Origin of the sequence: Actinophytocola xanthii (assembly GCF_001921205.1) — a bacterium.
GTDB classification, from domain to species: Bacteria; Actinomycetota; Actinomycetes; order Mycobacteriales; family Pseudonocardiaceae; genus Actinophytocola; species Actinophytocola xanthii.
Window position 1 is genome coordinate 1 of the sequence record NZ_MSIE01000031.1, and the last position, 115,343, is coordinate 115,343.

Annotated in this window: 83 protein-coding genes and 5 pseudogenes (1 of these 88 running past the window's edge); 49 read left to right on the plus strand and 39 right to left on the minus strand. The window is 72.9% G+C overall.

Annotated elements, in window-relative coordinates; translation table 11 throughout:
• Positions 1-777 (minus strand): serine hydrolase domain-containing protein (locus BU204_RS17530; RefSeq protein ID WP_143229563.1); only part of this gene is annotated, 777 nt, incomplete at its 3' end.
• Between the two features lie 134 nt (positions 778-911).
• The gene (locus BU204_RS17535; protein ID WP_075126771.1) at positions 912-1,550 is read right to left on the minus strand and encodes an NADPH-dependent F420 reductase; all 639 of its coding nucleotides are present in this window, start codon (positions 1,548-1,550) and stop codon (positions 912-914) included.
• 110 nt (positions 1,551-1,660) lie between these two features.
• Between BU204_RS17535 and BU204_RS17540 the strand changes: the two genes are divergently transcribed.
• Entirely contained in the window at positions 1,661-2,068 is a 408-nt protein-coding gene (locus BU204_RS17540; protein ID WP_075126772.1) for a winged helix-turn-helix transcriptional regulator, read from the plus strand.
• On the opposite strand, the gene BU204_RS17545 is transcribed toward BU204_RS17540, so the two are convergent.
• From BU204_RS17545 to BU204_RS41350, 3 genes and pseudogenes are all read right to left on the minus strand, one after another.
• Positions 2,040-2,447, minus strand: a complete 408-nt coding sequence (locus tag BU204_RS17545; RefSeq protein WP_233160386.1) for a hypothetical protein — start codon at positions 2,445-2,447, stop codon at positions 2,040-2,042. The genes BU204_RS17540 and BU204_RS17545 overlap by 29 nt on opposite strands.
• 93 nt (positions 2,448-2,540) lie before the next feature.
• Positions 2,541-3,011: pseudogene (locus BU204_RS41345) on the minus strand (alpha/beta hydrolase); the annotation flags it as partial.
• Between the two features lie 2,028 nt (positions 3,012-5,039).
• Positions 5,040-5,498, minus strand: a pseudogene (locus tag BU204_RS41350) (ATP-binding protein); the annotation flags it as partial.
• Positions 5,499-5,691: 193 nt separating this feature from the next.
• Here BU204_RS41350 and BU204_RS17560 point away from each other — a divergent pair.
• The 4 genes from BU204_RS17560 (at position 5,692) to BU204_RS17575 (ending at position 10,201) form a co-directional block, all read left to right on the plus strand.
• Positions 5,692-6,159 (plus strand): (2Fe-2S)-binding protein, encoded by a 468-nt coding sequence (locus BU204_RS17560; protein ID WP_075126774.1) that lies wholly within the window; start codon positions 5,692-5,694, stop codon positions 6,157-6,159.
• The gene (locus BU204_RS17565) at positions 6,156-8,231 is read left to right on the plus strand and encodes a xanthine dehydrogenase family protein molybdopterin-binding subunit (protein WP_083661394.1); all 2,076 of its coding nucleotides are present in this window, start codon (positions 6,156-6,158) and stop codon (positions 8,229-8,231) included. Before BU204_RS17560 ends, BU204_RS17565 begins: the two co-directional genes overlap by 4 nt.
• Before the next feature lie 118 nt (positions 8,232-8,349).
• Complete coding sequence (gene pabB / locus BU204_RS17570; protein WP_083661395.1) at positions 8,350-9,609, plus strand: aminodeoxychorismate synthase component I; 1,260 nt, start codon at positions 8,350-8,352, stop codon at positions 9,607-9,609.
• 349 nt (positions 9,610-9,958) lie between these two features.
• Positions 9,959-10,201 carry a DUF6411 family protein gene (locus tag BU204_RS17575; RefSeq protein ID WP_075126775.1) on the plus strand — a complete coding sequence of 81 codons (243 nt, stop codon included), beginning with the start codon at positions 9,959-9,961 and terminating at the stop codon, positions 10,199-10,201.
• Positions 10,202-10,303: 102 nt separating this feature from the next.
• On the opposite strand, the gene BU204_RS17580 is transcribed toward BU204_RS17575, so the two are convergent.
• Entirely contained in the window at positions 10,304-10,585 is a 282-nt protein-coding gene (locus tag BU204_RS17580; protein WP_143229564.1) for a hypothetical protein, read from the minus strand.
• 62 nt (positions 10,586-10,647) lie between these two features.
• Here BU204_RS17580 and BU204_RS17585 point away from each other — a divergent pair, with 62 nt between their 5' ends.
• The 14 genes from BU204_RS17585 to BU204_RS17645 all read left to right on the plus strand — a co-directional run bounded on the left by BU204_RS17585 (position 10,648) and on the right by BU204_RS17645 (position 22,689).
• A complete protein-coding gene (locus tag BU204_RS17585) occupies positions 10,648-10,893 on the plus strand; it encodes a hypothetical protein (protein WP_075126777.1) in 246 nt (81 codons plus the stop codon).
• Between the two features lie 31 nt (positions 10,894-10,924).
• On the plus strand, positions 10,925-11,224 hold the full coding sequence (locus BU204_RS17590) for an ArsR/SmtB family transcription factor (RefSeq protein ID WP_233160387.1): 300 nt from the start codon (positions 10,925-10,927) through the stop codon (positions 11,222-11,224).
• Positions 11,225-11,237: 13 nt separating this feature from the next.
• Positions 11,238-11,732, plus strand: coding sequence for a YbaK/EbsC family protein (locus BU204_RS17595; protein ID WP_075126778.1), 495 nt, complete (start codon positions 11,238-11,240; stop codon positions 11,730-11,732).
• Positions 11,729-12,091 carry a cupin domain-containing protein gene (locus BU204_RS17600; protein WP_075126779.1) on the plus strand — a complete coding sequence of 121 codons (363 nt, stop codon included), beginning with the start codon at positions 11,729-11,731 and terminating at the stop codon, positions 12,089-12,091. Before BU204_RS17595 ends, BU204_RS17600 begins: the two co-directional genes overlap by 4 nt.
• 205 nt (positions 12,092-12,296) lie before the next feature.
• On the plus strand, positions 12,297-14,222 hold the full coding sequence (locus tag BU204_RS17605) for an alpha/beta hydrolase family protein (RefSeq protein WP_143229565.1): 1,926 nt from the start codon (positions 12,297-12,299) through the stop codon (positions 14,220-14,222).
• Positions 14,179-14,328, plus strand: a complete 150-nt coding sequence (locus BU204_RS40780) for a hypothetical protein (protein WP_198942903.1) — start codon at positions 14,179-14,181, stop codon at positions 14,326-14,328. Before BU204_RS17605 ends, BU204_RS40780 begins: the two co-directional genes overlap by 44 nt.
• An 88-nt stretch (positions 14,329-14,416) precedes the next feature.
• Positions 14,417-16,315 (plus strand): RiPP maturation radical SAM C-methyltransferase, encoded by a 1,899-nt coding sequence (locus tag BU204_RS17610; protein ID WP_075126781.1) that lies wholly within the window; start codon positions 14,417-14,419, stop codon positions 16,313-16,315.
• Positions 16,296-16,952 (plus strand): DUF5825 family protein, encoded by a 657-nt coding sequence (locus BU204_RS17615; RefSeq protein ID WP_075126782.1) that lies wholly within the window; start codon positions 16,296-16,298, stop codon positions 16,950-16,952. Before BU204_RS17610 ends, BU204_RS17615 begins: the two co-directional genes overlap by 20 nt.
• A gap of 12 nt (positions 16,953-16,964) precedes the next feature.
• The gene (locus BU204_RS17620) at positions 16,965-18,164 is read left to right on the plus strand and encodes a cytochrome P450 family protein (protein ID WP_075126783.1); all 1,200 of its coding nucleotides are present in this window, start codon (positions 16,965-16,967) and stop codon (positions 18,162-18,164) included.
• Positions 18,157-19,389 carry an MFS transporter gene (locus BU204_RS17625; protein WP_075126784.1) on the plus strand — a complete coding sequence of 411 codons (1,233 nt, stop codon included), beginning with the start codon at positions 18,157-18,159 and terminating at the stop codon, positions 19,387-19,389. Before BU204_RS17620 ends, BU204_RS17625 begins: the two co-directional genes overlap by 8 nt.
• A 116-nt stretch (positions 19,390-19,505) precedes the next feature.
• Positions 19,506-20,627, plus strand: coding sequence for an acyltransferase family protein (locus BU204_RS17630; protein ID WP_198942904.1), 1,122 nt, complete (start codon positions 19,506-19,508; stop codon positions 20,625-20,627).
• Between the two features lie 42 nt (positions 20,628-20,669).
• Positions 20,670-21,485 (plus strand): SGNH/GDSL hydrolase family protein, encoded by an 816-nt coding sequence (locus tag BU204_RS17635; protein WP_233160388.1) that lies wholly within the window; start codon positions 20,670-20,672, stop codon positions 21,483-21,485.
• Between the two features lie 10 nt (positions 21,486-21,495).
• Entirely contained in the window at positions 21,496-21,885 is a 390-nt protein-coding gene (locus BU204_RS17640) for a RidA family protein (protein WP_075126787.1), read from the plus strand.
• A 3-nt stretch (positions 21,886-21,888) separates the two neighbouring features.
• A complete protein-coding gene (locus tag BU204_RS17645) occupies positions 21,889-22,689 on the plus strand; it encodes a class I SAM-dependent methyltransferase (protein WP_075126788.1) in 801 nt (266 codons plus the stop codon).
• On the opposite strand, the gene BU204_RS17650 is transcribed toward BU204_RS17645, so the two are convergent.
• On the minus strand, positions 22,666-24,555 hold the full coding sequence (locus tag BU204_RS17650) for a hypothetical protein (protein ID WP_143229566.1): 1,890 nt from the start codon (positions 24,553-24,555) through the stop codon (positions 22,666-22,668). The two genes, BU204_RS17645 and BU204_RS17650, sit on opposite strands and share 24 nt — an antisense overlap.
• A 118-nt stretch (positions 24,556-24,673) precedes the next feature.
• On the opposite strand from BU204_RS17650, the gene BU204_RS17655 reads away from it, so the two are divergent.
• Positions 24,674-25,081, plus strand: a complete 408-nt coding sequence (locus BU204_RS17655) for a helix-turn-helix domain-containing protein (RefSeq protein WP_198942905.1) — start codon at positions 24,674-24,676, stop codon at positions 25,079-25,081.
• A gap of 31 nt (positions 25,082-25,112) precedes the next feature.
• Here BU204_RS17655 and BU204_RS17660 read toward each other — a convergent pair whose 3' ends face one another.
• From BU204_RS17660 to BU204_RS17690, 7 genes are all read right to left on the minus strand, one after another.
• Complete coding sequence (locus tag BU204_RS17660; protein WP_075126791.1) at positions 25,113-25,706, minus strand: hypothetical protein; 594 nt, start codon at positions 25,704-25,706, stop codon at positions 25,113-25,115.
• Positions 25,707-25,711: 5 nt separating this feature from the next.
• Positions 25,712-26,491, minus strand: coding sequence for an EndoU domain-containing protein (locus BU204_RS17665; protein WP_075126792.1), 780 nt, complete (start codon positions 26,489-26,491; stop codon positions 25,712-25,714).
• Between the two features lie 7 nt (positions 26,492-26,498).
• Positions 26,499-27,200 (minus strand): WXG100 family type VII secretion target, encoded by a 702-nt coding sequence (locus BU204_RS17670; protein WP_075126793.1) that lies wholly within the window; start codon positions 27,198-27,200, stop codon positions 26,499-26,501.
• Positions 27,197-27,529, minus strand: coding sequence for a type VII secretion target (locus tag BU204_RS17675; RefSeq protein ID WP_075126794.1), 333 nt, complete (start codon positions 27,527-27,529; stop codon positions 27,197-27,199). Before BU204_RS17675 ends, BU204_RS17670 begins: the two co-directional genes overlap by 4 nt.
• A gap of 1 nt (position 27,530) precedes the next feature.
• Positions 27,531-27,974 carry a YbaB/EbfC family nucleoid-associated protein gene (locus tag BU204_RS17680; RefSeq protein ID WP_075126795.1) on the minus strand — a complete coding sequence of 148 codons (444 nt, stop codon included), beginning with the start codon at positions 27,972-27,974 and terminating at the stop codon, positions 27,531-27,533.
• 143 nt (positions 27,975-28,117) lie between these two features.
• On the minus strand, positions 28,118-28,819 hold the full coding sequence (locus tag BU204_RS17685; RefSeq protein ID WP_083661396.1) for a lytic polysaccharide monooxygenase auxiliary activity family 9 protein: 702 nt from the start codon (positions 28,817-28,819) through the stop codon (positions 28,118-28,120).
• 115 nt (positions 28,820-28,934) lie between these two features.
• Positions 28,935-29,522 (minus strand): hypothetical protein, encoded by a 588-nt coding sequence (locus BU204_RS17690; protein ID WP_143229567.1) that lies wholly within the window; start codon positions 29,520-29,522, stop codon positions 28,935-28,937.
• 219 nt (positions 29,523-29,741) lie between these two features.
• On the opposite strand from BU204_RS17690, the gene BU204_RS17695 reads away from it, so the two are divergent.
• Positions 29,742-30,287, plus strand: a complete 546-nt coding sequence (locus BU204_RS17695; RefSeq protein ID WP_075126798.1) for a VanZ family protein — start codon at positions 29,742-29,744, stop codon at positions 30,285-30,287.
• Positions 30,288-30,332: 45 nt separating this feature from the next.
• On the opposite strand, the gene BU204_RS17700 is transcribed toward BU204_RS17695, so the two are convergent.
• A complete protein-coding gene (locus BU204_RS17700; RefSeq protein WP_075126799.1) occupies positions 30,333-31,094 on the minus strand; it encodes a DeoR/GlpR family DNA-binding transcription regulator in 762 nt (253 codons plus the stop codon).
• A gap of 224 nt (positions 31,095-31,318) precedes the next feature.
• Positions 31,319-31,855: a DeoR/GlpR family DNA-binding transcription regulator gene (locus BU204_RS17705; RefSeq protein WP_075126800.1), complete on the minus strand. Its 537-nt coding sequence runs from the start codon at positions 31,853-31,855 to the stop codon at positions 31,319-31,321.
• 271 nt (positions 31,856-32,126) lie between these two features.
• Between BU204_RS17705 and BU204_RS41945 the strand changes: the two genes are divergently transcribed.
• Both BU204_RS41945 and BU204_RS17715 read left to right on the plus strand, forming a co-directional pair.
• Positions 32,127-34,919, plus strand: coding sequence for an ATP-binding protein (locus tag BU204_RS41945; protein ID WP_075126801.1), 2,793 nt, complete (start codon positions 32,127-32,129; stop codon positions 34,917-34,919).
• Between the two features lie 331 nt (positions 34,920-35,250).
• On the plus strand, positions 35,251-35,925 hold the full coding sequence (locus tag BU204_RS17715) for a LuxR family transcriptional regulator (protein WP_083661398.1): 675 nt from the start codon (positions 35,251-35,253) through the stop codon (positions 35,923-35,925).
• Here the strand turns inward: BU204_RS17715 and BU204_RS17720 are convergent.
• Entirely contained in the window at positions 35,922-37,352 is a 1,431-nt protein-coding gene (locus tag BU204_RS17720; RefSeq protein ID WP_075126802.1) for an acyl-CoA carboxylase subunit beta, read from the minus strand. The genes BU204_RS17715 and BU204_RS17720 overlap by 4 nt on opposite strands.
• Before the next feature lie 254 nt (positions 37,353-37,606).
• Here BU204_RS17720 and BU204_RS17725 point away from each other — a divergent pair, with 254 nt between their 5' ends.
• On the plus strand, positions 37,607-39,979 hold the full coding sequence (locus tag BU204_RS17725) for a helix-turn-helix transcriptional regulator (protein ID WP_083661399.1): 2,373 nt from the start codon (positions 37,607-37,609) through the stop codon (positions 39,977-39,979).
• The gene (locus BU204_RS17730; protein ID WP_083661400.1) at positions 39,972-40,667 is read left to right on the plus strand and encodes a PAS domain-containing protein; all 696 of its coding nucleotides are present in this window, start codon (positions 39,972-39,974) and stop codon (positions 40,665-40,667) included. Before BU204_RS17725 ends, BU204_RS17730 begins: the two co-directional genes overlap by 8 nt.
• Here the strand turns inward: BU204_RS17730 and BU204_RS17735 are convergent.
• Positions 40,660-41,286, minus strand: coding sequence for a hypothetical protein (locus tag BU204_RS17735; protein WP_075126804.1), 627 nt, complete (start codon positions 41,284-41,286; stop codon positions 40,660-40,662). The two genes, BU204_RS17730 and BU204_RS17735, sit on opposite strands and share 8 nt — an antisense overlap.
• Before the next feature lie 17 nt (positions 41,287-41,303).
• Between BU204_RS17735 and BU204_RS40785 the strand changes: the two genes are divergently transcribed.
• The 3 genes from BU204_RS40785 to BU204_RS17745 all read left to right on the plus strand — a co-directional run bounded on the left by BU204_RS40785 (position 41,304) and on the right by BU204_RS17745 (position 43,095).
• A complete protein-coding gene (locus tag BU204_RS40785; protein WP_198942906.1) occupies positions 41,304-41,468 on the plus strand; it encodes a hypothetical protein in 165 nt (54 codons plus the stop codon).
• A 184-nt stretch (positions 41,469-41,652) separates the two neighbouring features.
• Positions 41,653-42,123: a DUF4383 domain-containing protein gene (locus BU204_RS17740; protein ID WP_075126805.1), complete on the plus strand. Its 471-nt coding sequence runs from the start codon at positions 41,653-41,655 to the stop codon at positions 42,121-42,123.
• Positions 42,124-42,279: 156 nt separating this feature from the next.
• Positions 42,280-43,095 carry an arginase family protein gene (locus BU204_RS17745; protein ID WP_075126806.1) on the plus strand — a complete coding sequence of 272 codons (816 nt, stop codon included), beginning with the start codon at positions 42,280-42,282 and terminating at the stop codon, positions 43,093-43,095.
• Here the strand turns inward: BU204_RS17745 and BU204_RS17750 are convergent.
• Both BU204_RS17750 and BU204_RS17755 read right to left on the minus strand, forming a co-directional pair.
• Entirely contained in the window at positions 43,072-43,689 is a 618-nt protein-coding gene (locus tag BU204_RS17750; protein ID WP_075126807.1) for an urea carboxylase-associated family protein, read from the minus strand. The genes BU204_RS17745 and BU204_RS17750 overlap by 24 nt on opposite strands.
• The gene (locus tag BU204_RS17755) at positions 43,686-46,460 is read right to left on the minus strand and encodes an AfsR/SARP family transcriptional regulator (RefSeq protein WP_233160389.1); all 2,775 of its coding nucleotides are present in this window, start codon (positions 46,458-46,460) and stop codon (positions 43,686-43,688) included. The genes BU204_RS17750 and BU204_RS17755 overlap by 4 nt, the downstream gene beginning before the upstream one ends.
• A 377-nt stretch (positions 46,461-46,837) precedes the next feature.
• On the opposite strand from BU204_RS17755, the gene BU204_RS17760 reads away from it, so the two are divergent.
• Together BU204_RS17760 and BU204_RS17765 are read left to right on the plus strand one after the other, a co-directional pair.
• Entirely contained in the window at positions 46,838-47,722 is an 885-nt protein-coding gene (locus tag BU204_RS17760; RefSeq protein ID WP_075126809.1) for a hypothetical protein, read from the plus strand.
• Positions 47,723-47,735: 13 nt separating this feature from the next.
• Positions 47,736-48,395, plus strand: coding sequence for an extensin family protein (locus BU204_RS17765; RefSeq protein WP_075126810.1), 660 nt, complete (start codon positions 47,736-47,738; stop codon positions 48,393-48,395).
• Between the two features lie 468 nt (positions 48,396-48,863).
• Here the strand turns inward: BU204_RS17765 and BU204_RS17770 are convergent, their stop codons facing one another.
• Positions 48,864-49,574 carry a winged helix-turn-helix transcriptional regulator gene (locus tag BU204_RS17770; protein WP_233160390.1) on the minus strand — a complete coding sequence of 237 codons (711 nt, stop codon included), beginning with the start codon at positions 49,572-49,574 and terminating at the stop codon, positions 48,864-48,866.
• A gap of 77 nt (positions 49,575-49,651) precedes the next feature.
• Here BU204_RS17770 and BU204_RS17775 point away from each other — a divergent pair, with 77 nt between their 5' ends.
• The gene (locus BU204_RS17775; protein WP_083661402.1) at positions 49,652-51,028 is read left to right on the plus strand and encodes an MFS transporter; all 1,377 of its coding nucleotides are present in this window, start codon (positions 49,652-49,654) and stop codon (positions 51,026-51,028) included.
• Positions 51,029-51,087: 59 nt separating this feature from the next.
• On the plus strand, positions 51,088-51,855 hold the full coding sequence (locus BU204_RS17780) for a VOC family protein (protein WP_075126812.1): 768 nt from the start codon (positions 51,088-51,090) through the stop codon (positions 51,853-51,855).
• A 228-nt stretch (positions 51,856-52,083) separates the two neighbouring features.
• Here the strand turns inward: BU204_RS17780 and BU204_RS42160 are convergent.
• From BU204_RS42160 to BU204_RS17800, 3 genes and pseudogenes are all read right to left on the minus strand, one after another.
• A pseudogene (locus BU204_RS42160) lies at positions 52,084-52,236 on the minus strand (transposase); the annotation flags it as partial.
• Between the two features lie 67 nt (positions 52,237-52,303).
• Positions 52,304-55,120 (minus strand): carbohydrate-binding protein, encoded by a 2,817-nt coding sequence (locus BU204_RS17790; protein ID WP_075126813.1) that lies wholly within the window; start codon positions 55,118-55,120, stop codon positions 52,304-52,306.
• 11 nt (positions 55,121-55,131) lie between these two features.
• The gene (locus tag BU204_RS17800) at positions 55,132-56,586 is read right to left on the minus strand and encodes a discoidin domain-containing protein (RefSeq protein WP_198942907.1); all 1,455 of its coding nucleotides are present in this window, start codon (positions 56,584-56,586) and stop codon (positions 55,132-55,134) included.
• 184 nt (positions 56,587-56,770) lie between these two features.
• Between BU204_RS17800 and BU204_RS17805 the strand changes: the two genes are divergently transcribed.
• On the plus strand, positions 56,771-57,466 hold the full coding sequence (locus BU204_RS17805) for a hypothetical protein (protein WP_075126814.1): 696 nt from the start codon (positions 56,771-56,773) through the stop codon (positions 57,464-57,466).
• Positions 57,467-57,472: 6 nt separating this feature from the next.
• Here BU204_RS17805 and BU204_RS17810 read toward each other — a convergent pair whose 3' ends face one another.
• The 3 genes from BU204_RS17810 to BU204_RS17825 all read right to left on the minus strand — a co-directional run bounded on the left by BU204_RS17810 (position 57,473) and on the right by BU204_RS17825 (position 64,056).
• Positions 57,473-58,285 carry a helix-turn-helix transcriptional regulator gene (locus tag BU204_RS17810; protein WP_075126815.1) on the minus strand — a complete coding sequence of 271 codons (813 nt, stop codon included), beginning with the start codon at positions 58,283-58,285 and terminating at the stop codon, positions 57,473-57,475.
• 159 nt (positions 58,286-58,444) lie between these two features.
• Positions 58,445-61,723: a serine-rich family protein gene (locus BU204_RS40120; protein ID WP_158073476.1), complete on the minus strand. Its 3,279-nt coding sequence runs from the start codon at positions 61,721-61,723 to the stop codon at positions 58,445-58,447.
• Positions 61,720-64,056, minus strand: a complete 2,337-nt coding sequence (locus BU204_RS17825; protein ID WP_143229569.1) for a hypothetical protein — start codon at positions 64,054-64,056, stop codon at positions 61,720-61,722. The genes BU204_RS40120 and BU204_RS17825 overlap by 4 nt, the downstream gene beginning before the upstream one ends.
• 204 nt (positions 64,057-64,260) lie before the next feature.
• Here BU204_RS17825 and BU204_RS17830 point away from each other — a divergent pair, with 204 nt between their 5' ends.
• A complete protein-coding gene (locus BU204_RS17830) occupies positions 64,261-66,228 on the plus strand; it encodes a WD40 repeat domain-containing protein (RefSeq protein WP_075126819.1) in 1,968 nt (655 codons plus the stop codon).
• On the opposite strand, the gene BU204_RS17835 is transcribed toward BU204_RS17830, so the two are convergent.
• Positions 66,176-66,958 (minus strand): thioesterase II family protein, encoded by a 783-nt coding sequence (locus BU204_RS17835; protein WP_269844650.1) that lies wholly within the window; start codon positions 66,956-66,958, stop codon positions 66,176-66,178. The genes BU204_RS17830 and BU204_RS17835 overlap by 53 nt on opposite strands.
• Positions 66,955-67,932 (minus strand): LysR family transcriptional regulator, encoded by a 978-nt coding sequence (locus BU204_RS17840; protein ID WP_083661404.1) that lies wholly within the window; start codon positions 67,930-67,932, stop codon positions 66,955-66,957. The genes BU204_RS17835 and BU204_RS17840 overlap by 4 nt, the downstream gene beginning before the upstream one ends.
• Before the next feature lie 88 nt (positions 67,933-68,020).
• On the opposite strand from BU204_RS17840, the gene BU204_RS17845 reads away from it, so the two are divergent.
• The gene (locus tag BU204_RS17845; RefSeq protein WP_075126820.1) at positions 68,021-68,371 is read left to right on the plus strand and encodes a DoxX family protein; all 351 of its coding nucleotides are present in this window, start codon (positions 68,021-68,023) and stop codon (positions 68,369-68,371) included.
• Positions 68,372-68,378: 7 nt separating this feature from the next.
• On the opposite strand, the gene BU204_RS17850 is transcribed toward BU204_RS17845, so the two are convergent.
• The 3 genes from BU204_RS17850 to BU204_RS17860 form a co-directional block, all read right to left on the minus strand.
• Positions 68,379-69,137 (minus strand): SDR family NAD(P)-dependent oxidoreductase, encoded by a 759-nt coding sequence (locus BU204_RS17850; protein ID WP_075126821.1) that lies wholly within the window; start codon positions 69,135-69,137, stop codon positions 68,379-68,381.
• Positions 69,134-70,453, minus strand: coding sequence for an MFS transporter (locus BU204_RS17855; protein WP_075126822.1), 1,320 nt, complete (start codon positions 70,451-70,453; stop codon positions 69,134-69,136). The genes BU204_RS17850 and BU204_RS17855 overlap by 4 nt, the downstream gene beginning before the upstream one ends.
• 74 nt (positions 70,454-70,527) lie before the next feature.
• On the minus strand, positions 70,528-71,109 hold the full coding sequence (locus tag BU204_RS17860; RefSeq protein WP_075126823.1) for a TetR/AcrR family transcriptional regulator: 582 nt from the start codon (positions 71,107-71,109) through the stop codon (positions 70,528-70,530).
• 481 nt (positions 71,110-71,590) lie between these two features.
• Here BU204_RS17860 and BU204_RS17865 point away from each other — a divergent pair, with 481 nt between their 5' ends.
• The 9 genes and pseudogenes from BU204_RS17865 to BU204_RS17905 all read left to right on the plus strand — a co-directional run bounded on the left by BU204_RS17865 (position 71,591) and on the right by BU204_RS17905 (position 106,466).
• Positions 71,591-72,874, plus strand: coding sequence for a serine hydrolase domain-containing protein (locus BU204_RS17865; protein ID WP_075126824.1), 1,284 nt, complete (start codon positions 71,591-71,593; stop codon positions 72,872-72,874).
• 46 nt (positions 72,875-72,920) lie between these two features.
• Positions 72,921-80,522: pseudogene (locus tag BU204_RS17870) on the plus strand (amino acid adenylation domain-containing protein); the annotation flags it as partial.
• A gap of 29 nt (positions 80,523-80,551) precedes the next feature.
• Positions 80,552-99,901, plus strand: coding sequence for a non-ribosomal peptide synthetase (locus BU204_RS17875; protein ID WP_075126826.1), 19,350 nt, complete (start codon positions 80,552-80,554; stop codon positions 99,899-99,901).
• Positions 99,898-101,130, plus strand: coding sequence for an MFS transporter (locus BU204_RS17880; RefSeq protein ID WP_075126827.1), 1,233 nt, complete (start codon positions 99,898-99,900; stop codon positions 101,128-101,130). The genes BU204_RS17875 and BU204_RS17880 overlap by 4 nt, the downstream gene beginning before the upstream one ends.
• Positions 101,127-101,324 (plus strand): MbtH family protein, encoded by a 198-nt coding sequence (locus tag BU204_RS17885; RefSeq protein ID WP_075126828.1) that lies wholly within the window; start codon positions 101,127-101,129, stop codon positions 101,322-101,324. The genes BU204_RS17880 and BU204_RS17885 overlap by 4 nt, the downstream gene beginning before the upstream one ends.
• 72 nt (positions 101,325-101,396) lie before the next feature.
• The gene (locus tag BU204_RS17890) at positions 101,397-101,942 is read left to right on the plus strand and encodes a hypothetical protein (RefSeq protein WP_075126829.1); all 546 of its coding nucleotides are present in this window, start codon (positions 101,397-101,399) and stop codon (positions 101,940-101,942) included.
• Positions 101,943-102,046: 104 nt separating this feature from the next.
• Complete coding sequence (locus tag BU204_RS17895) at positions 102,047-102,481, plus strand: hypothetical protein (RefSeq protein ID WP_075126830.1); 435 nt, start codon at positions 102,047-102,049, stop codon at positions 102,479-102,481.
• A gap of 403 nt (positions 102,482-102,884) precedes the next feature.
• Positions 102,885-103,367: a M23 family metallopeptidase gene (locus tag BU204_RS17900; RefSeq protein WP_075126831.1), complete on the plus strand. Its 483-nt coding sequence runs from the start codon at positions 102,885-102,887 to the stop codon at positions 103,365-103,367.
• Positions 103,368-103,457: 90 nt separating this feature from the next.
• Entirely contained in the window at positions 103,458-106,466 is a 3,009-nt protein-coding gene (locus tag BU204_RS17905; RefSeq protein WP_075126832.1) for an NACHT domain-containing protein, read from the plus strand.
• Positions 106,467-106,546: 80 nt separating this feature from the next.
• Here BU204_RS17905 and BU204_RS17910 read toward each other — a convergent pair whose 3' ends face one another.
• The 3 genes from BU204_RS17910 to BU204_RS17920 all read right to left on the minus strand — a co-directional run bounded on the left by BU204_RS17910 (position 106,547) and on the right by BU204_RS17920 (position 107,892).
• Positions 106,547-106,852 carry a hypothetical protein gene (locus BU204_RS17910; RefSeq protein ID WP_075126833.1) on the minus strand — a complete coding sequence of 102 codons (306 nt, stop codon included), beginning with the start codon at positions 106,850-106,852 and terminating at the stop codon, positions 106,547-106,549.
• Positions 106,840-107,400, minus strand: coding sequence for a TetR/AcrR family transcriptional regulator (locus BU204_RS17915; RefSeq protein WP_075126834.1), 561 nt, complete (start codon positions 107,398-107,400; stop codon positions 106,840-106,842). The genes BU204_RS17910 and BU204_RS17915 overlap by 13 nt, the downstream gene beginning before the upstream one ends.
• Positions 107,401-107,490: 90 nt before the next feature.
• On the minus strand, positions 107,491-107,892 hold the full coding sequence (locus tag BU204_RS17920; protein WP_075126835.1) for a hypothetical protein: 402 nt from the start codon (positions 107,890-107,892) through the stop codon (positions 107,491-107,493).
• Between the two features lie 68 nt (positions 107,893-107,960).
• Between BU204_RS17920 and BU204_RS39175 the strand changes: the two genes are divergently transcribed.
• The 3 genes from BU204_RS39175 (at position 107,961) to BU204_RS17930 (ending at position 109,648) form a co-directional block, all read left to right on the plus strand.
• Positions 107,961-108,389 (plus strand): hypothetical protein, encoded by a 429-nt coding sequence (locus BU204_RS39175; protein ID WP_143229570.1) that lies wholly within the window; start codon positions 107,961-107,963, stop codon positions 108,387-108,389.
• 258 nt (positions 108,390-108,647) lie between these two features.
• Positions 108,648-109,469 (plus strand): helix-turn-helix domain-containing protein, encoded by an 822-nt coding sequence (locus BU204_RS17925; protein WP_083661405.1) that lies wholly within the window; start codon positions 108,648-108,650, stop codon positions 109,467-109,469.
• A 2-nt stretch (positions 109,470-109,471) separates the two neighbouring features.
• Positions 109,472-109,648: a DUF397 domain-containing protein gene (locus BU204_RS17930; protein ID WP_083661406.1), complete on the plus strand. Its 177-nt coding sequence runs from the start codon at positions 109,472-109,474 to the stop codon at positions 109,646-109,648.
• Positions 109,649-109,785: 137 nt separating this feature from the next.
• Here BU204_RS17930 and BU204_RS17935 read toward each other — a convergent pair whose 3' ends face one another.
• The 4 genes from BU204_RS17935 to BU204_RS17950 are packed head-to-tail and all read right to left on the minus strand — an operon-like array spanning position 109,786 to position 114,282.
• Positions 109,786-111,888 (minus strand): xanthine dehydrogenase family protein molybdopterin-binding subunit, encoded by a 2,103-nt coding sequence (locus tag BU204_RS17935; protein ID WP_075126837.1) that lies wholly within the window; start codon positions 111,886-111,888, stop codon positions 109,786-109,788.
• Positions 111,885-112,895 (minus strand): FAD binding domain-containing protein, encoded by a 1,011-nt coding sequence (locus BU204_RS17940; RefSeq protein WP_075126838.1) that lies wholly within the window; start codon positions 112,893-112,895, stop codon positions 111,885-111,887. The genes BU204_RS17935 and BU204_RS17940 overlap by 4 nt, the downstream gene beginning before the upstream one ends.
• A complete protein-coding gene (locus tag BU204_RS17945; RefSeq protein WP_075126839.1) occupies positions 112,892-113,455 on the minus strand; it encodes a (2Fe-2S)-binding protein in 564 nt (187 codons plus the stop codon). The genes BU204_RS17940 and BU204_RS17945 overlap by 4 nt, the downstream gene beginning before the upstream one ends.
• A 47-nt stretch (positions 113,456-113,502) precedes the next feature.
• Positions 113,503-114,282: a siderophore-interacting protein gene (locus BU204_RS17950; protein ID WP_075126840.1), complete on the minus strand. Its 780-nt coding sequence runs from the start codon at positions 114,280-114,282 to the stop codon at positions 113,503-113,505.
• Between the two features lie 137 nt (positions 114,283-114,419).
• On the opposite strand from BU204_RS17950, the gene BU204_RS17955 reads away from it, so the two are divergent.
• The gene (locus tag BU204_RS17955) at positions 114,420-114,917 is read left to right on the plus strand and encodes a pyridoxamine 5'-phosphate oxidase family protein (RefSeq protein WP_075126841.1); all 498 of its coding nucleotides are present in this window, start codon (positions 114,420-114,422) and stop codon (positions 114,915-114,917) included.
• Positions 114,918-114,980: 63 nt separating this feature from the next.
• Positions 114,981-115,343 (plus strand): annotated as a pseudogene (locus BU204_RS17960) (DUF2267 domain-containing protein) (its annotated part continues 12 nt past the right edge of the window); the annotation flags it as partial.

The window sequence follows — 115,343 nt, forward strand, 5'->3', positions numbered from 1 at the left end:
GTCGAGCACGCGCAGCCGGCCCTGGTGCTGGTAGGCGTAGTAGCCGTGGGCGTGCGGGCCGGGGATGCCGGTGCGGGTGCCGGGCAGGATGGTGTCGTGCAGCCGCAGCGGTGCGAGGATCCGGTGCCGTACCTGGGTGGCGTGGGGGGTGCCGGTGACGCGCTCGATGAGCAGGCCCGCGAGGATGTAGTTGGTGTTGGAGTAGCGCCAGGCCGTGCCGGGTTCGAACCTGGCCGGCTTGGCGAGGGCGAGCTCCACCAGCTCCTCTGGCGAGTAGGTGCGGAACCGCTCGCGCTCGAACTGCTTGCCCTGCCACGGAATTCCGGCCTCGACGGTGCCGTCCGGGTTGGGTTCACCGGTGTAGTTGAAGATGCCGGTCGTGTGCTGCAACATCATCCGCACCGTGATGCGGCGGTCGAGTCCGAACTCGGGTAGGTAGTCGTCGACGGGGTCGTCGAGGACGACCTTGCCTTCGTCGACGAGTTGTAGGACCACTGTGGACACGAACATCTTGGTGATGCTGGCCGCCCGGAACCGGCCGTTGGTGGGGACCTTCCCGCCGTGTAGCTCGCGGACGCCGGCGGAGCCGGTCCAGGTTCCCTGTTCGTCGTGGATCCGTACCTGTACGCCGGCCGCGCCGGACCGGGTCAGCTCGGCCATCGCGGCCCGCAGTTCCTCGCGCTCGGGCACTGCGGCGGCGACCTCCCCGCCGCCGAGTGCGCCGGCGAGCGCCGCGACCAGGACCACGGCGCCAACACGCCTCGTTATCGCCCCCATGACGACACCCCTTCGGGTTTGGGCCGAGGGCTCGTCCCCCCGGCCCACCCGATCCTCGCCCGTCCCGGCGCCCCGCACATCGGCTGCGCGGCGGACATCGTCCGTCGTCCGCGCGGAGGACCCGCGCGTGTGGCTCAGCTGCCGGCGGGGGTGGGCAGGCGGGGGATCGCCGCGTTGGGGTCGACACCGGAGAACGCGAGCCCGATGACGAAGCCGGCCACCTCCTCCAGCTGACGCGCACGGCGCAGCGGGCCGAGCACCGCCGGCCGGGCGCCCGCGTCGCGGACCAGCTCCGCGGTGACCCGCAGCGCGTTCTCGTCGTCGCCGGCCAGCGGGACCGTGACCGGCTCCCCGTCCTCGCCCCACCGCGTGGCGGGGAACAGGTGGAACGCCTTCACCACGTGGGCACCGGGCGCCCAACCGGCGAGGTGCTCCGCGGCGGAGAGGCCGTCGGCGGTGAGCAGCTCGCCGACGCCGTGCTCGACGGCGTTGGTCGGGTCGACCAGCGGAACACCGGCGAGCGATCCTGTGTCGGCCCCGGCCGTGTGCAGGATGTCCCGCGCCGCCGGCCAGGTCACGGCCACCAGCACCGCGTCCCGTCCGTCGACCGCCTCGGCCGGGGTGACGGCGCGGGCCGGCCCGCCCATTCGAGCGGCGGCGGCCGCGGCCCTCTCCGCCGACCGGCCGCCGACCAGGACCTCGTGTCCGGCCCGGGTCCACACCGTGCCCAGTCCAGCCGCCAGTGTTCCGGTGCCCAGGATTCCGATCCGCATGCGTACTCCTCCTCAGGGGTGGACGACGCCGGCAACAGTAGGTGGGCCGATGCCGACCGATCGGTAGGAAACGGGCCTGCGAAGATGGCCGTCCGACGAAGGAGTACAGAGTGGACCGTGCTGGTACCTGCGGTGGTTTGCTCGTGGACTGTCGCCTGCGGGCGGCGACCGAGCTGTTCGCGCACACCTGGGACCCGGTCGTCCTGGCCGGGCTGCGCACCGGCCCACGGCGCCGCTCGGAGCTGCTCGACGCCGTGGGCGGGCTCAGCGACAAGGTGTTGACCCAGACCCTGCGCCGGCTGCTCGCCAACGGGCTGGTCGAGCGCCGCGGCTACCGTGCGGCGCCACCGCGGGTGGAGTACCGGCTCACCCCGCTCGGTGCCAGCCTGGTCGAGGGGCCGATGCGCGCCCTGGGGGAGTGGGTCCTCGAGCACGGCGAGGAGCTGCTCGAGGCGCAGGAGCGCGCGGCCGACGCGGAGGCCGCCGGCGTCAGGCCGCCTCGGCCGCGGGCTCGCTGACCGCGCGCCGCGACCAGCGGTGGTGGTGGCGGTGGTGGCCGGTGTACTCGTCGCGGCGGCGGAGCATGGCCAGCAGCATCGTGCCGAGCATCGCGACGTGCCCGAGCGTCATCAGGCCGCCCACCGACAGCAGGCCGAGCCACAGCGGGACCAGCAGGACCGCGAACGGCAGGTACATCGCGAGTGCCATCTCGGTGATCGACGCCGCCCCGTGTCCGCGCAGCCACATCCACAGCGACATCGCGACGGCCATACTCGTGGCCATCGACATCGCCATCACGTCCGGTCTGTCCATTGTGGACGAAGCGTCGAACGCGGCGAAGCCCAGCCGCCAGAGCGGGCCGAGGGCGAGCATGCCGACCAGCATCGCTACGACCATCTCGAGGTAGTGAAGGACAAACCTGCGGGTGCTCGACGTTGAGGTCATGACAGAGATTTATACCCCCTGCCGGTATACCGTGTCTAGATGGCGTCACGTCAGGTGCCGGGCGAAGAACCGGTTCGCGTCGTCCGCCTCGAACGGCGGGACGCCGGTGTGCCCGCCCAGGTTGGCGTGCAGCGTCTTCTCCCGGGAGCCGAAGGCGTCGAACAGCTCCAGGGCCAGCTGCCGGTCGTTCCCCTCGTCGTCCCACTGAAGCAGGACCTGGAGCGGAACGGTGACCTGCCTGGCCTCCTCGACCATGGCGCGGGGCACGAAGCTCCCGGCGAACAGAAGGGCGGCCGCGATCCGCGGCTCGACCGCCGCCAGTCGCAGCCCGATCGCGATCACCCCTCCCGAGTACCCGACCGGGCCGGTCAGCTCGGGAAGCGCGAGGAGTGCGTCCAGCAAGGCTCGCCATTCCGGGACCGCCCTGTCGACCAGCGGGAGGACGAGCCGGGCGACGATGTCGTCGGAGACCGGCTCGCCTGCCGTCACAGCGCGGCGCAGCTCGGCGCGCTCGCCGCGGGCGCGTTCGAGGTCGCCCGGTCCTGCCCGGGCGACCAGCGCCTCGGCGAGCTCGGCGCGGCTGAGCATCGTGGCCGGTCGGTGGCGCAGGCGCAGGTTCGCGGCGACGGCGGCCTCGAAGTGCCGCACCGCGTCGGCGGGGTCGCCGTTGACCAGGGCGGACCGACCCAGTGCTCGGGCGGCCGACCCGAAGCAGCTCACCGCGAGCGAGGGCATCACCGGCAGGTCGGCGAACGGCCGCACCAGCTCGGCCGCCTCCTCCGCGAGCGCGGGATCGCCGAGCAGCCAGGCGGACTCGACGACACCGACCATCGCCGTGAGCCAGGTACTGGAGGTGGGCAGGGCCGCCAGCCCGGTGTCCCGCAAGGGGGCCAACGCGGCCCTGGCCTCGTCCAGTCGTCCCCCCCGCGCGAGCACCATCACCACCGAGACCCGGAAGCCGTACTCCACCACCGCCAGGCTCGCCGAGGTGAGCGTGTTCCCGACCAGCTCGGCGAGCTCGGCGTCGCGGCCCTGGAACCACCGGACGGCCAGCAGCTGGGCTCCGTAGTAGCCGGTCGCGTCGGCGTCGCCGACCTCGAGCCCCTGCTGGAGGCAGGGCCCGGCGGCCTCCTCAGCCTCCGCGAGCCGCCCGGCCCGGATCAGCCGCATGACGTCCGCGCACGCGACGATGAAGTCGACGGTCGCCACGCTCATCGCCGCCGAGCGCTGGCGGAGCTCGTTCAGCGACCGGTCCGCGTCCGGGTCGCCGAGCAGGTAGAGGTCGGTCGTCCGCCACAGCAGGCCGAACAGCGCCAGGATTCCGTCGCCGGCCGCCGAGGCCACCGCGATCTGCTCCTCGGCCAGCGGCAGCCGCATGGCGCCGTACTCCGGTCCGAGCATCGCGTGGTGGGTCAGCGACAGCGCCTCGGCGAGGGCGTGCGGATCGCCGATCGCCCTGGTGCCGGCGAGGGCGTCCAGGACCGGTTCGACCGGTCCGCCCTCGTACACCGCCTCGGCGGCGAGGCGGACGGCGAGCCGGCAGCGCAGCGAGCGCTCCCGTGCCGGCAACGCGTGCAGCGCCGCGCGTTGCCGGGCGAGCACCCGCTCGCGGACCGCCGCGTTCCGGTGCTCGTGCACCCAGACGCCACCCAGCCCGAGCACCGCCCGCGCGAGCAGCACGGGGTCGCCGACCCGCTCCGCGGCCTCGGTCGCGGCCTCGAACGCGACCCGCGCGTCGGTCAGCCGGCCGCTCGCGAGCACGGCCTCCGCCCGCTCGACGAGGACCGCGGCCAGCACCGGGAGGTCCGCGCGGTGCTCGGCGAGCGCGACCGCCCGGCCGAGCAGGTCGGCCGCCTCCTCGTAGGCGTAGCCGGTGCGCAGCGCCGCGGCGGCACCGCGGCAGGCGGCGATCGCCCGCTCGGCGTCGGCCGCGGAGCGGACGGCCGCGGCGAGGGCGTGGTGGGCGACCCGTTCGGGGCGGCCGGTGTCGGCGAGCAGCGCCGCCGCTCGCGCGTGCACCTCGAGCAGACGTGCGGTGTCGAGGCCGGACAGCGCGGCCTGCCGCACGAGGTCGTGCAGGCGCCAGCCGGCCGCGGCGGCCTCCACCAGCCCGACCTCGGTCGCGGCCGCGAGCGCGTCGAGGACCAGCGACGGTGCCTCCTCGGCCAGGTCCGCGATCTCGCTGACCACCCCGTCCGGGCCCAGCAGCGCGGCCACCGCCAGGACCGTGCGGTGGGACGGCTCCAGCCTGCCGAGGGCGTCGCTGATCGCCTGCTCGAGGGTGGCCGCGCCCGTTCCCGTCCAGCCGCGCTCGATGGCCCTGGCGAGGTAGAGCGGGCTGCCGCCGGTCACCCGCAGCAACGTTGCGGCGAGGTCGGGTTCGGCGGCGGCCTGGCCGTGCGCGGCGAGCAGCGCACTCGCCTCGTGCACGTCGAAGGGCCGCAACGGGATCGTCGTGGCCCCGCGCGCCAGCTCGCCCAGCAGCGCCTCGCCCTGCCCGCCGCCGTCGGCCGGCGAGCTCCGCCGGACCAGCACGATCACCAGCGGGAGGCGGTCGAGCGCCCCGGCCAGGAACCGGGTCAGCAGCAGCGAGCTCTCGTCGGCCTGGTGGACGTCGTCGATGACGATCATCGTCGGCGTCTCCCGGCGCACCTCGGTGAGAAGCACGGCCACGGCGGCGAAGCGGGCGAACCGCTCCGGGTCCACCTGGCCGCGGCCGGAGTCGGCCACCAGCAGCCGGGCGTCCTCGGGCCCGACCAGGGCGGGCAGCACCGCCGGCCACGGCCACAGGGCCGCGCCGCCGCCGTGCGGCCAGCACCGGCCCCACACCACCTCGAACCCGTCCCGCTCGGCCTCGAGCGAGGCCTGCTCGCAGAACCACGTCTTGCCGATGCCCGCGGCGCCGGTCACCACGACGAGCTGACGCCGTCCCCGTACGGCGCGACCCCGTACCCCGGCCAGCAGCGCCAGCTCACGACCACGCCCGACGAATGTGTCGACCACCCCAGGAGCCCCCTCGTGCCCGTTGCCCGGTTTGTCGTTGGCAGCGACCGAATCCGAACGTCCGCGCCGGGCATCCGAATCCTTGACCCCGCGGCCGGGGGCGGCCTAGTTTGAAGTGTTCTACCGGATATTTCTCCGAAAGTTTCGCCGAATCCGTTTGTCCCGTGCGCCGGCGCAGTGCGGAGGTCGCCAGATGAGGATCCGCGTCAACGGCTCGACCCGACACGTCGACCTTCCGGCGGACACGCCGACCCTGTGGGCGTTACGGGACGGGCTCGGCGTCCTCGGACCCAAGTACGGCTGCGGTGTCGGTGCCTGCGGTGCGTGCACGAGCCTGCTCGACGGCGCGCCGTTCCGACCCTGCACGACACCGGTCGGCGACGTCGGCCGGCGGGAGATCACGACGGTCGAGGGCCTGTCGCCGGACGGCTCGCACCCGGTGCAGCGGGCGTGGGCCGAGCTCGACGTACCCCAGTGCGGCTACTGCCAGGCCGGCCAGATGATGTCGGCCGCGGCCCTGCTGCGGCACACGCCCGACCCGACCGACGCCGACATCGACGCGGCACTGCGGGACAACGTCTGCCGGTGCGGCACCTACCCGAGGATCAGGGCCGCGGTCCACCGCGCGGCGCAGCTGCGGCGCGAGGGAGGCGACCGGTGACCGCCAGCATGAACCGGCGCGTGTTCCTGTCCGCGACCGGTGGTGCGGCGCTGGTCCTGGCGGTCGTCCCGGAGGCCGCGGCCGACGCGCGCACCGGGACCGCGGCGCCGGGAGCGTCCGGGACCGGCGGGGAGTTCGCCCCCAACGCCTTCGTGCGGGTCGAACGGGACGGCCGGGTCGAGGTCACCGTCCCGCGGACCGACATCGGCCAGGGCGTGCGCACCTCGCTCGCGATGCTGGTCGCCGAGGAGCTCGCGGTGCCGTTCGCCGCGGTGCGCGTGCGTACCGCGGAGGCGGACCCGCGCTACGGCGGCCAGATGACCGCCGGGTCCACCTCGGTCCGCTTCCTGTTCACCCCGCTGCGCCGGGCCGGCGCGACCGGTCGGGTGCTGCTGGTTCGGGCCGCGGCGCTGCGCTGGGGCGTGCCGGACGCGGAGTGCCGCGCGGTCGACGGCCGGGTGGTCCACCCCCGCAGCGGGATGCTGCCCTACGGCCGGTTGCTCGCCGACGCGGCCGCGCTCGACCCGGCCACGGTCCCGGTCACGCTGGTCCCCCGGGACGAGTGGAAGATCATCGGCAGGAGGCGGCGGCGCGTCGACAACGCCGACGTGGTCACCGGTCGGGCCCGGTACGGCATGGACGTCGCGCGGCCGGACGGGCTGGTGGCGGTCGTGGCCCGACCGCCGCTGATCGGCGCGAGCGCGGAACAGGTCGACGCCGCGGCGGCGCTGGCCGTGCCGGACGTGGTGGCCGTCGAGCGGCTCCCCTCGGGGGTCGCGGTGCTGGCCAGGCACACGGCGGCCGCCCTGCGCGGCCGGGAACGGCTCGCGGTGACCTGGGCCGGCGGCGACCCGACGGCCTCCAGCGCGGACTGGTTGGACGAGCTCGCCGAGGCCGTGCCGGCAGCGCCCGAGGCACCGCCGGGAACGCCGTTCTCGGCGAGCTTCCGGATGCCGATGCTCGCCCACGCCTGCATGGAGCCGATCAACGCGACCGCGCACGTCACGGACGACGCGGTCCACGTGTGGGTGCCGACCCAGTTCCCCGAGGGCGTCCAGCAGCAGGCCGCGGAGCTGACCGGGATCGACGTGTCCCGGGTGCGGGTGGAGATACCGCTGGGCGGCGGCGGGTTCGGCCGTCGCTCGGAGACCGACGTGACCGAGGAGGCGATCCGGCTCTCCGCGCTGGCGCGACGGCCGGTCAAGGTGATGTGGTCCCGCGACGACGACACCCGGCACGGGTCGATGCGCCCGGCCTCGGCGCACACCCTGCACGCCGTGCTCGACGAGCGCGGGATGCCGGTCTGGCGCCACCACGCCTTCGCCACCTGGCCGCTGACCGTGGCGCCGTTCTTCGGTCGCCCGGAGCTGATCGTGCAGAACGGCGACCGGTTCCGCTACGCCGTGCCCGGGACCGTGACCGCCCGGGTGCTTCCGGCCCCCCTGCGCACCGGGTTCTGGCGGTCGGTCTACGCCGGACAGGTCGTCGTCGCCGAGGAGATGTTCCTGACCGCGCTCGCGGTGCGCGGCGGGCTGGACCAGGTGGCGCTGCGCCGGGACCTGCTGGCCGGAGAGCCCCGGCTGCTCGCCTGCCTGGAGGCGGCGGCGAGCGCGTTCGGGTGGGGTGCGACCCTGCCGGCCGGCCACGGTGCGGGGGTGGCCTGTCTCGACGACTACGGGTCGGCGGTGGCGGTCGTCGCCGAGGTCGACTGCTCGGGCGAGCGACCCCGCGCGGTCCGGGTGGTCGTCGCGGTGGACGTCGGCGTGGTGGTGAACCCGAGCGGGCTGGAGGCACAGGTCCAGGGCGGCGTCGCCGATGCCGTGTCCACTGTGCTCGGTGCGCAGATCACCGTGCGCCAGGGAGCGGTCGTGCAGTCGAGCTTCCGGGACTACGCCTGGCTGCGCATCGACCGCGCGCCGCGGGTCGAGGTCGTCCTGGTGCCCTCGAGCGCCGAGCCGGGCGGTGCGGGGGAGCTGTCCTACCCGCCCTCCGCCGCCGCCCTCGCCGGGGCGGTGCACGCCGCGACCGGCCGGCTGCCGGCCGGCCTCCCCGTGGTCGGCGAGATCGGGTGAGGAGGCCGGACGGGACGTTCAGGCTGGGAAAAGCCGGTTTCCCCTAGGGGGTCGGCGGCCCGGTGGTCTGGCAGGATCGGGGCATGCCGCTGCCGACGCCGGGGGACTGAGGCGTCCCATGAGGTCACCGACGGCGTGGGCGCGGTTCGACGATCTCCGGGCCGGCGAGGCCCTGGAGTTCGGCGAGACCGCGTTCGAGCTCCTCGCCGAGCGGCCGGAGCAGGTCGTGCCGGTACTGGACGAGCTCGGCCGGGCCACCGCCGACGGCTGGTGGGCCTTCGGGTTCCTCGCCTACGAGGCGGCGGCGGGGCTGGACGCGAGCCTGCCCGTGCACGAGCCGGTGGACGGCCTGCCGGTGGCCTGGTTCGGGGTGTGCCCGCCGCCCCGGGCGGTTCCCTGCGTTCGGCCGGCCGACCCGCGGAGCTACCGGTTCGGCGAGTGGTCGCTCGCCTGGGGGCCCGAACGGCATCGCCAGCAGGTCGAGGCGGTCCGGCGGCACATCGCCGCGGGGGAGACCTACCAGTGCAACCTGACCACCCGGCTGACCGCGCCGGCGGCCGGTGACCTGGCCGCGTTCTACGCGGACCTGGCGCTGGCCCAGGGTGGTGCGTACAACGCGTACCTGGACCTGGGCCGGTTCGCGATCGCCAGCGCGAGCCCCGAGCTGTTCGTCGAGGTCGCCGACCGGGACGTGCGGATGCGACCGATGAAGGGCACCGCCCGGCGCGTCGGCGACCCCGAGCAGGACGCCGCGGCCGTCGAACGCCTGCGGACCAGCCCCAAGGAACGCGCCGAGAACGTGATGATCGTCGACCTGGTCCGCAACGACCTGGCCAGGGTGGCGGAGACCGGCAGCGTCGCGGTGACCTCCCTGTGCCGGGTGGAGCGGTACGAGACCGTGCACCAGCTCACCTCGGAGATCATCGCCCGCCTGCGCCCCGAGGTGGGCCTGGCCGAGCTGTTCCGATCACTGTTCCCCTGCGGCTCGGTCACCGGCGCCCCGAAACCCCGGACCATGGCCCTGATCCGCGACCTGGAGGACGGCCCCCGCGGAATCTACTGCGGTTCGGTCGGGGTGGTCGCGCCACCGGGCACGCCCGTGCGGGCCCGCTTCAACGTCGCCATCCGAACGGTGCTGGTGGACAGGGCGACCGGCCTCGCCACCTACGGCACCGGCGGCGGGGTCACCTGGGACAGCGACCCCACCGCCGAATACGCCGAACTACTGGCCAAGGCGGAGGTACTAGTAGGAGCGGAGCGACGGAGCGGACAGTGTCTGGACCCCGGAGCGGGAGCGACGGAGCGGACACCGTCTGGACTGAGGAGCGCCCGCAGGCGCGCCAGCGCCGAGGACGCGACGAGGGAAGACGGTGTCTGAGCGCAGTCGCGGGAGCGACCAATAAACACAGCGGGAACGTGGTGAGCACGTGAACCGGGAGTGGCGACCCGACGACGGCCCCCAACCACGGCCGGTGACCTGACACGGCCCCCGACCACAGCCGGCGACCCGACAATGGCAGCTGACCACAGCCGGTGACCTGACACGGCCCCCAACCACGGCCGGGCGACCCGACAACGGTCCGAGACCCCCCGCAAGCCCACAAGGAGCTCGAGACCCGCGCAAGCCCACGAGGAGCCCGAACCCGAAAACCTCACCCACCACACATGATCTTCACCTGACCGGGGTACTCCCTCACCGTCAAGCCATCGTTGAGGGAGTGAGATCCATGGTCGTCGGGATTGTCATCGGAGTGTGTGTTCTCCTGGTCGTCCTGGCCTTTGTCGTTCCGAAGCTGTCGCGCCACCCCCAGCGCGGCGCCCAGAAGAGCGCCGGGCTGGGTGGTCGGGTGGCGGGCAAGGCTCCCGGCAAGCTCGGCCACTGGCTGAGCAAGCCGTTCTCCAAGTCCCAGAAGGCCATGGGCAAGAGCGCCGGCGCCGGCCGCAAGGGCCGGAGCAAGCTGCCGTTCTGACCTGCCGCACCGACACGGCGGCGAGCGGCACCGGGAGCCCCGGCACCGGTCCGTCCATGGTGCCCACTGTCCACACCCGACCCGGAGCCGCGGTGACCGCGGTCAGGGCCGCTCCCGGCTCGGTCGGTGTCGGCAGGGGCACCCAGCGTCCGCGCGGCGGCGCAGCCCGTAGGGGGCGGCGTCGGCGAACCGGTGGCCCACCGCCCAGACCTCGCCCCGGACCACGGCCACGCCGTCCAGCTGGCCGTGCTCCGCGGGTGTCGGCTCCAGGGTCCCGGTCCTCGTGCCCAGTCGGAACGCGAGCGGTCGGCGGTTCACCGCCCCGCCGGTCGTCGAGGAACCGACGGCCCAGGCCACCCCGCCGTCGGCGGCGACGGCCAGCAACCGGGCCGTGGGCCGCCCCCCGCCCAGCCGCCCCCGCCCAGCTGGCCGCCGCCGGGTACGAGTTGTTCAACTCGAGCTTCTCCGCGCTGTACTACGTCCTCGGCGACCTGCGCCCGGACCAGCGTGGCTGGCACGCGGCCGTCTTCGACGGCGGGCACGTCCTCCCGCCAGGGCTCGGCCACGCCAGGGTCGGGACCAAGCTGCACGTGTGGTGCGACAGGCCGGAGGCCGAGACCGAGGACGAGGTCGCCGCGGGCATCGCCGAGCCGCTGCGGCGCACCGCCTGGAGCACGTGGCACGGGGCTTGACAGGAACTTAGGAAATAAGGAAACTGCCTAAGTGATTCCGGTGGACGTGCTCAAGGCCCTGGCCAACGACCGGCGGCTGCACATCCTCGACTGGCTCAAGGACCCGACCCGGCACTTCCCGCCACAGGTGGACGGGGACCTGGAGCAGGACGGGGTCTGCGCGTTGTTCATCGCCGAGAAGCTCGGGATGAGCCAGCCGAGCGCGGGGGAGCACCTGAAGGTCCTCTCCCAGGCCGGGCTGATCCAGGGCAGGCGGATCAAGCAGTGGGTGTTCTACCGCCGCGACGAACGCCGGATCGCCGAGGTCCGCGGCCTGCTGGCCGAGCTGTGAGCAAGGAGAACGCATGAGTGATGCCCACGACCGGTTGATCGAGCTGCTGGACGCGAAGGGGGCTGACTACCGGGTCATCGACCACCCACCGGAAGGGCGCACGGAGGCGGTCAGCGCCCTGCGCGGCCACGGCACCGAGCAGGCCGCGAAGTGCGTGATCGTCATGGTCAAGCTGGGCAAGAAGACGACCCGGCACGTGCTGGCCGTGGTGCCCGGCAACCGGCGGGTCGACCTGGGCGGCCTCAAGCGCCTGCTCGGCGGCAGCTACGCGGGCTTCGCCTCGCGGGAGGTCGCGGAGCGGCTGGCGGGCTCGGTCAGCGGGACCATCCTGCCCTTCGCCTGGCACCCCGAGCTCGAGCTCGTCATGGACCCCGAGCTGGCCGCCCAACCCGAACTCTACTTCAACGCCGCCCGGCTCGACCGTTCGGTCGCGCTGGCCACCGGCGACTACCTCGCCCTGGCGCAGCCGCGCCTGGAGCGCATCGCGGAAGCGGAGGCCTCCTCGTGACCGAGTACTCGATCACCACCGACGTCCGGTTCGGCGCGCTGGAACGGGTGGACGTGCACGCCCTCGCCGACGCGGTGACCGAGCCCTGGCACAACCAGACGCTGTGCTCGGTCAACGAGTCGGTGGTCCGGCTCGGCGTGGTCCAGGGCGAGTTCCACTGGCACAGCCACGACGAGGAGGACGAGTTCTTCTTCGTCGTCGACGGCGAGCTGGTGATCGAGCTGGAGGACCGCAGCGTCGAGCTGCGCGCCGGGCAGGGCGTCACCGTGCCGAAGGGCGTTCGGCACCGCCCCGTCGCGCCCCGGCGCACGATCATGCTGATGGTCGAGCGGAACGGGATACGCCCCACCGGCGACTGAGGCGCCCGTACCTTTTTGCATTTTTCGTGAACGGTCCCCCGGACATTTCCCTGACTGACAATTTCGGACCTGAAATGTTAGGCCGAACGGGTGGACTGCTCCAGCGGTGGTTGAGGCGGGGTTTGACGCGCACCTACCGTCCGCTTCGCGGCTTTCGGATAATTCCGGGATTTAGTCGCGAACGCCCGCAAAAAGGGGGAGACGGGTGCGGAAATCCTCGGTGGTCGAGCGGTCCGCGTCCTGGTCGCCGTTCCCGGTCGACCGGCCGCTGCCGCAGGTGCCCGCGTTCGCCACCCGTGCACCGGGGCGGGCCGCGGGTGCCGTCGAGGTCGACGGCATCCCGCAGGCCGCCGCATGGGATCTCGCGGAGCGCCGCTACCGGGTCTGCACCGACGCGCCGCACGGCGTCGACCTGTGCGAGATCGAGCCGGACGGCCGCCAGGTCTGGTGGTTCGACACCGACGGGGAGGCCGGCCCAGGTACCGGGCGGTGGTCGCGCCAGCCCTTCGGCGGCGGCGACGTGGGCGACGCCCTGCCCGGCACACCGCCGGGCCGGATGTACGGCGTCGCGTTCGACCGGGACGGCCGGACCGCCGCGGTCGCGGTCGGCGTGAACGGCACGACCCGGGTGCACGCCGGCCCGCCCGGCGGTCCGGGGGGCGAGGTCCTGGTCGCGGAGGGCTATCTCGGCCTGGTCGACCTCGCCCCGGACGGCAGCCTGCTCGTCCTGGCCGGCCGACCGGACGGTCCCGGCGCGGTCTGCCTCTGCGCGCTCTCGTCCCGGTCCTCCCGGCGCGGCGTGGAATGGCTGGGCGGCGGGTACGGCCGCCGCCTCTGGCCCCTGGAGTTCCGGCCGACCGGGCCCCCGGAGTTGCTGCTCGCGATCGAGCGGTTGGACGGGTTCGCGCTCGCCACCTGGCAGCCGGGCCGCGGGCTGCGGGTGTACGAGCGTCCGCTGTTCGACACCGAGATCTCCGCGCGCTGGCTGGGAAGCGGGCGCGGCGTGCTCGTCCAGCAGGACCGGCACGGTCGCAGCCGCCTGCACCGCGTCGGCCTCGACGCCGGTCTGCGGGTGCCGCTGCCGACGCCGGACGGCACGATCCTCGACCTGGCACTGGCGCCGGACGGGCGGGTCTACCGGCTCTGGACCAACGCGGAGGTTCCCCCCACCGTCCTCGACAGCACGCTGGACAGCGGCAGCGGACCCGCCGACGGTCTCGGTCCGGTCGGTAGGCCCGAACCGGGCGCGGCGTCCGCGCGCGGGGTCGTCCGCTCCGAGCGGTGGACCGAACAGCCCTACGGCGCGGTCCACACGTTCCTCGCGACCCCGCCCGGCACCGGGCCCTGGCCGGCAATGTTCCTCGTGCACGGCGGGCCGGGCACCCACGACCGGGACTGCTACGACCCGCGCGTGGAGGTGCTCACCGCCGCCGGCTTCGCCGTCGCCAGGGTCAACTACCGCGGCTCGACGGGGTACGGCGCGCGCTGGCGGCGCGGGTTCGGCCACCGCGTCGGCCTGGCCCAGCTGGAGGACCTGGCCGCGGTGCGGCGGGACCTGGTCGCCGCCGGGGTCGTCGACCCCGAGCGGGTGGGTCTGTCCGGCTACTCCTGGGGCGGCTACCTCGCGCTGCTGGGGATGGGCGTGCAGCCGGGGGAGTGGGCCCTCGCGATGGCCGCCTTCCCCATCGCGGACTACCCGGCCGCGCACCGGGCGACAACGCCCGCACTGCGCGAGGTCGACGTCGAGCTGTTCGGCGGCACCCCCGATGAGGTGCCGCAGCGCTACCGCGACGCCTCGCCGATGTCCTATGTAGACAACGTGTGCGGCCCTGTCCTGCTGGTGTCCTCGCGTACCGACGAGCGCTGTCCGGCCGAGCAGGTGCAGCGGTACGCCACCGCGCTCGCCGGTCGGGGGGTGCGCTGCGAGCTGGCCTGGGTCGGCGGCGGGCACCACAGCCGGGACAGCGCCGACCACGCGTCGGTCATGGACCGGATGCTGCGCTTCGCCACCGACGTGCTCCCACCCGTTCCCGGCCGCACCCGCGGTCGGAGTCCCTCCGTGACGACAGCAGGGAAGGAGGTGACCCATGAAGCGACGCAGCGTGCGCAACGACCCGATCCACAGCGGTGAGCGCGACCGCGGCGCGGTCCGCGTGGTGTTCGCGATCGACCTGGACAAGGCCTCTCCGGCGGCCCAGGCCGTGCGACCGAGTGTTGTCCAGGAGCCGAAGAAGTAGGCGCCCGGTGAGCGGCCGTCCCAGGGCGCACGGCCGGCGCCCTGGGACGACCGCCACCCCCACCACCCACCCCTGAGGAGGTTCGCCGATGCGCACGGTCCTCGTGCACATGCCGTGGGGCGCGATCGACGTGCCGTCGCTCGCACTCGGCATCATGCGCACCGCGGCACTGCGACACGGGCACGACGCGGTCATCCGCTACGCCAACCTGGACTTCGTCGACTGGCTGGTGGACCGCGCGGACTTCGGGCTCGCCGACTACCGCTACTACTCGGAGTCCTCCTACTTCCAGGGTGCGGGTGACTGGGTGTTCGCCGGCGCGCTCGACGAGGGCCTGCCGCGCAGGCCGGACAGCGAGGCCCGCTTCCTGCGGCTGCTCGCCGACAGCGGCGCCGATGAGCGCGAGGTCGCCACCACGGTCGCGCTGCGGGCGCTCGCACCCGCGTTCGTCGCCCACCTCGTGGACGAGCTCGTCGCGCAGGAGCCCGACGTGGTCGGCTTCACCACCACCTTCCAGCAGAACACGGCCAGCCTCGCCGCGGCCCGGCTGCTCAAACGGCGGCTCCCCGGGGTGCGGGTCGTGCTCGGCGGGGCGAACTGCGACGGACCGCAGGGTGCCGCGCTGCACCGGAACTTCCCGTTCCTCGACCACGTCGTGCGCGGCGAGGGCGAGGCCGCGTTCCCCGCGCTGCTGGCCGCGCTCGAGCAGGGCAGCGACGACCTGTCCGCGGTGCCGGGGCTGTGCTGGCGCGACGCCGAGGGCCGTCCGGTGGCCAACCCGATGGCCCGAACCCCACTGCCACCCGCCGCGATCCTTCCCCCCGACTACGACGGCTTCTTCTCCCGGGTCGACGACTCCGCCGCCGCGACCTGGGTGGAGCCCAAGCTGGTGATCGAGGGCTCCCGCGGCTGCTGGTGGGGAGAGAAGCACCACTGCACGTTCTGCGGTCTGAACGGCTCGTTCATGGAGTTCCGCAGCAAGTCGCCGGACGCGTTCCTCGGCGAGGTCCTCGACCTCGCCCGGCGCCACCAGCTGCTGGACTTCTTCGTCGTCGACAACATCCTCGACATGGCCTACTTCGGCAGCGTGCTGACCGCGCTCCGCGAGGCCGACCTGGACCTGCGGCTGCACTTCGAGGTCAAGGCGAACCTGCGCCGCCACCAGTTCCAGCTGCTCGCCGAGTCCGGCGTGGTGCAGGTCCAGCCGGGCATCGAGAACCTCTCCACCCACGTCCTGAGGCTGATGGACAAGGGCGTCACCGGCTGCCAGAACGTCCGCGCGCTGCGGGACGCGCAGAGCGCCGGCGTCACCACCAGCTGGAACTACCTCTACGGGTTCCCTGGCGAGTCCGAAGAGGACTACACCTCGGTGTTGCGCCAGCTGCCGATGCTGGTGCACCTCGACCCGCCCGGCGGGACGTCCCGGATCGTCATCGAGCGGTTCAGCCCCTACTTCGACCGGCCGGAGCTGGGGTTCGCCGAGCTGTCGCCCGCCCCGCAGTACCCGGACATCTACCGGCTGTCCGAGGCCGAGCTCGCGGACCTGGCCTACCTGTTCGCCGCGCCCAGCCGCGGCATCGGCCGGGAGCTGGCCCGCGAGCTGGTGGCGGCGATTGAGGAGTGGACCGCCCAGTACCCGCGCTGCCGGTGCGCGTTCACCGACCTCGGCGACCGCATCGTGCTGGTCAGCGACCGGCCGGCCTACCCGTGGTCGGCGCTGGAGCTGACCACGCCCGCCGAGCTCGCGCTGTTCCGGCTGCTCGACCAGCCACGCACGCCGGCGACGCTGGCCGCCCGGGTACCCGGCGGCGAGCCGGTCGTCGCCGACCTGCTCTCGCGGTGGGAGCGGCTGGGCATCGTGTTCAGCGAGGGCGGCCACCACCTCCAGGTCGCCGTCGAGGCACGCAACCAGGAGCTGATGCGGGTGGCCCACAACCACGCGGTGGCGACCGAGGAGGAGGAGCGCCGTGTCGTCGGTGTCGAGTGAGTGGGCGGGCGCGGCCGTCGTGGTCGAGTCCTGGCGCGACCACGACCCGCTGGCCCGCGAGCTGTTCGGCATGGCGCTGGGCAGCACGGTGGTCACCGACGACCCGGTGACCGCGGCCGCCGACCTGTACGCTGCCGGCGCGCGGTGTGTCCGGGTCCCGGACACGGTCGAGCTGTGCCGGGACGCGTCTGCGACCTCCGCCCGCAGCCTGCTGCTGGTGCGGGAGCTGACCGGCCGCGGGGTGGCCGTGGAGTGGACGGCCCGGTGCGCGGACGGGTGCGTGACCGACGGCCGGTTCGGGCACCTGTACCCGCCGTCGGCCGTGCTTGGCCAGCCGGCGGCGGTCGCCGCGGGCTGGCGGAAGAGCTACTTCCCGTGCCGGTGCGTGTTCCGCCACGGGCCCGGCTTCCTCGAGGTGCGGGACCGCCGGTTCGGCACGCTCGAGATGTTCACTGTGGACGAGCCGGCGCACCTCGCCACGATCGCCGCGCTGGTGACCGGCGTGCCGGTGGCGGGGGTGCCGGCCGACGTGCTCGCCGACCTGGTCGGCGCGGGGCTCGTCGCCGAGCACGCCGGGCATGTCTGGTGGTTGCCGGTCCGGGTGCACCGCTGGCCGGCGCCGGCGCTGGTCGTCTGAGGTGGAGGGACCATGACGAGCACCGAGGCTACGCAGCCGTCGTTCCTGGCCGACCCCTATCCGACGCTGGCCCGGCTGCGGGAGATGGCGCCGGTGTCCGTCGTGGACACCGAGGGCGGTCTTCCGATCTGGGTGGTGCTGCGCTATGAGGACGTGCGCGCGGCACTGGCCGACCCCCGTTTCGGTCAGGACGTCGAGCGGGCCCACCAGTTGGCCAAGCAGCGGGTGACCGGGCTCGAGCTGGGCGCGGACGTGGTGCACATGCTCAACACCGACCCACCGGACCACACCCGGCTGCGCCGGCTCATCCAGGGCGCGTTCACCAACCGCAGGGTGGCCGCCATGCGTCCGATGGTGGAGCGGGTCGCGCGGGAGCTGCTGGACGGGCTCGCGGTGCGCGCAGTCGAGACGCCCGAGGACGTCGACCTGGTGCGGGACTTCGCGTTCCCGCTGCCGATGATGATCGTCTGCGAGCTGCTCGGGTTCCCGGTCGAGGACCGGTTCGACTACCGCAGGTGGTCCACCGCCATCCTCACCCACAGCGAGCTGTCCTTCGCCGAGGCGATGGCGGACATGACCGCCTACCTGCGGGACCTGCTCTCCCGGCGGCGCGAGCGACCCGGCGAGGACATCCTGTCCGACCTGCTGCGGGCCGGCGACCTCGGCCAGATCTCCGAGCGGGAGACGGTCGCCATGGTGTACCTGCTGCTGATCGGCGGGCACGAGACGACGGTGAACCTGGTCAGCACGGCGGTGCTGGCGCTGCTGCGCAACCCCGACCAGGCGGCCTGGCTGCGTGCCGACCCGGCCCGGATGCCCGGGGCGGTCGAGGAGTTCCTGCGCTTCGAGTCGCCGGTGCGGATGGCCACCCTGCGGTTCACCACCGAGCCGGTGTCGGTCGACGGCGTGCTGATCCCCGCCGACGAGCTGGTGCTGATCTCGCTCGCCGGGGCCAACCGGGACCCGGCGCGGTTCCCCGACCCGGACCGGCTGCTGCTCGACCGCGGCGACGCCGGCCACCTCGCGTTCGGCTACGGCATCCACCGCTGCCTCGGCGCCCTGCTCGGCAAGCTGGAGGCGGAGATCGCCATCGGCGGGCTGCTGGCGCGGTTCCCCGGGCTCGCGCTGGCCGTGCCCGAGGAGGACCTGCCCTGGCGCGACACGCTCATGCTGCGCGGCCTGGAGTCCCTGCCGGTCGTGCTCGGTGGTTGACACGCGGCACGCGCCGCGGCGGGTCCGGCCGAGCCTCGCCCCGCTGGCGACGCGGGGATTCCGGTACCTGGTCGCCGCCGAAGCGGTGTCGGAGTTCGGCAACGCGTTCACGCTCGTCGCCCTGCCCTGGCTGGTCTACGAGCTCGGCGGCGGCGCCGGGCAGCTCGGGCTGGTGGTCGCGGCCTTCGGCGTGGGCCGGCTCGCCACCACCCCGCTCGGCGGCCTGTGCACCGACCGGTTCGGCGCCTGGCGGGTCATGTTGGTCTCCGATGTGGGCCGGGCCCTGCTGACCGCGGCGCTGGCCGTGGTCGCCGGCACCGGCACCGGCTCGGTCGTCGTGGTCGGGGCGCTGGCCGCGGGCGTGGGGCTGTTCGCCGGGGTGTTCCAGCCGGCCGCCTGGGCGATCACCCCGTCGCTGCTGCCGGCCGAGCAGCTCTCCACCGGCATGTCGCTCACCAGCACCGTGGCCTTCGCCGCCGGTCTCGCCGGCCCCGGCGTGGCCGGGCTGCTGGTGGCGGCGGCCGATCCCGCGGCGGGCCTCGCCGTGGACGCCGCGACGTTCGCGGTCTCCTCGGCCTGCCTCGTCGCGGTCGGCCGCGAGCTGCGCGGCCCTGCCCCCGGCGGCGACCGGCCGGCGGAGGCCTCGGGCGGGTTTTTCGCCCTGCTGCGGGCTTCCGGGTTGCTCCGCGACGTGCTCCTGGTGACCGTCGTGGCCAACCTGACGGTCGGCGGCCTGCTGCGGGTCTGCCTGCCGGCGCTGGCCGAGGAGGACCTGGCCGCCGGGGTGGTGGGGCTGGGCGGGCTGCTGGCCGCGTTCACCGCGGGGTGTCTCGCCGGAGGGCTGGTCGCGGCGGGCGCGAGCGGCGTGCGGCGGCGGGGTGCCGCCGCCATGGCCTCCGGGCTGGTGATGGCTGCCGGGGTGCTCGCGGTGCCGTTCGTCGGGCTGTGGGGAGCGGTCGCGGCGTTGTTCGTGGCCGGCGCGGCGAGCACGGTGACCAACGTGTTCGTGGTGACCGTGGTGCAGCTCGGGACGCCCGCGGCGCTGCTGGGCCGGGTGATGGCGGCGATCCTGTTCTGCGGCATCGGCCTGTTCCCGGTCTCGGTGGCGCTGACCGGGTTCGTCGTGGAGAGCTTCGGTGTCACGGTCGTCCTGGTCACCACCACCGGCCTGCTCGCCGCCGCCTTCCTGTTCGGACTGTCCCGCCGGGAGATCACGTCCCGCTGAGCGGCACTCGGCGCGAACGGAGCCGGAACCCGACAGAACCGCCGGCGGCCGGCCCACGTGTTATGGGCAGGGGTGCCGCCGGTTCCCCGTTGCTGCGTGCGTCGGAAGGGGTGGTCGTGGCGGCTCGTCCTCGGCTGGAGGTACTGGACGGTCTGCGGTTTCTGGCGGCCCTGGCGGTCGTCGCGTACCACTTCACCGCGATGGACCGGGTCTGGCGCAGGAGGGCCGAGGAGGTCTTCCCCGACCAGTTCGCCTTCCACGGTTGGCTGGGCGTGTACCTGTTCTTCCTGATCAGCGGGTTCGTCATCTGCATGAGCAGCTGGGGGCGGGGGGTTGGCTCGTTCCTGCTGTCCCGGGCGGTGCGGCTCTATCCCGCGTACTGGCTGTCGGTTCTCGTCATCGCGGTGGTGGCCACGACCTGGCCCTACCTGCGCCCGCCGGTGGAGTGGGACGCCGCGCTGGCCAACCTGACGATGTTCCACGAGCCGCTCGGGCAGCCCGCGGTCGCCGAGGTGTACTGGACCCTCTGGGCGGAGCTGCGGTTCTACCTGCTGTTCTCCCTGGTGGTCTGGCGAGGGCTGACCTACCGCCGGGTGGTCGGGTTCTGCCTGGGCTGGCTGGGGCTGGTGACGGTCACCAAGGCCCTGGTGCCCGACGGCGCCCTTCCGCACCAGGTGCTGATGACCGACTACGCGCCGCTGTTCACCGCGGGTGTCGGGTTCTACCTGATGTACCGGTTCGGCCCGACCCTGCTCTGCTGGGGCATCGTCGCCGGCTCGTTCCTGCTCTCGGTACCGGCCACGGTGTACCGCGCCGGCCGCGAGGCCCACGTCGGCGAGGTCGTGCCCGGATGGCCGGCGGTCCTGCTGCTCGGGCTGTGCTTCCTGCTGATGGCCGCCGTGGCACTCGGCTGGCTGTCCTGGGTCCGCGGCCGCTGGCTCGTCGTGCTCGGCGCCACCACCTATCCGCTCTACCTGCTGCACCTGGACCTGGGTGGGCTCCTGATCACCCGGTTGCGGGGCAGCGTCCCGGCCCCGCTGCTGGTCGCCGCGGTCACCGCCGGAATGATCGTGCTCGCGTGGCTGGTGCACCGGTACGTGGAACGACCGGTCGCGCCACTGCTGCGCCGTGCGCTGCTGTCGCTGTCGGGTCGGCTCTCGCGGCGCACGAAGGCAGACCGCGCCGCAACGCCCGCCGCCGAGGAGACCCCGGTCACGGCGTCCGCCGAGCCCCGCTGAACAGGGGAGGCGGGGCACTACCCACCAGGTACCGTCCGCGGGGTGGACGGGAAGGGGAGCGGTGTGCGGTACGTGGCGATCGGTGACAGCTTCACCGAAGGCGTCGGGGACGAGGTGGGGGATGGCTGCCGAGGGTGGGCGGACCTGGTCGCCTCGGGGCTGGCGCGGGCTCTGGGCGAGACCGTCGAGTACGCGAACCTCGCCGTGCGGGGGCGGTTGCTCGAGCCGATCGTGACCACGCAGCTCGAGGCGGCGCTCGCCCTCGAGCCGGCGCCCACGCTGCTCACGCTCAACGGCGGCGGCAACGACTCGATGCGGCCCGGGTGCGACCTCGAGCGGCTGGCGGAGCTGACCGAGCACGCGGTGCGGCGCTGCGCGGCGGCCGGCGTGCGGATGGTCCTGCTCAGCGGCGCGGACCCGTCGGCAGGGCTCCCGCTCGGTCGGGTCGTCCACCGGCGCGGTGCGGCGCTGACCGAGGCCGTCGCGGCGCTCGCGGCGCGGCACGACGTGCTGTTCGTGGACATGTTCAGCGACCAGGAGATCCGCCGCTCGCACTACTGGTCGCCCGACCGACTGCACCTCAACGCCGACGGCCATCGCCGGGTGGCCGCCTCGGTGCTGGCCGCGCTCGGCCACGCGGAGGCCGCGCACGTCGTCGCGCCGGGGCCGACGCCCGCGCGGAGCTGGCGGACCGAGGCACGCTACTACCGCGAGCACGTCCTGCCCTGGCTGCACCGCCGCCTGCGCGGAAGCTCCTCCGGCGACGACCGCGCCGGCAAGTACCCGGACTGGACACCGGTGCCGCCCGACGACCGGTGGATCACGAAACCGATCGACCCGGACCTGGCCACGCCCTAGCCTGTCCCGCATGGCGGACAGGCGCGTGATCTCCAGTGGTTCGGTGTTCGAGGAGCAGATCGGCTACTCGCGGGCGGTGGTCGACCGGGACTGGGTGCACGTCTCCGGGACGACCGGGTTCGACTACACCACGATGACGATCTCCGAGGACGTTGTCGAGCAGGCCGAGCAGTGCCTGCGCAACATCGCGACGGCGCTCGCCGAGGCCGGCTGCACGTTCGCCGACGTGGTGCGGGTCCGCTACCTGCTGCCGGACCGGGCGGACTTCGAGCCGTGCTGGCCCCTCCTGCGCCGCGCCTTCGGCGAGGCGCGGCCCGCGGCCACGATGCTCGTGTGCGGGCTGCTCGACCCCAGGGCGAGGATCGAGATAGAGGTGGACGCGCGGCCGGGCAGGGCCTAGGCCGTGGTCAGCGACGTCTGGGCGGCGGCGGACGCCTACGAGGAGTACGTGGGGCGGTGGAGCCGCCGGGTGGCCGAGCGGTTCGTGGCCTGGCTCGCCGTGCCGGCCGGCCGGGTGTGGCTCGACGTCGGCTGCGGCACCGGCGCGTTGAGCGACGCCGTGCGCGAGGCGGACGGGACCGTCGTCGGTCTCGACCCCTCGCGCGGCTTCGTCGCGGGTGGGCGTGCGGTGGTGGTGGGCGACGCCCGGGCGCTGCCGTTCCCGGCCGCCCGCTTCGACGCGGTGGTGAGCGGTCTCGCGCTCAACTTCGTCCCGGATCCGGCACGCGCGGCGGCCGAGATGGCGCGCGTCACCGCACCCGGTGGCATGGTCGCGGCCTACGTCTGGGACTACGCCGACGGCATGGCGATGATGCGGCTGTTCTGGGACGTCGCCCGGGAGCTTGACCCCGACGCGCCGGACGAGGGCGACCGCTTCCCCATCTGCCGGCCGGACGCGCTCGCCGACCTGTGGCGGGCGACCGGGCTCACCGGCGGGTTGGCGGTGGAGCCGGTCGAGATCCGGACCGACTTCGCCGACTTCGACGACTACTGGCGCCCGTTCCTCGGCGGTCAGGGCGCCGCGCCCGCCTACCTCGCGTCGCTGCCGGCACCCGCCCGCACCGCGGTCCGCGACGGCCTGCGCGCCCGTCTGCCCGACGGCGAGATTTACCTCACCGCGCGGGCCTGGGCGGTGCGGGGACGCCGGGGTGGCGGGCACGCGCCCGCCACCCCGGTCCGCTCAGACGAACGGGCGGATCGGTGAGACCCGGCTGCTGTCCACGGGGAAGTAGCAGAACGGGTCGACGTTGCCCTGCGCCACGCAGATCGCCGCCTCCGTGACCCGGGAGTCGACGGCCACGGAGTGGTGCGCCGTCTGCCCGATCATGTTGTTGTTGCCGTAGGCCCAGAACTCGGCGTAGCTGCTGTAGGTCCTACCCTCCACAAGCGACGCCGGGCTCGAGGAGCCGATCGCCAGGTTGTAGGCCTGGCCGTCGCCGAACGTGGTGTCGAGGAACGGCGCGGGCAGGGTCGATGCCGCGTAGCTCGGGTAGAAACAGCCCTTGTTGCGGTCCTCCGCCGTGCCGCTGCGGCCCAGGATGGGCGTCGGGCTGCAGGCGGGGTTGCCCATGAGCAGCTCGTCCTCCATTCCGGTCCGCGGGACCCACACCGAGTTCGGCAACGCCCGGCTGCACTCGGCCGTGGCCAGGAACTGCTGCACGACGCAGGGCTGGAGGCCGTCGACGAACTTGTAGCCGAGCGTGCTGATCGGACGGGACGTCTGGGCCGCGGCGATCGTGGTCTGCTGCGTGCCCCACCGGCTGTCCCACTGGGCGGCGCCGTAGGTGAACGCGCTCGTCACGACGGCGTACGGATAGCAGTAGACCTGCCAGTACCCCTCGGTCCCACCCTCGGACCAGGGGTCGGGCACCCACTCGGCGTAGCACAGGTAGATCACGGTGTTCGCCGCGTAGTTGGCGATGCTGACGCCGAAGTCCTGGTACCCGCCGGTGTCGGGATGGGGGCGGTAGGTGTGGTCGTTCGGGCAGGCCTGGTTGTCCGCGGCGTTGTTGCACCCGGTCCACACCGACGAGTCGTCCCTGGCGGCGCGGCCCTGGGACGGCGAGGACCCGGTCGAGCCGGCGACCATGCTGTCCGCGGTGCGTGGCAGCGCGTTGTCCACGGCAGCCTCGCCCGAGACCGCGCGACGCTCGCCCGGCGAGCAGGCCAGCACCCCGCTGGACTTCCAGGAGCAGCTCTGCCCGGTGTTCGTGATCACGCGCTCGCCCTGTCGCGTCGGCGCCGAGACTCCGGTCTCCAGCCGTACCTCGGTCGCCGGCACCGCGGACTCGACGGCCTTCGCCTCGGCCTTGGCCTCGCGCAGGTCGGTCACCTTCGCGTCCCCGGAGTCGGGGAGCACGGCCCGCACGCCGCTGCTGCCCACCAGCGCGGCCAGCCGGCTGTTGGTCCCGACGACCTCGGCCCGGTAGACGCGGTAGTCCCCTTCCGCCAGCTCCCGCAACCCGGACCGCCGCGCGGCCGGCGCCGACTCGGCCTGCTGGAAGTAACGCAACCGGGCGGACCCGGTCAGGCGGTCCACCTTCTCGGCGGTGCTGCCGCCCACCCGGGCGACGTCGTTGAACCACATCGTGTGCACCTGGCCCGCGGCGGGCACCTTGACCTCGACCGCGTACAGCTCCACGCCGTGGTCGGCCACGAAACCGGCCAGCTCCCCGCTGGTCCTCCCCGCGTCGAACACCACCGACGCGCTGCCCTGCGCCCCCGGTGCGCGGGTGGCCCGGTCGGTCAGCGTCCGGTGGGCCTCGCGCACGCTCGTCCCCACCAGGGTGGGGTCGGCGGTGTGCAGCACACCCTGCAGGGCACTGGTCGACAGGTCCCGCTGTTGCTGTGCACTGGTCTGGCCGCCTCTGCGGTCGGTCGTCGGGTCGGCGACGGCTCCACCCGTCCCGGCGGTGATCACGGCGGCGAAGACCATGGCGCCGCAGGCCGCCACAACCGACCAACGCCGTCTCCTGGTCACTCGCATCGTCTCGTCCCTCGCATCGTCGGTGTCCTCCCTGGCGCAGTGCCACCCGGCGTCGCGCCGAACGCCGACGATCGTGACGGGCACGCGCGAGCGGTGAGGCCGATTCCGGCCGTCGGCGGACAGCGCCGGACAAGGGCGGAGGAGTGCCGTCCAGTGCATGTCCAGTGGCGCGGCGCAGGGTGACGGGGTGTACGCACGCGAAGTGAGAGCGGAGCCGATCCCCGACCCGTCACCGCTGGGGGTGGCCGGGGCGCGAACCCTCGAGGAGCTGGCCGCGCTGCTGCGCACGCTGCGGCGCCGGCACGCCCGGCGACGCCGGGACCGCGAGCTGTCCTACCGGGAGATCGCCGCCCGCACCGGCTGGTCCCACACCGCGATCGGCGAGTACTTCGCCGGCCGGACCCTGCCGCCCATCGACCGGTTCGACGCGCTGGTCGCCCTGCTCGGGGCCACCCCCGCCGAGCAGGGCGCGCTGGCCACGGCGCGGGACCAGGTGGCCGAGAACCGCCGCGGTCTCCCGCACGGCAGGGCGCAGGTGCGCCGGCTCCCGGTGGACGCGACGTGTGGGCGCGACCAGCGCGCGCCCGGCTCCACCGACTGGTCCGCATAGGGCTCGGCCCGCAGGGGAGCGGGCGGTACAGCTACAGCGGCCAGACCTGGTGCGCGGCGGTGAGGGCGGCCGCCTGGTACGGCGGCAGCAGGCTGCCCTCGGTGACCACCTCCACCTGCCACTTCTCGTGCAGGACGACCCACAGCCGCGAGCTCAGGGCCGAGTAGGCGCGCAGCTCGTCCGAGCCGGGCGCCACCTGCAGGACGTAGAGCCAGGTACCCCCGGCGGCGTCCGGGCCGGTCGGCTCGCGCCAGGTTCGGCGCAGGCGGCGGCCGCCGTGGCGGGGGGCCTCCTCGGACAGGACCGCGTCGGCACGGGTGGGGACGGGGACGTCGGCGGGACCGGTCGGGCTGAAGCGGTAGGCCGGGGGTGGCAGCTCCTCGACGACGGCGATGTCGTCGAGGTCGGGGTTGTCCGGGTCGTCCAGGACCGACCGGATCAGCTCCTTCTCCTCGCGGGTGATGGCGACGCCGTCGTAGGCCAGGCCGAGCAGCAGCGCGGACTCCGCGATCAGCTCCTCGCCGCCGAAGTAGTGGCTCCGCACGGCGTCGAGGACGTCGTCGGGCAGTCGGCCCGCGAAGCGCGCGCACAGCTCGACGACCGTGGCGTAGGTCTTCACGTCCATGGCGCTCACTTCTTCTTGTACGGGCCGAGGTCGGTCGTGGTGACGTTACCCTGGGCGTCCTGCACGACCCGGACGACGCGGTCGCCCTTCGGGCCCTCCCACGTCCAGCTCCCGTCCCCGCCGAGATCGGGGTGGCTGTACCGGGGCGGTTCGCTCTGCGGGATGCCCTTGGGCGGTGGGTTGGGCGCGGCCGGGTTCTCGATCACGCCGGGGTCGGCGGGGTTGGTCGGGAACGCGGTGCGGATCTCGCCGTTGTCCGCGAACACGGTCGTGCGCACGGTGACGCCGTCGACGACGCCCTCGTAGTTGTAGGCCCACCGCACGTTGCCGTCGGCGTCCTTGGTCGGGAACGGTCCCTTCACCGGCGGGCCCTGGGTGACCTGGTAGGCCGCGGAGAGGATCTTCGCACCGTCCCAGTCCTTGGGGAACTCGGTCTTCTTCGACAAGCCGGTGCCGGCCAGGTGACCGCCCTGCCGGCCACCGTCGCCGCGCAGGATGTGGGTGTTGGCGATGTCGGGCAGGTGGATGTCGTTCGCGCTCGGCGGTGCGGTCGGCTTCGTCGTCGCGGGCGGCTTGGTCGCCTTCGTCGGGATGTGGGCGGGGGTGGTCGTCCCGCCCGAGCCAGCGCCGGGCCGGCCGGCGTGCGCGGCCTGGGTGATCGCCTGCTGGGCGCTGGAGACGCCCTTGCCCGCGTTGATCGAACCGTGGACCTGCGACGGCCTTCCCTTGGGACCGGTGCCCCCGGTGCCTCCGCCGCTACCGGGGTTCTTGGGTTTGGGGGTCATGCCGGCCCTATCCGTTGAGGAGCTTGCTGAGGTTGGTCAGGCTGGTCACCAGGGCCGTGGTGTAGGTGAGGATGCGGCCCGCCCACTTGACGACCGCGGCCGCGATCTGCGTCGCGATGGCCGGGATGGTGATCACGAAGATGGCCTCCGCGACCCAGACGATCACCCGGGCCACCAGGTCGGCGATGAGGTCGCGGACGATCTCGCGGGTGAGCTCGACCAGCCCGCCGGCCCCCTCGGTGGCCACCGCCATCGCCGCCGAGGTGGCGCCGAGCCCGCCGATGGCGTTGGTGTTGTTGGCCATCAGGTCCTGGTAGGCCCGTGCCGCCTCGCCGGTCCAGCCCGGCACGTCGCTGCCGAGCAGCGCGTCCAGGTCGGCCGCGATGTCGGCCAGCTCGGTGGCCATGTTGTTCCAGGTGGCCGCGTGGGCGGCGACGACGTCGGGCTTGCCGGTGAGCTCGTCGAGCATCTCCCGCAGCGGCTCGAAGTACTCCATCGCCCAGCCGAGGCCGTTGGCCAGCAGGGCGCTGATCGGGTCCATCACGGTCGCCGCGACCTCGACGCCGAGGCCGGCCCCGGCCAGCGCGTCGTCCACCCAACCCTCGCTCCTGATCGCCTCGACCAGGCCCTCGATGCTGTCGGCGAGGCTCGACCCGGTCCAGGCCTCCCGGCTCGACACGACCGGCGCGACGAGAGAGTCCTCGGTCATCGCGTTCCTCCCTCGCCGAGATCGTTCTCGATCGCGCCCATGGTGTCGACGACACCCGCGTCCAGTTCCTCGTAGGCGTCGGCGCTGTCGCGCAGCGAGGTCGCGGCGAGGCCGAGGTTCTCCTCGACATAGGCGATCAGCTCGTCCTGCTTGCGGTGTCGGCCCTCGAGAACGCCCGAGATCCACCCGCAGAGCAGCCCGTAGGCCTGGTCGTCCTGGCTGATGTGCGCGCTCGCGGCCTTGACCGCGGCGAAGCGCTCCCGGAGCGCGTCGAGGTTGCTCGCGTGCCGGCGGAGTTGGTCGATCTCGACCGTGTACCCGTCGCTCATGTCACCGCCAGACGTTCGGGTCGTTGTCGTCCTCGTCCCGGTCCTCGCGCGGGGAGGCGGTCTCGACGGGCGCCCCGCGGAGCTGCTGGCCGACCCGCTCCGCGATCGCCCGTCCGGCGGGGGAGTCGGTCCCGACGGTCTCCTCGACGATCGCCTGCGTGCGCTCGGCCAGCTCCGCCCTGGCGGTGCGGACCGTACTCATGATCGTCGCGGCGACGACGTCCGGTGCGGACCGTTCGATCTCCCGGGTGAGGCGCAGGCCGACCAGCGCGCCGGTCGAGTCGACGGTCACCTCGGCCATCCCCCGGGGGTCCTTCGTGGTCACCTCGAGGCGCTGGAAGCGGTCGCTCATCGCCTTGGTGTCCGCGGCGAGCTTGTCGATCCGCCCCTTCCACGCCGCGAGGCGCTGCCGGGCGTCGTCCGGGGTCAAGACGCGGTCGTCCATGGTCGGGAAGGATAACGACGCCCGACGCGGCGGGGACCCGAAAACCAGCGAACAGGTGAAAGACCTTCACGCATGCACAGCAGACGCGCCCGGGATGCCTCCCGGGCGCGTCTGGTGCCGGTCTTCAGTTGTGGGTGGAACTCTCAGTAGGTGACCTGCCCGTTCCCGCCGTCGAAGACGACGTCGGAACAGCCGTAGAACGTCTCGGTGCTGTCCGAGCGGGTCCACACGGAGTAGATGATGTGTCGGCCGGACAGGCCGGAGGGGAGCCGTGCGGTCCAGTAGTAGGCGGCTTCCTCACTTCCGGTGTTGCCCGAGTGCGGCGGGTCGACAACGCTGCTGAACGGCTGGCTGTTGAGGTTGCTCCAGCGCAGCGGCTGGCTCGGGTTGTAGCTGCTGTTGGTGATGTACAGGTCGAACCGGCCGGGGTGCGCCGCCCACTTGTTGTAGCGCACCTGGATGGACGCTCCCGCCGTCAGGTGGGTCACGGGGAAGTCGGCACGGGGCAGGTCGAAGCCGTTGAAGTCGTAGACCGTGGCGTTGCCGCTGCACAGCTTGCCGTCCGGGATGAAGCCCACCGTCCTGCCGGCACCGTCGGAGCGGAGCACGGCGAACCAGTTGTAGAACGGCGTCGCACCGGACCTGTCGAAGGCCGCCTTGCACGCGGCGTTCTGCGGGATGATCTGACCCGTGCTGGCGCGGCCGTCCTTGTAGCACAGATAGGTGCGGGAACCGGGCATGAGAGCCGCGCCGTGGGCGCCCGCGGTACCGGCGCTCACCAGACTCCCGAACATCACGCCGACCACCGCCATCGCGGCGGCCAACGTCAACTTCCGCCTCCTCATCCTGCCTCCTTCGCCGTTGACAGGAGCATTTTGGGAGCGCTCCCAGTTCGCACCAGTGTAACGCCCTCGTAGCCGGATGGGAACTATGAGTAACGCTTTGGGAGCGCTCCCGGTCTCAGTCGTCGAGCTGGTCCTGGAGCTCCTCGGCCACCTCGGGGTCGACGAAGTCCCCGTAGGCCAGGGCGTCGCGGTGGTAGTGCCGCGGGACGACGGCCCGGATGCGGTCCGCGTACTCGGCATCGGCATCCTCGGGGAGCGCCTTCTCGGGCAGCACGAGCGTGTCCGGGACCCCGAGCCGCAACTTCACCGGCCCGGACTCGCGGATCGAGCCCGGCCACACCAGGCCGGGCCCGACGGCCGCGCACATGCGGTGTGCGTAGACGACCGTCACCTCGTCGATCGAGGTCGCCTCCGGTGGCTCGTGGCCGAAGGTCTCGGCCGCACACACGAGCTCGTGGCCGTCGATGTCGGTGCGGCGGTGGGAACTCCCGGCTTGGCCGTGCCCCGGATGCGCGGCCTGTCCGTCGGCGTCGGGGTCGGCCCGCTCGAGCGCCGCGACCACCCGGCGGGCCAACTGCTCGTCCAGGTCCGGCCGGTCGAGCAGCAGGACGCCGCCCACCACCAACCCAATGGCGAGGACCATGACTCCCGCGGCCGCGACCCAACGCAGGGCCGGGCGCCGCTGTCGCTGCACGGTTGCCATGGCCCGATGGTCGCACCGCGCCGCCGGTCACCGCCAGTGTCGATCGGAACTCGTGGCGTCACGACCCTGGGGTCTCCGCCGCCTCGGCCGAACGGCCGAGGCGTACCGCCGGGAAATCGGCCGATCGGCCGAACGCACCGGCCGCGCGGCCCATCCGCCGCCCCCGCCGCGCTCACTACCGTCGGTCCGGGCTCGGCCGACGGGGGAGGAGGCGGTGACGTGCTGGAGATCCTGGAGACCCTGCTCGCCGCTGGGGAGAGCGTGCTGAGGGTGCCGCTCGTCGCGGCCGGTGTGCTGCTGGGGTCGGTCTCGCTCGCCGTCGCAGGGCTGGCGGCGGCCCGCCGCTGGGGGTGGCGCCCGGTGCCGGCCGCGCTGGCCGGCGTCGGACTGGGCGTCGTACTGGGGGTGACGCTGTCCCGCAGGCGGTCGTACTTCGCCTCGCCGGAGGGGTTCGACGAGCCGGTCTGCCTGCTGACCGGCTTCTCGGTGGCCGGGGGCAGCGAGGTGCTGAACGTGCTGCTGTTCGTGCCGCCGGTGTTCTTCGCCGTGCTCGCCACTCGGCGGCCGGCGCCGGTTCTGGGTGCGGCCGTGGTGCTGAGCGCGCTGATCGAGCTGGCCCAGACGGTGACCGGCAGAGGGGTGTGCGAGACGCAGGACGTGCTGAACAACGCCGTCGGTGCCCTGGTCGCCGCGGTGGCCGGGGCGGGCATCGTGGCCCTGGGTCCCTCTCCGGTGCCGGTCCACCACCGGACACCACCACGCTGAGAGTCAGGGCACGTCCGCGCAGCCCTCAGTCGCGGTCTTCGCGCCCTACACCAGCACGACGCGTGGCCCGGCGTTCGCGATCTCGTCCGCGGTGGGGCGGTCGACGCGCACGTCGGTGATGAACGTGTCGATGTCGCTCAGCTCGGCGAACCTGGTGAAGCAGTCGTTGCCGACCTTGGTGTGGTCGGCGAGCAGAACGCAGCGTCGCGCGCTGGAGATGGCCGCGCGTTTGATCATCGCCTCGGCCGAGTCGGGCGTGGTGAGACCGCGCTCCGCGGAGATCCCGTTGGTGGCCATGAACGCGACGTCCACAAAGGTCTCGTGTAGCGCCTGGAGCGCCCAGGAGTCCACTGTAGCCAAAGTGCGGCTGCGCAACCTGCCACCCACGAGCATCATCGTCAGGTTCGGTCTCGTCGAGAGGCTGAGGGCGATGTTGACAGAGTGGGTGACGACGGTCAGCTCGCGGTCGGTCGGCAGCTCGTCGGCGAACCGCGCCGTCGTCGAACCCGCGTCGAGGAGAATGCTGCCCTCCTCGGGGAGTTCGGCGAGCGCCGCCTTGGCGATGCGGGTCTTCTCCGCCGTCATCACGCTTTCCCGTGTCGACAGCCCTGGCTCGAAACCCAGTCTTTCCACCGGAATCGCGCCGCCGTGAACCCGGCGAACCACCCCGTGGCGCTCCAAGATGGTCAGGTCGCGCCGGATTGTCTCGGTGGTGACCGCGAACTCGTCGGCCAGCGCGGTGACGTCGACTCTCCCGCGCAACCGGGCGCGGTCCAGGATCACCTGCTGCCGTTCCTCGGCATACACCGATGGCTCCTTCCAGGCCGGCTGACGAAAGATTATACGGCACGGCAGCACGGACACAGGAAACCGCGGACGTGCGTCGACGGTCGCCCCCGCGACTCGTGGTCCCTGAACCTATACAGAGAAGGCTGGTAGAAATACCAGTACGGCAAGGGGATTCCACTGTTCGTACACGGCATCGTCGGGGGTGTGGAAAGGAGTACGAAATAGACGGGAACGGACGACTCTCAGGTCGAGATCACCTGGGGGCCGGCGGCGCTGATCTCCTCCGCTGCAACGGCATCGACGCCGGTGTCTGTGATCAGCAGGTCGATGTCGGCCAACGCGCCAAAGCAGACGCCGTCGACGGTGCCGATCTTCGTGTGGTCGGCGAGCAGCACCGTGCGTCTGGCGGCGGCGATCACCGCGCGCTTGACCGTCGCTTCGGCACCGTGCACCACCGTGAGCCCGCGGGAGACGGACACGCCCGCCGCGCCGATGAACGCGACGTCCACATAGGTGTCTCGGAGCACCCGTAGCGACCAGGTGTCCACGGCCGCCAGGTTGTGGGGTTGGAGGCGTCCGCCGAGCAGCATCAGGGTGAGGTTGGTGCGCGTGCTGAGCGCGGCCGCGATCGTGACGGAGTTGGTCACGACGGTCAGCTCGCGGTCGGTCGGCAGGAGCTCGGCGAGGCGCGTGGTCGTGGTGCCCGCGTCGAGCAGGATGGCGCCGTCCTCGGGGATCTCGGCCAGCGCCGCCTTGGCGATGCGGTCCTTCTGGTCCATGTCACCACCCGTAGTTGTCCGGGAAAGACGAGAACCTACACATAAAACAAAGTAACACCACCTAAACAGGAGTGAAACACAGGGCGTCCAGCGGGTGGGTCGGAGGGGGGTCTGGTGTCAGCGCCGCGTCAGGGATGTTGCGCTGCGCGATGAACTCCTCACTCATCGTGATCTCCTGTCGTTGGTTCGCCACAAGGGTCCCACCGGGAAACCCATGCAAAACCAAACAAACCCTTGTAACCCCATAATCGTTTACTTACACTCCGTCGCGGTGTACTTACTAGAGCGCGATCACGAGCTGGCGGCGGTCGAGACGGCACTGGATGCCGCGGGCACAGGCCGCGGCGGGCTGGTGGTCGTCTCCGGCCCGCCCGGGGTCGGGCGCTCGGCACTGCTCGACGCGGTTGCCGCGTCCCCGTCCGCCACCGGGTTCCACCTGCTACGAGCCGACGGCACACCGTCCGAGCAGGACTTCGGGTTCGGCGCGGTGCAGCAGCTGTTCCAGCCGCTGCTCGCGCACGGTTCCGAAGCCGGGATAACCGGCTGGCTCCGCGGTGCCGCGGGAGCGAGCCGTCGGCTGCTCGTCGAGCAGCCCTGGTCGCGATCTCATCTGGCCTCGGAAACCGTGTTCCACGCTCTGCACTCGCTCGTGGTGAACCTCAGCGAGGATCGGCCGGTGCTGGTCGTGGTCGACGACCTGCAGTGGGTCGACGCGCCGTCGCTGCGGTGGGTGGCCTACCTCGCCACGAGACTTCGTCGGGCGCGCATCCTGCTCGTGGTGGCCGTGTCCGAGAACCGCGAGGCGAGCGAGCCCCTGTTTCTCGCCGACGTCGCGACCGCGGCCAGCCTCACCCTCGAACCGGCCCCGCTGTCCCGGGAGGCGGTAGGCGCGCTGCTGGCGGACGGCCCGGCCGGTGACGATCCCCGGCTCGCCCTGGCGTGCCACTCGGTGACCGGCGGCAACCCGGCCGCGGTGGCGCAGGTGCGAGACGGGCTCCCCGGCGTCGGTCTTCCGTCGGGTGTGGACCTCGAGGCGGTCCTCCAGCCGCTGCTCACCGAACGGCGGATGGCCTGGCTCGCGGCGGCGCCGCCGGAGGTCCGGGACCTCGCTCACGCACTGGCGGTGCTGGGCGAGGCGGCGGTACCCGACCTGCTCCAGGATCTGGCCGGGATGGACCGGGTGGCGTACAAGTCGGCGGTGCAGGCGATGGACAGGCTGGGGCTGCTCGCGGACACCGAGCCGCCGCGGCTGGTCCACGCCACCCTGCGCGACGCGGTCGCCGTGACCATGACCGTCGAGACCCGGCGACGGCTGCACCGGTCGGCGGCGCGGCTGCTGCACGCGGCCGGCCGCCCGGCGGAGCTCGTGGCCGACCAGCTCCTGCTCGTCGGTTCGGGGTTCGCGCCCCGGGAGGTCGAGGTGCTGCGCCAGGCGGCCGGTGCCGCCCTGGACCGCTGTGCGGTCCAGACCGCCGCCCGATACCTCCGAGCAGCACTGCTGAGCACGCCGCACGACGGGCCGGAGCGGGCAGGCCTGCTCGTCGACCTGGCCGCCACCGAACGCGCGGTGGACCCGGTGTCCGCCGCCGAGCACGTCGTGGCGGCGCTGCCGTACCTGCGGACGGGGGCGGAACGCGCGTCGGCGGTCCTGTGCGTGCATCCCGCGCTCGCCGCCGCCGACCCCGCGCTCGCCGAGGTGGTCCGGCGGGCGGCCGACGAGGTCACCGACCCCGTCCTCCTGGCAAGCCGCCCGGACCTGGCCCTCCGGTTGGAGGCCCGGGTCCGCCGAATGTCCCTTCTGGACGCCGCGGACCTCGCGCGTCACCTGGACCGACTGCGGGGGGCGGAGGTCGACGAGCTCGTTGGCTCGGGAGGCGGCCGCGAGCTGCTGGCCGTGCTGGCCTACGCGGCGGTGCTAACCGCCGGCGTCCCGGCGGGACGGGTGGGGTCGTTGGTCGAACGGATCCTCGAGCGCGAGCCGGCCGACCCCGCACACGCCTCAACCGCCCTCCCGGTGCTCGTCCACGCGGCGACGGTCGTCGAGGCGGTCGCCGCGCTCGAGCGGTGGCTGGACGCCGCGGACGGGGAGGCCAGGCGCCAGGACGCGGTCGGCGCCCGGGCGCTCGTCTCGGCTGAGCGGGCGTTGCTGCTGGCCGCGACCGGGCGACTGGCCGGTGCCCGGGAGCTGGCCGAGACCGTCGTCGAGACCCGGGATCCCGCCGCTGCCGAGGCCTCGGCCATGGCCGTCGTCGCGTTGACCTCGGTCGCGCTCCAGACCCGCGACGTGGAGCTGGGCCGCCGGGCGGGTGCCGCGGCCGCGCGTAGTGGCGACCCCCGGGCGGCCGTGGCACATCGGCTGGCGCTGGCCATGGTCGAGAGCCTGAGCGGCGAACCGGCCGCGGCCCTGGCGGGGTTCCTCGCCTGTGGTCGGCTGCTCGCCCGAACCGGCTGGAACGGGCCGAGCTGTGCGCCCTGGCGGGTGTGGGCCGCCATGCTGCACCGCCGCCTGGGCGACCTCGACTCCGCCGGCGCTCTGGCCGAGGAGGAGGAGCGGGCGGCGCGGGCCTGGGGGGCGCCCGCGCCGCTCGGCCGCGCACTGCGGTTGCGTGGAGTCCTCATGGGGGGCCCGGAAGGGCTTGATCTCCTGCGGGAGTCACACGAGGTGCTGCTCCGGTCGGCCGACCGCCTCGAGCTGGCCAGGACCTCGGTCATCCTCGGGCGGACCCTTCGGGCCGCCGGGCTCGCCGGCGCGTCCGACCTGCTGGCCGAGGGGGAGCGGATCGCCGCCCAGTGCGGTGTCGGCTGGCACCAGGAGACGCGCGCGGCCGGTCATCACGACCCCGTGCCCCGGATTCTGCGGACCGGCCGGGAGAGGCTGACCAGGACCGAGGACGCCGTCGTCGCGTTCGTCCTGCGCGGGTGGACCAACCGGCGGATCGCCGAGGCCCACGGGGTGACCAACCGCGCCGTGGAGAAGAACCTCACCAGCGTCTACCGCAAGCTCGGTATCCCCGGCCGAGCGGCGCTCGTCGAGCGCTTCGGCGCGATACCGGACAACGACTGACCCGGCGTCTGACCACATCGCTCGCGCTCAACGTTTCTGTTTCTGTGTCGTGCCGCGGCGAAACCGCACCGAACCCGGTTTCGCGGTGGGCGGCCCGCACCGTACCGAACTATCGTCCGAGCGAATCTCCGCACCGACCGAATCCCGAGCCGGCGTGGCCGTACCGGGCGCGACCAGGCCGAACCGCATCCTTCGGGCTGGTCCGCAGCACCGAACCCGAATCCGGGGAAAACCGCAGTATCCCGTTGCGGCTTGGCTTTGTGTTGGTCTGTTTTGTTTTCTATGAATAGCATCGGGAAAGTAGTTCTCCGCCAGGCGAGAGGGACGAATCATGAACGATCGTTCGTGTGTCGCGTACGAGGTGCGACCCCGGCGGGGGGCCGAGGGAGGCGGCGGGGTGTTCCGCGCGTTCTTCGACCGCTCCGGCATCCGCGCGGCGTTCCTCGACGACAAGCTCCGGGTGGTCGAGGCCAGTGTCGACTTCGTCGCGGCGTTCGGGCGACCGGTGGCGGAGCTGCGCGGGCACGGCCTGCCCGACCTGCTGCACCCCAGCTTCCGCGGTCAGGTCGCTCACCAGTTCACCCGGCTGCTGGATGGCCAGCGGTCCCGTTTCGTCGAGTGGGTGCTCGCCATGCGCTCGGCCGGGTCCGTCTTCGGGGGTGAGCTGACCGGACTGGCCGTCCACGGCGACGCCGGACGGGTCGACGGTCTCATGGTCCTCATGCGACCGGAACGGGACGAGCGCACCACGGCGTTGGTGGGCCACAAGAAGTTATTGTCCGATATGGACGCTCGGATCCTGGAGGGGGTCGCCTCCGGCGCGTCCACCGTGCAGCTCGCCGCCCTGCTCTACCTCAGCCGCGGCGGCGTGGAGTACCACCTGACGGCGCTGCTGCGCTCGATGAAGGTGCGCAACAGGTCCGCGCTGGTGTCCAAGGCGTACTCGATGGGCCTGTTCAGCGTGGGCTCCTGGCCGCCCCGGGTGCTGCCCGACTACGTCGGCTAGAGCGGGATGTTCCCGTGCTGGCCGCGGTGTGCGGGAGCCGCGGCCAGCACCTCGCCCAGCCGCAGCCGGGTGACGGTGGGATCGATGACCTCGTCGACCACGCCGATCTCCATGGCCATCGCGACGCCGCCGGCGACGAGCTCGTGTTCGGCGACCAGCGCGGCGCGCAGGGCGGGGCGCTCGGCCTCGGGTGTCGCGGCGAGGCGCTTGCGGTGGAGGATGTCCACGGCGGCACCCGCGCCCATCACGGCCACCTCCGACTCCGGCCAGGCGAGGACCGCCGTGGCGCCGAGGGAGCGGGAGTTCATCGCGATGTAGGCGCCGCCGTAGGACTTCCTCGTCACCAGCGTGACGCGGGGGACCGTCGCCTCGGCGAAGGCGTGCAGGAGTTTGGCGCCCCGGCGCACCACGCCGTTCCACTCCTGCCCCGTCCCCGGCAGGTAGCCGGGGACGTCGACGAGCACCAGCAGCGGTATCCCGAACGAGTCGCACATGCGGACGAAGCGCGCGGCCTTCTCCGCGGCGAGCGAGTCCAGGCAGCCGCCCTTGCGCAGCGGGTTGTTGGCGATCACGCCGAGCGTGCCGCCGCCGAGCCGGCCGAGGCCGACGACCACGTTGGGCGCCCACTTCGGCTGGAGCTCGAGGAACCCCGGCGCGTCCTCGTCCAGGATCGCGCGAACCAGCGGCCGGACGTCGTAGGCCCGCCTCGCCGACTCGGGCAGCAGCCGGCGCAACGGAACCGGGGTGCGCAGCCGGTCGAGGTCGAACCGGCCGGGCCGGTCCAGCAGGGTGACCAGCTCGCGGGTGCGGGCGAACGCCTCGGCCTCACTGTCCGCGCTGACGTGCACTACCCCGGACTTGCGGCTGTGTGCCTCCGGCCCGCCGAGCCCGGCCATGTCCACCTGCTCACCGGTGACCGAGCGGACCACCTCCGGGCCGGTGACGAACACCCGCCCGGCCTCGGACATCACCACGAGGTCGGTCAGCGCGGGACCGTAGGCGGCACCGCCGGCGGCGGGCCCCAGGACGAGCGAGAGCTGCGGCACCCGGCCGGACGCGCGGACCATGGCGGCGAACATCCGCCCGATGCCGTCCATCGCGCGGACCCCCTCGGCGAGCTTGGCCCCGCCGGAGTGCCACACGCCGATGACCGGGCACCGGTCGCGCACGGCTGCGTCGATGGCGTCCACGATCACCGGGCACTCGTCGACCCCGATCGCGCCGCCCATCCGGCTCCCGTCGGTGCAGTAGACGATGACCGGGCGGCCCTCGACCCGTCCTCGGGCGACCGCGACGCCCAGCCCCGGCCGTGCGTCCACGAGCTGGAGCGAACCGGTGTCGAGCAGTTGGGACATCCGGTGCGTCGGGTCGCGGTAGTCGCGTTCCGCGTGTCGCGGGTCGGTCGTCGACGTGGTGGCGACGGTCATCCTCACACCCCTCGCTCGAGCCGGTTCGGTACCAGTGAAGCGGTGGGGGACCGGGGAAACCCTAGTCCTGATCACGACGCCGCGCAGAATCGTTCACCCCGCAAACAAACACAAAACCAAATAGATCTGTTGCAAACCCACATGGTCGCTCATACACTCCGTGTTACCCGGGTCACAGGCGGTTCGGCGACTACACCGCTTGCCGGACGACAACAGTCACGTTCGGTAGCAGTCGGCGGCGGAGGCGGGAAAACATGAGGGCTGGCGCTGGTGTGCCCCGCCCCCTGCGCCGTGCCGGACGGGAGGCCGAGGTCGAGCGACTCCTGGGTAAGGTCCGGGCGCTTGCCTCCTGCCGCGGGTCGGGCGTGGTGACCGTGTCGGGCTCACCCTCGCTGCTCGACGCCGCTCTGGCCGTCGCCGACCAGGCCGGCGTGCTCGCGGCATCGGCCCGGTGCACCCCGGCGGAGGCGGACCTGCCCTACGCGATGGTGTCCCAGCTGGCCGCCACGCTCCGGGGCGTCGGGCACCGCCTCGCTGTGTGTCCACTGAGGAGGAGCGCGGCGCCGGCGGCCGCGGTCTCCCGCCTGTGCGCCGAGTTCCTCGCGCTCGCCACCCGGCACCCGTTGCTGCTCACGGTCGAGGGCCTCGAGTGGGCCGATCCGGGCTCACGTCGTTGGTGGCGGGCGATGACCGGCCGGGTCTCGCAGGCGCCGCTGCTGCTCGTCGCGTGCGAGGAATCGGACCGCGCCCGGGTCGAGCCGGTGATCGGAAGGCTCCCCGACGACGCGCTCGCGCTCGTCCGCGCCATGGCGGTCTGCGGGGAGGTGGTGGACTTCGACGTCGTGGCCGCGCTGGCGGCGCCGCGGACGTTGCCGGTGCCGGCCGCCCTCGAGCTGCTCGTGCGGCTCGGCCTGGCCGTGGACGGCACACGTCCCCGACTGGCGGACGGTGCGGTCGCCGCCGGCGTGCTCGAGGCGATGACCGTGACCGAACGCGCCGCGCTCGCCCGCCGCGCGGCCGAGCTCGGCCGGGACGCCGCCATCCCGGACGAGCACGTCGCCGAGCTGCTGACGGCCGCGCCGGCAGTGCACGGGACGTGGGTCGTCCCGCTGCTGCGCCGGGTGGCCGCCCGCCGCCTCGCGGCGGGCGGCCGCGGGGCCGCCACGGCGCTGCTGACCCGTGCCCTGCGAGAGGACGCCGGCACCGAGCGGCCGGCCCTGCTCGTCGACCTCGCGCTCGCCACCGGCGGGCGGGCCGCCGACGCCAGGCTGGAGCAGGCGCTGCTCGAGGCGGGAGCCGATGTGCCGGAGGAGGTGCTCGTCCGGGCCGCCGACCTGTTGGCGTGCGGCGGGAACACACCCGCCGTGCACCGCGCCGTCGCCGCCCACCGACGCCGCAACGCCCCCGGAGCGGACGGGTCCGCCGCGTTGGCCGCCCTCGGGCGGCTCGCGGTGGAGGACAGCGCGACCGACCCGGTCCTGCCGGCGTTGCCCGCTCTGCCGGAGCTGCCCGAGGTGTCGGCCGACCCGGTCGTGGCCGGCGTCCTGGCCTGGCGGTTGGCCGCGCGGGGGAGGCGGCGCACCCGCGCGCGGGAGCTCGCCGCGACCGCCCTGCGGGCGACCGGCCCGGCCACGCCGTTCGCGGCCCGGATCCACGCCTGCCGGGCACTGCGGTGCGCCGGCGACCTCGACCAGGCGGTGCGCGGCCTGGACCAGGTGCTCGTCGATGCCCGCCGGCTGAACGCGCGGACGCCCGCCGCGCTGGCGCTGCTCGAACGGGCCCGGGTCGAGCTGGGCCGGGGAAACCCCGCGAGGGCCGGCGAGGACGTCGACAGCGCCCGGGCCGAGGTGCCGTTCGAGACCCTGCACCCCCGCCTGCGCGCGGCGGCCGTGGCGGTCGACGCCGCCCGCCGCCTCGCGGCCGAGCAGGTCGAGTCGGCCGAGCGCCTCCTGACCGCGGAGCTGCCGGCGGGCGCCGCCGACGGCGCGGGGTGGGCGGGCCTGCAGTTCGTCCGGGGCAGCCTGCGCATGGCGCTGGCCGACCCGAGGGGGGCGCTGCCCTACTTCCTCGACTGTGGTCGCGGGCTCGCCGCCCGGGGGTGGAACAGCCCCGCGCTGTCCCACTGGCGCTCGATGGCGGCCCTCGCCCACAGCGCTCTCGGGGACACCGCGGCCGCGGCCCGGCTGGTGCGTGACGCGCTCGACCGGGCCCGGCGCTGGGGCGCGCCGGCCACCCTCGGTCACGTGCACCTGTTGGCCGCACGAGCCGGCGGCGAGGGCTCCACGGCGCACCTGGCCCAGGCCGTCTCGCTGCTGGGGGGAACGCCGTTCGCTTCGGCCGCCCGGTCGGCCGCTCCGCCGGTGTTCCCACCGGGCGCCGGGCGGCTCGCCGAGGGGGAGGAGCGGATCGCCGTCCTCGCGGCGGCCGGCCTCGCCAACCCCGAGATCGCCCGGCACCTGTCGGTCAGCACCCGGACCGTCGAGGCACGGCTGACCGGGGTCTATCGCAAGCTCGCCCTGACCGGCCGGCGGCAGCTGGCCGAGATGCTCCGGCCGTCGCCACCGTCCGCGGTGGTGGCGGAGCTTCACACCGTCGATGAGGAGAGGTTGGGTCCCAAGCATGGCTGATGGGTCGCTCGCCGAGTTCGCCGAGTTCGTCGAGGTAGCCGACGAGGCTCCGTCGTCCGGATGGCTCCCGGACAACGGAGCCGACGTGTTCCGCTCCTTCTTCGAGCGCTCCGGCGCCTGCGTGGCCCGGCTGGACCGCGGGATGCGGGTGGTCCAGGCGAACCCGGACTTCCTGCGCCAGTTCGGCCGGTCCCGGCCGGACACGCTGGGCCGGGACCTGTGCGAGCTGCTGCACCCGGACGACCGGCCTCGGGTCGCCGAGCAGCTGTCCCGGGTGGCCGACGACCCGGGAACGCGCTTCGCCGAGCGGGTCGTGCTGATGCGTCGCGGCGCCCCGGCGGTCACCGGCGAGCTGACCGGCTTCGGCGTCACCGACCGGAACGGCTGGCTCGACGGCGTCGTCGTGCTGGTGGACCTGGACGGCCGCGGTGGCGAGGCCCAGCCGGCCGGGAGGCTGCTCACCGAGGTCGACGCCAGGATCCTGGAGGGGATCGGGGCCGGCGTGTCCACCGTCCAGCTCGCCGCGACGCTCTACCTCAGCCGTGGCGGCGTGGAGTACCACGTGACGACGCTGCTGCGCCGGTTCAAGGTCAAGAACCGGCCGGCGCTCATCTCCAAGGCGTACTCGATGGGGATCTTCCGCGTGGGCTCCTGGCCTCCCCGGGTGCTGCCCCAGTTCATCAAGTGAGGACCGCGATCTCCTCGCCGAGCCGCATCCCGTGGTCGAGCCGGAGGTTGTCGCCGCTCCAGAACCGCCCCGGGTCGTACCAGTTGGTTCGGCGGCCGGCCGGGAGCAGGCCCATCGCCTGGTAGGTGGTCGCGACGACCTCGGCGCAGTACGCGGTCTCGAGCCTGCCCTCGCGCACGCCGCGCCGGGGGAGGGGCACCCGGCCGTAGAGCCAGCGCGAGAACAGCTTCACGGTGGAGGGGAACGGGGTTCCGTCGAGCCGGGCGATCGTGGTGAGCACCGCGTCCTCCATCTCCGCGGTCGCGGCCGGGTCGAGCTGGCGCAGCCAGGCCCGCTGGCGGTAGCGGCCGGTCCATTGGACGACGGCCTCGCGCAGGTCGTGCAGCTGCACCCCGCGGTGTTGCCCGCCGCTCCACAGGTCGGGCAGCGCGCGGCCGAGCTCGGCGTGCCACATCAGCGGCGGCAGGTCCTCCAGGACCACGGCCATCCCCACATGGTTGACCGGGCTGTTCGTGGTGATCCGGATCGTGCGGTCGGCGGCGCTGCGACCGCGGAACAGCCACAGGTCCCCGGTGCGGGTCAACTCGACGGCGTCGTCGAGCGCGAGCGGGTCGGCCATCCCTGTAGCGTAGGCGCATGCGCTGGTGGAAGATCCTGGGCGTCGCGGGGCTGGCCGGTGTCGCGGCCACCGGCGCGGTCATCGCCCGCGGCGAACGGCGCCGCCGTGCCTACACCCCCGACGAGATCCGCGAGCGCCTGCACGCCCGCGCCGCCGAGGCCGGCGACCGTCCCCGGTCCTGACCGCCGTTCGGCGACAACTCCCCCGTGCCGGGGAACCTTCGCCCACCCCGTCACGTCCTCCACAGCAAGACGATCTATCGCAGGGGGGTCGGCGAACGGAGATCCGCCACGCGCGCTGGTTTGATCCACAGCGGGGCGGGGCATCCGGGTCGCACCGAGGACGATGGGCCGGGAGGATCGGTAGATGAGGGAGAACACGGGGCGGCTCGCCGTCGCCGCGATTGCCGCTGTGTTCGTGCTGGCGGGGGCGATGAGCCTGGCGGCGGGCAGCGGTTCGGGGGTCGTGTACCTCGCGTTCGGGGTGGTCGGCTTCGCCGTGGTGGGCAGCGCTCGAGGAACGCGGTGGTTCCTGATCGGCGGCGCCGTGCTCTACGTCCTGTGGCACTTCGTGATCAGCACGGAGACTACCTCCCTGTCGCTGTCCGCCAACGACTGGCTCAACCTCTGGTTCGCCGGCAGCATGATCGCGCTCGCGTGCCTGCTCGAGGACCGCTCCGAGCCGGTCGAGGAGCGCCAGGACCAGCGAGAGGACTGGCACGGCGAGCGGGTGCTGACGGTCACCGTGCCCGTGGGCCCGGCCATCCGCCCGCGCCGCCCCCGAGCCGCCGCAGGCAACCGGCCGCAGGCGCGCCGCCGGGACGTGTACGTCGCCTAGGTAGGTGTACTGCCAGGTGGAGTTACCCGCGCACACGGCTGAGATGCAGCGCCTGCTGCGGCAGAACCGAGCGGGATGGACGGATCCGTCGTCGCGTTGACCGACGACCGACCGGGATCGCGGTCCCGGACCATCTCATCCCCTCGGAGAACAGTCATGACGACAGTCCTGTGTGTGCCGCAATGGCAGGGATCCGCTTCGACAAGGGCACCGGCGTTGGTTCCCGGTGCCTACCGGACCGCCGAGTTGGTGCCGGCGGACACCGTGGTCTCGGTACCCGTTGCCGATGACGTTGCCGACGGCGGTGCCGATGACGTTGCCGACGGCAACATCGTGGACGGGATCCGCGCCTCCCGGAAGCTGGTCGAGAACCTGAGGCGGACGGGTGACGTGCTTTCGGAGATCGACGATTTCGTGATCACCGTCGGCGGCGACTGCGGAGTGGACGTCGCGCCGATCGCCGCGGCTCGGCGCCGCTTCGGCGACGAGCTGACGGTGCTGTGGATCGACGCGCATCCCGACGTGTACGGGCCGGGGGAGTTGGCTTCGGGGGCGTTCCACGGCATGGTCGTGCGCACGCTCCTCGGGGACGGGCCCTCCGCGCTGACCCCGACGTCGACACTGGCTCCAGCACAGATGATCCTTGCCGGGGTCAGGGCCGGCGGTGCCGGCGAACGCGAGTACCTCCGCCGGACCGGTCTCCGCGTGCACGGTGTCGAGCAGTTGGAGGCGGCGTTCGACGGCCTCTCCGGCCCGACGTACGTCCACATCGACCTGGACGTGCTCGATCCCACCGAGTTCGGCTCGGTCTGCTATCCCGAGGCGAACGGCGTCCGGTCCTCGCGACTGGTCGAGCTGGTCTCCCAGGTGGACGATGTCGTCGGCGCGGCGATCACCGAACACGCCCCCGTCGGCGAGAACCCCGCCGAGGCCGAGATCATCCGACGCCTAGGCGCGGCCTTGCGTCGGTGACCCGGCTCCCTCGGTGATCCTGACCCGCAGCGGTTTCGCCGCGCCGCCGTTGGCGGTCGTCGCCGCGCAGGCGGTGACCGCCACGAGCAGCTCGCGTTCGGTCCGGAAGGTCACGCTCTGGCCCGCCGCGGTGGCCGGCGGGAGGATCGCCAGCCCGCCGTCCTGCCCGACGGCCACGTTCATGAACACGTTGAACGCGATCGTCACCGTCGCCGCCGGTACCCCGAACCCGCCCAGCGACGCGGTCAGGTTGTCCAGGCAGTTCGGGTGCGGTTCGGTCACCCCGTACCCGATCTCGTACATCTCCTGGCTGCACGGCGCCCACAGGAAGTCGTGCGTGCCGACCTCGTCCTCCACGATCGTCAGCAACGGGCGGCTGCGGCGCGAGTACAACACCGAACCCGTGGTCAGCCGGATGCTCTCGCCGTAGTCGAACGTGCGGCCGTTGCTCAGCCCGTCCTCGAGGTCGTCGGTCGGGACCGCGAAGACGTCGCCGGTCTGGCTGCCCTCGACGTCGATGACCTCGACCAGGCTCCGGGGCGGGACCCGCCACGCCCTCCCGCTCATCGCGGGCACCAACTCGCCGGGGTTCACGAGGACGTCCCTTCCACCATGGCCGCCGACCCCAGCGGAGAGCGGGTTTCCGCCCGTCGGGCGAGGCGGTCCTGGAGCCGGCCGTGGCGGAACTGGTGGACGGCGCCGACCTGGCGGAGGATCTCCCTGCGGTGGGCGTCCTCGAGGAACCGCATGAGCCGGAGCGGCAGGTGTCCTCGGCCGGCCAGGTACAGGCGCGCCACGGCGAACGCGCCCCACGCTCGGGCCAGGCAGACGGACAGCCCGACGGCGACCGCGAACAGGACGCCGGCGGCGACGGCGTGCTCGAGGCTCGTCGCCCGGGGGAAGAACAGGCCACCGACGACGGCGCCGGCCAGGCCGTAGCAGAGCGCACCCGGCCTGCCGAGGAGGAACCGGCCGACCAGGCCCGAGGTCAGGCCGCTGGACAAGGCCAGGACGAGGCTGAACTCGCCGTCGAGGATCACGGCCAGGGGAACGCGCTGCGGATGGCTGAAGCACATGCCGTAGAACAGGCCGAGGGAGGCCATGAAGGAGAGGGTGACGATCCAGGCGGCCCTGCGGTCACCGCGCAGGACAGTGGTCGGACTGGTGACGCGGTCCACGTCGACGGGCGTGTCCAGCCAGATGTGGGTTCCGACGGCGAGCCCGAAGACGGCGGCGAGCAGCATCGTGTGGGGGACCGACAGCGACCACGGCAGACCGAAGGCGACCCCGATGGACACCCCCGCGACGAACCTCCGGAGATAACGCCCGCCGGTTCCGCGCAGGCGGAGCTCCGCGCGCAGTGGACCGGGACGGTGCCCTGTCCGGTGGGCGACGTACCCGGCGGCGAGGAAGGCCAACCCGTAGACCGCGCCCTCACGCGGGCCGGCGGCGACCCAGCCGGTGAGGCCGAAGACGACGGCGGCCGGGGCGCTGAGCATCAGGCACATGAGCTGTGGAGGCACCGCCCGGTCCAGGCGCCACCAGGCAAGGTCGTAGGTCCGCTGCTCGTGCAGGTGCCGGGCCAGGTACGCGAGCCATCGTCGTGCTTGGGCGGAGTCGTAGGACCGGCGCAGCCGTGGCCGACCCCGCGGCGGCGGGGGCCGGTCGGCGTAGGCGGTGGGCAGACAGGCGTCGAGCAGGTGTTCCTCGATCCGCTCCGCGTCGTCGAGCCGAGCGGTGTCGCACAGTTCGCGCGGGTCCGCGCTCGGGCTCGCGTAGGCGGCCCGGGCCAGGTCGATCATCAACGGGGTGCGTAGCGCCTGGGCGAGCGGGCCGGTGGGGTTCTGGTGCAGGTGGTCGACGACCGGGTCCCAGCGGGTGTCGCCCGCTCGGGCCCGTGCGGTGAGGAAGCGAATGGCGGCCTCGAGGTCGACCGGCTCGATCTCGACCACGGTCGCTCGGGTGAGCAGGGATCCGGTTCTCGTGACGGCGCGTTCGTACTCCGTGGTGCGGCACGTCACCACCAGGGGGCGACCAGCGGTGACCGCGTGGTCGATGGCCTCGATCGCGGCGGCGTGCAGTGCCGGGGGCGTCTCGTCCAGGCCGTCCAGGATCGGGATGATCCTCCCGTCGAGGACCAGGCGGGCAGCCGCGTCGGGGCCGTACTCGGCGGTGTTCGCCAGGCCGGGGTAGTCCTCGAGCAGTCGGGCGGTCAGCCACTGGTGCAGGTGTTCCCGGTGCGGGTCCCAGGACGCGACCGGCAGCAGCACGGGGATCGGCTCGTCCGGTTCCGGGTCCGCCAGGAGCCCCAGGGTCAGCTGGATCGCCATGACCGACTTCCCCGCGCCGGGCTCACCGAGGATCACGAGCTGTCGGTGGGGCGCCTGACGGAACGTCGCCACGATGTCGGTCTGGTCGGGTTCGACGGCGCGGCCTGCTGGAACGCCCGTCCGCGCCGAGACGGGTCGCGCTGTGCTGCACCAGCGCAGCGGTACCGGCTCGGGCCGGTGCAGGGAGCGGCGCTGTGCCTCGGCCGTCCACTGCCGGGTGACGGCCACGGCGAGATCCTCGACCGCCGGGTCCCGCCGGACCGGGGGTGCCTGCGGCGAGGGGGCGACGGACGTGCCCGGCGCACGGGGCACCGGTGGTGGTGCCGCGAGAATCCGTGCGTGTGCGGCCTGTACCTCGGCGCCGGGGTCCACGCCCAGATCCTCGACGAGGCGGGTCCGCAGGGCCTGGTGTACGGCGAGGGCGTCCCCCTGCCGGCCGCTGGCTGCGAGCGCGGTCATCAACCGTGCGTGCGCGCCCTCGTCGAGGGGGTGCTGCGCGACCACCTCGGTCAGCTCCTCGACGACCCTGTCGTACTCGCCGAGCTCGAGCTGCCAGTCCGCGCACCGCCGGATGGCGTGGAGCCGCTGTTCGTTCAACCGCATGACCGGACCGGCCAGGGCGACGGCGTCGAGCCCGGCCAAGGCGGGACCGCGCCACAGTCGCAGCGCCGCGCGCGCCGCGAGCACCGCGGCACGGTGGCTCCCCTCGGCCGCCCGCCGCCGGGCGGTCTCGAGCTCCCGGTGGAACCGCAGGGCGTCGAGCTCGGAGTCCGACACCACGATCCGGTACCCCGGACCGTCGGTGACGATGACCGCGCTGCCCCGCCCGAGGCGTTCGCGGAGCGCGGAGACGCAGTTCTGGACCTGCTTGGTGGCGGTCGCCGGCGGCTCGCGGTCCCACATCGCCTCCACCAGCCTCGCCGTCGGTACCACCGAGTTCGGTGCGAGCAACAGCGCGGCCAGCACCCGCTGATGGCGAGGGCTGGGCAGCATGACCCTGCCTGCCTCTGAGCTGACCTCCAACGGCCCCAGCACCCGAAACTCCACGTCCGCCGCCTCCCAGCAGGCTTCAGGGCGTCTCGATGCTACCGCCGGGACCAGCGAGGCCGAGTCCTCCGACGGCTGTGACGACGCGAGGACGAAACGAGGACGGACGGCCGCAGTGTTCTCGATGGTCACGCTGTTCGGGGAACCGGGCTCGGCGGGAGCGGTTGACATTGGGGGTCCGCTCCCGCCTTCCGGCCGGCTGGCCGGCCTCTCGCCGTCCACTCGAAATCTGGCAACTGTTCACAAAGTATCTCGGTATTTCGTTGCCGAGGGACACTCGGGCACGGTTCGCTGAGGGCCTGCGGATCTTCCCCCTGCAGGGCCCGTTCCGCGGGGCCCACCTCCCGACGCGAGGAGTTCCCCCCATGACATCCTCCGGATCACGCCTGACCAGGCGTTCTTTCGTCGGTGCCGTAGCCGGTCTCGGTGCCGCCGCCGCGACCGGCACAGCGCTCCACGGCACCGCATCGGCCAGCACCGCCGCCGCGGCACCGGCCAAGGTGGACCGAGCGGTCGGCCTCGGCCTGCTCGGCGGCGCCGTGCACACCCTCGGCCGTAGTGCCGAGGGCTGGGTCCTGGTCGCCGCCGACGGCACCGCCCGGGCGACGACCGGCCTGGGCGGCGCCGAGGTCAACGACATGACGACGGCGCCCGGCGGGCTCGTCGCGGTCGGCGCCACCAGCGACGGTGCCCGGTCGGTGCCGTCGGTGTGGGAGTCGGTGGACGGTCTGGCCTGGCGCCGGACCAGCGAGCTGACCGGGCTCGACGGGCACCTCACGGTCGTGGGCAGCTACGGCTCGGCGGCCCTCGCGGTCGGCGCCAGCCTGACCCTCGAACGCGCGCCAAGGCAGCGGATCGTGGTCCGCCGCGACGCCGCCGGGTGGGCGCTCGTCCCGACCACCGGGCTCGCCTACACCGACCAGTGGACCGCCTCGGCGGTGGCCGGCGGCGCGGACGGGTGGACGGTGTCGACGGTGGACGCTTCCGGGAGCTCGGTGGCGACCTCACCGGACGGTCTGGACTGGACACCCAGCGCCCAGCTCGTGGACGTGGCGGTGCGCTCGCTCGCGACGACCGGTGCGGGAATCCGCTGGGTCGGCAACGCCATGGGCGGGTCCGGCGCGGTGACCGGCGTGGTCGGCGCCGACCGCCGCCCGGTGCCGGTACCGCAGGAGGCCCAGGCCCTGGGGACGGTCGGCGACCGCTCCTACTGGCTGGTCGATGGCCGCATCGTGTCGGCGACGGTCTGAGGGAGAGGCAACCATGATCACTTTCAGCAACATCGACGGCACCCCGGTCTACTACTGGCGGACGAACCGCGGCAACACCACCACCCGCAACTGGAACGCGACCCAGGCGTTCTACGACCGGCTGGTGCTGTGGATCCGCGACCTGCGCAGCCTCTCCTCGGCCTACGGCAGCGTGTCCTACGTCGTCTCGGCCGGCTTCTACGTCAACAAGGCCGGTCAGCACGGGGCGGGCACGGCGATGGACATCGACCACATCCGCTGGTCCAACGGCACGACCACCTCGCCGCTGGACCGGGCGCACGCCTCCGGCACCCAGCAGATCCGCCGCCGCTACCTCGCCCTGGACGCGGTGGCCCGGCGACGGTTCCGGTTCGTGCTCGACGGCTGGTACAACGCCGAGCACGCCGACCACATCCACGCCGACTTCGGCGGCCTGCCGACCACCTGTGAGACGGGGTCGGAGAGCGACACCAAGTTCGTCCAGGCCATGTGCAACAACTTCATGAACTCCGGCCTCGCCGTCGACGGCGACTGGGGACCGCTCACCCAGAGCGCCTTCAACACGGCCAAGTCCCGACTGGCCGTCACCGGCGACCCACACTCCAGCAGCAGCGTGTGGGCGGGAATGATGTCGAAGGTGGCCCAGAAGGGCTTCGCCAACCAGGCGTTCTGAGGCACGAAAACCGTCACCGTGGCGCCCACGCGGGCGCCACGGTGGACGGTAGGCCCTCCACTCAGGGAACAAGGAAAGCCCCTAACCTCCCCGGGCTCCCTCGTACAGGCCGTCTCGTGGCTCCGGGGGATCGGTGTCAAGGGGCGAGCGAAGCGAGCTCGCGTCAGCGACGCCGAAGGCGCCCTTTACACCGATGGCCCGGAGTACGACGATTTCCGGCCGAGGGAGCGGTGTGGCGTGTGAGGGCTCCCTCGGCCGACAATGGTCTAACGCCACATCGTCGGCCTCAAGAGCGCCTGACGGCGTCGCTGCGCGATGGCTTCGCCACTCTTGACCCCGACGATCTGGCGCTAGGGACGGCCTATACGAGGGAGCCCGGGGAGGTCTAGGGGCTTTCCTTGTTCTTTGTTCCTTGGTCCTTCGTGATTGGTGGCTTAGAGCGTGGGTTCCGATTTTCGGTGGGTTTGCTCAGCTGCCGTCATTCGGGCGAGGGAGCGTACTGGCGTCCGGATCGATCGGCAGCGGGGGCTGCCGGAACGAGCCGATCAGCCGGACGATGGCCCTCCGGTTGCCTTCGATCATGATCAGGTTGTCGGCGATGGCCTGGTCCAGCGGACGTCCGGTATAGATCAGATCGCGCAGGATGGGCGGGCTGGTGGTGATTACCGCGTCCGGCGAGACCGCGGCGGCGCGGGCGACCTGGATCTCCGGACCGTCCAGGACAACTTGGAACCGGTCCGGCTCGAGCTGGAGTTCGTACTCGACACGTCGCGTCGAGCGAGTCCGCGGCCGGTAGGTCGCGCGGAGTGCGAACATCAATGCGTCGGTGCTCAACTCCGCGCCGGATGTGATCGGCAGGTCACTGCCCCAGCGGGCTAACTCCAGCAGGATCGGTTCGAGGCCGCGCCCACGCTCGGTCAGCCGGTACGCCTGGGTGGCGGCGGGCGGCCCGAGTCGGATCTGTTCCACGATGCCGTCTCGCCGCAGCTCGCGGAGCCGTTGCGCGAGGACGTTCTGGCTTGGCCCAGGCAGTCCCCGGCGAAGATCGGTGAAGCGTTTGGGTCCGAAGACGAGCTCACGGACCATCAGCAGCGCCCATCGTTCGCCCACCAGGTCGAGCGCCCGCGCGATACCACACGGATCGTCGTAGCTGCGTTCGCCGCGCATGGACACATCCACGTTCAGAGTCTGTTTTGTGTGAGTACTAGCAGGTGCTATCTTAGCACTAAATAGGAGTCGGGAGTCAGGCGGGGGTCATGACTGCGGAGAACAGGACCGAGACCGCCGCACCAGCGGTGCCCGAACCGTGGCGGCGTAACGTCGCGCTGTTCTTGACCGGACAGACGGTGTCGCTGTTCGGCTCGATGATCGTGCAGTTCGCCGTGATGTGGTACGTGACTCTGGAGACGCGGTCCGGTCTGGCCGTCGCCCTCTACGCGATTGCGGCATTCGCGCCGCAGGGGGTGGTGTCGATCTTCGGCGGCGTACTGGCCGATCGGATCAATCGGCGGAGGCTGGTGATGGCGGCCGACGCCGGGATCGCTGCCGCCACGTTGATGCTGGCGCTGTTGATGATGAACGGCATCACCGATCTGTGGCTCATCTTGCTCGCGGTCGGCGTACGATCGCTCGGCGCCGGCGTACAGACGCCGACCGTGCAGGCGATGATCCCGCAGATCGTGCCACCCCATCAGTTGATGCGGGTGAACGGGGTGTTCCAGACCATCCAGTCGATCATGGCGCTGGCGGCACCGGCGGCCGCGGCGGCGATCTACGCCGCGGCCGGTATCGTGCCGGTATTCTTCCTCGACGTGGTCACAGCGGTGATCGGGATCGGATTCCTCGCCCGAGTCAGCGTTCCCACACTGACCCGAGTGGCGCAGGCCACGACCAGCTGCCGCCAGGATCTGGTGGAGGGAATGCGGTACATCTGGTCGCGGGGGATCGTCCGCTGGCTGATGGGCGTGTTCGCGATCATGTTCGTGTTGACCGGGGCGCCGGGCTTCATCACCCCGCTACTGATCGCCCGCAGCTTCGGTTCCGAGAAATGGATGCTGGCCGTGCTGCAGATCGCCTTCACTGTCGGCATGATGCTCGGCGGTGTCTTGGTGGCAACCATACTCGCGAAACGGAGCCGGATCGGGTTGATCCTGTTCGCCACGTACGGCTTCGCGATCTTCATCACGCTGCTGGGCGTTGCCCCGAATCTGTGGGTCTTCTACGGGTTCATGTTTACGATTGGCCTGCTGGTGCCGTTGTTCTCGACGCCATTCACGACGCTGATCCAAGAGACCGTCGAGCCGGAGAAGCACGGTCGAGTGTTCAGCTATGTCGCAGTCGTCATGGCACTGGGCAACCCGATCGGCATGGCCGTGTTCGGGCCGCTGGCGGACGTAATCAGCGTCGAGAGCCTCTTGATCGCGACTGGCGCGGTCGGAGTCGCGGTGATGACGATCGCCATCATGCTGCCGTCCGGACGCGCAGCGGTGGCTGCTGCCCGCGCACCAAGTCCGGGGTCAAATGGCGAGGGCACACCGAAGGATCCCGAATCGGATCCGGAAGAGCCGGTGGCGGGGTTCCCGGCGGCTGCACCTGGCCAGTCGAACTCGACGACGAGGTGCAACGATTCCTGAATCAGACATTAGGTTCCGGGGTCATGCGGGACAAGATCGGGACACGACAAGGAGAGACGATGAGCGAGCTGACCACCACGCAGCCGGCTGGCACACCGACCTGGATCGACCTGGGCATCCCGGATCTCGACCGCGCGATGACCTTCTACGGCGCGTTGTTCGGTTGGGAGTTCGATGTGGGACCGGCGGAGTTCGGCCACTACACCCAGTGCTTGCTACGGGGCAGACCCGTCGCGGCCATCAGGCCGAACCCCGATCCCGACGCCACGGACTTCTGGTGGAACGTCTACTTCGCGACGGATGACTGTGACGCCGCGGCCGCCCGAGCGCGGGACGCGGGCGGTTCGATCATCACCGGTCCGATGGACGTGCTGGACCAGGGCCGGACGGCGATCATCAAGGACACCACCGGTGCGCAGTGTGGACTGTGGCAGGCCGGTGCCCACATCGGCTGCGAGATCGTCAACGAGCCGAACGCCCTGCTCCGCAACGACCTGGTCACCGCGGAATCCGGGCCCGCGCGCGACTTCTACGTCGCGGTCTTCGGCTACACGTTGGATACCAACCCGGACATGCCTGAGCTCGACTTCACGTTCCTGCGCAGACCGGATGGCCACGAGATCGGCGGCATCGCCGGTGACCCAAAGGCCACAAAGTCCCGTTGGGGGACCTTGTTCCAGGTGGACGACGCCGATGCGGCGGCGCGGCGAGCGGTCGACGCGGGTGGGAGCTCGGCCGAGCCCTACGACATGATCTACGGGCGGGTCGCGAACATCACGGACCCGTTCGGCACGCAGTTCGATGTCGGCGCGGCGATGACGAGCTGAACCGGCGGTCAGCTGTACGCCAAGCTCGGATTCACAAAGTACGAGCGTCGATCCGTCCGCTTCGCACGACGCGCAGGCTTCTCGACCTACGTCTCACCGAGACTCATGCAGACCAACCTGACCGAGACATCCGGCTGCCAGCGAGGTTCGGAGAACGACACTGGCAGCAGCAACATGAACTGCGTCCGCTGAGGAACCCCAATCGGACAGAAGCTGAGTCCGTGCGGCAACGCCGGTCTTGAGCACGAACACGATCCCCGCCAAGGCGACCCGGTCATCAACCGGCAACCGGCCTGGATACCGACTTCGACGCGGAGGCCTCGGTGGCAACAACGGCTCCACCCGCTGCCACAAGGTGTCAGGCACCAACTCCTCGATCACCAAGACACCATGCCCGAACTTGATCAACTACTGCCAGCCGACACACCGCTCATTCTGAAACGACTTCTTAGTAGTGGAGTGTCAGTGTGTCGATGTCGAACAGGGCGCCGGTGCCGCCGGTGAAGGTGAGGAACAGGGGGCCGGAGCCGCCGGTGAGGGTGGTCGACACGTTCTGGAAGGTCTCCCAGTCGCCGGTGGGGGGTACCGCGACCGAGCCGAGTACGGGGCCGGTCTGCGAGTCGGAGCGCACGGTGATCGTTCCGCCTGGGCCGGCGGAGGAGATCCGGGCGGTGAACGCCGTGGCGTTCGCCGTCGACAGCTGGGCGTAGCCGGCCCAGTCGCCGTTGTCGATGTAGCCGGCCGTGGTGCCGCCGCTCGCCGGCGGGTGGGCCGCCGGCTGCACGCCGCCGGTCGAGGTATACGCCTCACCCTCGGCCGAGAGCGTGGTGGCCGTCCCGGAGGGGCTCAGCGTGAAGGCGTCCACGTCGAACAGTGCGCCCTGGCCAGTGGGTCCGGTGAACACCAGGAACAGCTGGGTGGTGCCGGAGGGCGCTCCGGTCAGCGGCGTCGAGACGGTGGTGAAGGTGTCCCAGCCGCCGGTGTTGGGCACCCCGACCGACCCCAGCAGGGTGCCCGTCGCCGATCCGGCGCGGACCTGGAGCGTGCCGCCGGCGCCGCCCGAGGACACCCGGGCACTCAGGCTCGCCGCCCCGGACAGCGCGTACGGGGTGAACGAGACCCAGTCGCCGTTGTCGACGAAGCCGACCGTCGCGCCGCCCTCCGCGCCGCCGTGCTGGGCGAGCTCGATCCCGGACTGGGCGCTGAAGTGCTCGCCCTGCCGGTGTCGGGGTTGGAGCGTGCGGATGCTGTGAGTGGTCAGGCCGCCGTTGTCGGTGTACTCGGCGTCGAGCACGCCGTACACGTTCGCCGCCGGGTCGTGTTCGCCGTCGACGGGGGTGGCGATCGTGCCCGAGCAGCCGGTGACCGAGCTGAGCTCGTGGTTGTGGCTGTCGTGCCCGAGCAGGTAGCGGACCTTCACCCGCGAGCAGTTGATCGTCCCGTCCTCCGGGTCGGACACGCTCACCTGGAAGCTCACCGTGTCCCCGAAGGAGAACAGCGCGCCGTTCGGCGGCTGGGAGAGCGTGACCGTCGGCGCCGTGTTGCCGACGCTGACCTGCACGTTGGCCGACCCGGTCAGGCCCTGCGGGTCCCGCACGGTGAGGGTCGCGGTGTAGGTCCCGTTGGTGGTGTAGGTCTTGGTCGGGTTCGCCGCCGTGGACGAGCTGCCGTCGCCGAAGGTCCACTGGTAGGTCAACGCCCCGCCCTCGGGGTCGGAGCTGCCGGCGGAGGAGAAGTTCACGGTCAGCGGCGCCGGACCCGACGTCCGGTCGGCGGTGGCCTTGGCGACCGGGTTGCGGTTCTGCCCGCCGATGTACTCGACGCGCCAGAGGGCCTGGTTGTTCTGGCCGGTGCCGTAGTCGAGCACGTAGAGCGCGCCGTCCGGGCCGAAGGCCATGTCCATGACCTGGGTGCCCGTCCAGGGGAAAGCCCCGATGTCGCCGACACCGCCGCCGCTCGTCACCTCGATCGCCTTGATCCAGCGCCGGCCGTACTCGCCGGCGAAGAAGCGGCCGTCGAGCGACTGCGGGAACTTGACCGCCGAGCCGAGGTTCGGGTCGAACCGGTAGACCGGGCCGCCCATCGGCGACTCCGAGCCGCCGCCGAACTCCGGCGGGGTGCCGCTGTCCCCGCCGTACCTGATCCACGCCGGCCGGGGAGCCGGCAGGGTGCGCAGGCCCGTGTTGCGGAAGGAGTCGTTGGTGGGGCCGCCCGCGCAGTCGAACTTCGCGCCGGAGGGACCGGACGGGAACTGGTAGTCGTTGTAGGTCTCGGTCGGGGTGTTCGTGCCCGTGCAGTACGGCCAGCCGTAGTTGCCGGGGCTGGTGATCCGGTTGAACTCGACCTGTCCGCCCGGGCCGCGGTTGGGGTTGGTGGCACCGGCATCGGGTCCGTAGTCGCCCAGGTAGACGATGCCGGTCGCCTTGTCCACGCTCATCCGGAACGGGTTGCGGAAGCCCATCGCGTAGATCTCGGGCCTGGTGCCCGCCGTGCCGGGCGGGAAGAGGTTGCCCGCCGGGATCGTGTAGGAGCCGTCCTGGGCGACCTTGATCCGCAGCACCTTGCCCCGCAGGTCGTTGGTGTTGCCCGAGGAGCGCTGCGCGTCGAACTGCGGGTTGCGGTTGGCCCGCTCGTCGATCGGGGTGTAGCTGTCGGACTGGAACGGGTTGGTGTCGTCGCCCGTGGTCAGGTAGAGGTTGCCGGCCGCGTCGAAGTCGATGTCCCCGCCGACGTGGCAGCACTGGCCGCGGTCGTTGGGCACACTGAGCACGACGCGCTCGCTCGCCAGGTCCAGGGTGTTGTTGGTGGCGAGCACGAAGCGGGACAGGCGCATCTCGCCCTTCCACCGGTCCCAGTCCGCCTGCGTGCCCTCCGTCGGCGCGTCTCCGGCCGGTGTGGACAGTGCGGGGGAGTAGAAGAGGTAGATGAAGCGGTTGGTGCTGAAGCCGGGGTCCACGCCGACACCCTGGAGGCCTTCCTCGTCGTGGGTGTAGACGTTGAGCCGGCCGGCGGTGGTGGTGGTACCGGCGGCGTCGGTGACGCGGACGGTGCCGTCGCGCGCGGTGTGCACGACCGAGCGGTTGGGCAGCACGGCGAGCGACATGGCCTCGCCGAGCTCGCCCCCGCCGGCGGCGAGCTGGATCTGTTGGTAGTCGCCGGGCGGGATGACCGAACCGGCGTGTGCCGCGGCGGCGGGCACGATCGTGGCGGCGACCACGGCGGCGGCGGTGAGGCCGACGCGGCGGCGCCTCTGCAGGGTGGACATCGGTGTCCTTTCTAGACGCGGTAGGCCTCGAGCTCGGCGACCTGGCCGGCGGGCCAGCCGGTGTTGGCCGTGACGGTCACCCGGAGGAAGCGGCGCTGGCCGGCGGTGAGCGGGATCGTGACCGTGTTGCCCGTCGCGGCGGTGAACCGGTGCTCGGCGGAGCCGGCGACCGTGGTGAAGGTCCGGCCGTCGTCGCTGGCGCCCACCGAGAGGGTCTGGGTGCGCGGCCCCCAGGAGGCGGGCAGCGACAGCACGAGCCGTCCGACCTCCGCCCGGGCACCGAGGTCCACGGTCAGCGACTGCGGGAACGCGTGGTTGGCGCTTTCCCAGTACGTGGCCCGGTTCCCGTCGTTGGCGGCGGCCGGCTGATAGCCGGGGACGTTGCTGCTGGCCTCGATCCGCCGGCCGCGGGCCAGGTCCGGGTTGGCCGGGGGAGTGGCGCCGGTGAACCGCTCCACCCAGTACCGGGTGCGGTCCAGGTACGCGGTCTCCGCCGCCGCGCCGGTCTGACCGTAGGCGCCCTCGTAGGTCAGGTAGCCGTGCCCACCGGGTGGCGCCGAGCGGGCCGGCTCGATCGTCGAGCCCTCGTGCCACTCGTTGAAGGAGGTCACCGACACCCAGGTCGGCGCGCCACCGGTCTCCGGGGACAGGGCGTTGGTCCACTGCCGGTCGTAGGCGGCGCCGCCGTCCCGGTCCACCGTCGGGGTGGTGTTGCCAGGCACCGCGCGGTCGTCGAGGTAGCCCGGGGCGACCGAGGGCGCCCAGACCAGCCCGTTGGCCCGGCAGTAGTCCGCGGCGTTCTTCCAGCCCGGGGCGGTGGCCCCGGCGATGCCGTCGTAGGTGTACATGCCGCCGAAGTGGGCGACCTTGCTGGTGTCGGTGGTCTGCGCCAGCACGATGCTGTGCTCACGCACCCGCGCGAGCGGCGCCCAGTCGGTGGTCCGCAGGCTCTCGAAGACGTAGAAGGCGCCGCGGTCGCCGTGGGCGGCGTCGCGGTAGTACGCGGGGCTCGAGCCGTACCTGGAGCGGATGTACTCGATGTCGGCCACAGTGGACTCGGCGGTGCGGCCCGCGTAGGGCTCCAGGTGCCAGGCGACCTTGACCCCGTGCCGCTCGGCGGCGGCGAGGATCCTCGGTGTCAGACTGTCCTCATAGGAGCCCTGACCCCACCAGCTGGTCACGATCGTGCCGGCGCCGGAGCGGCGGACCCAGGCCATGTGCTGGTCGAGCACGCCGGTGTCGCCGGAGTCGTAGGCGCCGAGGGTGGGGTAGAAGTTGGCTCCGAGGGAGTCGGGCGGGGTGTGCCCGCCCTGCTGCCAGTGCCGGTAGGAGCCGTACACCGACGGGCTGCCGTACCAGGGGTAGTAGAAGAGGTGGACGTCGGTCGCAACCGCCTGTGCCGCCGCGCCGGACGCCGGCACGATGAGCGTGCCGAGGGCCAGGAGCAGCGCCAGAAGGCCGACCATGCTGCGCAGGGTTCGCATGTCTGCCTTTCGTGTCCGATCAGACATCGGATGAATGGATGCTACGCAGACTCGACAGTTCCCGGCAAGTTCCAGACATCAGTACGCAACAAACGAACTAGCACGAGCTTAGGCTTGCAGACGCTTGCGATGGCGTAAATGATCGACAAGTGGGTAACCCACACGGGTGACGCGCATCGCCGCCGGCCTTGTCGCCGCCGCCCTGGTCCTGACCGCGTGCGACCCCCTCGAGCTCGCCGCGCCGTCCACCCCGCCGCCCGCGCCTCCCGCCCAACCCCCGCCGGCCAACGCGGCGGCGCTGCTGGGGAAGCTCGTCGTCGCCGAGGAGGACACCGGGGCGCACTACAAGCGCGAGCACTGGGGAGAGGGCTGGAGCGAGGACCGCAACGGGTGCTCCACCCGCGAGCTGGTGCTGCTCGAGCAGGCCCGGGCGGCCGAGCCCGGCCGCAACTGCGCTCCCGACTGCCCCTCGGCGGACCAGAGCTGCTGGGTGTCGCCCTACGACGGGCGCCCGACCGGAGACGCGCGCGACCTGGAGATCGACCACCGGGTGTCGCTGAAGGAGGCGTCGCGCTCGCGGGTCGTCCAGGCCGGCGGCAAACCCGGCCTCGGCGCGGCGCGGCTCTGGTCGCCCGAGCGCAAGCACGCGTTCTACGAGGACCGGTCCAACCTCGTCGCGGTCACCTCTCAGGTGAACCAGTCCAAGAGCGACGACGATGCCGGCGACTGGCGGCCGGCGCAGCGAGCGGCGTGGTGCGACTTCGCGACCCGCTACGCGCAGACGAAGGTCAAGTACGGCCTCACGGTGGACCGCGCCGAGCACGCCGGTCTCGCCCAGATGTTGGGCACCTGCCCGAAGTAGGCCGGGTCAGGCCGGTCCGCGGCCGGTGGGCCGGCGATCGAGGAGGCGAACCGCCTCGGCCCGGTTGCGCACGTTGTGGCGGGTGTAGATGCGGTGCAGGTGCTTGGAGACGGTGGCCGGCCGCAGCCCGAGCCGCCGGGCGATCTGCGCGTCGGTGTCCCCCTCGGCGACCAGCGCGAGGACCTCGCGTTCGCGCGCGGAGAGCACGGGTGCCGGGCGTGACCCGTTCCCCGGCGCCGGGGCGGGGGCCGTCCCCACGGCCGGCGTGAACCGCATCCACCGGTGCCCGGAGCCGGGCCGGGTGCGGCCGACGGCGACGCGCAGGTGCTCGGCGCAGGCGGCGAGGATGTCCCGTTCCCGGTCGGTGAAGCGGCCCTCGGAGCGGGAGAGCGTGATGGCGCGGGTCGTCCAGCCGCGGAAGGACAGCGGAAGGCACAGCTGGTCGGTGGTGGTGGGCATGACCTCGCGGTGGAGGCGGGTCTCCTGCCACCGGCGGGTGGGCAGCACGTCCGACAGCCGCAGCGGCGCGAGGCGCGGTGCCCGGTCGGCGGCGAGGGCGAGGAGCGGGGCGCGCAGGGGATGGGTGTGTCCCAGCTCGGCGTAGGCCGGCAGGACGGCGGGATCGAGCCGGTTGAGCGGCCAGGGGAGGGCGATCTCGTCCTGGGTGCGCAGGTGGAGGTGGGTGAGCGTGGCGGCGTCGCTGCCCACCAGGCGGGAGAGGCCGGCGAGCAGGGTGGGCAGCTGGGCGTCGTCCTGAACGTGCAGGGTGGATCGGGCGTAGTCCAGAACCGCCCCCAGGTCCGCGGCGGTCAGCGCCATCCCGTCTCCTTTCGCGTCGCAGATATGAGCGCGGTGGGGGGTGCGCAGATACGTGGACGCGGGAGTGGCTTGGGTCGTTGTGTTGGGGCGCGGGGTTTCGGGACGGGAAGGGCTCGGCGTCCGGTGGACGCCGAGCCCGGGGTGTGGTGGGTGGGTAGGTCAGATGCCGCCGCTCATGCCGCCGGTGCTGTCGCCGCTGCTCATGCCGCTGGTGCTGTCGCCGCTGCTCATGCCGCTGGTGCTGTCGCCGCTGCTCATGCCGCTGGTGCTGTCGCCGCTGCTCATGCCGCTGGTGCTGTCGCCGCTGCTCATGCCGCTGGTGCTGTCGCCGCTGCTCATGCCGCTGGTGCTGTCGCCGCTGCTCATGCCGCTGGTGCTGTCGCCGCTGCTCATGCCGCTGGTGCTGTCGCCGCTGCTCATGCCGCTGGTGCTGTCGCCGCTGCTCATGCCGCTGGTGCTGTCGCCGCTGCTCATGCCGCTGGTGCTGTCGCCGCTGCTCATGCCGCTGGTGCTGTCGCCGCTGCTCATGCCGCTGGTGCTGTCGCCGCTGCTCATGCCGCTGGTGCTGTCGCCGCTGCTCATGCCGCTGGTGCTGTCGCCGCTGCTCATGCCGCTGGTGCTGTCGCCGCTGCTCATGCCGCTGGTGCTGTCGCCGCTGCTCATGCCGCTGGTGCTGTCGCCGCTGCTCATGCCGCTGGTGCTGTCGCCGCTGCTCATGCCGCTGGTGCTGTCGCCGCTGCTCATGCCGCTGGTGCTGTCGCCGCTGCTCATGCCGCTGGTGCTGTCGCCGCTGCTCATGCCGCTGGTGCTGTCGCCGCTGCTCATGCCGCTGGTGCTGTCGCCGCTGCTCATGCCGCTGGTGCTGTCGCCGCTGCTCATGCCGCTGGTGCTGTCGCCGCTGCTCATGCCGCTGGTGCTGTCGCCGCTGCTCATGCCGCTGGTGCTGTCGCCGCTGCTCATGCCGCTGGTGCTGTCGCCGCCGCCCATGCCGTCACCGGTGCCGAGGCCGCCCATGCCGTCACCGGTGCCGAGGCCGCTCATGCCGTCACCGGTGCCGAGGCCGCCCATGCCGTCACCGTCTCCCGTACCGGCGGTGGCGTCACCGTCTCCCATGCCGCCGGGGCTGTCGGAGGCGCCGAGGGAGTCGGAGCCAGGTGAACCGCTCAGGCTGTCGTGGCCGCTGCCGCCGGCGACGGTGTCGGAGGCAGGCGTGCCCGGGTTGTCGGCGCCGAGGCTGTCGTCGCCGGTGAGGCTGCCGAGGGTGTCGTTGGCGCTTGCGCCGGTGATCGTGTCGGAGTCGGCGGTGTAGCCGCCCATGGGGCTCTCCGAGTCCGACGCCACGGGCCCCGGAGCGGGGTCCTGGCCGGGAGCCATGCTGGAGTCGGGCCCAGGACCGTCCGGCGTCTGCTGGTCGGTCTGCGTGTCCACACCGACAGGGCTGTCGTAACCGGGGTGGTCTTGGGCTTGGCTGCGGGGGCTGTCCATTTGGGGTGCGGGTGGGGTGTCGTAGCTGGGGTCGTGTTGGGCTTGGCTGCGGGGGCTGTCCATTTGGGGTGCGGGTGGGGTGTCGTAGCTGGGGTCGTGTTGGGCTTGGCTGCGGGGGCTGTCCATTTGGGGTGCGGGTGGGGTGTCGTAGCTGGGGTCGTGTTGGGCTTGGCTGCGGGGGCTGTCCATTTGGGGTGCGGGTGGGGTGTCGTAGCTGGGGTCGTGTTGGGCTTGGCTGCGGGGGCTGTCCATTTGGGGTGCGGGTGGGGTGTCGTAGCTGGGGTCGTGTTGGGCTTGGCTGCGGGGGCTGTCCATTTGGGGTGCGGGTGGGGTGTCGTAGCTGGGGTCGTGTTGGGCTTGGCTGCGGGGGCTGTCCATTTGGGGTGCGGGTGGGGTGTCGTAGCTGGGGTCGTGTTGGGCTTGGCTGCGGGGGCTGTCCATTTGGGGTGCGGGTGGGGTGTCGTAGCTGGGGTCGTGTTGGGCTTGGCTGCGGGGGCTGTCCATTTGGGGTGCGGGTGGGGTGTCGTAGCTGGGGTCGTGTTGGGCTTGGCTGCGGGGGCTGTCCATTTGGGGTGCGGGTGGGGTGTCGTAGCTGGGGTCGTGTTGGGCTTGGCTGCGGGGGCTGTCCATTTGGGGTGCGGGTGGGGTGTCGTAGCTGGGGTCGTGTTGGGCTTGGCTGCGGGGGCTGTCCATTTGGGGTGCGGGTGGGGTGTCGTAGCTGGGGTCGTGTTGGGCTTGGCTGCGGGGGCTGTCCATTTGGGGTGCGGGTGGGGTGTCGTAGCTGGGGTCGTGTTGGGCTTGGCTGCGGGGGCTGTCCATCTGGGGTGCGGGTGGGGTGTCGTAGCTGGGGTCGTGTTGGGCTTGGCTGCGGGGGCTGTCCATCTGGGGGTCGGTGAGGGAGTCGGGTGGGGTGTCGAAGTTCGGGTCGTTCTGGGCGAGGCTTCTCGGGCTCGGGGTGCGGTCCGGCGGCAGGCCCTGGTCGACCGCCCCGACCGGCGCGGGCTCGTCCGGAGCCGGTGCGGGCTCGTCCAGCGACCTCGGGACGACGCGCTCGCCGGGCGGGTGCCCGTCATAGTTGTCCCGCTCGGCCAGCTCGGCCTCGTTGAAGTCGCGGGCCGTCTCGTTGTAGCGGTCGATCGCCTCCTGCCTCGCCTGCGGGTTCGGCGCGGTGTGCTTGTCGTCGATCGCCTCGTGGAAGCGCTGGCGGAAGCCGTCCAGCATCGCCTTCCTGCCCTCGTCGGGCTCGTTGTTCAGGTGGCTGCGGTCCACCTCCGCGTCGACGTTCCGCTTGTCGCTCTCCGGCGTCATCGTGAGGGCGTCGTCCCGGTACTGGTTGACGTACCCGGGCGGCTCCGCCTCCTTCATCCGCTGGTTGAGCGCGTCGACGTGCTCCTGGTTGAGCAGCGGGGGCGTGAGCGGGTTGACCGGCACCCGCTGCGGCGGCGCCGGCGGACGAAACGACTCGGCCTCCCTGCGCTGCTTGTCCAGCTCGGCCTGCAGCTCCTTCTGCATCTTCTCGGTGAACTCGCGCCGCGACTCGACCTGGTTGGCACGCTCCTGGCTCTGCTCAACCTGGTCGACCTGCCGCTGCGTGCGCGGGTCGAGCGGTCCGGGCGCGGGGCGCTGCGGCGGGATCGGCTGGTTGCGGTTGTACGACGGTTCATTGCGTCTCCCGAGCCCGGGCGGGTTGGCGCGCGGAGCGTTCTGAAATCGTCCGGCGACCTGGACACCCTCCGACGCCGCCGCGTTGGAGCCGGGTCGGCTGTCGTCGCTCGGGGCGGCGGTGGCCGGCGCCGCGGCCATCCCCGCGGCCAGCGTGACGACAGCGGCCGCCGCGGTGCGCCGCCGGGCGGTGTTCCGGGTCTGGCGTCGGGCGCGTGTCTCGCGCACCCAGGTCCTGGTCGCCTCGTTCAGCGTTCGCATGAGGTCCCTGGTGGGGCTGGTGTCGCTCACGACGCGCTCCCGTTCTGCTCAGAGCCGCCGCAGCCGGCGGGGGCCGGATAGATGAGGATGCAGGGCTGGGCGTCGGTCGCCCCCTCGGCGGGCTGGGCTTCGGGAGCGGGTTCCGGCGCCGGCTCGACGGGGGCCGCCTCCTGCGGTTCCGGCCGCTCGGGGGCCGGGGCCGGCTGCTCGGGCGCGGAACCGACGGCGGGCGGCTGTTCGGGCGCCACGTCCTCGGGCGCCGGCCACCGTGGCTCCGTGTCCTCGGCCGGTGCCGGCCGTTCGGGCGTGGTTGCCTCGGGAGCGGGCTGCTCCGGAGCGGCTGCCGGTCGCTCGGGGCCGGGGGCCGCCGGGCCGGGTCGCTCGGTCGCGAAGCCTTCGGGTGCCAGGCGCTCGTCGACTTCGGGAGTGGGCTCGGGAGTGCTGTCCTCGGGGGCCGGGGGCTGGGCCGCGAAGCCTTCGGGCGCGGGCTGCTCCGGGGCGTCGTCGTCCTCCGGCGCCGGACGCCAGCTGCCGAAGCCCTCGAGGACCCGCCTCTCCTGCGCCGGCTCGGTGGTCGGCGGGGTGGGGGTGAACCGCTCCACGCGCCGCCACCTGGACGGGGTCTGCTCGGACGCGGAGGCCCGCTCGAAGCCCACCCGCCGGCCGGCGTCGTTCGCGTTCGGGGACTCGCGGTCGGAGTCGAACCAGTCCGCGGGCGTTGGCTCGGGGCGGCGGTCCGTGGGGCGCTTGTCGGGAGTGCGCCACCAGTCGAAACGCTCCGGGGCTTCGGGCGTCCGTTCGGCCGCGTCGGCGTCGGCTCTGGCGCGGTCCGCCGGCAGCTCGTCGGGCTCGGACTCGCGTTTGGGCGCGGGGGCGGGCGGCGGGGTGCGGTCGACCGGGGTGTTGCCGCCGGGGCGGCGGTCCTTTCCGGGGGTGGAGCCGTGGCGCTGGGGGTGGTGCCTGTCCCAGTCGGTGGACGGGCGGTGGGGACGCAGCACCGGCGGCAGCAGGTCGGGGATCGCCTGGACGTCCACCAGCGGCGGGGTGCGGTGGTCACCTCGACCGCGGTGGTCACCGCGCGAGCCCCGATGGTCGCCTCGGGAGTGGTGGTCGCCTCGGGAGTGGTCGTCTCGGGAATGGTGGTCGCCTCGGGAGCCCCGATGGTCGCCTCGGGAGTGGTCGCCTCGGGAATGGTGGTCGCCGCGCTTGATGCGGTGGTTGTCGCGGTCGTGGGGGGCCTCGTCCTCGTGGTCGGGGACCAGGTCACCGTCTATGTCGGACACACCGGAGCGGGCGGCGATGTTTCTCGGCACCGTCACCCTGTCGCCGTTCGCGGCCGGGGCTCGCATTCCCAGCAGCTTCGCCAGGTTCTGGGCGATGGGGTCCGCCATCAACGACGCGCCCTCGTCGGTGGGCTGGATCGTCACGGCGTCGTGGCGCTGGTCGGCCACCGGCTCGGTGTACGCGGAGTCCTTCGTGTACGCCTCGCGGCCGTGCATCGCCTTGGAGAGGTCGGCCAGGTTCGCGCACCGGCAGATCTCGATTGCCCGCTCGAGCGCCGTGTTCAGGTCGAACAGGTACTTCTGCACGGCCACGAGGTCGCGCTTCCTGATCAGCGCCGTCGAGTGCGGGTTCTCGGGGTCCACGCCGACCGGGTAGTTCGTCACCACGATGCGCGCGTTCGGCGCCCGGTCCGAGACCGCGGCCAGCACCTGCAGCATCCGCGCCACCAGCGTTGGCGCCTCGCCCAGCCGCGAGTTCGACGCCTGCTCCAGGTAGGTCTCGTCCGACGCGCTGGTGTCCAGCAGCCGGTCGAAGTCGTCGATCTTGGCGTCGAGGTCGCCGGGCTTGGACGCGTTGGACGGTTTCGCGATCGACAGCACCCGGGACAGCTCCGCGTCGTTCGCGCCGAAGCCGACGATGACCACCTGTGCGTTGGGCCGGATCTGGTCGTGCTGCGCGGTGTTGACGACCACGCCCTCGGCCTCGTTCTTCTGTGCCTGGAAGTAGTCCGCGGTCACCGCACCCGAGGACGCGACGACGTTCGCGTCCACCTGCAGGCCCGGGTTCTCGTTCGCCACCCGCGAGAGCGCCTGGAGCGCCGGCGAGGCCAGCGACCGGTGCCGGGGATCCGCGGGATCGAGGTACGCCTCGGTGGTGCCCTCGCCGGCCAGGTAGGAGTCACCGACGATGTCGACGAACAACGAGCGTGCCGCACCGGGCTCCGGGTCCGCCGCCGCGGACGGCACGATCCCCAGGGTGGCCCCCAACGCGACCGCGCCCACCGTCACCACCGAGAGGAACCGCGGGGTCCTGGTACAGGCTCTGTCAGTTCCGCGCTCCTGGCGCGGGGGGATGAACATGATGACCGCTCCTCTCGTCGACACTTACCGTGCGTGAAAAGTCACTGCGAGGAGTGATGCTAGGAACGCCGCGCGAAAAGGGTCAACGCGAGCACGCCGGAAGTTTCCTGTTTAGGAATGACCGGGAAACGGGAAACGCCTCGGCCCCCCGGCCCTGTCTCCATAGCATCGGTGCGCATCGACTCCGATCGCTCGAGGAGACCCGTGGAGATCACGACAAGCCGGTTGTCGGTGGCCGGTGCCGGGGACGTCAACGCGCTGGCGTGGCATCCGCACGGCACTCTGATAGCGCTTTCCTGTGCCGCGCAGGCGCAGGTCTGGCACGTCGCCTCCAGGACCGCGCTGGCGGTGTGGTCCGGCCATCCCGTGTGGATCACGGCGCTGGCGTGGTCGCCGTCCGGGGAATGGCTGGCTTGTTCGTTCGGTGACGGCACGGTTCGCCTGTGGAACCCGGAATCCGGTGCGACGAAAGAAATGCCGGGAAGTCACAGGGATGTGGCACTGACCGTCGCCTGGGCGCCGGACGGCACCGGGCTGGCCAGCGGTGGCCGGGACGGCTCGATCCGGCTCTGGGGACTCGAGGAAAAGGCCGAATGCACTGTCCAAGTCGGACATGAAGGACCAGTGAACGCCCTGGCCTGGTCGGGAAAGCGGATCGCCAGCGGCGGCGAGGACGGCACGGTGCGGTTGTGGGAGACCGAAACCGGTGCGCGGACGGTCCTCGGTAGACACTCCGCTCGGGTGAGCGCGCTCGCGTGGTCCCCGGACCGAACCGCCCTGCTCAGCGCGAGCCGCGAGGGCACCGTGCTGCGATGGGATCTCACCACCGGCACCTCGACAACGGTGGCGAAGGGGGAGCTGAACGGGGTCTTCGAGCTGGTCTGGTCGCCGGCGAGGGCCCGCGTCGTCGGTCTCGGCGCCGGGGGTGTGCGGCAGCGTGACCTGCGCACCGGCGCCGCGGTCACCTCCGCCGTCCCCCACCGCGAGGTCACGCGAGCGGCCGGCTGGTCCCCCGACGGCGGCCTGCTCGCCACCGTCACCCGGGAGGGCGGCGTCCGGCTGGCGGACGGCACGTCGGGCGCGGAGGTCGCCGCGTGGACGGCCCGCCAGGACTCCGTCCGGACGGTCCGGTGGTCCCCGGACGGCTGTCGCCTGGCGGCCGGCGGCGACGACGGGGTGGTCCGCGTCTGGAACCCGGCCACCGGCTCGGCGACGACCACGATCGAGCACGGCGCCAGGGTGAACTTCCTGGAATGGTCCCCGTGCGGCACTCTCCTTGCCGGCGGCGGCGACGGGGACATGGTCCGGATCTGGGACGCCGACTCCGGCGCCGCGGTGACGACCCACACCGGCCGCTGCGCCGGGGTGATCAGCCTGGGCTGGTCCCCGGACGGCGGCCGCCTCGTCACCGCTGGCTGGGACGGCTTCGTGCGGTTCTGGTCGACCTGGGGCCCGCTCGGTGAGCTCTACGGCGGCGGTGCCGCGGTCTGGTGCGTCGCCTGGTCACCGGACGGGGCGACGGTGGCCGCCGGCGTCAGCGGCGGCGGCACCGGTGCCAGCGCCGTTCGGCTGTGGGACGCGGAGACCCGCACCGAGGTCGGTGTGGCGCACACCGGGTGGGCGGACGTCCTCGCCCTGGCCTGGTCCCCGACCGGCGGCCTCTACACCGGCGACAACGAGGGCGTGGTCCGCTACTGGGACTCCCGGCTCACCCCGCCCGGGCTCGTCGTCGACGAGCTCCCCGGCGAGGTCCGTGCCCTGCGCTGCTCGCCGGACGGCACCCGCATCCTGTCCGCCACCGAGAGTGGTGCCCTGCGCGAGGTCCGCGAGGGCCACCCGCAACGGCAGCTGTCGGTGGCGTCCTCGATCGGCGACGTGATCGCGCTCCACCCCGACCTCGACGCGGTCGCGACCGGCGGCAGCGCCGGTGTGGTGACCGTGACCCGGCTGCCCCCGTCCGAAGCCGCCCCGCCGGTCCGACTGCTCGGCCTTCCCGATCGGGGCTGGGCGGCGTTCTGGGGCGAGGACCGCTATCGCCTCCGCGGCGACCCGGCCGGCCGCTTCTGGTGGAGCACCGGCCTGCGCCGCCACGAACCCGGCGAGCTCGACGGCCGCGGCGTCACCCGGCTCGACCAGAGCGCTGCCCGCGGCCCCGGTCCAAGTCCGCGGTGACCTCCCGGATGACCGCCGGCTGGTGGTCGACGAGGAAGAAGTGGCCGCCGGGCAGCACGACGACCCGAAAGGCGCCGGTCGTGTGCCGTTCCCAGCCTCGGGCCTCGTCGGCCGTCGTCTTCGGGTCGGCGTCGCCGGTGAGCACGGTGATGGCGGCGCCGATGCGGCGTTCCGGGTCGCCCCGGTAGGTCTCGACCGCGGTGTAGTCGCCCCGGATGGCGGGCAGCGACATGCGCAGGATCTCCTCGTCGGCCAGCAGCGCCGCGTCGGTGCCGTTGAGGCGCTTGATCTCCTCGATCAGCGCGTCGTCGTCGCCGAGGTGCACCTGCTCCTCGCGGGTGGTCGACGGGGCGCGCCGCCCGGAGGCGATGACCGTCCCCGGTCCGGTGCCCCGCCGCTCCAGCCGCCAGGCGACCTCGAAGGCCAGGAGTGCGCCCATGCTGTGTCCGAAGAAGACAGTGGGCAGACCGTCGGCCAGACATGGCTCCAGCTCTGCGGTCACGGCATCGGCGAGGGTGGGCAGATGGTCTATACAGGACTCCCGGCGGCGGTCCTGCCGACCGGGGTACTGGAGCGAGACCACGTCGACACTCGGGGCGAAGGCGGTCGCCATCGGGTGGAAGAAGCTCGCGGCGCCGCCCGCGTGGGGGAAGCAGACCAGTCTGGCGGTGGCCATCGAACTGGGCTGGTACCGGCGCAACCAGGCGGTCGAGGTGTTCGTGGTCGTCACCGGTGGTTCCTCTCGCTGTCGGTGCCTGTGGTCAGCTCGTCGGAGTCAACCGTACCGGCTTCCCGTGTTTCCCCAGTTGTCGCCGCGGTCCGGGCCCGCAGGCAACAACGGACGAACCGCCGCACGGCCGGATCGCCGCCTCCCGCCGGTGGCCAGGCGACCCCGATGTGGCTGGGGCTGACCCCGGTGACCGGGCGGTAGGCCACGCCTGGCCGGGCGTAGAACCGCGCCGCGGACTCCGGGGCGAGCGCCACGCCGTAGCCGTTCGCGATGGCCTGGAGCCAGTCGTCGGGCTGGTCGGTGGTCGCCCCGATCCGCACCGGGCGGCCCTCGCGCTCGTCGGCCGCCAGCCAGTAGTCCCGCCACGGGCCCGTCGCCGCCGGAGCGGCGACGAACGGCTCGTCCCACAGCTCCCGGAAGGCGACCCGGTCCCGGTCGGCGAGCGGGTGGGTGGCCGGCAGCGCGACCCAGCGCGGCTCGGTGAGCAGAACCTCCACCCGCAGGGACTCCTGACCGGGGAAGGGCAGCCGCAGCAGCGCGACGTCGACCTCGCCGTCGGCCAGACCCGCCGTCGGGTCCGACCACGGTGCCTGGTGCATGTCCACCCGCCATCCCGGCTGGGCGTCGGTGAACGCGGCGATGATCTGCTGGGTCGCCTCGTTGGCCGCGCTCGCGATGAAGCCGACGCGCAGCACCCGGGCCGCCCGGCTCGCGGCGCTCTTTGTCTCGCGCAGGGCCTGCTCACAGGCGTCCACCAGCGCCGGCGCCCGGCGGGCAAGCGCCTGCCCCGCCTCGGTGAGGACCATTCCGGTGCGGGAGCGGGTGAACAGGGCCACCCCGAGCTGCGCCTCGAGCCGGCCGATCTGCTTGGTCAGCGCGGGCTGGGACACGAACAGGACCCTGGCGGCACCGGTGAGGCTGCCCGTGTCGGCGACGGCCAGGAAGTAACGCAGCAGGCGGGTGTTCACGTCCACGCCGCCAGGCTAGCTGGGCGCAGACATAACCATCGGTTATAGAAGCAGGTATTGGACGGTGCCCCGGCCGCTCGGACAAGGTTGGCCCGTGTTCACCGCCTATCTCGTCGTTGTGGTCGTGGCCGCCGTGAGCAACCTCGCGGCGGCCGTCGCCGACTTCGTCCGGGTTCCGTGGATCATCGACAACATGTCCAGCTACGGGCTGCCGCACTCCTGGCTCCCGATGCTGGGCGTGGCCAAGGCGGCCGGTGGTCTCGGCCTCCTGGCTGGCATCGCGGTCCCGCTGCTCGGGGTGGCCGCCGCGACCGGCCTCGTCCTGTACTTCGTCGGCGCGGTGGTCACCGTCGTGCGTGCCCGCCGCCTCGACCACCTGCCGTTTCCCGGGGTGTTCCTGCTGCTGGGCGTCGGTTCGCTCGTGCTGCGGCTCGCCGTGCCGTGAGCGGTCCTCAGGCGGCGGCGCCGCCGTCGACCAGGAGGTCGTGGCCGACGAGGTAGCTGGCCCGGTCGCCGGCGAGCCAGGTCACGGCGTCCGCGATCTCCTCCAGCCGGGCGACCCGGCCGATGGGCAGGGCGGTCTTCAGCCGGTCGGCCCGGTCCTCCGGCGTCTCGCCGGGTAGCAGGGACATGGGCGTGTCGACCGGTCCCGGGCTCACCGCGTTGATCCGGATGCCGTCGCCGACGTACTCGCGGGCGGCGGTGCGGGTCAGCGCGCTCACCGCCGCCTTGGCCGTGATGTAGGCCGCGATACCGGGGATGCGCACGTGCGCCCCGAGGTTGGAGGCGATGTTCACGATGGTCCCCCCGCCGTGCCGGCGCATGTGCTCGATCTCGTGCTTCATCGACAGCCAGGTCCCGGTGACGTTCGTGGTCAGCACGTGGTTCCAGGTGTCGTGGTCGAGGTCGGCGGCCGGGCCGGGGGCGAACACCCCGGCGTTGTTGACCGCGATGTCGAGCCGGCCGTAGCGCTCCACGGCCGCCGCCACCATCGCCGCGGCGTCCTCGGGGCGGGTGACGTCGGCCGGGACGGCGTGGGCGGTGCCGCCGGCCTCCCGGACCAGCGTCACGGTCTCGGACAGTGGTTCGGCGCCGCGCCCGGCCACGACGACTCTCGCCCCGGCTCGGGCGAATCCCTGGGCGCACGCGCGCCCGATGCCGGACCCCCCGCCCGTGATCAGCACGGTCCTGCCGGTGAAGTCGTTGGTCATCGTGTTTCCTGTTCTCTGGTAGGGACTTTCGAGAGGAAAGCGGTGCGGGCCGCGACGACGCCGACGAGCGCCGTCACGGTCGCGACCGCGAAAAAGGCGAGGCGGTAGCCGGCGGTGGCGGCCACCGAGGCGTAGACGGCGAGGCCCAGCGTCGGGCCCACCTCCATCGCCGTGTTGGCCACCGCGGCCATGACGCCGGCCCGGTCGGGCGGGGTGTCCCGGGTGACGGCGGGCATGGCCCCGCAGAAGGCGGTCGTCATGCCGAACGGCAGGACCAGTAGCGCCGCGCCGATCGCCACCGGAGCGAGCGCGCCGGCGGCCAGCAGCAGGAACCCGGCGGCGGTGGCGGCAAGGCCGACGAGGATCGCCGGCCACGGGCCCAGCCGCTCGACCAGCCGGGCGGACCCACCCCAGGTGACCAACTGGACCAGCCCGAACGGCAGGAAGACCAGCGAGGTCATGATCGGCGACAGCCCGCGAACCTGTTGGAGGTACAGCGACAGCAGGAAGAACGCGGTGGCCATCGCCGCGGCGGTCGCCACGATCACCACCAGGGCCCGCACCCGCCCGGGCGAGGCCGGCAGGTCTGGGGGGAGCAGCGGTGCCGCCGCGCGCCGCTCGACGGCGACGAAGCCGACCAGGGCCAGGCAGCCGACGACCAGCGCGATCCAGGCGCGGGGGTGGACCAGGCCAACGCTGACCGCGGTGAGGCCGGCCGTGGCCAGCGCCGCGCCCGGCACGCCCAGCGGCACCCGCGCCGGTTGCGGACCGGAGGGCAGCAGCGCGGGGGCGAGCAGTGCGGCCGCCACGGCCAGCAGCGCGGGCACGACGAACGCCCACCGCCAGGAGGCGGCCCCGCTCGTGAGCCCGGAGAGCAGGTTGCCGCTCGTCGCACCCAACCCGGCCAGCCCACCCCACAGGACCAGTGCCCTGGTCCGCCGGCGTGCGTCGGAGAACAGCGCGGTCACCAACGCCATGGCGGCCGGTGCGATGAGCGCGGCCGTCGCGCCCTGGGCGAACCGGGCCGCGAGCAGCACCGCTGCCGTCGGAGCGGTCGCGGCGACCAGCGAGGCGGCGGTGAAGCCGAGCAGCCCCGCACGCAGGGCCCGGCGGTGGCCCCATCGGTCGGCCAGCCGGCCCGCCACGAGCAGCAGCCCGCCGAAGGACAGCCCGTAGGCGGTGCTGACCAGCGTGAGCCCGGCGTGGCCCAACCCCAGCTCGCGACCCATCGTCGGCAGGGCGACGGTCACGACGGTGATCGAGGCGATGAGCACGACCTGGACGGTGCCCAGCACGACGAAACCCGCTCGGCTCATCACGCTCCCAAATTAGACTGATTGATCCAGAATCCGGGCAATAAACGTCCGCTATGGACAGGCATATCGGACGATCAGGCGAGGAAGTCCATGGCCTGGGTCACGGCGTCGCGCAGCCGCCGGGCGTCCCAGCCGCCCTTGCCGGTGACGCGCAACCCGCTCAGGAAGACCAGGAGAAACCGCGCAAGGCGGCGAGGATCGGCGCCGGCGTCGAGCTCGCCCTGCGCCCGTGCGCGCAGCAGTGCCGAGGTCAACGCGACCTCGACGGTGTTCCAGCTCGCCTCGACGAACCGGCCGGCCTCGCGGTCCCCCGGCAGCCGCTCGACCGCCGCGTTCACGACGAGGCAACCCCGGCCGCGCTCAGGGCCCGTCGAGTCGCGGGCGTAGGCCTCGACCAGCTCGCGCACGGCGGGCAGGGCCGGCCCGGGCCGGGACAGCAGTTCGACCACGCTGGGGTCCCGCAGCCGCACGTACCGGTCCAGTGCGCGCACGTACAGCTCGTGCTTGCTGCCGAACGTCGCGTAGAGACTCGCCCTCGCGATCCCGAGGTGGGCGACGAGGTCCGCTGTCGACGTCGCCTCGTACCCCTGGGCCCAGAACAGCTCCATCGCCGCGTCCAGTGCCGTCTCGGGGTCGAACTCCTTGACCCTTGCCACGACGGGGAGGCTAGCGATACTGGACTGATCGGTCAAGTATCGCTGTCGACACTGCGCTGATCGCGCGATTAATTCCGTGTGCGGAACGCCCAAAACGTCATGACGTTCGTCACTGGATTGGTGTAGTGCAAACTTGCTAGCTTTGGCGCCATGGTCATTTGGAAACCTACGAGAAGTCGATCGGAGTGTTGCTGACAATAGTGCTTTGGTCGGGGTGGCGCTGTCGTGGACGACGCTTGTTCGTGTCCTGACATGTTCCCTCAATGAGGGGTTCCCTGCTGTTCTGGCAGATCAGCGCCGTGCACGTGTCGACAGGCCGTCGACCGCTGGCCTGTGCTGACCCTCCTGGCCGAAAAGTCTTGCGGTGGCGCCGCGTGTGATCGGTGAATCTTCCCGGAATCACACAGGACCGTCACCGGTCAAACCTCCCACCAGGTGGACGCAATGCTGTGCGTCCTGTTCGAGCGCAAGTCGGGGAATCATGGAGAATTCACTGCTGGCCGCGTGCCTCGAGGAGCTTGTCACCCGGTACGGCGTGCCCGGGGCACAGTTCGCCGTGCTGCACGGCGACACCGAGTGGCACTGGACGCACGGCGTGGCCAGGACCGGTACCCGCACGGCGATGACCGTCGACGCCCCGGTCCCGGTCGGGTCCATCACCAAGGTCGTCACCGCCGCCGCGGCGATGGTGCTGGTCGACGACGGCGACCTGGACCTGGACGAGCCGCTGGCCGAGCCCGTGGCCGAGCTGCGTGAGCTGCCACCCCGGCTGGGCGAGCGGATCACGCTGCGGCACGTGCTGAGCCACACCGCCGGCCTGCCCTGCGACCCGGTCGAGGCCCGCGCGGCCACCCCGCGCGGGCACGTGCTCGACAGCTGTCGCGGCGCCCGGCCGCTGTCCGACCCGGGAACGCTGTTCTCCTACTCCAACATCGGCTACCTGCTCGCCGGGCACGCGGTCACGACGATCACCGGCATGAGCTGGTGGGACGCCGTGCAGGCGCTCGTCCTCGGTCCGCTCGAGGTGCCGGCCCGGTTCGTCGCCGGCGGGCGCGTCCCCGACGACCTGGTCAGCGGGCACTCCATGCGGCGCCGGCCGGTGCTCCAGTCGCTGCGGCCCGCGGAGGCGGCCGTCGGCGCGCTCGGTGCGAGCGCCCGCGACCTGGTCGCGCTGGGCCGGGGACTGCTGCGGGAGAACCGCGAGATGCGCACGCCGGTCCCCGGTGCCGACCCGTTCGGCCTGGCCGACGGCTGGGGCCTCGGCCTGGCCACCTACGGCTCGGACGGCGCGACGGTCGGCCACGACGGCAACGGCGACGGCACGTCCTGCCACCTGCGGATGAACCCCGCCACCGGCACCGTCGTGGCGCTGACGACCAACTCCAGTACCGGGTTCGCGCTCTGGCGCGACCTCGCCCCGCGCCTGCCGGCGCTGGGCATCCCGGTCAAGGACTACGACCCGCTCGCGGTCGCCGGCCGGCCGGTCCCCGCCCCCGCGGGCTGTCTCGGCGCCTACACCAACGGCGACCTCGAGTACGCCGTGGAGCCTGGCGAGAACGACGTTCTGCGGCTCACCGTCGAGGGCGAGCCCTTCGCCGACCTCACCGTCTACTCCGGACACCGTTTCACGATGCGCGACTGCGACACCGGCATGACCGACCAGGCCGGCCGGTTCGTCCTCGACCGGCAGGGTCGCGTCACCGGCCTCCAGGTCGGCGGCCGGATCGCGCTGCGGCACGCCGAGCGCTCACGTCTCGTCGGCTGACAACCCCACGGACTTCTGAAAGGTACCCACGGCCATGGGCGCCACAAGCCTGCTCGACCTCTTCGCCGCCCGGGTGGCGGACGACCCGGACCTGCCCGCCGTCCTCGCCGAGGACACCGTGCTCAGCTACGCCGAGCTCGACCGCCGGTCCAACCGCCTCGCCTGTCGGCTCGTGCGGTGCGGCGCCGGTCCGGAGACGGTGGTGGCCCTGCAGCTGCCCCGATCCGTGGAGATCGTCGTCGCGCAGCTCGCGGTCCTCAAGGCCGGCGCCGCCTATGTCCCCGTCGACCCCGCCTACCCGGCCGAACGGATCGAGGCCATGCTGGCCGACGCGAAGCCGTGCCTGGTCGTGAACGACCCGGCCTGGGTGTCGGACACGGCCGACCTGCCCGCGACACCCCCGGACCTCGCCGCGGTGCGCCCCGAGCACGCCGCGTACGTCATCTACACCTCCGGCTCCACCGGGCGACCCAAGGGCGTCGTCGTGACCCACAGCGGCCTGGCCACGTTCGCCATGGCCGAGGTCGAGCGGTTCGACGTCCGCCCTGGCGACCGCGTGCTTCAGTTCTCCTCGCCGAGCTTCGACGCCTCGGTCCTGGAGCTGTGCATGGCCTTCGCCGGCGGCGCGGCGCTGGTCGTGCCGCCCCCGGGGCCGCTGCTCGGGGACCACCTGGCCGAGGTCCTGCGCCGCGGCCGCGTCACCCACGCGCTGATCCCGCCGGTCGCGCTGGCCACGGTCGCCGACCCGGACCTGCCGGACTTCCGGCTGCTGATCGTCGGCGGCGACGCCTGCCCACCGGAGCTGGTGCGCAAGTGGGCGCCGGGCCGACAGATGATCAACGCCTACGGCCCCACCGAGTCCACTGTGGTCACCAGCTGGAGCGACCCGCTCACCCCGGCCGGGACCGCGCCGCCGATCGGCCGGCCCATCCCTGGCACCCGGGTGCACCTGCTCGACGACGACCTGGCACCGGTGCCCGACGGAACGCCGGGCGAGCTCTACGTGGCCGGCGTCGGGCTGGCCCGGGGCTACCTCGACCGGCCGGGCCTGACAGCAGGCCGTTTCCTGGCGAACCCGCACGGCGCGCCGGGGGAGCGGATGTACCGCACCGGCGACGTCGTGCGCCGGCGCCAGGACGGCAACCTCGAGTTCGTCGGGCGGGCCGACCACCAGGTCAAGATCCGCGGCCACCGGGTCGAGCCGGGGGAGATCGAGGCGGTCCTCGCCGCCGACCCGACGGTGGGGCAGGCCGTCGTGGTCCCTCGGGAGGACGACGGCCTGCGGCGGCTGGTCGCCTACGTCGTGCCGGCGGGTGAGCAGCGACCCGTGGCGGCGCGGCTGCGGGCCGGGGTGACCCGGACCCTGCCCGCCTACATGGTCCCGGCCGCGTTCGTCGTGCTCGAGAGCTTTCCGCTGTCCCCCAACGGGAAGCTCAACCGGGACGCGCTGCCGGCACCGGTGTTCGGCAGCGTCGCCGACGCCGGGTCGGTCGCCCCGCGCGACGACCGGGAGCGGCTGCTGGCCGAGGTCTGGGCCGAGGTGCTCGGCGTCGCCGAGCTCGGGGTCACCGACGACTTCTTCGCCCTGGGCGGCGACTCCGTCCTGGCCGCCCGGGCCCAGGCCCGGCTCGCCGCGCTCGGGGTCCCGCTGTCCGGCCGGGCCATCTTCGACAACCGCACGGTGGCCGCGCTGGCCCAGGCCATCCCGGCCGTCCCGGCGGCGGCCGAGCCGCTGCCCACCGTGCCACGGGACCGTCCGCTGCCGTTGGCGCCGGTGCAGCGGCGGCTGTGGCTCGAGGAGGTCACCCGGGGCGGCGCGGCCAACAACACCGGCGCCGCGGTGCGCCTGACCGGTCCGCTCGACGAGCACGCCCTGCGCCGGGCGCTGGGCCGGCTGGCCGCGCGGCACGAGGCGCTGCGGACCACGTTCGAGGTCGTCGACGGCCGGCCCCACCAGGTCCTCGGCCCGGACGCCGAGCTGCGGCTGCGCGTCGTCGAGGCCGGCGAGAACGACCTGGACGCCGTGCTCGGCGAGGAGCTCGCCCGCCCCTACGACCTGAGCACCGGGCCGCTGACCCGGGCGCTGCTGGTCCGGCTGGACCCGGGCGAGCACGTCCTGCTGCTGGCCCAGCACCACATCGTGACCGACGGCTGGTCGGTCGCCGTCCTGCTCGAGGAGCTGGCCGCCTGCTACACCGAGGCGGTCGGCGGCCCGCCGGCCCGGCTGGCGCCGCGAGCGCTGGACTATCCCGACTTCGCGGCCTGGCAGGCCGACCGGACCGACGGCCCGGCCGCCGAGGCCGACCTGGCCTACTGGCGTGACCGGCTCGCCGACCTGCCGGTGCTCGACCTGCCCACCGACCGCCCGCGCCCGCACCTGAGGGCTGGTGCGGGCGCGGTGCTCCACCGTCGCCTACCGGCGGACCTCGTCGAGCGGCTGACCACGCTGGGCGCCGCGCACAACGCCACCCTGTTCATGACGCTCACCGCCGCGTTCCAGGCCGTGCTGGCCGGACACGCCGGCCAGCGGGACGTCGCCGTCGGCGCCGTGCGCGCCGGCCGCCCGCGCGCCGAGCTCGAGGACGTCGTGGGCTTCTTCGTCAACACGGTCGTCCTGCGGTCCAGGGTGGAGCCGGGCCAGCGGTTCAGCGAGTTCCTGACCGAGGTCCGGGAGACCGTGCTCGGCGCCTTCGAGCACGACGGCGTCCCGTTCGACCGGGTCGTGGAGGCCCTCGCCCCGCGACGCGACCCGAGCCGGACGGCGCTGGCGCAGGTCGCCGTCGCACTGCACCAGCCGCTGCTGCGCACCCGGGAAGCCGGCGGGCTGGCGCTGGCCGAGCACCACACGCCACGCCCAGCCGCCCGGTTCGACCTGACCGTGGAGTTCTGGCCAGCCGGTGACGACCTCGTGCTCACCGCCGAGTACGACGCCGCCCTGTTCGACGCCGAACGGGTCGAGTCGCTGGTCGCCGACCTGGACCGGCTGCTGCGCGCGGTGGCCGAACGCCCGGACAGTCCGGTCGGGACGCTGGTCGCGCTGGACGGGGCCGGCGAGACGCCCCGGCCGACCGGGGAGACCGTGGAGGAGGCGCCCTACGTTCCGCCGAGGACCCCGGTCGAGGCGACCCTCGTCGCCGTGTTCGCCGAGGTGCTCGGGGCGGTACGGGTCGGGGTGCGGGACAACTTCTTCGCCCTCGGCGGCGACTCGATCCTCAGCATCCAGGTGGTGACCGCGGCCCGCGAACACGGGCTGCTGTTCACCTCGCGCGACGTGTTCGCTTACCAGACGGTCGCCGAGCTGGCGCCGCACGCCCGCCCCGTGCACGGCGGCGAGGTCGAGCACGGCCCGGTCGAGGGGCCGGCGCCGCTGACCCCCATCCAGCGCTGGTTCCTCGACGGCCACACGGTGCACCCGGAGTGGTTCCACCAGTCCTGCCCGGTCGACCTGGGCATGCCGGTCGACCCGGCCGCGCTGACCGCCGCTGTCCGCGCGCTGACCGAGCACCACGACGCGCTGCGGATGCGGTTCACCGGCGACGTGGGCTGGCGCCAGGAGAACGCGCCGTCCGGACAGGACGGTGCGGTCGCCGGGCACGGTCCGCTGTTCGACGCGCGGATCATCGGCGAGCGCGGGGTGCGTCTGCGGGCCCACCACCTGGTCGTGGACGGCGTGTCCTGGCGCGTGCTGGCCGAGGACCTGCGCACCGCCCACCGGCAGGCCGCCGCCGGGGTGCGGATCGCGCTGCCCCCGCGCACCACCGCGTTCCGCGACTGGGCGCACCGGCTCGCCGAGCACACCCGCTCCGGCGGCTTCGCCGGCGAGCACGGCTACTGGGCCGAGATCGCCCGGGAGGACGGTGCCGTCCCGCAGGACCGCGCCGGCGCCAACACCACGGCCTCCGAGCGGTCGGTCACCGTGGCGCTGGACCCCGAGGCGACCTCGGCACTGCTGCGCGACGTCCCCCGCCTGTTCCGCACGGAGGTCAACGACGTCCTGCTCACCGCCCTGGCCGCCGCGCTGTGCTCCTGGGCCGGGCGGGACCGGGTGCTCGTCCACCTGGAGGGCCACGGCCGGGAGGAGCTGTTCGACGGGGTCGACCTGTCCCGCACCGTGGGCTGGTTCACCACGCTGTTCCCGGTCGTGCTCACCGAGCCCGGCACCGAGTGGGGGACCGCGCTCGCCGCGACCGCGGCCCGGCAGCGCGCGGTGCCCACCCGAGGGCTCGGCTACGGCGCGCTGCGCTGGCTTGGCGCGGCCGGCGAGCCCGACAACCGGCTGGCGACCGAGGTGGCGGTCAGCTTCAACTACCTCGGGCGGTTCGCGGCCAACACCGGCGAGCTGGAGCTGGCCGCCCACCCGGACGCGCCCCGGGCCCACCTGATGGACGTGGTGGGCCGGGTACAGCAGGACCGGCTGCAGCTCACCTGGCACTACAGCGTGAACCGGCACGACAAGGCGACGGTCGCGGGGCTGGCCGCGACGATGGCCGACACCCTGCGCCGCATCGCGGCGCGGTGCGCGCGACCACGGGCGGTCGTCCGCACCCCGGCGGAGTTCCCGCTGGTGCGGCTCGACCAGGCCACGGTGAACCGGTTGGCCACGCCGGAGGTCGCCGAGATCCTGCCGCTGACCCCCATGCAGGCGGCGATGGTGTTCCACAGCCTCTCCCAGGACGGCAGGGGTGCCTACTTCCAGCAGACCTCGTTCGTCCTCGAGGGCGTGACCGACCCGGAGCGGTTGGCCGACGCGTGGCGGCTGGTGGTCGACCGCACGCCGGCCCTGCGGGCCTCGGTGGTCTGGGCGGACGTGCCCGAGCCGGTGCAGCTGGTGACCGAGCGGGTCACGCCGCCGGTGCGGCTGCTGGACTGGACCGGGCAGGACCGCGCCACGCGGCTGGCCGAGCTGCTGGCCCACGACCGCGCCGAGGGTGTGGACCTGTCCCGGCCGCCGCTGATGCGGGTGACGATCGCCCGGCTGTCGGACACCGCGGTCCAGGTGCTCTGGACCTTCCACCACGTGCTGCTGGACGGCTGGAGCGCCTTCCACGTCCTGGCCGACGTCGCCGCGGTCCACGCCGGTGAGCAGCTGCCGGACCGGCCGCCGTTCAGCGACTACCTGCGCCACGTGTCCGGCCAGGACCGTGCGGCCGCCGAACACCACTGGCGCGGGGTGCTGGCCGGGATCGAGGCGCCAACGCCGCTGCCCTACGACCGGCCGCGGTCCACGGCGACCGAGGTGAGCACCTCCGCCCGCCTGGAGTGCGCGCTGTCCGACGAGGACACCGCGGCGCTGTACGCCTTCGCCAGGGCGAACCGGGTCACGCCGGGTGCGGTGGTGCAGGGGGCGTGGGCATTGCTGCTGGCCCGCTACAGCGGCCAGCGCAGGGTGTGCTTCGGATCCACTGTCGCCGGCCGCCCAGCGGACCTGCCGGGCGTGGACGCGATGGTCGGGATGTTCGTCAACACGGTGCCGGTGGTCGCGACGGTCGACGGCGCGACGCCGGTCGGGCGGTGGCTGCGCGAGCTGCAGGACGCGCAGGTCGCCGCGCGGGCCTTCGAGCACACGCCGCTCACGGCCATCCAGGCCTGGAGCGAGGTGCCCGCCGGGGTGGACCTGCTCGACAGCGCGGTGATCTTCGAGAACTACCCGGTCACCGAGATGAACGGGCTGCGCATCGGCGAGCTGGCCGCGGTCGAGAGCACCACCTTCCCGCTCAGCGTCACCGTCTACCCGAAGGACCGGCTCTCGCTGCTGGTGGGCTACGAGCCGGCGCTGTTCGACGCCGGCACCGTCCGCACGCTCGCCGAGCACCTCACGCACCTGCTGCGGGAGCTGCCGGTCGACCCCGGGCGGCCGGTCTCGGCGGTGCCCGCGCTCACCCCGGCCGAGCGGGCGAGGGTGTTGGCCGACTGGAACGACACCGCCACCGCGGTGCCGGACACCACGCTGGTGGCGCTGCTCGCCGAACAGGCGGCCCGCACCCCCGGGGCCACCGCGGTCGTCGCCGACGCCCGCACGCTCACCTTCGCCGAGCTGCACGCACACGCGAACCGCCTGGCCCGGCGGTTGGTCGCCGAGGGCGCCGGTCGCGGGCGGGTGGTCGCCGTGGCGCTGCCGCGCTCGGCCGAGCTGGTGGTGGCGCTGCTGGCCGTGCTCAAGGCCGGTGCGGCCTACCTGCCGGTCGACCCGGACCTGCCGAGGGAGCGCGTCGAGTTCCTGGTTGCCGACGCCGACGCGGCGGCCGTGCTCGACGACCCCGCGGCGATCCTGGCCGACGGCGGTGACGACACGCCACCCGAGGTGACCGTCGGCCCGGACGACGCCGCGTACGTGATCTACACGTCCGGATCCACCGGCCGGCCCAAGGGCGTCGTCGTCCCGCACGCCGGGGTGGTGAACCGCCTCCTGTGGACCCAGCACCGGTTCGGGCTGACCGACCGGGACCGGGTGCTGCAGAAGACCCCGGCGAGCTTCGACGTGTCGGTCTGGGAGTTCTTCTGGCCGCTGGTCACCGGCGCCACGCTGGTCGTCGCCCGGCCGGACGGGCACCGCGACCCCGGGTACCTGGCCGAGCTGATCGCCCGCCAGCACGTCACCACCGTCCACTTCGTCCCGTCGATGCTGCGTGCCTTCCTCGCTCACGCCGACCTGAGCCGGTGCGTGGGGCTGCGGCGGGTGCTGTGCAGCGGCGAGGCGCTGCCGCCGGACCTGGCCGCGGAGTACCACGCCGCGCTGGACGCCGAGCTGCACAACCTGTACGGCCCCACCGAGGCGTCGATCGACGTCACCCACTGGCACTGCCAGCCGGGGGAGCCGACCGTCCCCATTGGACGGCCGGTGTGGAACACGCGGCTCTACGTGCTGGACGAGGACCTGAACCCGCTCCCGCCCGGCGCAACGGGCGAGCTGTACCTCGCCGGCGTCCAGCTGGCCCGGGGCTACCTGAACCGGCCGGGCCTGACCGCCGGGCGGTTCGTGGCCGACCCGTTCGGGCCACCGGGCACCCGCATGTACCGCACCGGAGACCTGGCGCGGTGGACCGGCGAGGGTGCGGTCGAGTACCGGGGCCGGGCCGACGACCAGGTGAAGATCCGCGGGTTCCGGATCGAGCCGGGTGAGGTGGCCGCGGTGCTGGCCGGCCAGCCCGGCGTCGCCGAGGCCGCCGTGATCGCCCGCGACGGCAGGCTCCTCGCCTACGTCACGCCCGGCACCGCCGACGCCACCACCCTGTGGGCCGCGGCCGCGGCCGCGCTGCCCGAGCACATGGTCCCCTCGGCGATCGTCCCGCTGGACGCGCTGCCGCTCACCACGAGCGGCAAGCTCGACCGGCGCGCGCTGCCCGACCCCGGGCACGTCCCCCCGGTCGTCGAGTACGTCCCGCCGGCCACGGCGACCGAGCAGGCCGTCGCCGACATCTGGGCGGAGGTCCTGGACCTGCCCCGGGTCGGGGTCGACCACAGCTTCTTCGTCCTCGGCGGCGACTCGCTGTCGAGCCTGCGGGTGACAGCCCAGGTCAACGCCGCGTTCTCGCTCGAGCTGACCCCCCGTGACGTCCTCGCCGCCCGCACGGTCCGCGCGCTCGCCGATCTGGTCGAGGAACGCGTGCTGGACCAGCTCGAAGCCCTCGCCCTCAGCGACGACCGCTGAAACCCCGTGACCGGAGGAAGAGCTCCCCGATGACCTCGTCCCGACAGCACCGCATCGACTCGCTGCCCGAGCACCTGCGGGCCAAGCTGGCGGAGCGGCTGGCCGGCCGCTCCGCCCCCGAACCCACCGCAGCCATCACCCCGGCACCGCGCGGCGGGCCGCTGCCGCTGTCCTCGGCCCAGCAGCGGCTGTGGTTCGCCAGCGAGTTCACCCCGGGCGGCACCGACTACAACAGCGGCGTGGCCCTGCGGCTGACCGGTGAGCTGCGGGTGCCGGCGCTCGCGGCGGCGGTGGCGGCGCTGCCGCGCCGGCACGAGTCGCTGCGGACCACGTTCGACGAGGCCGACGGGCGGCCGGTCCAGGTCGTGCACACCGACGCCGACACCGAGCTGCCGGTCCGCGAGTGCGCCGAGCAGGAGCTGGCCGCGCTGCTCGACGCGGAGTTCGCCCGGCCGTTCGACCTGCACCGCGGTCCGCTGTTCCGGGCGCTGCTGGTCCGCCTCGCACCGCGCGACCACGTGCTGCTGCTCACCGCCCACCACATCGTCGTCGACGGATGGTCGCTGCGGGTGCTGCTCGCCGAGCTGGCCGCCGGCTACGCGGGCGCCACCCCCGCGGCCCCGGCACTCCAGTACGCCGACTACGCGGTCTGGCAGCAGGACCGGCTGGCCGGCCCGGCGATGACCGGGCACATGGACTACTGGCGCCGGGTGCTCGACGGCGCCGACCCGCTCGACCTGCCCACCGACCGGCCCCGCCCCGCGATGCGCTCGACGCGGGGTGCGGCCCACGAGTTCACGGTGCCCGGGGTGCTCGCCTCGCGTCTCACGCACGTGGCGAGCACCTGCGACACGACGCTGTTCACCACCCTGACAGCGGCCTGCGCGGTCCTGCTGGCGCGCTACAGCGGCCAGCGGGACGTGTCGCTGGGCACCGTGACCTCGGGGCGGACCCGGCCCGAGCTGGACGGGGTCGTCGGGTTCTTCGTCAACACGGTCGTCCTGCGCCCGGCGGTGGACCAGGAGCTGACGTTCACCGAGTTCCTCCGCGGGGTGGCGAGCGACTCGCTCGAGGCGTTCAGCCACGACGAGGTGCCGTTCGACCGGCTGGTCGAGGCGGTCGGGGCGCCCCGCGACCCCAGCCGCAACCCGCTGTTCGACGTGCTGGTGACCCTGCAGAACGAGCGGCGCGGGCTGCCCGCGTTCCCCGGCCTGCGGGTCGAGGAGGTCACCCTGCGGCGCGACACCGCCAACTTCGACCTCAGCTTCGACTTCACCGAGCACACCGACCGCGTCGACTGCCTGCTGGAGTACAGCACCGACCTGTTCGACGCCGACACCGTCGAGCGGCTGGCTCGCCACCTGGTCGCCCTGCTCGACGCGGTCACCACCGCCCCCGACCGCCCGCTGTCTACTGTGGAGTGGCTGGCCGGGTCGGAGCGGGAGACGGTCCTGGAGACCTGGAACGACACCGCGCACGAGGTCCCGGCCACGACCTACCCGGCCCTGTTCGCCGCCCAGGCCGCCCGGACCCCCGACCGGCTCGCGTTGGTCTGCGGGGACGAGCGGCTGACCTTCGCCGAGCTGGACCGCCGGGCCAACCGGCTGGCCCACCGGCTCCTCGCCGCCGGCGCCGGGCCGGAGCGCGTGGTGGCCGTCGCCCTGCCGCGCCGGGCCGAGGCCGTCGTGGCGCAGCTGGCCGTGCTCAAGGCCGGCGCGGTCTACCTCGCCGTCGATCCGGCCCTGCCCGAGCGCCGCCGCGCCCAGCTCGTCGAGGACTCCGGCGCGGTGCTCGTCGTGGACGGTCCACTCGAGACCGACGGCCTGCCGGACACCCCGCCCGCACACGGTCCCCGGCCGGACAACGCCGCCTACGTCGTCTACACCTCCGGCTCCACCGGCCGCCCCAAGGGTGTGCAGGTCGAGCACCGGCAGCTGGTGAACCTGCTGCACAACCACCGGGCCGACTTCGTCGCCGCGGCCGGCGGCGGCCCGCTGCGGGTCGCGCTCTCGGCGGTGTTCTCGTTCGACACCTCGTGGGAGGGCCCGGTCCTGATGGCCGACGGCCACGAGCTGCACCTGCTCACCGACGAGGTCCGGCTCGACCCCGAGGCGCTCGTCGACTACGTGGTGACCCACCGGATCGACTTCCTCGACCTGACCCCGTCCTACCTGCGCCGGCTGCTGCCGGCCGGGCTGCTCACCGACTCCCGGCACCGGCCGGCCGTGCTGATGCTCGGCGGCGAGGCGCTGGACGTGCCGCTCTGGCGTGAGCTGGCCACGCTGCCGGACACCGCCGTCTACAACTTCTACGGCCCGACCGAGGTCACCGTGGACGCGCTCTCGGCGCGGGTGGCGGGGGAGCGACCGGTCATCGGCCGTCCACTGTGGAACTTGCGGGCGTACGTGCTCGACGAGCGGCTGCGGCCGGTGCCGACCGGCGTGCCGGGCGAGCTGTACCTCGCCGGCGCCCAGGTGGCCCGCGGCTACCTGGACCGGCCCGGGCTGACCGCCAGCAGGTTCGTCGCCGACCCGTTCGGGCCGGCCGGGACCAGGATGTACCGGACCGGCGACGTCGTCCGTTGGCTGCCGGACGGCACCGTGCAGTACCTGGGCCGCGCCGACGACCAGGTGAAGATCCGCGGGTTCCGCATCGAGCCCGGCGAGGTCGAGGCGGCGTTGCTGGGCTGCGCGGGTGTCGGCGAGGCCTGCGTGGTGGCCAGGGGCGGGGACGGTGCCGAGGGCGGGCACCGCAGGCTGGTCGGCTACGTCGTGCCGGCCGCCGGGCAGAGCCCCACCCCGGCCGGGCTGCGGGCCGAGCTGAAGCGGGTGCTGCCCGACTACCTCGTGCCCGCGGCGTTCGTCGTGCTCGAGCGGCTGCCGCTGACCCCGAGCGGGAAGGTCGACCGGCGGGCCCTGCCCGCACCGGAGACCGGCGTGGACGTCGACAGCGCCTACCAGGCGCCGCGGGGAGAGACCGAGGAGCGCCTCGCGGCGCTGTGGGCCGAGGTGCTCGGCGCCGAGCGGGTCGGGGCCAACGACAACTTCTTCGGCCTCGGCGGCGACTCGATCCTCAGCATCCAGCTGGTCTCCCGTGCCCGCCAGGCCGGCCTGCGGTTCACCTCCCGCGACGTGTTCGCCAACCAGACCGTCGCCGAGCTGGCCACGGTCGTCACCACGGCCGAACCCGCCGCTGCCGCCGCGCCGGCACCGGTGGGCCCGGCGCCGCTGACCCCCATCCAGTCCTGGTTCTTCGCCACCCACGGCGACCGCCAACACTTCACGATGTCGCTGCTGGTGGAGCTGACCGACGAGGTGGACCACGCCGCGCTGCGCACCGCGCTCGCGGCCGTCGTCGCCCACCACGACGCCCTGCGCACCCGGTTCCACCGCGACGGTGAGAGCTGGCGGCAGGAACCGGGGGACGCCTCCCTGGACGTCGAGGCAGTCGACCTGGAGACCGTCGACCTCGCCAGCGTCGCCGAGGTCGACGTCGCGGCCCGCGTCGCTTCCGCCGCCCGGGCGGCGCGGGTCGCGCTGGACCTCGCCGCGGGCCGGGTCCTGCGGGCACTCCTGTTCGACCTCGGGCCGGGGCGCCAGGCCCGCCTGCTGCTCGTCGCGCACCACCTGGTGGTGGACGGGGTGTCCTGGCGCGTGCTGACCGAGGACCTGCGCACCGCCTACCGCCAGGCGGCCGCGGGCCGGCCGGTGCGGCTGACCCCGGTCGGCACCGACTACGGCACGTGGGCCCACCGCCTGGCCGAGCACGTCGCGACCGGCGGGTTCGACGACGACCTGCCGTACTGGACGGCCGTGCCCGAGCCCGCACCGCTGCCCGCCGACCACGACGGCGAGGCCACGGCCGGAACCGCCCGGTCGCTGACCGTCCGGCTCGACCGCGACACGACGGCGGCACTGCTGCGGCTGGCCGAGGAGCGCTACCGCGCCCACGCCGACGACGTGCTGCTGACCGCGCTCGGCCGGGTGCTCGGCGACTGGACCGGGCGGGACACCGTCGCGGTCACCCTCGAGGGCCACGGCCGCGAGGACGTCGTCGGGGGAGTGGACCTGTCCCGCACGGTCGGCTGGTTCACCACCCAGTACCCGCTCACGCTCGACCTGCCGGCCGGCGGCTGGGACGCCGCGCTCAAGGCGGTCAAGGAGCAGGTCCGCGCCGTGCCCCGGCGCGGGATGAGCTTCGAGGCGCTGCGGTACCTGCGGCCGGGCAGCGGGCTTTCCGCGCCGCTGCCGCCGGTCTGCGTGAACTACCACGGCCGCTGGGAGGACGACGCGGGCGAGGTGTTCCGCACCCGCCACGAGCCGACCGGAGCCGAGGTGGACCCCGCGGCGCCGCTGGACTTCCCGCTCGAGGTCAACGGCCTCGTCCAGGGCGGTGAGCTGGTCCTGGCCTGGCAGTACTCCACCGCGCGACACGACGAGGCGACCGTGCGGGGCCTGGCCGAGGCGACCACCGCCGCGCTGCGGGAGATCGCCGAGCACTGCGCGGCACCCGGGGCCGGCGGACGCACCCCCTCGGACTTCCCGCTGGCGCGCCTGACCCAGGAGCAGGTGGACGCGATCGCCGGGGACGGCACCGACGTCGTCGACGTCTACCCGCTCACCCCGCTGCAGGCCGGCATGCTCTTCCACAGCCTGGTCGACCCGGACAGCGGCGCCTATGTGGACCAGGTGCGGCTGGTCCTCGACGGCGTTCCCGACCCGGAGGTGCTCGCCGAGGCCTTCCGCCAGACCGTCGAGCGCAACCCCGTGCTGCGCACGAGCCTGGTCTGGGACGGGGTGCCCGGTGACCTCCCCGAGCCGGTGCAGGTCGTACACCGCCGCGTCGACCTGCCGGTCGTCCACCACGACCTGCGGGGCCGCCCGGAGCACGAGCTGGAGGAGCTGGTCGCGCGGGACCGCGCCGAGCGCCTGGACCCCGGGCGGGCGCCGCTGACCAGGCTGGTGATCGTGCGGACCGGCGAGGACCGGGTCGTGTTGCTCTGGTCGACCCACCACGTCCTGCTCGACGGGTGGAGCACCGGACAGGTGTTCGCCGAGGTCTGTGCCCGGCATGCGGCGATCGGCCGCGGCGTCCCCGCCACCGTGCCGGCGCGGCGTCCGTTCCGCGACTACCTGGGCTGGCTCGCGGAGCAGGACACCGAGGCCGCCGACGCCTACTGGCGGTCGGTGCTCGCCGGGTTCGACGCCCCGGTCGCCGTCCCCTACGACCGCCAGCCCACGCAGGCCCACCGCACCGAGTCGAGCGCCTCGGTCCGCGCCGAGCTGGACCCCGCGGCGACCAGCACCCTGCGTGCCGCCGCCCAGCGCGCCGGGCTGACCGTGAACACCGTCGTGCAGGGCGCGTGGGCGCTGCTGCTGTCGCGCTGGGCGGGCACCGACGACGTGGTGTTCGGCAGCACGGTCTCCGGCCGGCCCGCGGAGCTGCCCGGCGTCGAGGCCATGGTCGGCATGTTCATCAACACGGTCCCGACCCGGGTCGCCGTCGACCCCCACCGTGCCGCGGAGCCGTGGCTGCGGGAACTCCAGGCCGCGCAGAGCGAGTCGCGCCGGCACGACTTCCTGGCGCTGACCCGCGTGCAGTCCCACGCCGACCTGGCACCGGGCGCGGCGCTGTTCGACAGCGTCGTGGTGTTCGAGAACTACCCGTTCGAGGACGCGTCCACAGCGGACGGACTGCGGGTGGCCGGGGTGCACACGGTCGACACCACCAACCTGCCGCTCACCCTGTCGGTGAACCTGGACGAGCGGGTGCGGTTCGAGCTGGCCTACGACCCGGCACTGCTCGACCCCGCCACCGCGCGCCGCGCGACGGACTGGCTGCTGGCACTGGTCGCCGGGATCGCGCAGGACCCCGCCCGGCCGCTCGGCGAGCTGCCCTGGCTGTCCACCGCGGACCGGGAGCTGGTCCTGCCGCCGCCCGGGCACGGCGCGTTCACCGCCGGACCGCTGTTCCACCAGGTGGTCCGGCACCGGGCCACGCTCACGCCCGACGCCACCGCGCTCGTCTGCGGCGCCTCCCGGCTGACCTTCGCCGAGCTGGAGGCCACCGCCAGCCGGCTCGCCCACCGGCTGCTCGAGCAGGGCGCCGGCCCCGACCGCGTCGTCGGGCTCCGGCTGCCCCGCTCGGTGGACTTCGTCGTCGCGATGCTGGGCGTGCTGAAGTCGGGTGCGGCCTACCTGCCGATGGACCCGGGGCTGCCTGCCGACCGCGTCGAGTTCATCCTCGCCGACGCCCGGCCGGTGCTCGTGCTCGACGAGCTGGGTGACCTGTCCGGATACCCGGCGCAGGACCCCGGCGTCCCGGTACGGCCCGAGCACGCCGCGTACGTGATCTACACCTCCGGCTCCACCGGCCGGCCCAAGGGCGTCGTCGTCGACCACGCGAACCTGGCCGCGCTGCACCACGACCACCGGCACGACCTCATCGACACCCTGCCCACGCCGCAGCGGTTCGCGCTGACCGCGGCGTTCTCGTTCGACACCTCGCTGGAGGGCCCGCTGTTCCTGGCCGAGGGCCACGAGCTGCACGTGATCGACGAGGAGCTGCGCCTGGACCCGCCCGCGCTGGTGGAGTACTTCCGCCGCAACCGGATCACCGCCGTCGACCTCACGCCGACCTACGCCACCCAGCTCATGGCCGCCGGGCTGGCCGACGCCGGCGTCGGCCTGATCATGATCGGCGGCGAGGCGGCGACCGACACCCTCTGGCGGGCGCTCGCGGAGCGCCCGGACCTGACCGCGATCAACTACTACGGGCCGACCGAGGTCACCGTGGACGCCACGGTCCGGGTGGTCACCCCGGGCAGCCGTCCGCTGATCGGCGCTCCGATGTCGACGGTGCGGGGCTATGTCCTGGACCCGGAGCTGCGGCCGGTGCCGGTGGGCGTGCCGGGCGAGCTGTACCTGGCCGGCCCGCAGGTCGCGCGGGGCTACCTGAACCGGCCGGGGCTGACCGCGAGCAGGTTCGTCGCCGACCCGTTCGGCGCACCCGGCACGCGCATGTACCGGACCGGCGACCGGGTCCGGTGGACCGACGAGGGCGACCTGGACTACCTCGGCCGGGCCGACGACCAGGTCAAGATCCGCGGCCACCGGGTCGAGCCCGGTGAGGTCGCCGCCGTGCTGCGGGACCTGCCCGGTGTGCGCGACGCGGCGGTCGTCGCGCGGGACGACGGCACCGGCGTCCGGCTCGTCGCCTACCTCGTCGGCACGACCGAGGACCCCCGTACGGCGCTCGCCGGGGTCCTGCCGGACTACCTGGTGCCGGCAGCGTTCGTCACGCTCGACGAGCTCCCGCTGACCACCAGCGGCAAGCTGGACCGCCGGGCGCTGCCCGCCCCGGACCTGCGTGCCGAGGCGGACACGTTCGTCGCGCCGCGCAGCGAGGCCGAGCGGGTCGTCGCCGCCACCTGGACCGACGTGCTCGGCGTCGAGCGGGTCGGGGCGCACGACAACTTCTTCGCTCTGGGCGGCGACTCGATCCTCAGCATCCGGGTCGTGTCGCGGCTGCGTGCGGCGTTCGGCACCCAGATCTCCCCGCGGGCGGTGTTCGAGCACCCGACGGTCGCCGCGCTCGCCGCGGCGGTTCCCGGTGGTGACACCGCCCCGATCCCGGCGGCGGCCGGCACCGGCCCGGCGCCGATGTCCTTCGCCCAGCAGCGGCTGTGGTTCCTCGACCAGTTCGAGGAGAACGGCACCGAGTACGTCTCGCCGACCACGCTGCGGCTCACCGGCGACCTGGACGTCGAGGCGCTGACCGCCGCGCTCACCGGGCTGGTCGCCCGGCACGAGTCGCTGCGCACCACGTTCGACGAGGTCGACGGCCGAGGCGTGCAGGTCGTCCACGACCCGACCCCGGCGAACCTGGTGCTGGTCGACCTCGCCGGCGACCCGGCGCGGCTGGACGAGATGCTGGCCGCCGAGTGCGCCCGCCCGTTCGACCTGCGCACCGGACCGCTGCTGCGCACGACGCTGGTCCGGCTCGCTCCGCGCGAGCACGTGCTCGTCCTGGCGCTGCACCACATCGTCACCGACGGCTGGTCCACCTCCGTGCTGACCGAGGACCTCGCCGCCCTGTACCGCGGCGCGGAGCCGGCGCCGGTCCCGTTGCGCTACCGGGACTTCGCCGCCTGGCAGCGGGAGTGGGCGGCGGGACAGGACGCGGCCAGGAGCCTGGACCACTGGCGCGACGCCCTGGCCGGTGTCGAGCCGCTCGACCTGCCCACCGACCGGCCCCGCCCGGCCGTGCGCACGAGCGCGGGAGCCGTGCACCGGTTCACCCTGCCGGCGGCCGAGACCGCGGCGCTGGTGGAGCTCGGCCGGCGCCGGGACAGCACGCTGTTCATGACGCTGCTCGCCGCCTGCCAGGTCCTGCTCGCCCGCTACAGCGGCCAGCAGGACATCGCGGTGGGCACCGTCACCGCCGGCCGCGACCGGGCCGAGCTGGACCGGCTGGTCGGGTTCTTCGTCAACACGGTCGTGGTCCGCGAGACCGTCGAGGAGGCCGAGTCCTTCGCCGAGCTGCTGGCGCGGGTACGGGCCACCGTGCTGGCCGCGTTCGCCCACCAGGACGTGCCGTTCGAGCGGGTCGTCGACGCGCTGGCGCCCGAGCGCGACCCCAGCCGCAACCCGCTGTTCGACGTGATGGTCCTGCTGCAGAACACACCCGAGGAGCTGCCCGACCTGCCAGGGCTCGAGGTCACCGAGGTCACCGCGCCCGTGGTGACCTCCACCCACGACCTCACCTTCGAGTTCCAGCAGTCCGGGGACGAGCTGCTCGCCGGGATCGAGTACAACCCCGACCTGTTCGACGCGGACACCGTCGACCGCCTCGGCCACCACCTGCGAGTGCTGCTGGCCGCGGTCGCCACGGCGCCGGACCGGCCGCTCTCGGCCGTCGACCTCACCGACGCCGCCGAGCGGGACCTGGTGCTCCAGACCTGGCAGGGCGGCGACCTGACCCGGCAGTTGCCGGCGCTGCCGCGGGTGTTCGCCGCCCAGGCCGCCAGCACCCCGCACGCGGTGGCCGTGGTGTGCGGCTCGGACTCGCGCACGTTCGCCCAGGTGGACGCGGAGGCCAACCGACTCGCCCGCTGGCTGCTCGCGCGGGGCGCCGGGCCGGAGCGGCTCGTCGCGCTGCGCCTGCCGCGCTCGGTCGACTTCGTCGTCGCGATGCTCGGCGTGCTCAGGTCGGGCGCCGGGTACGTGCCGATCGACCCCGGGCTCCCGGCCGACCGGGTGGCCTTCCTGCTGGCCGACACCGACCCCGTGGTGGTGCTCGACGAGATCCCCGACACCGGCGACCTGCCGGCTACCGACCCCGGGGTGGTCCCGCACCCGGCGCACCGCGCCTACGTCATCCACACCTCCGGGTCCACCGGCGTGCCCAAGGGCGTCGAGGTCGACCACGCCAACCTGGCCGCGCTCTATCACGACCACCTGGTCGACCTGATCGCCCCGCTGCGGGGGCGGCAGCGGTTCGCGGTGACCGCCTCGTTCTCCTTCGACACCTCGCTGGAGGGGCTGCTGTTCCTGGCCGCCGGCCACGAGCTGCACGTGATCGACGAGGACCTGCGCCTGGACCCGCCCGCGCTCGTGGACTACCTCCGCGAGGCCGGGATCACCGCCGTCGACCTGACCCCCAGCTACGCCACCCAGCTCATGGCCGCGGGCCTCGCGGACTCCGGCGTCGAGCTGGTCACCTTCGGCGGCGAGGCGGCGGGCGAGGCGCTCTGGCGGGAGCTCGCCGAGCGGCCGGACCTGACCGCGATCAACTACTACGGGCCGACCGAGGTCACCGTGGACGCCACGGTGCGCAGGGTGACGCCGGGCAGCCGTCCGCTGATCGGCCGTCCACTGAGGACGGTTCGGGCCTACGTACTGGACGGGGAGCTGCGGCCGGTGCCGGTGGGCGTGCCGGGTGAGCTGTACCTGGCCGGCCCGCAGGTGGCCCGCGGCTACCTCGGTCGCCCGGGGCTGACCGCACGGCGGTTCCTGGCCGACCCGTTCGGCGCGCCCGGCACTCGAATGTACCGGACCGGGGACCGGGTCCGGTGGACGGTGGACGGCGACCTGGACTACCTCGGCCGGGCCGACGACCAGGTCAAGATCCGCGGCCACCGGGTGGAGCCCGGCGAGGTCGCGGCGGCCCTGCTCGCCCACCCGGACGTGCGGGAGGCCGTCGTCGTGCCCCGCGCGGCCGGCGACCACCTGCGGCTGGTCGGCTACGTCGTCGGCGGCGACCCCGCCGAGCTGACCGAGCACCTGCGCGCCACGCTGCCCGACTACCTGGTGCCGGCCGCGCTCGTGCCGCTGGCGGCCCTGCCCACCACCCCCAACGGCAAGGTCGACCACCGGGCGCTGCCCGAGCCGCCGGCCCCGGCGGAGGCCGGCTTCGTCGAGCCGACACCGGGGACCGCCGGCGAGTTGGCCGCGATCTGGGCGAGCGCGCTGGGTGTGGCGCGGGTCGGCGCGCACGACAACTTCTTCGCCCTCGGCGGCGACTCGATCCTGAGCATGCAGGTCGTGTCCGCCGCCCGCGAGGCCGGGATCCGGTTCACCGCCAAGGACATCTTCCTGCGGCAGACCGTCGCCGACCTCGCGCTGGTCGCCACCCGGGAGACGACCCGGGCACAGCCCACCGACCAGGCCGGCCCGGCGCCGCTCACCCCGATCCAGCGCTGGTTCCTCGACACCCACCCGCCCGAGCACCGCGACCACTACGCGATGTCGATGACCGTGGGGCTCTCCCCGGACGTCGACGTCGAACGGCTGCGCCGGGCGCTGGCCGCCCTGGTCGACCAGCACCCGGCGCTGCGGACCCGGTTCACCGACAGCACCCAGGAGCCCGGCGCCGGCGGCGACGTCCTGACCGTCGAGGAGGCGGCGGAGGAGGAGCGCGACCGGATCGCCCGCGCCGCCCAGGCGTCGCTTCGCCCCGCGCGGGGCGAGGTGCTGCGCGCGGTCCTGTTCGCCGGCGCCGACCCCGTGCTGTTCCTGACCGCACACCACCTCGTCGTCGACGCGGTGTCCTGGCGGGTGCTGCTGGCCGACCTGGAACGCGCCTACGCCGACCCGTCGGCACTCGGTCCCCGAACCGTCTCTTTCGGACAGTGGGCCCGGCTGCTGGGCGAGCACGTGCGCTCCGGCGGGTTCGACGCCGACCTGCCGCACTGGCGTGCCGTGCCCGCCGCGCCGCCGCTCCCGCTGGACCGGCCCGACGGGGACAACACCATCGCCACCGCCCGCACGGTCAGCACCGTGCTGAGCGCCGAGGAGACCGACGCGCTGCTGCGCCGGGTGCCCGAGGCCTACCGCACCCAGGTCAACGACGTGCTGCTGGCCGCGATCGGCCGGGCGCTTGCCGAGTGGACCGGAGGGCCGCGCGTCCTGCTCACCCTGGAGGGGCACGGCCGCGAGGACGTGCTCGACGGCCTGGACACCAGCCGCACGGTGGGCTGGTTCACCAGCCAGTTCCCGGTCGCCCTGGAGGTGCCCGAGGCCGACTGGGGCACGACGCTGAAGTCGGTCAAGGAGGCGCTGCGCGCGGTGCCGCACCGCGGCATGAGCTTCGAGGCGTTGCGCTACCTGCGCCCCGACGCCGGGCTCGAGGACGTGCCGGAGCCGCAGGTCTGTGTGAACTACCTCGGCCGCTTCGACGCCGGCGACGCCGAGGACGGCCTGCTGCGCGGTACCGCCGAGCCGCTCGGGCAGGACATCGGCTCGGACACCCGGCGCGGCCACCTGCTCGACATCACCGCCGCGGTCGAGGACGGCCGCCTGCGGGTGGAGTGGGAGTACTCGGGCGAGCTGCACGACGAGCCGACCGTGCTGGCGCTGGCCGAGCGGGCCCGCGGCGCCCTGCTGGAGATCACCGCCCACTGCGCCGAGCACGGCGGCCGGACGCCGTCGGACTTCCCGCTCGCCCGGCTCACCCAGTCCGAAGTGGACCGTCTGGTCGGGGACGGCCGGGACGTCGAGGACGTCTACCCGCTCACCCCGATGCAGGCGGGCATGCTGTTCCACAGCCTGGCCAACGACACCGGCGAGGCCGGCGCGTACGTGACCCAGACCCGCGTCCGGCTCGACGGCGTGGACGACCCGCGCCTGCTCGGTACGGCCTGGCAGCGGGTGGTGGACCGGACCCCGATCCTGCGCACCGAGTTCGTCTGGCGCGGCGTCGGCACGCCGGTGCAGGTCGTGCGCCGGGACGTGGCAGTGCCCGTGGAGTACCGGGCCATCTCGGCGCAGGACCTGACCGCCGACCTCGACCCCGCGAGCGCGCCGCTCATGCGCCTGGTGGTCGAGCCGGCCGGGCCTGGCGCCGTCGACCTCCTGTGGACCTGCCACCACCTGCTGCTCGACGGCTGGAGCACCTCCCAGGTCTTCGCCGACGTGCTCGCCGAGTACGCCGCGCTGGCCACCGGCCGCCCGGCCGCGGGACCGGCCCGGCGGCCCTTCCGCGACTACCTCGCCTGGCTCGCCGAGCAGGACGTGGCGGCCGCCGAGCGGCACTGGCGCGAGGTCCTCGCCGGGATCACCGAGCGGACCCCGCTGCCGTTCGACCGGGCGCCGGTCGCCGCGCACCGCACCGAGACCTCCGCCGCCGTGGCGCTCTCGCTGCCCGCCCGCGACCTCGAGCGGACCGCACGCGAGCACGGGCTGACGGTCAACACCCTGGTGCAGGGCGCCTGGGCGCTGCTGCTCGCCCGGCACAGCGGGGAACGCGACGTCGTGTTCGGCACGACCGTGTCCGGCCGCCCCGGTGACCTGCCGGGTGTCGAGTCGATCGTCGGCATGTTCATCAACACCGTGCCCACCCGCGTCCGCGTCGAGCCGGGCGCGGCGCTGCCGGAGTGGCTGCGTGCGCTGCAGGAGGCGCAGGCCGAGTCCCGCCGGTACGACTTCCTGTCGCTCTCGCAGGTCCGGGCGTGCGGCGAGGTGCCGGCCGGGGAACCGCTGTTCGACAGCCTGGTCGCCTTCGAGAACTACCCGATCGACGGCGAGCACGCCGACGGGCCGCGGGTGAGCGCCGTCGAGAGCGCCGAGACCACCAACCTGGCGATCAGCGTCGCCGCCCACGTCGACGACGCGGTGCTGCACCTCGAGCTCGGCTACGACCCCCGCCTGTTCGACCAGGCCGGCGCCGAGGCCCTCGCGGGGCGGTTCCGGCGGGTGGTCGCCGCGATGGCGACCGACCTCGACCGGACGGTGGACGAGCTGCCGGTGCTCTCGGCCGCCGAGCGCGAGCGGGTGCTGGTGGAGTGGAACGGCTCGGCCACCCCGGGGACGCCGGTCACGATCACCGAGCTGTTCGCCCGGCAGGCCGCACGCACCCCGCACGCGGTCGCCGTGACCGACGGGGACCGGGCGCTCACCTACGCCGAGCTGGACGTGCTGTCCAACCGGCTGGCGCACGCCCTCCTCGAGCGGGGCGCCGGGCCGGAGCGCCTGGTGGGGCTCTCCCTGCCGCGTTGTGCCGACCTGGTCGTCGCCGTGCTGGGCGTGCTCAAGTCCGGTGCCGGCTACCTCCCGCTGGACCCGGACTACCCGGCCGAGCGGATCGCGCGGACCGTCGCCGACGCCCGCCCGGTCACCGTGGTCGAGGGCGCGCTGCCCGACCTGGGCGGCTACCCGGCCGACCCGGTCGCGGTGGAGGTGCGTCCCGAGCACCCCGCCTACGTGATCTACACCTCCGGCTCGACCGGGGTGCCCAAGGGCGTGGTGATCCCGCACGCCAACGTCACCCGGCTGTTCACCGCGACCGACCACTGGTTCGGCTTCGACTCCTCGGCCGTGTGGGCGCTGTTCCACTCCTACGCCTTCGACTTCTCGGTCTGGGAGCTGTGGGGGCCGCTGCTGCACGGCGGGCGGCTGGTCGTCGTCCCGCACGAGGTCACCCGCGACCCGCGCGCGCTGCTGGCGCTGCTGGCCGCCGAGCGGGTGACCGTGCTGAACCAGACGCCGTCGGCCTTCTACCAGCTGGTCGCCGCCGACGAGGCCGAGCCGGGAACCGACCTGGCGCTGCGGCACGTCGTGTTCGGCGGCGAGGCGCTGGACCTGTCCCGCCTTGCCTCCTGGTACCGGCACCACGCCGACGACGCGCCGGTGCTGGTGAACATGTACGGCATCACCGAGACCACCGTGCACGTCACCCACGTCGCGCTGGACGCGGAGACGGCGGCGTCGGCCAGGGGCAGCCTGGTCGGCGAACCGATCCCGGACCTGCGGACCTACGTCCTGGACGCCGACCTCGACCCGGTGCCGCCCGGGGCACCCGGTGAGCTGTACGTGGCCGGCGCCGGCCTGGCCCGGGGCTACCTGAACCGGCCGGGGCTCACCGCGAGCAGGTTCGTCGCCGACCCGTTCGGGCCGCCCGGAACTCGCATGTACCGCTCGGGCGACATCGTCCGCTGGACCTCCGGCGGCGGCCTGGAGTACCTGGGCCGCGGCGACCAGCAGGTCAAGATCCGCGGGTTCCGGATCGAGCTGGGCGAGGTGGAGGCGGTCCTGGCCGCCGACCCCGAGGTCACCCAGGTCGCGGTCGTCGACCGCGAGGACGAGCCCGGCCACCGCCGGCTGGTCGCCTACGTGGTGGGAACCGTCGACACCGCCGCGGTCCGCGACCGCGCCGCCCGCGTGCTGCCGGCGCACATGGTGCCCGCAGCGTTCGTCACCCTCGACCGGATCCCGCTCACCACCAACGGCAAGCTGGACCGGCGTGCCCTGCCCGCGCCCAGCGCGACCGGCACCGACGACCACCTCGAGCCGCGCACCGACGCCGAACGCGCCGTCGCGGCGGTGTTCGCCGAGGTGCTCGGCGTCGAACGGGTCGGTGCCGAGGACAACTTCTTCCTGCTCGGCGGGGACTCGATCATCGCCATCAGGGTCGTCTCCCGGCTGCGGGACCGGCTCGGCGTCGAGCTGTCGCCGCTGACGCTGTTCACCCACAGCACGGTCGCCGACCTCGCCGCGGCACTCGGCGACCGGCTCGCCGAGCCCATTCCGGCGGTGCCCGACGACGGTGACCACGGCGGGGACACCCCGCTCTCCTTCGCCCAGCAGCGGCTCTGGTTCCTGCACCAGTTGGACCCGACCAGCACCGAGTACACGGTTCCGCTCGCCGTGCGCCTGCGCGGACCGCTCGACCTCACCGCGCTCGGCGGTGCCCTCACCGCGCTGGTCGCGCGGCACGAGTCCCTGCGCACCACCTGCCACGAGGTCGACGGGCGCGGCATGCAGCGGGTCCACCCGCCGGGCGAGGTCGCGCTGCCGGTGGTCGACGTCGCCGAGGCCGACCTGGCCGCCACGCTCACCGCCGTCGCGGCCGAGCCGTTCGACCTGGTGGCCGGGCCGCTGCTGCGGGCGAGGGTGTTCCGCCTCGGGCCAGGGGACCACGTGCTGGCGCTGACCGCGCACCACGTGGTCACCGACGGCTGGTCGGCCGGCATCGTCGCCGGCGACCTCGCCGAGCTGTACCGCGCCCAGGTCGACGGCGTCCCGGCCGACCTGCCGGAGCTGCCGGTGCGCTACCGCGACTTCGCGGCCTGGCAGCGCGGGCGCACCGAGGTGCTGGAGTCCCAGCTGCGGCACTGGCAGCAGGTGCTGGCCGGCGTCCCCGCGCTCGACCTGCCCACCGACCGGCCGCGCCCGCCCGTGCACACCACGCCCGGCGCCCAGGTCGGGTTCACCGTGCCGGCCGCGGTCGCCGACGCGCTGCGGGCGGTGGCCCGAGCGCAGGACGGCACGCTGTTCATGGCGCTGGTCGCCGCGTGCACCGCGCTGCTGCACCGGTTCAGCGGCCAGGACGACGTCGCCGTCGGCACGGTCGCCTCCGGACGCGAGCACCCGGACCTGCGGCGCGTCGTCGGGTTCTTCGTGAACACGCTCGTGCTGCGGACGCCGGTCGACGCCCGGCGGTCGTTGCGCGAGCACCTGGGCCGGGTGCGGGAGACCGCGCTCGCGGCGTTCGCCAACCAGGACGTGCCGTTCGAGCGGGTCGTCGACGCGGTCGACCCCGACCGCGACGCCAGCCGGACCCCGCTGTTCCAGGCCATGGTCGTGTTGCAGAACGCCGCCGAGCGGACCGAGGACTTCGCGGGCCTGCACGCCCGGGACGTGGACCTCCCGGTCGTGACCGCGAGCTACGACCTGACCTTCGAGTTCCACGAGGGCGACGACGGCTCGCTCGCGGCCGTGCTCACCTACAACACCGACCTGTTCGACGCCGCCACCGCGGAGCGCTTCGCCACCGGGCTGGACCGCGTCCTCGGCGCCGCCGCGGCCGACCCGGACCAGCCGGTGGGCGCGATCGACGTCGTCACCGACGAGGAACGGCGCCTGGTCGACTCCTGGCACGACGCCGGACCGGACGTCGAGCCGGCCACGCTGATCGAGCTGTTCCGCGCCCAGGTGGCCCGCACCCCGGACGCGCCGGCGCTGGTCGCCGGGGACCTGGTGCTCGGCTACGCCGACCTCGCCGGGTGGGTGGACCGGTTCGCCCGCGTGCTCGCCGCCCGCGGCGCCCGGCCGGAGACCGTCGTGGCGCTGGTGCTGCCCCGCTCGGTCGAGCTGATCGTCGCCCAGCTCGCGGTCGCCGCCGCCGGCGCGGCCTACCTGCCGGTGGACCCGGACTACCCCGCGGACCGCAAGGAGCTGATGCTCGCCGACGCCCGGCCGGTGCTGGTGGTCGACGACCCGGCGCAGGTGCACCCGACCGACGCCCCGGACGTCGAGCTGGCGGCCGCGGAGCTGGCCAACCCGGCCTACGTCATCTACACCTCCGGGTCCACCGGCACGCCCAAGGGCGTGGTCGTCACCCACCGCGGGCTGGCCAACTTCGCCTTCGCCGAGGCGGACCGGTTCGCCGTCCGGCCCGGTGACCGGGTGCTCGCGTTCTCCTCGCCGAGCTTCGACGCCTCGGTGCTGGAGCTGTGCCTGGCGCTGCCGCACGGCGCGGCGATCGTCGTGCCGCCGCCCGGGCCGCTGCTCGGCGAGCACCTCGCCGAGGTCCTGGCGAGCTGCCGGGTCACCCACACGCTGATCCCGCCGGTCGCGCTGGCGACGGTCCCGGAGACCGACCTGCCCGACCTGGCCACCCTGGTGGTCGGCGGCGACGCCTGCTCGGCCGCGCTGGTCCGCCAGTGGGCGCCGGGACGGCGGCTGGTCAACGCCTACGGCCCGACCGAGGCGACGGTCGTCGCGACCTGGTCGCAGCCGCTCGCCCCGGACCAGGGCGCTCCGCCGATCGGCCGCCCGATCTGGCACACCAGGGCGCTGGTGCTCGACGCCGACCTGCGCCCGGTGCCGGTCGGGGTCGCCGGCGAGCTGTACGTGGCCGGCGTCGGCCTGGCCCGCGGGTACCTCGGCCGGTCGGGGCTGACCGCCTCGCGGTTCCTGGCGAACCCCCACGGGGAGCCGGGGGAGCGGATGTACCGCACCGGCGACCTGGTGCGCTGGAACCGGACCGGGGAGCTGGAGTTCCTCGGCCGGGCCGACGACCAGGTCAAGGTGCGGGGTTTCCGGATCGAGCTGGGCGAGGTCGAGGCGGCACTGCGCGAGCACCCCGACGTCGCCGACTCGGTCGCGTCCGTCCGGCCGGACGCCGCCGGGCACAAGCGCCTGGTCGGCTATGTCGTGCCGGCCGGGGACCGGGTGCCGAGCGGCGGGGAGCTGCGGGAGTTCCTCGGCGAGCGGCTGCCCGAGTACCTGGTGCCGACCGGCTTCGCCGCGCTCGACCGGCTGCCGATGTCCCCCAACGGCAAGGTCGACCGGCGGGCGCTGCCCGAACCCGACCTCACCCCGGCCGAGACCGAGTTCGTCGCACCGCGCACGCCGGTGGAGACCACGCTCGCCCGGGTGTGGTCGGACGTGCTCGGCGTCGACCGAGTGGGCATCACCGACAACTTCTTCGCCCTGGGCGGCGACTCGATCCTCAGCGTCCAGGTCGTGGCGCGGGCCCGGCGCCACGGGCTCTACCTGTCCACCAAGGACCTGTTCAACGCGAGGACGATCGCCGAGCTGGCCGAGGTCGTCGCCGTCGAGTCCGGTGTGGAGGACCGCGCCGAGGTCACCGGAGCCGTGCCGCTCACCCCGATCCAGCACTGGTTCTTCTCCTCGGGGCGGACGAACCCGCACCACTTCAACCAGGCGCACCACGTGGAGCTGCCCGGCGAGCCCGACCCCGCCGCGCTGCGGGCGGCACTCGACGCGCTGCTGGCCCACCACGACGCCCTGCGGCTGCGGTTCCACCGCGACGGCGACGGCTGGCACCAGCACAACGCCGGCCACCGACCGGCCGACGTCCTCGAGATGCACGAGCTCCCCGGCCCCGAGGACCCCGCGGTGACCGAGCTGGCCGACGCCCTGCACGCCGGCTTCGACCTCGGCGCCGGCCCACTGCTGCGGGCCGCGTTGTTCCGGTTCGCCGACGGCAGCCCCGCTCGGCTGCTGCTCGTCGCCCACCACCTCGTGGTCGACGGCGTGTCCTGGCGGCTGCTCGTCGACGACCTCGACACCGCCTACCACCAGGTCCTGCGGGGCGAGCCGGTCGACCTGGGAGCCAAGACCACCTCCTGGCAGCGCTGGTCGACCGCGCTCACCGAGCTGGTGGCCGATGGGGGTCTCGACGCCGAGCTGGACTTCTGGTCCGCCGCCCGCGACGCCGGGGACCTGCCGACCACCGACCCGGCCGGCGGCTGCGGCACCGACGCGGTGGAGGTCGTGCTGGACGCCGCGGACACCGAGGCCCTGCTGCGCGCCGCCCCGACCGCCTACCGCACCCGGGTCAACGACGTGCTGCTCGCCGCGCTCGCCTGGGCGCTGTCCCGGTGGACCGGCCGCGACCGTGTCGCGGTGACGTTGGAGGGACACGGCCGGGAGGACGTGCTGGACCTCGACGTGTCACGCACCGTCGGCTGGTTCACCACGATGTTCCCGGTCGCGCTGACCGTGCCCGAGCAGGGCCGGCCGGGCGACTGGCGGACGCTGGTCCGGGCGGTCCGCAAGCAGCTGCGTTCCCTGCCGCGCAACGGCTTCGGCTACGGCGCGCTGCGCTACCTCGGGTCGCTGGCGGACCCGGGTCCGTTGCCGGGGCTGTCGTTCAACTACCTCGGCCAGTTCGACTCCCGTGCCGAGGACGAGGAGCAGAGCCTGTTCGGCGCGACGCTGCCGGCGATCGGCGCCGACCAGGACCCCGCCGACCGCGGCGAGCACCTCGTGGACGTGGTCGGCGAGGCCTCCGACGGCCGGCTCTCGTTCGCCTGGTACTTCCGCGCCGACCGGTTCGACCGCGCCGCGGTCGAGGCCGTCGCCGCCGACTTCGCCGAGGCGCTGCGCGGCATGGCGGAGGACGTCCGATGAGCAGGTCCACTGTGGAGGAGGTGCCGCTCCGGCGGAACCGGGACTTCACGCTGCTCTGGGTCGGCCAGGGGTGCGCGGAGATCGGGTTCAGCGCGTCGATGCTCGCGTTCCCGCTCGTGGTGCTGGCCATCACCGGGTCGGCGACCGCCTCGGGGCTGGTGCTGGCCGCCGACGCCGTCGCCCAGGCCGTGCTGGCACTGCCCGCCGGCGCGCTGGTCGACCGGTGGGACCGCCGGCGGGTCATGCTGGCCTGCGAGCTGGCCCAGGTCGTGGCGCTGGCGAGCCTGGTCGCAGCGCTGCTGCTGGACGGGGCGAGCGTGGCGCACCTGGTCGCGGTGGCGGCGGTGCTCGGCGCGTGCCGGGCGCTGTTCGAACCGGCCGAGGACGCCATGCTGCCCTCGCTCGTGCCGGAGCGGCAGCTGGCGACGGCCGTCGCGACCAACAGCGCACGTTCGTCGATCGGGCAGATGTCGGGTACGGCGCTGGGCGGGCTGCTGTTCGGCGTCGCGCGCTGGGCGCCGTTCCTGCTCGACCTGCTGACCCACGCCGTCGCGTTCGTCACGCTGCTGTTCCTCCGAGCGCCGGCCCGCCGCGCCGAGCCCGCGCCGCACGGCCGGATCGGGCAGGAGATCCGCGAGGGCCTGCGCTTCCTGTGGCAGCGCAGGGAGATCCGGGTGACGACCGCGTGCGCGGTGGCGCTGAACCTGTTCTTCGCCGCCTACTACCTCGTCGTCGTCGTGCTCGCCGCGCGCCGCGGCACCCCGGCCGGCGAGATCGGCGTGATGGCCGCGATGCTGGGCGTCGGCGGGGTGCTGGGCGCGGTGCTGGCGCCGTCGCTGCACCGCCGGCTCTCCCCGCACGTGGCCATCGCTGGCGTGTTCTGGGCGCTGGCCGCGCTGTCCCCGCTGGCGGTGCTGGTGCACAACGGCTACCTGCTCGGCGTCCTGTTCGCGGCGATGGCCCTGCTCGCGCCGACCGCGAACACCACGATCGTCACCCACCAGCTGCTGCTGACCCCCGACGAGCTGCGCGGCCGGTTGAGCGGCTCGCTCAACCTCGCCGTGGGCGGCGCGGCGGCCGCGGGCCCCGCCCTGGGCGGCCTGCTGGCCGAGTCCACCACCCCGACGACCGCCGTGCTGGTCAGCGCGGCGGGCATGACGGTCGCCGCGCTCGCGGTGACCGTGAACCCGACCCTGCGTCACTACCCGAGAGAGGAACAGAACCGATGAGGGACGACATCACCTACCGCGTACTGGTCAACGACGAGGAGCAGTACTCCCTGTGGCCCGCCCACCTGGAGGTTCCGGCCGGCTGGCGCACGGAGGGTCCCACCGGAACGCAGGAGGAGTGCACTGCCTACGTGGACGAGGTCTGGACCGACATGCGCCCGCGCACCCTGCGCGAGCACATGGACGCCGGCTGAGCCCGCGACCCCGAAAACTCGTTGCGGCGCCGGATAGGTTGGGTGCCAGTCGAGTGGACATTGGGGGTCGCGATGACGTGGGTTCGACGTGGAAGCGTACTGGCGGCGGCGACGGCGGTCGCCCTGTTCGGCCTGGCGGCACCGGCCGGCGCGGCACCGCCGCCGCCGACGATGACCGAGACCGATCTGCAGACCGTGCACAGCGACCCGACGGCGTGCGGTGACTACGGCGTCGAGTGGAACATCGATCTGCACGCGGACATCTGGACGTTCTTCGACGAGGCCGGCCGCCGGGTGAAGGTGGTCCAGCACATCACCGAGGACAACACCGTCCGCAACACGGTCACCGGCCTGACGCTGCCCGACAGCCCGGTGGACTTCGTGCAGACGCACGTGTTCGACCCGGAGACGGGGCTGCGTAAGCACACCTTCATCGTCGGCACCTCGGTGACCGTGCGCCGGGGCGAGGAGCACCTGGTGGACCGCGGGCCGATCCTCATCGACGGCCAGACCGGGAAGATCCTCTTCTCCGCCGGGCCGCACCCGGTGCGTGAGGCGATGGACGGCAGCTTCGACATTCGCAAGGCGCTGCCCGCGTTCTGCCACATCCTGCGCTGACCTCGGCTCCGCCGGGGAGGTACCCGTTGCGCCGAACGCTGTCTTGTCGCGGCGCCCCGCCCGCGAGACGGTGAGAACCCCGGTCACGGCGGAAGGCGGCGGCGATGAGGCGTGGACTGGTCCGGTTCGGTGTGGTGCTGGCGGCCGTGGTGGCCGCCGTGGTCGGCAGCGGCGGCGCGGCGGCCGCCGACCCGGTCCTGCAGGTGTCGGCGACCGCGGCCCGGCTGGCCTCCGGCGGTGCGCAGCTCGTGCTGACCGGCCAGTACGTCTGCGGCCCGTTCTCGCCGGACTCCGACGGCGTGGTCGACCTGACCGTCACGCAGGAGGCGGGGTCGACCGACATCACTGGCTACGGCTACATCTACCTGACCGTGTGCGACGGTGCCGCCCACGCTTACTCGGCCACGGTCGACAGCGTCGCCGGGCAGTTCGCCCGCGGCCGGGTACAGGTGCTCGGCGGCGGCTACGCCTGCGACCGAGGCCCGGGCGGCGCGTGCGCGTTCGGCGAGTTCGGACCGGTCACGCTGCGGGCCCGGTAGTTCCGGACGACACCTGCGGCATTTCGGCGGCGTAGCCAAGAACGCATACGGCACCGCAACCGTGGTGGTTGTGGGTACCGGGCATGGTCGTCGTGTCCTGCCCCACCGGGGAAGAATCATGATCCGCCGCCGGTGACTGGGTGTTCGGCGGCACCGTCTTCCCGGTCCCCGACGGCGTGGTGGCCACCCCGGTGACATCGCTGTTCTTCGCCGAACGCGCGGCCGACGGTTCCTGGCACGTCGCGCTCGAGGGCGGCGATGAGTTCACGCGCCTCGCCCGTGCGGCGCCGGACGCGTTGTTCGTCGACGACGGTGAGCGCGCCACCCTCGCCGCGACGACGCGGCCGGCCGGGTCCGGTCGGCCCACCGGGCTGGCCCTGCCCTGGCGGAAGGGCGAAGGTGGGTGGCTGCACCAGGGGGTGCACGGTATCCGCAGCCGAACCCGAGCGACATCGTCCAGAACGCCGTCGACTTCTACGACAGGAACGACGACGGCGTGGTCCGCGCGTCCGCCGGCGGCTACCTGTACCGCTTCTGCTCCACGGTGAACCCCTACATTCAGGTGCGCCATCCCCACGGCCTGACGACCGGCTACATCCACCAGGTCGAGCTCACCGATGTCCCCGACGGCTCCTGGGTCGTCGCCTACGAGGTCCTCGGGGTCATCGGCGCGGAGCTGCCCTGCGGCGGCTTCGCCAACCGCCCGCACGCTCACTGGGCGCTGTTCGACCACACCGGCGAGCCGGTCCCGGTCGACGGCAGGACCGTCGGCGGCTGGACCTGGCACGAGGAGCCCGGCGTGAACCACTCGGGCTACGGCGAACGCCGCGGTCGCGAGCGGCACAGGGACGAGTGCTGCCTGACCAACTATGGAGTCCGGGGCTGACCTTGGTCAGCCATCCCGAGTCGGCGTCAGCGGGGACACGGCGCTGTCGAACCGGTGGATGAGAACTACCGGACCCTGTTGAATGGGCGAATGACAGTCGAGGCCGCCCTGATCATGCTGGGAACGTCTGCTGTCCGCACCGCGACCAAGTTGTGGTTGGGGAACCACCAGGTAGCCGCAGAAGCCGGTTCGAGCGCGGTGGACTACCTCTCGCAGCAGCTGTCATCTCACCGCGACAAACGCAAGCTCAACCGGTTGCTGGAAAACTTCGCCGATTCGGTCGTCGACCGACTCGAGCCGATCCTGGAGCGGGAATTCCGAGGGCTTGCGGAGAACGAGCGGCTGGCCGCCGTTGACGCGGTGCAGAGCACACTGGACAACGCGGTCTTCCTCGAGGCCGAGCTGTTCGCCGCCGACCTGGACGCCGGCCACCTCGACAAGTCGGTCCGAGGGCGTTCTTCCGATCCCACCGCGCTGCTCTCGGCGGACGGCAGGTCGTTGTATGACCTGCTCCTCCGCGAGTGCTGCGGATACGTCATCGAGATATCACGTGGGTTGCCGGAATTCTCGAACGCGGTCCTGGTCGAACTGTTGCGTCGGGACACCCAGATCCTGGAAGAGATCCGTGAGGTCCTGTCTCGGCTTCCGCAACGCGACCGCGGCGACGGGTTCGAGTACGACTATCGACAGCTCGTCGCTCGGAAGCTCGATCAGGTCGAAATCTTCGGCATCACCCTGGCCAACGACACGCGACGGTACCCCCTTTCGGTCTCCTATATCAGCCTGACGGCCTCCACGGGCAACGGATCCTCCAGAGCCACCTTTCGGATCGAGGACCTCCTCGCCGGCAGACGGCGACTGTTCATCCGCGGTGAGGCGGGTTTGGGTAAGACCACGCTCCTCCAGTGGATAGCGGTGCGGAGCGCTCGGGGAGACTTTACCCATCAGTTGCGGGACTGGAACAGGACCGTCCCCTTCTTCCTGCCGCTTCGCCGCTACAGCGACGGCCCGCTTCCGACGCCCGAGCGCTTCATGGACGAGGTCGGCCGCCACATCGTCGAACAGATGCCGAAGGTATGGATCCACGAGCAACTCCGGTCCGGCCGGGCCATCGTTCTGGTCGACGGCGTGGACGAGTTCCCGATCGGCCGCCGCGAGGAGGCCAGGGCATGGCTGAACGACCTGGTGACGACCTTCTCACGGGCGCGGTTCGTGGTGACGTCGAGACCAGGCGCGCCGAGCGACAACTGGCTCCGCGAGATCGACTTCCCGGTGGTGGACCTGGAGCAGATGAACCAGACCGACGTCCGAACCTTCGTCGGCCGATGGCACGACGCGATCCGCTCCCTCTGCGTCGACGACGTGTCCCGTGCCGAGATCGACAGTTATGAGAAAGGCCTGGTGCAACAGCTCGGTTCGAGCGGGTACCTCCGCAAACTGGCCGGATATCCGCTGCTGTGCGCGTTACTGTGCGCGTTGTACAAGGACCGTCGAGCGGCACTGCCGACCAACCGCCTTGAGTTGTACGACGTCGCCCTTCAGATGTTGTTGGAGCGCCGCGACGCGGAGCGGAAGATTCCGCCACCGAAAGGGCTCGATCGGATCGAGAAGATCCTCCTCCTAGGCGATCTGGCCTACTGGTTGATTCGGAACGCCCGCACCGATATCGAGACCGACAGGGCGATCGCGCAGCTGGGTAGACGCCTCGCGTTGATGCCACAGATCCAGGCCGAACCGATCGCCGTTTACCGGCATCTCCTCGAGCGTTCCGGGCTTCTTCGCGAGTCTGTCACGGGGAGAACGGATTTCATTCATCGGACCTTCCAGGAGTATCTGGCGGCCCGGACGGCGATCATGAACGCCGACGATGTGGGTCAGCTCATCGCCCACGCTCATTTCGATCAGTGGCACGAGGTGGTCATCATGGCCGCCGGACATGCCTCGTTCAACCAGCGGGAGGAGCTGTTGAACGGCCTCTTGTCCAGAGCCGGCGAGAACGAAGGCGATGCGCTCGCCCTGCTCGCGGTGGCGTGTCTGGAGACCACTCCCGAGCTCGGCACCGACCTGCGTCAGAGAATCGAACGGCGGGTGGAGGCGTTGCTGCCGCCGAAGTCGTTGTCCGCCGCCAGGGTCTTCGGGTCTGCAGGGGAGTTCGTTCTCGACCTGCTGGCGAAAGCCCAGCCGCGCACAACACGGGAAACGGTCGCCACCATTCGCGCGCTCGCCGAGACAGGGCTCGCGGCGGCGATACCCATCATCGCCCGATACTGTTCCGACGACCGCGTGGACGTGCGGGAGGAGGTGATTCGAAGCTCCGCCCGGTTTGATGACGAGGCCTATGCGACATCGGTACTCGCCCGCCTGCCGGTCATGGAGCGCGTCGATGTCGACAGCGAGGTGAAGATGTCCGCGCTGAAGCACCTTCCCCTTGCCGAGTACGTCACCATCAGACCAAGCCCGCACCTTCCCTTCGGCATCGACCTTCTTCCACCCCACGTCGAGTCGGTTCGGGTGGAGGCGGTGGAGGCGAACGACGAGTACACCATCGCCATCGGTGACGAACCGCCGCTGTCCAAGGTGCGGCGGGTCGAGATCGAGGGTGCGAACGCGCGTGGGTTGGAGCACGTGCGGCGGCTGACCTCCGTACAGGAGCTTGACCTTTCCGGGATCTCGGTCACCCAGTTGGAGCCGGTCGCCCCAGGCTGGCAACTCACGGGGCTCTCGCTGACCTATGTTCGGGACCTCGTCGATCTGGCCCCGCTCGCGTTCGTCGACCGGCTCGAGTCCCTGACGCTCGAGGAATGTCCCCGCCTTCGAAGCCTCGACGGTATCGAACGCTGGTCCGGTCACCTCGTCGAACTGGCCCTTCGCAGCAGTAGGGGGATCGACTTCGACGCGATCGGCAGCGCGACGCGCCTGCGGCACCTGGATCTCACGGACACCCGCGTCCCTGACGTGACCGTTCTGTTCGGTCTGAAGAATCTGAGGAAACTCGAACTGACCACCGACGACCCGCGCGACGTGACCGTCCTGCGGCACGAGCTACCCACCCTGTCGGTGACCCTGCTGCCTCCCTCGCGATCACACTGGTCTGGCTAGCGGCTGCACCGGGACACCGCGTGCGGCCCCTCGTCCGCATGTGCGGTCCGCTCTGAGCGCGTTCGGTCCGTTAGGTCCGATCACCCCGCGGATTCGCCAGTTCTGTCCGGGCGGCCGAAGGCGCCCGGACCCGCGTGGAACAGGCCGATCAGCAGAACACCCGCGCTGACCGCAACGAACGCGGCGAGGGGGTGGGCCGGCAGGTCCGCCCACCACAGGCACAGTGCCGCGAGGACGAAGCCGGACCAGCCGGCGAGCAGGTTGGGCACGGGTCCGTTGCCGAACAGGCACGGGTACGGCCGCCGGGTGATGCCGCGGACGAAGTGGGGCAGGGCGTTGCCGGCGAGCAGGCCGCCGAGCAGGCCGAACAGGATCAGGTGCCACATCGCGGTTCCTCGAGTTGGGGGAGCAGGACGGTGTCGACGAGCTTGGCGAGGAACTCCTCGTCCAGTGGTTCGCCGGTCACGAGCAGGCGGGACAGCAGCGCGGCCGAGGTGAGCTCGGCGAGCCACCCGTGGTCGGCCGACGGGGGGAGCACCGCGGCGAAGGCCTCCCGCTTGTGGTCCAGGACGATCCGGCGCACGACACCTGCCAGCGCCGCGTCGTGCCGCATCGCCGCGAGTAGGCCGAGGACGAGGGCGGCGTCCTGGTCGAGCAGGCTCTTGCGCAGGGCGTCCACCAGGGCGAGCAGGTCGGCGCGCAGGTCGCCGCTGGGCGGCGGGTACGCGAGCGCGGCGCCCGCGTACCGGCCCACGGCCGCCGCGACCAGGTCGGCCTTGCCAGCCCAACGCCGGTAGACGGTGGCCTTGCTCGCCCCGGCCCGGCCGGCGACCGCCTCCACGGTCAGCCGGTCGTAGCCCAGCTCACCGAGCAGGGCCATCGTCGCGGTCAGGATCGCCGCTTCGCGAACGTCGCTCCGGGTGCGGGCAGCCATAACGAAACGCTAGCGTTTCGCTGGGCGTTTGGCCAGCGGGGACGACGGACAGGCGAACGGCCCCGGCCGCCCCGACCTGAGGTGCTGGGGTCAGATCGCCATGCCCTTGTCGCGCAGGTAGGTGACGGGGTCACCGGCCTGGCTGGGGGCGATGTCGTAGAAGGTGACCATGGTTCCGTTGGTCCAGTCCCAGACGGCCATGTGGATGACCTCGTTGTCGGGGTAGTCGTGGAAGATCAGGTGGTTGCTGTTGTGCCGTTGCCGGAACCAGCGGGTGCTGTACTGCCGGGCGAACCGGTAGGCCCCGACGGGATCGATGCTGTGCTTCTCGACCTTGCGATCCGCCGCGTCGCCGCCCATCTCGTCGCCCTTGCCGCGCCAGTAGTAGTCGAGGTTGCCCATGACCTCCTCGTCGGAGGGCAGTGGGATTGGCGTGCCGGCGGCGGGCACGTCGGCGAGCGCGTAGCTCCTGGACGTGAACTCGGTCCGCATGATCTTCGGCGCCAGCTCCTGCGCCTTGACGAGGTCGGTCTGTTCTGCGGCTTCAGCTCGACCTCGGCGTGGCTGATCTCCTGGGCGGGATACACGGCGTTCCAGTAGTCGAACATCCGCCAGGCCGCCTGCTTGTCGGAGAACCGGTACCCCTGGATCAGGTTCACGGCATTGGCCCGGGAGGTGGCGAAGTTCTTGGTGAGCCAGGTCTCCGCCGTGGTGAGGTCGGTGTCGATGGCGACCGGCTCCGGGTCGGGAGCGATTTCCTGGACGTAGGGCTGGTAGTACACGCCGTCGTAGGCGTAGTACCCGCTGTTGTCGGTCGCGACGTACCAACCGTCGTAGTAGGTGAACGTGCGGTTGGCCACCGGGTCCCAGATGAGGTCGCTGTCGTACTGGTACTGGCCCGTGTCCGGGAAGTAGTACACCAGGACGTTGTCGTGCTTGAGGTCCACGTAGCAGTTCTCGCGCCCGTCCCGGTCGGGCTCGAACAATGAGTCCGGTACCCGGTCGTCCTCGTAGTAAAGAAACCCCTGGAAATCCGGGCTTGTGACCTGGCGGAGTGCCATCCGATCCCCCATTTTCGCTGTGCGCGCCCCCACGGCGCGGCCCCGGCGACGGTACCCGTGAGGCTCCCGGGTCCGGCCAGCGCGAAGGTGCGGTCTCGAGGACATCCGGATGTGCACTGAGGAATTCACCGATAGAGTTCGGCTGGAGAAAGGTGGCTGACCTTTCAGTAATTGAAAGGAGACTTTATGGCAAACAGGGCAGCGACGCCACGGGATCGGCAGGTCGGAATGCGTCTCCGGGGACTGCGGCAGACGCGCGCCAAGCTCAATCTGGAGAAGGCGGCGAAAGTCACGGGGCTGAGCCCGGCGACGTTGTGCCGTATCGAGACCGGGAAGCGGGGGGTCTCGTCGGAGGAGGTGGCGGTGATCGCCACCGCGTACCGGATCCCTTCGAGCGAACGCAAGGAGCTGATCGAGTTCGTCAAGTCCGGCGACAGCGGCGGGTGGTGGGAGCGCCCGCTTCCCGGGGTGCCGCCGGAGATGGGCGTGCTCGCCAGCTATGCCGCCGAGGCCGACAGTCTGACGGACTGGGCCGTGATGCTCATCCCCGGCCTGTTGCAGGTCGAACCGTACGCCCGCGCACTTATTCGCTCAGACGGCGTACCTCCTGAGGACGTCGACTTCCGCTGGATCGCGCGGCAGCGCAGGCAGGAGATCCTCGGAAAGATCGATTACACCGCCTTCGTCTACGAAACGGCTCTACACGTTCCGTTCGGCGGGCCTCAGGTACACAAGGAGCAGATCAGGCACCTGGTCGGCGCACGCGACCGAGGGATTGGTCTTCGGATTCTCCGTGCGCGGCCCCTCAGCCTGCTGTTTCACAGTTGGCACTACATGACGTTCCCGGGCGCCGAGCCGGTAGTGAACGTCGAGGTCCTGGGTGGCGGGCTGTACCTGCAGGATGACCGAGTCGACCTTTACACCCGAAGGTTGAAACTGCTGCATGACCTTGCTCTTTCGAGCGCTGAAAGCCAGGCTATGTTGCAGGCACTGCTGAAGGAGATGTGATCATGTGGCGTAGCTCTACCTTCTCCGCGGCCGACGGAAACTGTGTCGAGATCCGAGGAGACCTCGCCGCCGTTCGGGACAGCAAGCATCGCGAGGTCGTCATGCCGGTGAGCCGAGCGGCGCTGGTGAGCCTGGTGCGCTCGGTGCGGACCCGTGACGAAGTCGACCATGTGGCGTAGCTCTACCTTCTCCGGATCGGGCGGCAACTGCGTGCAGGTGCGGCACGACCTCACGGCGCTCCGGACAGCAAGCATCCCGAGTCCGTGATGCCGCTCAGCCCGGCCGCGTTGGCCGAGCTGGTGGGGTGGGTGCGGCGCTAGCCGGCCAGTGCGGGTAGCAGCTTGTCCAGGGTGATCGGCAGGTTGCGCACCCGGACCCCCGTCGCGTGGTGGACGGCGTTGGCGACGGCGGCGGCGGTCCCCACGATGCCGATCTCGCCGATTCCCTTGCTGCCCATCGGGTTCACGTGCGGGTCGTGCTCCTCCAGCCACCGCGCCTCGATCTCCGCCACGTCGGCGCACGTCGCGATGTGGTACTCGGCCAGGTCGTGGTTCACCACGTGGCCGAACCGGGGGTCGAGCACGCTCTGCTCGTGCAGCGCCATCGACAGCCCCATCGTCATGCCGCCGATGAGCTGTGACCGGGCCGTGCGCGGGTTGATGATCCGGCCGGCCGCGAACACGCCGAGCAGGCGCGGCACCCGCACCTCCCCGGTGTCGCGGTTCACCCTGGCCTGCGCGAACTGTGCGCCGAAGGCGTACATCGCGAACCGCTCGGTCGCCGGGTTGTCCTCGGTGCTGCCCTGCGCCTCCGCGTCCTCGGGCGGCTCGGGGCCGAACTTCTCGCGGAACGCGCGGGCCGCGTTCACCACCGCCGAACCCCAGGTGGTCATGCCGGATGACCCACCGGCGACCGACGCGATCGGGTACGCCGTGTCGCCGATGCGCATCGTCACCTCGGCGACGTCCACCTCCAGCGCGTCCGCGGCGATCTGGGCGAGCGTGGTCCACGTCCCCGTGCCCAGGTCCGCCGCGCCGATCTCCACCACGTAGCGGCCCTGCTCGCGGCGGATCGTCGCCGTCGAGTCGGCCATCCGGTTCACCGGGTACACCGAGGACGCGACCCCGGTCCCCACCAGCCACCCGTCCTCCTCGCGCAGGCCCGGGCGCGGGTCGCGGTCGGCCCAGCCGAACCGGTCGGCGCCCTCGCGCAGGCACGCGACGAGGTTGCGGCTCGACCACGGCAGGCCCGACTCCGGGTCGACCTCGGGCTCGTTGCGCACCCGCAGCTCCACCGGGTCGATGCCCAGCTCCTCGGCCAGCTCGTCCATGGCCACCTCGGGACCGAACATGCCGGGGCACTCGCCGGGCGCCCGCATCCACGACGGCGCCGGCACGTCCAGGGCGGCCAGCCGGTGGGTCGTCGACCGGTGGGGCGCGGCGTACATCATCCGGGTCGGCACACCGGTCTGCTCGGCGAACTCCTTGACCTTCGCCGTCTGCTCCACGACGTCGATGGCGATCCCGGCCAGCCGGCCGCTCTGGTCGGCCGCCAGGCGCATCCGCTGGATCGTCGGTGTGCGGTAGCCGGCCAGCGCGAACATCTGCTGGCGGGTGAACGCCAACCGCACGTGCCGCCCCGGCACCGCCCGCGCCGCCATCGCCGCCAGCACGACGTGCACGTGCGGCTCGCCCTTGGAGCCGAAGCCGCCGCCGACGTACGGGCAGACCACCCGCACCCGCTCGCGGTCGAGCCCGAACAGGTCGGCGAGCACCGCCCGCGTGGGGTGCACGCCCTGCGTGGAGTCCCACACGGTGAGCGCCTCGCCGTCCCAGTACGCGGTCGTCGCGTGCGGCTCGAGCGGGTTGTTGTGGTACATCGCGGTCGTGTACGTCCGGTCCAGGACGGCCGTGGCGGTCGCCACCGCCTCGTCGATGTCACCGTCGGAGGTGTCGGTCTCGAACGAGGGGTTGACCTTCTCCGGGGCGTAGAGGTCGCCGCGGCCGGTGCGCAGGACCACGTCGTGGGGCGCGGGGGAGTAGGCCACCTCGACGAGGTCCGCGCCGCGCAGTGCCGCCTCGGCGGTGTCGGCGACGACCATCCCGACGACCTGGCCGCGGAAGGCGACCTCCCGGCTCTGCAGCACGGCCAGCTCGCCGTCGTCGGTCTCCAGCGACTCGGCGTCGAACGCGGTGCGGACCAGCAGCACCCCGTCGAGCGCCTCGGCGGCGGCGGTGTCGACCGAGTCGACCCGGCCCCGGGCGACCGTCGACTGCACGAGCCGGCAGTACGCGGGGCTCGCCGCCTCGGACTCGTAGGCGTAGCGGGCCGTGCCGGTGACCTTCGGGAAGCCGTCGCGGCGCTCGAGGTCGCTGCCGATCGCGACGGGCCGGAGCTGTTCGGTGGACGGGTCGGTCACGACTCACGCTCCTGGGTCAGCTCGCGCAGGGTGGCCACGAGCGTTCGGGTGACCAACGGGACCTTGAAGGCGTTGCCGCCGTCGAGGCCGTCCAGCGGCCGCGCGTCGACCAGCTCGGCCTCCGCCGCGGCGAGGAAGGTCTCCTCGGTCGGCTCGGCGCCGCGCAGGACGGCCTCGGCCCGGTGCGCCCGCCACGGCACGTGCGCGACGCCGCCCAGGGCGATCCGCGCCTCCCGGACCCAGCCCTCGCCGTCCTCGAGCTCGACCGCGGCCGCCACGCTGACCAGCGCGAAGGCGTACGACGCGCGGTCGCGTACCTTGCGGTAGGTCGAGCGGGTGGCCGGCGGCAGCGCCGGCAGGTCGATCGCCGTGACCAGCTCGCCGTGGGCCAGCGTCGTGTCGCGTTCCGGCTCGTCGCCGGGCAGCCGGTGCAGCTCGGTGAACGGCAGTGACCGCTCGCCGTCGGCGCCGAGCACGTGGACCGTGGCGTCCAGCGCGGCCAGCGCCACGGCCAGGTCCGAGGGGTGCGTGGCCAGGCAGTGCTCGGAGGCGCCCAGGACCGCGTGGTAGCGGGTGTAGCCGCCGCGGGCGCCGCAGCCCGAGCGGGGCTCCCGCTTGTTGCACGGGGTGGTCACGTCCTGGAAGTAGACGCAGCGGGTGCGTTGCAGCGGGTTGCCGCCGACGGTCGCCATGTTGCGCAGCTGTCCCGAGGCCCCGCCCAGCAGGGACCGCACGAGCATCGGGTGACGCTCCCGCACCCGCCGGTCCGCCGCGAGGTCGCTGTTGCGCACCGCTGCGCCGACCCGCAGGCCGCCGCCCTCGAGGTCGGTGATCTCGGCCGAGGTGGCCCGGGTGACGTCGACCAGCGCACCGGGGGTGGCGACGCCCAGCTTGAGGTGGTCGACGAGGTTTGTGCCGCCGGCGAGGAACGCGGCGTCCGGGTCGCCCGCGACCAGCCGGACCGCCTCCCGGGCGTCGGTCGCCGTCGCCAGGGTGAACGGCCTCATCGCCGCGCCTGCCCGGCCGTCTGCTCGGCGGCCTGTTCGGTGGCCTGTTCGGTGGCCTGCTCGACGGCTTGTTCTACGGCGGCGACGATGTTGACGTAGGCCCCGCACCGGCACAGGTTGCCGGCCATCCGCTCGGCGATCTCGGCGCGGCTGGCCGCAGGCTCGGTGGTGAGGTCGGCCGTGACGTTGCTCGGCCAGCCGGCCGCGAGCTCGTCGAGCACGCCCGCCGCCGAGCAGACCTGGCCGGGCGTGCAGTAGCCGCACTGGAAGGCGTCGTTGTCGAGGAAAGCCCGCTGCACGGGGTGCGGGGAGTCGCCGTCCGCGAGCCCCGCGGCCGTGGTGACCTCCGCGCCGTCGGCGGTCCCGGCCAGGACGAGGCAGGCCAGCACCCGGCGACCGCCGACCAGGACGGTGCAGGCACCGCACTGACCGTGGTCGCAGCCCTTCTTCGGGCTGGTGACGTCCAGCTGCTCGCGCAGCGCGTCGAGCAGCGTCGTCCTGGTGTCGACGGTGAGCCGGTACACCTCACCGTCGACGCCCAGCGTGATCGCGGTGTCCATGGCTGAGCTGTTCCCCCTGCGGGCCGGCCCAACCCCCGACCCGTGGATCAGGAGACGCCCTGTTCCTCCTCCACCTGGCGGTTCCAGTCGCGTTTGGTCGCCTGCCAGCGGTCCTCGTCGTGCCCGAGGCGCCAGTAGCCCGAGATCGAGACGTCGGCGCGGGGGAGTGCCCGCTCGACCAGCAGCAGGCGCCGGAGCTCCTTGACGAACCCGGCCTCGCCGTGGACGAACGCCTGGCCGGTGCCGGCGGGGAACGCGAGTGCGGTGACGGCCGGAACGAGGGCGGACCCGGCCGGCGCGTCGCCGCGGTGCAGCCAGATGATCGTGGCGTCGGCCGGGGCCTCCAGCTTCTGCTCCTCCTCAGGGCCCTCGACCTCGATGAACACGTGCGCCCGGGCGTCGGCGGGCATGCGCTCGAGAGAGGCGGCGATGGCGGGCAGCGCGCTCTCGTCGCCGGCGAGGAGGTGCCAGTCGACGTCAGCGCGGGGTGCGTAGTCGCCACCGGGGCCGAGGAGCTGGATCGTGTCGCCGGGCTTCGCCTGGGCCGCCCACGGCCCGGCGACCCCCGCGTCGCCGTGGACGAGCACGTCGAGCCACAGCTCGCCCGCCTGGGCGTCCCAGCGGCGGACCGTGTAGGTGCGCATCCGGGGGCGTTCGGGGTCGTCCCCGGGGAACAGGAGCTTGACGTAGTGGTCGGTGTACTCACCTGCACCGAACCCGTCGAGACCGGGCCCGCCGAGCACCACCCGGGTCATGTGCGGGGTGAGCCGCTCGACGCGCCGCACCTCGGCCTGCCGCGGTGTCCGGCGGCGTGGACGTTCTGCCATGCGATCCATCATGCAGCGTTGCGCGGGTGCGCCCGCGCGCCGTGCGGGGTGGCGGAGGTCACAGGGACCGGGATGTCCAGAACAGGTTGCCCGCTCCGTCCCCGGGGCGCAACGACACCGAGGATGGGAGAGACACCGTGCGACCGAACGAGATCACCGAGGTGCTGAACCGGCCGGGCAGCCAGGAGCTGTTGGCGCGCGACCTGACCCGCCTCGCCTACGTCGCCAAGGACGGCACGCCGCGCGTCGTCCCGATCGCGTTCACCTGGAACGGCGCCGAGGTCGTCATGTGCACGACGAAGAACGCCCCGAAGCTCCCCTCGCTGCGGGCGAACCCGGCGGTGGCCCTGACCATCGACACCGAGGTGCACCCGCCGAAGATCCTGCTCATCCGCGGCCGGGCCGAGCTGGACGTCGTCGACGGCATCCCGGCGGAGTACCTCCAGATGAACGGCAGCTACGAGATGACGCGGGAGCAGCGGGTGCACTGGGAGGCGGAGGTGCGCTCGCTCTACGACGGCATGGTGCGGATCGTGGTCACCCCGACCTGGGCGAAGCTGATCGACTTCGAGACGACGCTGCCGAGCGCGGTCGAGGAGCTGGTCCGGCAGCGGGACGAGCGTCAACGCGCCTGACCTGGTTGGGCCGCCGGGTCGTGGGGTAGACGGGGTGGACCGCGCGGACAGCGCGCCTGGCCGAGGAGGAACGCCCAGCAGATGATCGACCACAGTGAGCTCGTCATGTCGGTCAGCCAACGTGCCGACGTCGACGCCGACACCGCCCGCGCCGCGATCTCCGCGGTGACCGGGACCTTCGCCCGGCACATGCTGAACGAGGCCCGCGAGCGCCTGGCGACGGCCCTGCCGGACACTGCCCGCTACGCCGCGACCACCCTCGGCGAGATCGAGTCTCCCGACGGGGAGCAGGTCATCGAGGAGGTGGCCGAGCAGCTCGACACCACGCCCGAGCGTGCCCGGCGGCTGAGCCAGGCCGTACTCGGGGCACTCGACGAGGCCGAGCCCGGACTGGTCGACCTTCCGACGGGTCTGCGGCAGGCCCTC

What these genes read in the sequence shown, in the direction of transcription:
- BU204_RS17535 (WP_075126771.1), bottom strand. Translation starts at nt 1,550, where the DNA reads ATGCGGATCGGAATCCTGGGCACCGGAACACTGGCGGCTGGACTGGGC.
- BU204_RS17545 (WP_233160386.1), bottom strand. Translation starts at nt 2,447, where the DNA reads ATGGTCGTAGCGATGCTGGTCGGCATGCTCGCCCTCGGCCCGCTCTGG.
- BU204_RS17560 (WP_075126774.1), top strand. Translation starts at nt 5,692, where the DNA reads ATGAGGATCCGCGTCAACGGCTCGACCCGACACGTCGACCTTCCGGCG.
- pabB (WP_083661395.1), top strand. Translation starts at nt 8,350, where the DNA reads ATGAGGTCACCGACGGCGTGGGCGCGGTTCGACGATCTCCGGGCCGGC.
- BU204_RS17575 (WP_075126775.1), top strand. Translation starts at nt 9,959, where the DNA reads ATGGTCGTCGGGATTGTCATCGGAGTGTGTGTTCTCCTGGTCGTCCTG.
- BU204_RS17595 (WP_075126778.1), top strand. Translation starts at nt 11,238, where the DNA reads ATGAGTGATGCCCACGACCGGTTGATCGAGCTGCTGGACGCGAAGGGG.
- BU204_RS40780 (WP_198942903.1), top strand. Translation starts at nt 14,179, where the DNA reads ATGAAGCGACGCAGCGTGCGCAACGACCCGATCCACAGCGGTGAGCGC.
- BU204_RS17610 (WP_075126781.1), top strand. Translation starts at nt 14,417, where the DNA reads ATGCGCACGGTCCTCGTGCACATGCCGTGGGGCGCGATCGACGTGCCG.
- BU204_RS17620 (WP_075126783.1), top strand. Translation starts at nt 16,965, where the DNA reads ATGACGAGCACCGAGGCTACGCAGCCGTCGTTCCTGGCCGACCCCTAT.
- BU204_RS17640 (WP_075126787.1), top strand. Translation starts at nt 21,496, where the DNA reads ATGGCGGACAGGCGCGTGATCTCCAGTGGTTCGGTGTTCGAGGAGCAG.
- BU204_RS17660 (WP_075126791.1), bottom strand. Translation starts at nt 25,706, where the DNA reads ATGGACGTGAAGACCTACGCCACGGTCGTCGAGCTGTGCGCGCGCTTC.
- BU204_RS17665 (WP_075126792.1), bottom strand. Translation starts at nt 26,491, where the DNA reads ATGACCCCCAAACCCAAGAACCCCGGTAGCGGCGGAGGCACCGGGGGC.
- BU204_RS17670 (WP_075126793.1), bottom strand. Translation starts at nt 27,200, where the DNA reads ATGACCGAGGACTCTCTCGTCGCGCCGGTCGTGTCGAGCCGGGAGGCC.
- BU204_RS17675 (WP_075126794.1), bottom strand. Translation starts at nt 27,529, where the DNA reads ATGAGCGACGGGTACACGGTCGAGATCGACCAACTCCGCCGGCACGCG.
- BU204_RS17680 (WP_075126795.1), bottom strand. Translation starts at nt 27,974, where the DNA reads ATGGACGACCGCGTCTTGACCCCGGACGACGCCCGGCAGCGCCTCGCG.
- BU204_RS17685 (WP_083661396.1), bottom strand. Translation starts at nt 28,819, where the DNA reads ATGAGGAGGCGGAAGTTGACGTTGGCCGCCGCGATGGCGGTGGTCGGC.
- BU204_RS17690 (WP_143229567.1), bottom strand. Translation starts at nt 29,522, where the DNA reads ATGGCAACCGTGCAGCGACAGCGGCGCCCGGCCCTGCGTTGGGTCGCG.
- BU204_RS17705 (WP_075126800.1), bottom strand. Translation starts at nt 31,855, where the DNA reads ATGGACCAGAAGGACCGCATCGCCAAGGCGGCGCTGGCCGAGATCCCC.
- BU204_RS17715 (WP_083661398.1), top strand. Translation starts at nt 35,251, where the DNA reads ATGAACGATCGTTCGTGTGTCGCGTACGAGGTGCGACCCCGGCGGGGG.
- BU204_RS17720 (WP_075126802.1), bottom strand. Translation starts at nt 37,352, where the DNA reads ATGACCGTCGCCACCACGTCGACGACCGACCCGCGACACGCGGAACGC.
- BU204_RS17725 (WP_083661399.1), top strand. Translation starts at nt 37,607, where the DNA reads ATGAGGGCTGGCGCTGGTGTGCCCCGCCCCCTGCGCCGTGCCGGACGG.
- BU204_RS17730 (WP_083661400.1), top strand. Translation starts at nt 39,972, where the DNA reads ATGGCTGATGGGTCGCTCGCCGAGTTCGCCGAGTTCGTCGAGGTAGCC.
- BU204_RS17735 (WP_075126804.1), bottom strand. Translation starts at nt 41,286, where the DNA reads ATGGCCGACCCGCTCGCGCTCGACGACGCCGTCGAGTTGACCCGCACC.
- BU204_RS40785 (WP_198942906.1), top strand. Translation starts at nt 41,304, where the DNA reads ATGCGCTGGTGGAAGATCCTGGGCGTCGCGGGGCTGGCCGGTGTCGCG.
- BU204_RS17740 (WP_075126805.1), top strand. Translation starts at nt 41,653, where the DNA reads ATGAGGGAGAACACGGGGCGGCTCGCCGTCGCCGCGATTGCCGCTGTG.
- BU204_RS17745 (WP_075126806.1), top strand. Translation starts at nt 42,280, where the DNA reads ATGACGACAGTCCTGTGTGTGCCGCAATGGCAGGGATCCGCTTCGACA.
- BU204_RS17760 (WP_075126809.1), top strand. Translation starts at nt 46,838, where the DNA reads ATGACATCCTCCGGATCACGCCTGACCAGGCGTTCTTTCGTCGGTGCC.
- BU204_RS17765 (WP_075126810.1), top strand. Translation starts at nt 47,736, where the DNA reads ATGATCACTTTCAGCAACATCGACGGCACCCCGGTCTACTACTGGCGG.
- BU204_RS17775 (WP_083661402.1), top strand. Translation starts at nt 49,652, where the DNA reads ATGACTGCGGAGAACAGGACCGAGACCGCCGCACCAGCGGTGCCCGAA.
- BU204_RS17780 (WP_075126812.1), top strand. Translation starts at nt 51,088, where the DNA reads ATGAGCGAGCTGACCACCACGCAGCCGGCTGGCACACCGACCTGGATC.
- BU204_RS17790 (WP_075126813.1), bottom strand. Translation starts at nt 55,120, where the DNA reads ATGTCCACCCTGCAGAGGCGCCGCCGCGTCGGCCTCACCGCCGCCGCC.
- BU204_RS17800 (WP_198942907.1), bottom strand. Translation starts at nt 56,586, where the DNA reads ATGGTCGGCCTTCTGGCGCTGCTCCTGGCCCTCGGCACGCTCATCGTG.
- BU204_RS17810 (WP_075126815.1), bottom strand. Translation starts at nt 58,285, where the DNA reads ATGGCGCTGACCGCCGCGGACCTGGGGGCGGTTCTGGACTACGCCCGA.
- BU204_RS17825 (WP_143229569.1), bottom strand. Translation starts at nt 64,056, where the DNA reads ATGTTCATCCCCCCGCGCCAGGAGCGCGGAACTGACAGAGCCTGTACC.
- BU204_RS17850 (WP_075126821.1), bottom strand. Translation starts at nt 69,137, where the DNA reads ATGACCAACGACTTCACCGGCAGGACCGTGCTGATCACGGGCGGGGGG.
- BU204_RS17855 (WP_075126822.1), bottom strand. Translation starts at nt 70,453, where the DNA reads ATGAGCCGAGCGGGTTTCGTCGTGCTGGGCACCGTCCAGGTCGTGCTC.
- BU204_RS17865 (WP_075126824.1), top strand. Translation starts at nt 71,591, where the DNA reads ATGGAGAATTCACTGCTGGCCGCGTGCCTCGAGGAGCTTGTCACCCGG.
- BU204_RS17875 (WP_075126826.1), top strand. Translation starts at nt 80,552, where the DNA reads ATGACCTCGTCCCGACAGCACCGCATCGACTCGCTGCCCGAGCACCTG.
- BU204_RS17880 (WP_075126827.1), top strand. Translation starts at nt 99,898, where the DNA reads ATGAGCAGGTCCACTGTGGAGGAGGTGCCGCTCCGGCGGAACCGGGAC.
- BU204_RS17885 (WP_075126828.1), top strand. Translation starts at nt 101,127, where the DNA reads ATGAGGGACGACATCACCTACCGCGTACTGGTCAACGACGAGGAGCAG.
- BU204_RS17890 (WP_075126829.1), top strand. Translation starts at nt 101,397, where the DNA reads ATGACGTGGGTTCGACGTGGAAGCGTACTGGCGGCGGCGACGGCGGTC.
- BU204_RS17895 (WP_075126830.1), top strand. Translation starts at nt 102,047, where the DNA reads ATGAGGCGTGGACTGGTCCGGTTCGGTGTGGTGCTGGCGGCCGTGGTG.
- BU204_RS17905 (WP_075126832.1), top strand. Translation starts at nt 103,458, where the DNA reads ATGACAGTCGAGGCCGCCCTGATCATGCTGGGAACGTCTGCTGTCCGC.
- BU204_RS17910 (WP_075126833.1), bottom strand. Translation starts at nt 106,852, where the DNA reads ATGTGGCACCTGATCCTGTTCGGCCTGCTCGGCGGCCTGCTCGCCGGC.
- BU204_RS17915 (WP_075126834.1), bottom strand. Translation starts at nt 107,400, where the DNA reads ATGGCTGCCCGCACCCGGAGCGACGTTCGCGAAGCGGCGATCCTGACC.
- BU204_RS17920 (WP_075126835.1), bottom strand. Translation starts at nt 107,892, where the DNA reads ATGCGGACCGAGTTCACGTCCAGGAGCTACGCGCTCGCCGACGTGCCC.
- BU204_RS17925 (WP_083661405.1), top strand. Translation starts at nt 108,648, where the DNA reads ATGGCAAACAGGGCAGCGACGCCACGGGATCGGCAGGTCGGAATGCGT.
- BU204_RS17930 (WP_083661406.1), top strand. Translation starts at nt 109,472, where the DNA reads ATGTGGCGTAGCTCTACCTTCTCCGCGGCCGACGGAAACTGTGTCGAG.
- BU204_RS17940 (WP_075126838.1), bottom strand. Translation starts at nt 112,895, where the DNA reads ATGAGGCCGTTCACCCTGGCGACGGCGACCGACGCCCGGGAGGCGGTC.
- BU204_RS17945 (WP_075126839.1), bottom strand. Translation starts at nt 113,455, where the DNA reads ATGGACACCGCGATCACGCTGGGCGTCGACGGTGAGGTGTACCGGCTC.
- BU204_RS17950 (WP_075126840.1), bottom strand. Translation starts at nt 114,282, where the DNA reads ATGGCAGAACGTCCACGCCGCCGGACACCGCGGCAGGCCGAGGTGCGG.